Annotated in this window: 94 protein-coding genes, 1 tRNA gene and 1 pseudogene (1 of these 96 running past the window's edge); 34 read left to right on the forward strand and 62 right to left on the reverse strand. The window is 71.8% G+C overall.

Going from position 1 to position 115343, the window contains the following annotated elements; genetic code table 11:
• Nucleotides 1–450: 450 nt before the first annotated feature.
• Nucleotides 451–3177, reverse strand: coding sequence for a DNA polymerase I (gene polA, locus ACIRFL_RS10560; protein WP_404026260.1), 2727 nt, complete (start codon nucleotides 3175–3177; stop codon nucleotides 451–453).
• Between the two features lie 154 nt (nucleotides 3178–3331).
• Here polA and ACIRFL_RS10565 point away from each other — a divergent pair, with 154 nt between their 5' ends.
• The 8 genes from ACIRFL_RS10565 to ACIRFL_RS10600 all read left to right on the forward strand — a co-directional run bounded on the left by ACIRFL_RS10565 (nucleotide 3332) and on the right by ACIRFL_RS10600 (nucleotide 13111).
• Complete coding sequence (locus tag ACIRFL_RS10565) at nucleotides 3332–5611, forward strand: FdhF/YdeP family oxidoreductase (protein WP_404026263.1); 2280 nt, start codon at nucleotides 3332–3334, stop codon at nucleotides 5609–5611.
• Between the two features lie 72 nt (nucleotides 5612–5683).
• A complete protein-coding gene (locus ACIRFL_RS10570; protein ID WP_404026266.1) occupies nucleotides 5684–6175 on the forward strand; it encodes a hotdog fold thioesterase in 492 nt (163 codons plus the stop codon).
• A 227-nt stretch (nucleotides 6176–6402) separates the two neighbouring features.
• Complete coding sequence (locus ACIRFL_RS10575; RefSeq protein WP_404026268.1) at nucleotides 6403–6696, forward strand: hypothetical protein; 294 nt, start codon at nucleotides 6403–6405, stop codon at nucleotides 6694–6696.
• 668 nt (nucleotides 6697–7364) lie between these two features.
• Nucleotides 7365–8600, forward strand: coding sequence for a branched-chain amino acid ABC transporter substrate-binding protein (locus ACIRFL_RS10580; protein WP_404026270.1), 1236 nt, complete (start codon nucleotides 7365–7367; stop codon nucleotides 8598–8600).
• A 115-nt stretch (nucleotides 8601–8715) separates the two neighbouring features.
• Nucleotides 8716–9648: a branched-chain amino acid ABC transporter permease gene (locus ACIRFL_RS10585; RefSeq protein ID WP_404026272.1), complete on the forward strand. Its 933-nt coding sequence runs from the start codon at nucleotides 8716–8718 to the stop codon at nucleotides 9646–9648.
• Between the two features lie 5 nt (nucleotides 9649–9653).
• Nucleotides 9654–11480: a branched-chain amino acid ABC transporter permease gene (locus tag ACIRFL_RS10590; protein ID WP_404026274.1), complete on the forward strand. Its 1827-nt coding sequence runs from the start codon at nucleotides 9654–9656 to the stop codon at nucleotides 11478–11480.
• Between the two features lie 6 nt (nucleotides 11481–11486).
• Nucleotides 11487–12398 carry an ABC transporter ATP-binding protein gene (locus tag ACIRFL_RS10595; RefSeq protein ID WP_404026276.1) on the forward strand — a complete coding sequence of 304 codons (912 nt, stop codon included), beginning with the start codon at nucleotides 11487–11489 and terminating at the stop codon, nucleotides 12396–12398.
• Nucleotides 12395–13111, forward strand: a complete 717-nt coding sequence (locus ACIRFL_RS10600; RefSeq protein ID WP_404026278.1) for an ABC transporter ATP-binding protein — start codon at nucleotides 12395–12397, stop codon at nucleotides 13109–13111. Before ACIRFL_RS10595 ends, ACIRFL_RS10600 begins: the two co-directional genes overlap by 4 nt.
• Before the next feature lie 262 nt (nucleotides 13112–13373).
• On the opposite strand, the gene ACIRFL_RS10605 is transcribed toward ACIRFL_RS10600, so the two are convergent.
• Nucleotides 13374–14036, reverse strand: a complete 663-nt coding sequence (locus ACIRFL_RS10605) for an ANTAR domain-containing response regulator (protein WP_404026281.1) — start codon at nucleotides 14034–14036, stop codon at nucleotides 13374–13376.
• A gap of 100 nt (nucleotides 14037–14136) precedes the next feature.
• On the opposite strand from ACIRFL_RS10605, the gene ACIRFL_RS10610 reads away from it, so the two are divergent.
• Nucleotides 14137–14211: transfer RNA gene (locus ACIRFL_RS10610), tRNA-Leu, on the forward strand.
• Nucleotides 14212–14310: 99 nt separating this feature from the next.
• Here the strand turns inward: ACIRFL_RS10610 and pyk are convergent.
• Nucleotides 14311–15747 (reverse strand): pyruvate kinase, encoded by a 1437-nt coding sequence (gene pyk, locus ACIRFL_RS10615; protein ID WP_404026284.1) that lies wholly within the window; start codon nucleotides 15745–15747, stop codon nucleotides 14311–14313.
• Nucleotides 15748–15977: 230 nt separating this feature from the next.
• Nucleotides 15978–16655, reverse strand: coding sequence for an SIMPL domain-containing protein (locus tag ACIRFL_RS10620; protein WP_404026285.1), 678 nt, complete (start codon nucleotides 16653–16655; stop codon nucleotides 15978–15980).
• A gap of 150 nt (nucleotides 16656–16805) precedes the next feature.
• Between ACIRFL_RS10620 and ACIRFL_RS10625 the strand changes: the two genes are divergently transcribed.
• Nucleotides 16806–18617 (forward strand): bifunctional metallophosphatase/5'-nucleotidase, encoded by a 1812-nt coding sequence (locus ACIRFL_RS10625; RefSeq protein ID WP_404026287.1) that lies wholly within the window; start codon nucleotides 16806–16808, stop codon nucleotides 18615–18617.
• Nucleotides 18618–18660: 43 nt separating this feature from the next.
• On the opposite strand, the gene ACIRFL_RS10630 is transcribed toward ACIRFL_RS10625, so the two are convergent.
• The 5 genes from ACIRFL_RS10630 to ACIRFL_RS10650 form a co-directional block, all read right to left on the reverse strand.
• Nucleotides 18661–20073 carry a lysine N(6)-hydroxylase/L-ornithine N(5)-oxygenase family protein gene (locus ACIRFL_RS10630; RefSeq protein ID WP_404026290.1) on the reverse strand — a complete coding sequence of 471 codons (1413 nt, stop codon included), beginning with the start codon at nucleotides 20071–20073 and terminating at the stop codon, nucleotides 18661–18663.
• Nucleotides 20070–21428, reverse strand: a complete 1359-nt coding sequence (locus ACIRFL_RS10635; RefSeq protein WP_404026292.1) for a pyridoxal phosphate-dependent decarboxylase family protein — start codon at nucleotides 21426–21428, stop codon at nucleotides 20070–20072. Before ACIRFL_RS10635 ends, ACIRFL_RS10630 begins: the two co-directional genes overlap by 4 nt.
• Before the next feature lie 305 nt (nucleotides 21429–21733).
• Nucleotides 21734–24235, reverse strand: coding sequence for an aminopeptidase N (gene pepN / locus ACIRFL_RS10640; protein WP_404026295.1), 2502 nt, complete (start codon nucleotides 24233–24235; stop codon nucleotides 21734–21736).
• Nucleotides 24236–24301: 66 nt separating this feature from the next.
• The gene (locus ACIRFL_RS10645) at nucleotides 24302–24856 is read right to left on the reverse strand and encodes a two-component system response regulator (protein WP_404026298.1); all 555 of its coding nucleotides are present in this window, start codon (nucleotides 24854–24856) and stop codon (nucleotides 24302–24304) included.
• A 122-nt stretch (nucleotides 24857–24978) separates the two neighbouring features.
• Nucleotides 24979–25329 (reverse strand): chorismate mutase, encoded by a 351-nt coding sequence (locus ACIRFL_RS10650; protein ID WP_404026301.1) that lies wholly within the window; start codon nucleotides 25327–25329, stop codon nucleotides 24979–24981.
• A 399-nt stretch (nucleotides 25330–25728) separates the two neighbouring features.
• On the opposite strand from ACIRFL_RS10650, the gene ACIRFL_RS10655 reads away from it, so the two are divergent.
• Nucleotides 25729–26610 (forward strand): hypothetical protein, encoded by an 882-nt coding sequence (locus ACIRFL_RS10655; RefSeq protein WP_404026303.1) that lies wholly within the window; start codon nucleotides 25729–25731, stop codon nucleotides 26608–26610.
• A 30-nt stretch (nucleotides 26611–26640) separates the two neighbouring features.
• Here the strand turns inward: ACIRFL_RS10655 and ACIRFL_RS10660 are convergent, their stop codons facing one another.
• Nucleotides 26641–27366 carry a vWA domain-containing protein gene (locus ACIRFL_RS10660; RefSeq protein ID WP_404026306.1) on the reverse strand — a complete coding sequence of 242 codons (726 nt, stop codon included), beginning with the start codon at nucleotides 27364–27366 and terminating at the stop codon, nucleotides 26641–26643.
• A 146-nt stretch (nucleotides 27367–27512) separates the two neighbouring features.
• Between ACIRFL_RS10660 and ACIRFL_RS10665 the strand changes: the two genes are divergently transcribed.
• Both ACIRFL_RS10665 and ACIRFL_RS10670 read left to right on the forward strand, forming a co-directional pair.
• Nucleotides 27513–28433, forward strand: coding sequence for a rhomboid family intramembrane serine protease (locus ACIRFL_RS10665; protein ID WP_404026308.1), 921 nt, complete (start codon nucleotides 27513–27515; stop codon nucleotides 28431–28433).
• Nucleotides 28434–28454: 21 nt separating this feature from the next.
• Nucleotides 28455–29360, forward strand: a complete 906-nt coding sequence (locus ACIRFL_RS10670; RefSeq protein WP_404026310.1) for a chitosanase — start codon at nucleotides 28455–28457, stop codon at nucleotides 29358–29360.
• 272 nt (nucleotides 29361–29632) lie between these two features.
• Here the strand turns inward: ACIRFL_RS10670 and ACIRFL_RS10675 are convergent, their stop codons facing one another.
• From ACIRFL_RS10675 to ACIRFL_RS10685, 3 genes are all read right to left on the reverse strand, one after another.
• Nucleotides 29633–31093, reverse strand: coding sequence for a glutamate synthase subunit beta (locus ACIRFL_RS10675; protein ID WP_404026312.1), 1461 nt, complete (start codon nucleotides 31091–31093; stop codon nucleotides 29633–29635).
• Complete coding sequence (gene gltB / locus ACIRFL_RS10680; RefSeq protein ID WP_404026315.1) at nucleotides 31086–35594, reverse strand: glutamate synthase large subunit; 4509 nt, start codon at nucleotides 35592–35594, stop codon at nucleotides 31086–31088. Before gltB ends, ACIRFL_RS10675 begins: the two co-directional genes overlap by 8 nt.
• 456 nt (nucleotides 35595–36050) lie before the next feature.
• Nucleotides 36051–36782: a VIT1/CCC1 transporter family protein gene (locus ACIRFL_RS10685; protein ID WP_404026317.1), complete on the reverse strand. Its 732-nt coding sequence runs from the start codon at nucleotides 36780–36782 to the stop codon at nucleotides 36051–36053.
• A 240-nt stretch (nucleotides 36783–37022) separates the two neighbouring features.
• Between ACIRFL_RS10685 and ACIRFL_RS10690 the strand changes: the two are divergent.
• From ACIRFL_RS10690 to ACIRFL_RS10715, 6 genes and pseudogenes are all read left to right on the forward strand, one after another.
• A pseudogene (locus ACIRFL_RS10690) lies at nucleotides 37023–38009 on the forward strand (ADP-ribosylglycohydrolase family protein); the annotation flags it as partial.
• A gap of 509 nt (nucleotides 38010–38518) precedes the next feature.
• Nucleotides 38519–39667 (forward strand): ADP-ribosylglycohydrolase family protein, encoded by a 1149-nt coding sequence (locus tag ACIRFL_RS10695; protein ID WP_404026320.1) that lies wholly within the window; start codon nucleotides 38519–38521, stop codon nucleotides 39665–39667.
• 8 nt (nucleotides 39668–39675) lie between these two features.
• Nucleotides 39676–40851 carry an ADP-ribosylglycohydrolase family protein gene (locus tag ACIRFL_RS10700; protein ID WP_404026321.1) on the forward strand — a complete coding sequence of 392 codons (1176 nt, stop codon included), beginning with the start codon at nucleotides 39676–39678 and terminating at the stop codon, nucleotides 40849–40851.
• Nucleotides 40839–42500 (forward strand): ADP-ribosylglycohydrolase family protein, encoded by a 1662-nt coding sequence (locus tag ACIRFL_RS10705; protein WP_404026324.1) that lies wholly within the window; start codon nucleotides 40839–40841, stop codon nucleotides 42498–42500. The genes ACIRFL_RS10700 and ACIRFL_RS10705 overlap by 13 nt, the downstream gene beginning before the upstream one ends.
• 91 nt (nucleotides 42501–42591) lie before the next feature.
• Complete coding sequence (locus ACIRFL_RS10710; protein ID WP_404026325.1) at nucleotides 42592–43785, forward strand: CaiB/BaiF CoA transferase family protein; 1194 nt, start codon at nucleotides 42592–42594, stop codon at nucleotides 43783–43785.
• A complete protein-coding gene (locus ACIRFL_RS10715; protein ID WP_404026327.1) occupies nucleotides 43782–44597 on the forward strand; it encodes an HpcH/HpaI aldolase/citrate lyase family protein in 816 nt (271 codons plus the stop codon). The genes ACIRFL_RS10710 and ACIRFL_RS10715 overlap by 4 nt, the downstream gene beginning before the upstream one ends.
• Nucleotides 44598–44653: 56 nt before the next feature.
• Here the strand turns inward: ACIRFL_RS10715 and lgt are convergent, their stop codons facing one another.
• From lgt to hisI, 11 genes are all read right to left on the reverse strand, one after another.
• Nucleotides 44654–45709, reverse strand: coding sequence for a prolipoprotein diacylglyceryl transferase (lgt, locus tag ACIRFL_RS10720; RefSeq protein WP_404026330.1), 1056 nt, complete (start codon nucleotides 45707–45709; stop codon nucleotides 44654–44656).
• 82 nt (nucleotides 45710–45791) lie between these two features.
• Nucleotides 45792–46568, reverse strand: coding sequence for a DsbA family protein (locus ACIRFL_RS10725; protein WP_404026333.1), 777 nt, complete (start codon nucleotides 46566–46568; stop codon nucleotides 45792–45794).
• A gap of 296 nt (nucleotides 46569–46864) precedes the next feature.
• Nucleotides 46865–47683 (reverse strand): tryptophan synthase subunit alpha, encoded by an 819-nt coding sequence (trpA, locus tag ACIRFL_RS10730; RefSeq protein WP_404026335.1) that lies wholly within the window; start codon nucleotides 47681–47683, stop codon nucleotides 46865–46867.
• On the reverse strand, nucleotides 47680–48972 hold the full coding sequence (gene trpB, locus ACIRFL_RS10735) for a tryptophan synthase subunit beta (protein ID WP_404026336.1): 1293 nt from the start codon (nucleotides 48970–48972) through the stop codon (nucleotides 47680–47682). Before trpB ends, trpA begins: the two co-directional genes overlap by 4 nt.
• A gap of 59 nt (nucleotides 48973–49031) precedes the next feature.
• Entirely contained in the window at nucleotides 49032–49253 is a 222-nt protein-coding gene (trpM, locus tag ACIRFL_RS10740) for a tryptophan biosynthesis modulator TrpM (protein WP_404026338.1), read from the reverse strand.
• Between the two features lie 22 nt (nucleotides 49254–49275).
• Nucleotides 49276–50085 carry an indole-3-glycerol phosphate synthase TrpC gene (gene trpC, locus ACIRFL_RS10745; protein WP_404026340.1) on the reverse strand — a complete coding sequence of 270 codons (810 nt, stop codon included), beginning with the start codon at nucleotides 50083–50085 and terminating at the stop codon, nucleotides 49276–49278.
• A 132-nt stretch (nucleotides 50086–50217) separates the two neighbouring features.
• Nucleotides 50218–50667 carry a DUF2752 domain-containing protein gene (locus ACIRFL_RS10750; protein WP_404026343.1) on the reverse strand — a complete coding sequence of 150 codons (450 nt, stop codon included), beginning with the start codon at nucleotides 50665–50667 and terminating at the stop codon, nucleotides 50218–50220.
• 104 nt (nucleotides 50668–50771) lie between these two features.
• A complete protein-coding gene (locus tag ACIRFL_RS10755) occupies nucleotides 50772–51029 on the reverse strand; it encodes an HGxxPAAW family protein (protein WP_404026346.1) in 258 nt (85 codons plus the stop codon).
• Between the two features lie 337 nt (nucleotides 51030–51366).
• Nucleotides 51367–51999: a TIGR02234 family membrane protein gene (locus tag ACIRFL_RS10760; RefSeq protein ID WP_404026348.1), complete on the reverse strand. Its 633-nt coding sequence runs from the start codon at nucleotides 51997–51999 to the stop codon at nucleotides 51367–51369.
• 40 nt (nucleotides 52000–52039) lie between these two features.
• Nucleotides 52040–53557, reverse strand: a complete 1518-nt coding sequence (locus ACIRFL_RS10765) for an anthranilate synthase component I (protein WP_404026350.1) — start codon at nucleotides 53555–53557, stop codon at nucleotides 52040–52042.
• A gap of 11 nt (nucleotides 53558–53568) precedes the next feature.
• Nucleotides 53569–53997: a phosphoribosyl-AMP cyclohydrolase gene (hisI, locus tag ACIRFL_RS10770; RefSeq protein ID WP_404026352.1), complete on the reverse strand. Its 429-nt coding sequence runs from the start codon at nucleotides 53995–53997 to the stop codon at nucleotides 53569–53571.
• Nucleotides 53998–54116: 119 nt separating this feature from the next.
• Here hisI and ACIRFL_RS10775 point away from each other — a divergent pair, with 119 nt between their 5' ends.
• Nucleotides 54117–54752 carry a TIGR03085 family metal-binding protein gene (locus ACIRFL_RS10775; RefSeq protein ID WP_404026354.1) on the forward strand — a complete coding sequence of 212 codons (636 nt, stop codon included), beginning with the start codon at nucleotides 54117–54119 and terminating at the stop codon, nucleotides 54750–54752.
• Between the two features lie 554 nt (nucleotides 54753–55306).
• Here the strand turns inward: ACIRFL_RS10775 and ACIRFL_RS10780 are convergent.
• The 10 genes from ACIRFL_RS10780 to hisD all read right to left on the reverse strand — a co-directional run bounded on the left by ACIRFL_RS10780 (nucleotide 55307) and on the right by hisD (nucleotide 63347).
• Complete coding sequence (locus ACIRFL_RS10780; RefSeq protein ID WP_404026355.1) at nucleotides 55307–56848, reverse strand: MFS transporter; 1542 nt, start codon at nucleotides 56846–56848, stop codon at nucleotides 55307–55309.
• A gap of 95 nt (nucleotides 56849–56943) precedes the next feature.
• On the reverse strand, nucleotides 56944–57531 hold the full coding sequence (locus ACIRFL_RS10785; protein ID WP_404026358.1) for a helix-turn-helix domain-containing protein: 588 nt from the start codon (nucleotides 57529–57531) through the stop codon (nucleotides 56944–56946).
• Nucleotides 57532–57608: 77 nt separating this feature from the next.
• A complete protein-coding gene (gene hisF / locus ACIRFL_RS10790; protein WP_404026360.1) occupies nucleotides 57609–58364 on the reverse strand; it encodes an imidazole glycerol phosphate synthase subunit HisF in 756 nt (251 codons plus the stop codon).
• Nucleotides 58361–58792 (reverse strand): RidA family protein, encoded by a 432-nt coding sequence (locus ACIRFL_RS10795; protein ID WP_404026363.1) that lies wholly within the window; start codon nucleotides 58790–58792, stop codon nucleotides 58361–58363. Before ACIRFL_RS10795 ends, hisF begins: the two co-directional genes overlap by 4 nt.
• A complete protein-coding gene (gene priA, locus ACIRFL_RS10800) occupies nucleotides 58789–59514 on the reverse strand; it encodes a bifunctional 1-(5-phosphoribosyl)-5-((5-phosphoribosylamino)methylideneamino)imidazole-4-carboxamide isomerase/phosphoribosylanthranilate isomerase PriA (protein ID WP_404026365.1) in 726 nt (241 codons plus the stop codon). Before priA ends, ACIRFL_RS10795 begins: the two co-directional genes overlap by 4 nt.
• Nucleotides 59511–60152: an imidazole glycerol phosphate synthase subunit HisH gene (hisH, locus tag ACIRFL_RS10805; RefSeq protein ID WP_404026367.1), complete on the reverse strand. Its 642-nt coding sequence runs from the start codon at nucleotides 60150–60152 to the stop codon at nucleotides 59511–59513. The genes priA and hisH overlap by 4 nt, the downstream gene beginning before the upstream one ends.
• The gene (locus ACIRFL_RS10810) at nucleotides 60149–60313 is read right to left on the reverse strand and encodes a hypothetical protein (RefSeq protein ID WP_351735472.1); all 165 of its coding nucleotides are present in this window, start codon (nucleotides 60311–60313) and stop codon (nucleotides 60149–60151) included. The genes hisH and ACIRFL_RS10810 overlap by 4 nt, the downstream gene beginning before the upstream one ends.
• Before the next feature lie 3 nt (nucleotides 60314–60316).
• On the reverse strand, nucleotides 60317–60919 hold the full coding sequence (gene hisB / locus ACIRFL_RS10815) for an imidazoleglycerol-phosphate dehydratase HisB (protein ID WP_404026369.1): 603 nt from the start codon (nucleotides 60917–60919) through the stop codon (nucleotides 60317–60319).
• Entirely contained in the window at nucleotides 60916–62025 is a 1110-nt protein-coding gene (locus ACIRFL_RS10820) for a histidinol-phosphate transaminase (RefSeq protein WP_404026371.1), read from the reverse strand. The genes hisB and ACIRFL_RS10820 overlap by 4 nt, the downstream gene beginning before the upstream one ends.
• Nucleotides 62022–63347, reverse strand: coding sequence for a histidinol dehydrogenase (gene hisD / locus ACIRFL_RS10825; protein WP_404026372.1), 1326 nt, complete (start codon nucleotides 63345–63347; stop codon nucleotides 62022–62024). The genes ACIRFL_RS10820 and hisD overlap by 4 nt, the downstream gene beginning before the upstream one ends.
• 191 nt (nucleotides 63348–63538) lie before the next feature.
• Here hisD and ACIRFL_RS10830 point away from each other — a divergent pair, with 191 nt between their 5' ends.
• From ACIRFL_RS10830 to ybaK, 4 genes are all read left to right on the forward strand, one after another.
• Nucleotides 63539–65113 (forward strand): oxidoreductase, encoded by a 1575-nt coding sequence (locus ACIRFL_RS10830; RefSeq protein ID WP_404026375.1) that lies wholly within the window; start codon nucleotides 63539–63541, stop codon nucleotides 65111–65113.
• Between the two features lie 192 nt (nucleotides 65114–65305).
• A complete protein-coding gene (locus ACIRFL_RS10835) occupies nucleotides 65306–66328 on the forward strand; it encodes a hypothetical protein (protein ID WP_404026377.1) in 1023 nt (340 codons plus the stop codon).
• 45 nt (nucleotides 66329–66373) lie between these two features.
• Nucleotides 66374–67114, forward strand: a complete 741-nt coding sequence (locus tag ACIRFL_RS10840; RefSeq protein WP_404026380.1) for an LON peptidase substrate-binding domain-containing protein — start codon at nucleotides 66374–66376, stop codon at nucleotides 67112–67114.
• 13 nt (nucleotides 67115–67127) lie between these two features.
• Nucleotides 67128–67625, forward strand: coding sequence for a Cys-tRNA(Pro) deacylase (gene ybaK / locus ACIRFL_RS10845; RefSeq protein WP_404026383.1), 498 nt, complete (start codon nucleotides 67128–67130; stop codon nucleotides 67623–67625).
• Nucleotides 67626–68521: 896 nt separating this feature from the next.
• Here the strand turns inward: ybaK and ACIRFL_RS10850 are convergent.
• From ACIRFL_RS10850 to ACIRFL_RS10865, 4 genes are all read right to left on the reverse strand, one after another.
• Nucleotides 68522–69184, reverse strand: a complete 663-nt coding sequence (locus ACIRFL_RS10850) for an AAA family ATPase (RefSeq protein ID WP_404026384.1) — start codon at nucleotides 69182–69184, stop codon at nucleotides 68522–68524.
• Between the two features lie 34 nt (nucleotides 69185–69218).
• Nucleotides 69219–70040 carry an ABC transporter permease gene (locus ACIRFL_RS10855; protein WP_404026387.1) on the reverse strand — a complete coding sequence of 274 codons (822 nt, stop codon included), beginning with the start codon at nucleotides 70038–70040 and terminating at the stop codon, nucleotides 69219–69221.
• Nucleotides 70041–70164: 124 nt separating this feature from the next.
• A complete protein-coding gene (locus tag ACIRFL_RS10860; protein ID WP_404026590.1) occupies nucleotides 70165–71139 on the reverse strand; it encodes an ABC transporter ATP-binding protein in 975 nt (324 codons plus the stop codon).
• Nucleotides 71140–71195: 56 nt separating this feature from the next.
• Nucleotides 71196–72464: an NYN domain-containing protein gene (locus ACIRFL_RS10865; protein ID WP_404026388.1), complete on the reverse strand. Its 1269-nt coding sequence runs from the start codon at nucleotides 72462–72464 to the stop codon at nucleotides 71196–71198.
• 224 nt (nucleotides 72465–72688) lie between these two features.
• Between ACIRFL_RS10865 and ACIRFL_RS10870 the strand changes: the two genes are divergently transcribed.
• Nucleotides 72689–72868 carry a hypothetical protein gene (locus ACIRFL_RS10870; protein ID WP_388720678.1) on the forward strand — a complete coding sequence of 60 codons (180 nt, stop codon included), beginning with the start codon at nucleotides 72689–72691 and terminating at the stop codon, nucleotides 72866–72868.
• A gap of 139 nt (nucleotides 72869–73007) precedes the next feature.
• On the opposite strand, the gene dnaE is transcribed toward ACIRFL_RS10870, so the two are convergent.
• Nucleotides 73008–76547 (reverse strand): DNA polymerase III subunit alpha, encoded by a 3540-nt coding sequence (gene dnaE / locus ACIRFL_RS10875; RefSeq protein ID WP_404026390.1) that lies wholly within the window; start codon nucleotides 76545–76547, stop codon nucleotides 73008–73010.
• Nucleotides 76548–76772: 225 nt separating this feature from the next.
• Between dnaE and ACIRFL_RS10880 the strand changes: the two genes are divergently transcribed.
• The 3 genes from ACIRFL_RS10880 (at nucleotide 76773) to ACIRFL_RS10890 (ending at nucleotide 79862) form a co-directional block, all read left to right on the forward strand.
• Nucleotides 76773–78122 (forward strand): DUF2252 domain-containing protein, encoded by a 1350-nt coding sequence (locus ACIRFL_RS10880; RefSeq protein WP_404026391.1) that lies wholly within the window; start codon nucleotides 76773–76775, stop codon nucleotides 78120–78122.
• A gap of 66 nt (nucleotides 78123–78188) precedes the next feature.
• Entirely contained in the window at nucleotides 78189–78902 is a 714-nt protein-coding gene (locus tag ACIRFL_RS10885) for a hypothetical protein (RefSeq protein ID WP_404026393.1), read from the forward strand.
• A gap of 117 nt (nucleotides 78903–79019) precedes the next feature.
• Nucleotides 79020–79862, forward strand: coding sequence for a DsbA family protein (locus ACIRFL_RS10890; RefSeq protein WP_404026395.1), 843 nt, complete (start codon nucleotides 79020–79022; stop codon nucleotides 79860–79862).
• A gap of 234 nt (nucleotides 79863–80096) precedes the next feature.
• On the opposite strand, the gene ACIRFL_RS10895 is transcribed toward ACIRFL_RS10890, so the two are convergent.
• Entirely contained in the window at nucleotides 80097–80666 is a 570-nt protein-coding gene (locus tag ACIRFL_RS10895; RefSeq protein ID WP_404026397.1) for a dienelactone hydrolase family protein, read from the reverse strand.
• Between the two features lie 102 nt (nucleotides 80667–80768).
• Between ACIRFL_RS10895 and ACIRFL_RS10900 the strand changes: the two genes are divergently transcribed.
• The gene (locus ACIRFL_RS10900; RefSeq protein WP_404026399.1) at nucleotides 80769–81875 is read left to right on the forward strand and encodes a mechanosensitive ion channel family protein; all 1107 of its coding nucleotides are present in this window, start codon (nucleotides 80769–80771) and stop codon (nucleotides 81873–81875) included.
• 30 nt (nucleotides 81876–81905) lie between these two features.
• Here the strand turns inward: ACIRFL_RS10900 and ACIRFL_RS10905 are convergent, their stop codons facing one another.
• The 6 genes from ACIRFL_RS10905 to ACIRFL_RS10930 form a co-directional block, all read right to left on the reverse strand.
• Nucleotides 81906–82646 carry an SDR family NAD(P)-dependent oxidoreductase gene (locus ACIRFL_RS10905; RefSeq protein ID WP_404026401.1) on the reverse strand — a complete coding sequence of 247 codons (741 nt, stop codon included), beginning with the start codon at nucleotides 82644–82646 and terminating at the stop codon, nucleotides 81906–81908.
• Nucleotides 82647–82805: 159 nt separating this feature from the next.
• Complete coding sequence (locus ACIRFL_RS10910; protein WP_404026402.1) at nucleotides 82806–84392, reverse strand: Na+/H+ antiporter; 1587 nt, start codon at nucleotides 84390–84392, stop codon at nucleotides 82806–82808.
• A gap of 82 nt (nucleotides 84393–84474) precedes the next feature.
• Nucleotides 84475–84942: a GNAT family N-acetyltransferase gene (locus tag ACIRFL_RS10915; RefSeq protein WP_404026405.1), complete on the reverse strand. Its 468-nt coding sequence runs from the start codon at nucleotides 84940–84942 to the stop codon at nucleotides 84475–84477.
• A complete protein-coding gene (locus ACIRFL_RS10920; RefSeq protein ID WP_404026407.1) occupies nucleotides 84939–85883 on the reverse strand; it encodes an RluA family pseudouridine synthase in 945 nt (314 codons plus the stop codon). The genes ACIRFL_RS10915 and ACIRFL_RS10920 overlap by 4 nt, the downstream gene beginning before the upstream one ends.
• 81 nt (nucleotides 85884–85964) lie before the next feature.
• Nucleotides 85965–86555: a signal peptidase II gene (gene lspA, locus ACIRFL_RS10925; protein WP_404026409.1), complete on the reverse strand. Its 591-nt coding sequence runs from the start codon at nucleotides 86553–86555 to the stop codon at nucleotides 85965–85967.
• Nucleotides 86556–86622: 67 nt separating this feature from the next.
• Complete coding sequence (locus ACIRFL_RS10930) at nucleotides 86623–87786, reverse strand: TraR/DksA C4-type zinc finger protein (RefSeq protein ID WP_404026411.1); 1164 nt, start codon at nucleotides 87784–87786, stop codon at nucleotides 86623–86625.
• A 605-nt stretch (nucleotides 87787–88391) separates the two neighbouring features.
• Here ACIRFL_RS10930 and ileS point away from each other — a divergent pair.
• On the forward strand, nucleotides 88392–91529 hold the full coding sequence (gene ileS / locus ACIRFL_RS10935) for an isoleucine--tRNA ligase (RefSeq protein ID WP_404026414.1): 3138 nt from the start codon (nucleotides 88392–88394) through the stop codon (nucleotides 91527–91529).
• A 343-nt stretch (nucleotides 91530–91872) separates the two neighbouring features.
• Here the strand turns inward: ileS and ACIRFL_RS10940 are convergent, their stop codons facing one another.
• From ACIRFL_RS10940 to rsmH, 16 genes are all read right to left on the reverse strand, one after another.
• Nucleotides 91873–92982: a DivIVA domain-containing protein gene (locus tag ACIRFL_RS10940; RefSeq protein WP_404026416.1), complete on the reverse strand. Its 1110-nt coding sequence runs from the start codon at nucleotides 92980–92982 to the stop codon at nucleotides 91873–91875.
• A gap of 53 nt (nucleotides 92983–93035) precedes the next feature.
• On the reverse strand, nucleotides 93036–93320 hold the full coding sequence (locus ACIRFL_RS10945; RefSeq protein WP_388720719.1) for a YggT family protein: 285 nt from the start codon (nucleotides 93318–93320) through the stop codon (nucleotides 93036–93038).
• 50 nt (nucleotides 93321–93370) lie between these two features.
• Nucleotides 93371–94012 (reverse strand): cell division protein SepF, encoded by a 642-nt coding sequence (locus ACIRFL_RS10950; protein WP_404026419.1) that lies wholly within the window; start codon nucleotides 94010–94012, stop codon nucleotides 93371–93373.
• A 128-nt stretch (nucleotides 94013–94140) separates the two neighbouring features.
• Nucleotides 94141–94893 (reverse strand): YggS family pyridoxal phosphate enzyme, encoded by a 753-nt coding sequence (locus ACIRFL_RS10955; RefSeq protein ID WP_404026421.1) that lies wholly within the window; start codon nucleotides 94891–94893, stop codon nucleotides 94141–94143.
• Nucleotides 94894–94899: 6 nt separating this feature from the next.
• Nucleotides 94900–95628, reverse strand: coding sequence for a peptidoglycan editing factor PgeF (gene pgeF / locus ACIRFL_RS10960; protein WP_404026422.1), 729 nt, complete (start codon nucleotides 95626–95628; stop codon nucleotides 94900–94902).
• A complete protein-coding gene (gene ftsZ / locus ACIRFL_RS10965; protein WP_404026425.1) occupies nucleotides 95625–96824 on the reverse strand; it encodes a cell division protein FtsZ in 1200 nt (399 codons plus the stop codon). Before ftsZ ends, pgeF begins: the two co-directional genes overlap by 4 nt.
• Nucleotides 96825–97101: 277 nt before the next feature.
• A complete protein-coding gene (locus ACIRFL_RS10970; RefSeq protein ID WP_404026427.1) occupies nucleotides 97102–97896 on the reverse strand; it encodes a cell division protein FtsQ/DivIB in 795 nt (264 codons plus the stop codon).
• Between the two features lie 26 nt (nucleotides 97897–97922).
• Nucleotides 97923–99011, reverse strand: coding sequence for an undecaprenyldiphospho-muramoylpentapeptide beta-N-acetylglucosaminyltransferase (gene murG, locus ACIRFL_RS10975; protein WP_404026429.1), 1089 nt, complete (start codon nucleotides 99009–99011; stop codon nucleotides 97923–97925).
• Nucleotides 99012–99017: 6 nt separating this feature from the next.
• On the reverse strand, nucleotides 99018–100382 hold the full coding sequence (gene ftsW, locus ACIRFL_RS10980) for a putative lipid II flippase FtsW (protein ID WP_404026431.1): 1365 nt from the start codon (nucleotides 100380–100382) through the stop codon (nucleotides 99018–99020).
• Between the two features lie 133 nt (nucleotides 100383–100515).
• Nucleotides 100516–101940 (reverse strand): UDP-N-acetylmuramoyl-L-alanine--D-glutamate ligase, encoded by a 1425-nt coding sequence (gene murD / locus ACIRFL_RS10985; protein ID WP_404026434.1) that lies wholly within the window; start codon nucleotides 101938–101940, stop codon nucleotides 100516–100518.
• Nucleotides 101922–102992, reverse strand: coding sequence for a phospho-N-acetylmuramoyl-pentapeptide-transferase (gene mraY / locus ACIRFL_RS10990; protein WP_404026593.1), 1071 nt, complete (start codon nucleotides 102990–102992; stop codon nucleotides 101922–101924). The genes murD and mraY overlap by 19 nt, the downstream gene beginning before the upstream one ends.
• Nucleotides 102992–104422 (reverse strand): UDP-N-acetylmuramoyl-tripeptide--D-alanyl-D-alanine ligase, encoded by a 1431-nt coding sequence (gene murF, locus ACIRFL_RS10995; RefSeq protein WP_404026437.1) that lies wholly within the window; start codon nucleotides 104420–104422, stop codon nucleotides 102992–102994. The genes mraY and murF overlap by 1 nt, the downstream gene beginning before the upstream one ends.
• Nucleotides 104423–104426: 4 nt before the next feature.
• The gene (locus ACIRFL_RS11000; RefSeq protein ID WP_404026595.1) at nucleotides 104427–105947 is read right to left on the reverse strand and encodes a UDP-N-acetylmuramoyl-L-alanyl-D-glutamate--2,6-diaminopimelate ligase; all 1521 of its coding nucleotides are present in this window, start codon (nucleotides 105945–105947) and stop codon (nucleotides 104427–104429) included.
• A gap of 171 nt (nucleotides 105948–106118) precedes the next feature.
• Nucleotides 106119–108116: a peptidoglycan D,D-transpeptidase FtsI family protein gene (locus tag ACIRFL_RS11005; RefSeq protein WP_404026439.1), complete on the reverse strand. Its 1998-nt coding sequence runs from the start codon at nucleotides 108114–108116 to the stop codon at nucleotides 106119–106121.
• Between the two features lie 5 nt (nucleotides 108117–108121).
• Nucleotides 108122–108775 carry a septum formation initiator family protein gene (locus tag ACIRFL_RS11010; RefSeq protein WP_404026441.1) on the reverse strand — a complete coding sequence of 218 codons (654 nt, stop codon included), beginning with the start codon at nucleotides 108773–108775 and terminating at the stop codon, nucleotides 108122–108124.
• Between the two features lie 33 nt (nucleotides 108776–108808).
• Nucleotides 108809–109765 carry a 16S rRNA (cytosine(1402)-N(4))-methyltransferase RsmH gene (rsmH, locus tag ACIRFL_RS11015; protein WP_404026444.1) on the reverse strand — a complete coding sequence of 319 codons (957 nt, stop codon included), beginning with the start codon at nucleotides 109763–109765 and terminating at the stop codon, nucleotides 108809–108811.
• Nucleotides 109766–110185: 420 nt separating this feature from the next.
• On the opposite strand from rsmH, the gene ACIRFL_RS11020 reads away from it, so the two are divergent.
• The 4 genes from ACIRFL_RS11020 to ACIRFL_RS11035 form a co-directional block, all read left to right on the forward strand.
• On the forward strand, nucleotides 110186–110734 hold the full coding sequence (locus ACIRFL_RS11020) for a beta-class carbonic anhydrase (protein WP_404026446.1): 549 nt from the start codon (nucleotides 110186–110188) through the stop codon (nucleotides 110732–110734).
• Nucleotides 110735–110974: 240 nt separating this feature from the next.
• On the forward strand, nucleotides 110975–112006 hold the full coding sequence (locus tag ACIRFL_RS11025) for an AAA family ATPase (RefSeq protein WP_404026448.1): 1032 nt from the start codon (nucleotides 110975–110977) through the stop codon (nucleotides 112004–112006).
• Nucleotides 112006–113370 (forward strand): DUF58 domain-containing protein, encoded by a 1365-nt coding sequence (locus ACIRFL_RS11030; protein WP_404026451.1) that lies wholly within the window; start codon nucleotides 112006–112008, stop codon nucleotides 113368–113370. Before ACIRFL_RS11025 ends, ACIRFL_RS11030 begins: the two co-directional genes overlap by 1 nt.
• A gap of 112 nt (nucleotides 113371–113482) precedes the next feature.
• Nucleotides 113483–115343 carry the 5' portion of a DUF3488 and DUF4129 domain-containing transglutaminase family protein gene (locus ACIRFL_RS11035; RefSeq protein ID WP_404026454.1) on the forward strand. Its footprint extends 524 nt past the window's final position, so only the first 1861 of its 2385 coding nucleotides appear in the window; it begins with the start codon at nucleotides 113483–113485; its stop codon lies beyond the right edge, outside the window.

Genomic DNA, 115343 nt, shown 5'->3' on the forward strand with positions numbered 1-115343 from the left:
CGTCGTGCGCCGTCGTGGTTGCTCGCCGTTGCGGCGGAAAATTCACATGCGGCTGGGATTTCGGGTGCGGCTGAGAACTTGGGGCGGCTCAGGGATGGGTGCGGTGAGTTCGGCACCGCCGTCGTGCGCCGTCGTGGTTGCTCGCCGTTGCGGCGGAAAATTCACATGCGGCTGGGATTTCGGGTGCGGCTGAGAACTTGGGGCGGCTCAGGGATGGGCGCGGTGAGTTCGGCACCGCCGTCGGGCGCCGTCGTGGTTGATCGTCGTTGCGGCGGAGAAATCACGTGCGGCTGGGACTTCGGGTGCGGCTGAGAACTTGGGGTGGGCGCCCGAGGGCGCCCTCCGGGGGCTTGCTTGCGGTTCGGCAGAGGGGTGCGAGGAGCTGTGCGACCAGCCGCTGTGCCGCCGTGGACAACCGACGGCACAGCGGCGGCGCATGCGGCAGAGCGATTAGTGGGCTGCTGATTCCCAGTCGGGGCCTGCGCCGACGGAGACGTCCAGGGGGGCCCTGAGCTGGACGGCGGCGGCCATCTCGCGGCGGACGATCCGCTCCGCGGCCTCGCGCTCGCCGGGGGCGATCTCCAGGACGATTTCGTCGTGGACCTGGAGCAGCATGCGCGAGGTGAGGTCCGCCTCGCGCAGCGCCCGGTCGACGTTGAGCATGGCGATCTTGACGATGTCGGCCGCCGTGCCCTGGATCGGCGCGTTCAGGGCCATCCGCTCGGCCATCTCGCGGCGCTGACGGTTGTCGCTGTTGAGGTCCGGCAGATAGCGGCGGCGCCCGAACAGCGTCTCCGTGTAGCCGGTCGCCCGCGCCTCGTCCACCACGCGGCGCAGATAGTCCCGCACGCCGCCGAACCGCTCGAAGTACGTGTCCATCAGGGCACGGGCCTCGGCCGCGTCGATGTTCAGCTGCTGGGAGAGGCCGAAGGCGGACAGCCCGTAGGCCAGGCCGTACGACATCGCCTTGATCTTGCGGCGCATCTCCGCGTCCACCGCGAGGCGGCCGACCGAGAACACCTGCGAGGCGACCGTGGTGTGCAGGTCCTCGCCCGAGGTGAACGCCTCGATCAGGCCCTCGTCCTCGGACAGGTGGGCCATCACGCGCAGCTCGATCTGGCTGTAGTCGGCGGTCATCAGGGATTCGAAGCCGTCGCCGACGACGAAGCCACGGCGGATCGCGCGGCCCTCGTCCGTGCGGACCGGGATGTTCTGCAGGTTCGGGTCGGTCGAGGAGAGCCGGCCGGTGGCCGCGACGGTCTGGTTGAACGTGGTGTGGATGCGGCCGTCGGCCGCGATCGTCTTGATCAGGCCCTCGACCGTGACGCGCAGCTTCGCCTGCTCGCGGTGGCGGAGCATGACGACCGGCAGTTCGTTCTCGGTCTGGGTGGCGAGCCAGGCCAGGGCGTCGGCGTCGGTGGTGTAGCCGGTCTTGGTCTTCTTGGTCTTCGGCAGTGCCAGCTCGCCGAACAGCACCTCCTGGAGCTGCTTGGGCGAGCCGAGGTTGAACTCGTGCCCGGCCGCCGCGTGGGCCTCCTTCACCGCCTGCTGCACGGCTCCCGCGAACATCTGTTCCATGGTTTCCAGATGCGCCCGGTCCGCCGCGATGCCGTGCCGTTCCATGCGGGCGAGCAGCGCCGAGGTCGGCAGTTCGACGTCCCGCAGCAGGTCCGCGGCGCCGACCTCCCGCAGCCGGTCCTCGAACGCCTCTCCCAGGTCGAGGATGGTGCGGGCCTTGATCATGAGCGCCTCCGCCTCGGCGGCGTCGTCCGCGCCGAAGGCGAGCTGGCCGTCGGCCGCGGCGGCGGGCGCCAGCTCGCGGCCCAGGTACTCCAGGGACAGCGCGTCCAGGTCGAAGGAGCGGCGGCCCGGCTTGACCAGGTAGGCCGCGAGCGCCGTGTCCATGCCGACGCCGTCGATGCTCCAGCCGTGCTCGGCGAAGACCCGCATGGCGCCCTTGGCGTTGTGCAGGACCTTGGGCCGGCCCGCGTCCGCCAGCCAGGCCGCGAACGCGTTCTCGTCGGCCTCGTCCAGCTCGGACGGGTCGAACCAGGCGGCGGCACCGTCGGCCGCGGCGAGCGCCACCTCGGCGACCGAGCCGGTGCCCAGGGCCCAGCTGTCGACGGTGGCGATGCCCAGGGGCCGGGTGCCGTGCTCGGCGAGCCAGGGGCCCAGCTCGCCGGTGCCGAGCACGGTGCCGTCCAGTTCCACGCCGCCGACCGCGACCACGGTGGTCTCGGCCTCCTCGGCGCCCGGGTCGACGGCGAACAGCCGCTCGCGCAGGGACGGGTTGCGGATCTCCAGGGTGTCCAGGATCACCGCGACGCCCTTGCGGTCGTACGGGGCGCGCTCCAGGTCGGCGACCGTCTTCGGCAGCTCCACCTGACGCTCCAGCTCGGTGAGCCGGCGGTTGAGCTTGACCGACTCCAGATGGTCGCGGAGGTTCTGTCCGGCCTTGCCCTTGACCTCGTCGGCGCGCTCGACCAGTTCCGCGAAGGAGCCGAACTGGTTGATCCACTTGGCGGCCGTCTTCTCGCCGACGCCGGGGATGCCCGGGAGGTTGTCCGACGGGTCGCCGCGCAGCGCGGCGAAATCGGGGTACTGGGCGGGCGTCAACGCGTACTTCTCGAAGACCTTCTCCGGGGTGAAGCGGGTCAGCTCCGAGACGCCCTTGGTCGGGTACAGCACCGTCGTGTGCTCGGTGACCAGCTGGAAGGAGTCGCGGTCACCGGTGACGATCAGCACCTCGAAGCCCTCGGCCTCGGCGCGGGTGGCGAGGGTGGCGATCACGTCGTCCGCCTCGTACCCCTCGACGGCGAAGCGCGGGGCGTGCATCGCGTCGAGCAGTTCGCCGATCAGCTCGACCTGGCCCTTGAACTCGTCCGGGGTCTTGGAGCGGTTCGCCTTGTACTCGGCGAACTCTTCGGAACGCCAGGTCTTGCGGGAGACGTCGAAGGCCACCGCGAAGTGCGTGGGCGCCTCGTCGCGCAGCGTGTTGGCCAGCATCGACGCGAAGCCGTAGATCGCGTTCGTCGGCTGGCCCGTCGCGGTCGTGAAGTTCTCCGCGGGCAGCGCGAAGAACGCGCGGTAGGCCAGCGAGTGCCCGTCCATGAGCATGAGCCGGGGACGGTTACCGCCGGAGGTCTTGTCGGTCTTCTTCGATGCTGTCTCTGCCACGAACCCGATCCTGCCACGCCGCACTGACAGCCGGTCCCGCCCGTGCACCCCGACCGCGCTCGGGCGGCGCCCCCGACCGGCCTCGATGGTTGTCACCGCCGCGTGGGAGTATCGAATGCGAACGCACAGATGCAGTCGTCGAGGGGAGCGCGCGGTGGCGACGAAACCGCCGAAGGGTGATCCGGTCCAGGACGCGCCGCGGGTCGGCGCGCCCCAGCATGCGGCGGCGGGGCTGCCGGCCGTCGGGCACACGCTGCGGATCGCACAGCAGCAGATGGGCGTGAAGCGCACCGCGCTGACCCTGCTGCGGGTCAATCAGAAGGACGGCTTCGACTGCCCGGGCTGCGCCTGGCCCGAGCCGGACCACCGGCACACGGCGGAGTTCTGTGAGAACGGCGCGAAGGCCGTGGCCGAGGAGGCCACGCTGCGCCGCGTCACCCCGGAGTTCTTCGCCGCGCACCCGGTCGCCGATCTGGCTGGCCGCAGCGGCTACTGGCTGGGACAGCAGGGGCGGCTCACGCACCCCATGTACCTCCCGGAGGGCGGCGAGCACTACGAGCCGGTCTCCTGGGAGCGCGCCTTCGACATCGTCGCCGACGAGATCGCCGCGCTGTCCTCCCCCGACGAGGCCGTCTTCTACACCTCGGGCCGCACCAGCAACGAGGCCGCGTTCCTCTTCCAGCTGTTCGCGCGGGAGCTGGGCACGAACAACCTGCCCGACTGCTCGAACATGTGCCACGAGTCGTCCGGCTCGGCCCTGTCCGAGACCATCGGCATCGGCAAGGGCAGCGTCCTGCTGGAGGACCTGTACAAGGCCGACCTGATCATCGTGGCCGGCCAGAATCCGGGGACGAACCACCCGCGGATGCTCTCGGCCCTGGAGAAGGCCAAGGCCAACGGGGCGAGGATCATCAGTGTCAACCCGCTGCCGGAGGCGGGCCTTGAGCGGTTCAAGAACCCGCAGACCCCGCAGGGCATGCTCAAGGGCGCCGCGCTGACCGATCTGTTCCTGCAGATCCGCATCGGCGGCGACCAGGCGCTCTTCCGTCTCCTCAACAAGCTGATCCTGGAGACCGAGGGCGCCGTCGACACGGACTTCGTCCGTGAGCACACCCATGGCTACGAGGAGTTCGCCGCGGCCGCCCGCGCCGCCGACTGGGACGAGACGCTGACGGCGACGGGCCTCACGCGCGCGGAGATCGACCGGACGCTGGAGATGGTGCTCGCCTCCGAGCGCACGATCGTGTGCTGGGCCATGGGTCTCACCCAGCACAAGCACTCCGTGCCGACCATCCGCGAGGTGGTCAACTTCCTGCTGCTGCGCGGCAACATCGGGCGTCCGGGCGCGGGCGTGTGCCCGGTGCGCGGCCACTCGAACGTGCAGGGCGACCGGACGATGGGCATCTTCGAGCGGCCCGCCCCGGCCTTCCTGGACGCCCTGGAGAAGGAGTTCGGTTTCGCCCCGCCGCGTGAGCACGGCTACGACGTGGTCCGCGCGATCCGGGCCCTGCGCGACGGCGACGCGAAGGTCTTCTTCGCGATGGGCGGCAACTTCGTCTCCGCGTCCCCCGACACCGGGGTCACCGAGGCGGCCATGCGGCGCGCGCGGCTGACCGTGCACGTGTCGACGAAGCTCAACCGCTCGCACGTGGTCACGGGCGCGCGTGCGCTGATCCTGCCCACCCTGGGCCGCACCGAGCGTGATCTGCAGGGGTCCGGCGAGCAGTTCGTGACCGTCGAGGACTCCATGGGCATGGTGCACGCCTCCCGGGGCCGGCTGGAACCGGCGAGTCCGCGGCTGCTGTCCGAGCCGGCGATCGTGTGCAGGCTCGCGCGCCGGGTGCTCGGCGCGGACAGCGTGGTCCCCTGGGAGGAGTTCGAGAAGGACTACGCGACGATCCGGGACCGTATCGCGCGCGTGATCCCCGGCTTCGAGGACTTCAACGCGCGCGTGGCCCGGCCCGGCGGTTTCGCGCTGCCGCACGCCCCGCGTGACGAGCGCCGCTTCCCGACGGCCACGGGGAAGGCGAACTTCACGGCGGCGCCGGTCGAGTACCCGAAGCTGCCGCAGGGCCGTCTGCTGCTGCAGACGATCCGCTCGCACGACCAGTACAACACCACCGTCTACGGCCTGGACGACCGCTACCGGGGCATCCGGAACGGGCGCCGGGTGGTGCTGGTGAACCCCGAGGACGCGCGTGAACTGCGGCTGGCCGACGGGTCGTACGTCGATCTGATCGGCGAGTGGCGGGACGGCGTGGAGCGGCGGGCCGCCGGGTTCCGGGTGGTGCACTACCCGACCGCGCGGGGCTGTGCGGCGGCGTACTACCCGGAGACCAATGTGCTCGTGCCGCTGGATGCCACGGCGGACACCAGCAACACCCCGGCCAGCAAGTCCGTCGTGGTGCGTCTGGAACAATCGGCAACCGACTGAGCTCCCCCGGACTCCGTCCGGGGGCACCCCCAGCTCAGCGGAGTTCCAGCGACGACGAACGGAGCCTGGTCGATGGGCGAGCAGCAGCACGTGAAGTTCCCGCAGCAGATCGTCGACGAGTACGCCGCGCTCGGGGTCGATCTGCCGGCCCTGTTCTCCGCGGGCCATCTGGGGACGCGGATGGGCGTGCAGATCGTCGAGGCGTCGGCGGAGCGGGTGGTCGGGACGATGCCGGTGGAGGGGAACACCCAGCCGTACGGGCTGCTGCACGGCGGCGCGTCCGCGGTGCTGGCGGAGACGCTGGGCTCGGTGGGCTCGATGCTGCACGGGGGCAGTTCGAAGATCGCCGTGGGCGTCGACCTCAACTGCACGCACCACCGGGGTGTGCGGTCGGGCCTGGTCACCGGGGTGGCGACGCCGGTGCACCGGGGACGGACCACGGCGACGTACGAGATCGTGATCAGTGACGAGGCGGGGCGGCGGGTGTGCACCGCCCGGCTGACCTGTCTGCTGCGGGAGATCAACGCCGACGACGAGGCACGGGTCCGTCCCGCGCAAGGCTGACGGCGGCCCGCGCCGAGCCGTTGAACCCCGCCGCCCCGGGCCCGTAACTTCGGCTCATGGGACGGCGAGGAGGCCCCCGCGCGGGGGTGACCGCATCCGCACTGGGGGTCTGCCTGACACTGGCGGTCGGCTGCGGCGGCCCCGGCGGCCCGGGGACCGCTACCCGGCCTCCGGCCGGGACATCGGCCCCACCGGCCGCGTCCGCCCCTTCGGCGCCGTCATCCCCGGTGACGCCGGCCGGATCGGCGGTCCCGTCGGCGACCTCCGACGCCGAGCTGTGTGCCCGGATCGTCGCGCACGGGGCACGACAGGTGCTCGACGACGGCGGCTACGGCGACTACCAGTCGATGGGGCTGTCCAACGGGCAGTACGAGATCGTGCGGCGCGTCGTGACCGCGGCGCGCGCCGTCGAGCGGCGTCAAGGCCCCTCCGCGGCCGATGAGTTGATCGATCGTGAGGCGCGCTCGGCCTGCGCCGAGCGGTACCGCGCCGGCACCCCGAGCGAAGGGCCGTGGCGGTGAGCGGGAGCGCTCCGCGGGTTGGGCCGTGACACGCGCTCCGGGGTGGGCCGTCATGCGGCGTGTGCGACCGCGGCAGCGTTGTGGCTGGGCGCGCCCGCGCGGCGGAGCCGCATGTTGATACAGCCCCGCGCCCCTTGGGGGCGGCCCGTCACGGCGCCGGGGTGCCTTTTCGGGCAAATGTGGGCTCTTCCCGTAGATCACGATAACCGTGCACGTGACGGAATGCGGAAAACCACTGAAGGATGCCGGACTTCCTTTCCTGGGCGTAACTCTGCGTAATACGCATGCAATACAAGCCACCAGTTTCATCCCGTGATCACGGTACGCACAGCACGCCCCAGAAGCCCTTCGAGTTGCCTGCGGCAACAGTTTCGGTCATCACCAAAACACCCGAGACACCTGAACGGATCCATGGCGGGTCCTGCGGGTTCTCACCATGCGGACGGGGCGAATCGACCGGAATTCGCGCGTTCCCCCCACGGTGTACCGCTCTGCATTACCTGGGGTCATAACAAGAGCGTCACAGCCTTGGTCAGACTCTCTCCCCATTCCTCGCACCGGGCCTAGAGTCACGGCCAGTCACCGCGCCGTCGGATTGCGATTTCGGCCCAGCGCGCGACTCGACCGTTTCCACGGGGATGCGGTCGTGCCAGGGGAAAGGATGGATCGTGCGTCAACGTTCGCTCATCGCCATCACCGCCGCGCTGGCGGCGGGAGCACTCACCCTCACCGCCTGCGGCTCGCGCGACAGCGGCGACAAGGGCTCGGACTCCAGCAGCGGTGGCGGCACCACCGTTGTCATCGGCGTCGACGCCCCGCTGACCGGCGACCTGTCCGCGCTGGGCCTCGGTATCAAGAACTCGGTGGACCTCGCGGCCAAGACCGCGAACAAGCAGGACTACGTCAAGGGCATCACCTTCAAGATCGAGGCCCTGGACGACCAGGGGCAGCCCTCGTCGGGCCAGCAGAACGCCACCAAGCTCGTCGCCGACAAGAGCGTCCTCGGTGTCGTCGGCCCGCTGAACTCGTCGGTGGCCGAGTCGATGCAGAAGGTCTTCGACGACGCCAAGCTGGTCGAGGTCTCGCCGGCCAACACCAACCCGGCGCTGACCCAGGGCACCAACTGGCAGACGTCGAAGTCGCGTCCGTACAAGTCGTACTTCCGCACCGCGACCACGGACGCCATCCAGGGCCCGTTCGCCGCGCAGTACCTGTTCAACGACGCCAAGAAGAAGAAGGTCTTCGTCATCGACGACAAGAAGACCTACGGCGCGGGCCTCGCCGCCACCTTCACCGAGGAGTTCAAGAAGCTCGGCGGCACCGTGGCCGGCAGCGAGCACATCAACCCGGACACCAAGGACTTCTCCGCGGTCGCCACCAAGGTCAAGAACTCGGGCGCCGACGTCGTCTACTACGGCGGCGAGTACCCGCAGGCCGGCCCGCTGAGCAAGCAGATCAAGGCCGCCGGCGCCAAGATCCCGGTGATCGGCGGTGACGGCATCTACAGCGCCGACTTCATCAAGCTGGCGGGCGCGACCGCCACCGGCGACCTCGCCACCTCGGTCGGCGCCCCGGTCGAAGAGCTGCCCTCAGCCAAGGAGTTCGTCGCCAACTACAAGACCGCCGGCTACAAGGAGGCGTACGAGGCGTACGGCGGCTACTCCTACGACTCGGGCTGGGCGATCATCGAGGCCGTGAAGAAGGTCGTCGAGGACAACGATGGCAAGCTGCCGTCCGACGCCCGCGCGAAGGTCGCCGAGGCCATGCAGAACGTCTCCTTCGACGGGGTGACCGGCAAGGTCTCCTTCGACGAGTACGGTGACGCGACCAACAAGCAGCTCACCGTGTACGCCGTCAAGAACGGCGCCTGGGAGCCGGTCAAGTCCGGTACCTACACCGGCTGATCCGCCCGGACCACACGAGCCGCGCGGGGCGCTGTTCCACTGGCGCCCCGCGCGGACTCGCATCCGGCTCCATCCGTCATCCGTCGAAACATCCGAACGTCTCGGAGGACATGCGGTGAACGAACTGCCGCAGCAGCTGGTCAACGGCCTGCTACTGGGATCCATGTACGGGCTGGTCGCCATCGGTTACACAATGGTCTACGGCATCGTCCAGCTCATCAACTTCGCCCACGGCGAGATCTTCATGACCGGCGCCTTCGGGGCCCTCTCGGTCTATCTGTGGGTGCTGCCCGACGGCACCACCATGTGGGTGGCCCTGCCGCTCATGCTCATCGGCGCCATCCTGGTCTCCGTCATCGTCGCGGTGGGGGCGGAAAGGCTCGCCTACCGCCCGCTGCGCGGCGGCCCCCGCCTCGCCCCGCTGATCACCGCCATCGGCCTGTCCCTGGCCCTCCAGCAGGCGGTCTGGGCCTGGTACCCCGAGGCCAAGTCCGCGCGCACCTTCCCGCAGATCGACGGCGGCCCGTTCCATATCGGCAGCGTCACCATCCAGACCGGCGACATCTTCCTGATCGCCGCGGCGCCCGTCAGCATGGCCGTCCTCGCCTACTTCGTCATGAAGACGCGCACCGGACGCGGCATGCAGGCCACCGCCCAGGATCCGGACACCGCGAAGCTCATGGGCGTCAACACCGACCGCATCATCGTGATCGCCTTCGCCCTCGGAGCCACCTTCGCGGCGGTCGGCGGTGTCGCCTACGGCCTGAAGTACGGTCAGATCGAGTACAAGATGGGCTTCATCCTCGGCCTGAAGGCGTTCACCGCGGCCGTCCTCGGAGGCATCGGCAACATCTACGGCGCCATGATCGGCGGTGTCGTCCTCGGCGTCGCCGAGACCCTGGCCACCGCCTACATCGCCGACATCCCGGGCATGGACAAGTTCGGCAGCCAGTCCTGGGCCGACGTCTGGGCCTTCGTACTCCTCATCCTCGTACTGCTGTTCAGGCCGCAGGGCCTGCTCGGCGAGCGCGTCGCGGACAGGGCGTGACACCGATGACCACACAGACCACCGCACCCGAAACCCCCAGCGCCCCCGTCGCCGACCGCACACGCGGCGCCCTCGGCCTGCCGGCGCCCGTCGCGCGCGCCATCGCCACCGGCGGCGGCGCCCTCACCGTCGTCTCGACGTTCCTCGCCTGGACCTGGACGTCCGAGTTCCCCGGCGACCTGACCGTCTACGGCTACCCCGGCGGCCTCCAGGTCCTGGTGCTCATAGCCGGTGCGCTGACCGCGTTGTTCGGCCTCGCCTCGTACGGGGTCAAGGGCCTCGGCCGGCTGACGCCCGCGGGCGGCGACGGCGCCCTCCGGTTCGCCTCGCTGGCCGCCTTCGGCACCGCCTGGTACACGGTCATCGCGATCAGCGCCAAACTCGGCGGCGTCGTCAACCTGGAGCCCGGCGGCTATCTCGCGGCCGCGGCCTCCCTGATCTCCCTCCTCGGCGCGCACGCGCTGCCGTTCGAGCGGCCCGAGCCCGACCCGCTCGACCCGGACGAGACCGGCTGGGCGCGCGCCAAGCACCGCCTCGCCCACGGGTGGCAGACCCTCAGGGCCTCCTACGCCGGCGGCACCCCCCGCACCGTGGGCGCGCTGCCCTCGTACGTCGAGATCCTGATCATCGTCGGGGTCCTCGCCCTCGGCCTGATCGTCTTCACCTACGGCATCGGCACCTCGTACGACGAGCTTTTCATCGGCTTCCTGATCACGGCCGGGTTCGGCTTCGCCGCGCTCAACAAGGCGGGCCTGATCGCCCAGGCGTCCCAGATCACCTCCCGGCACCAGAACATCACCATCGTCGGCGCCTTCGTCGCGGCGGCCCTGTTCCCCTTCACCCAGACCGACGACCAGTACGCCACGGTCGGCGTGTACATCCTCATCTTCGGAACCGTCGCCCTCGGTCTGAACATCGTCGTCGGCCTCGCGGGCCTGCTCGACCTCGGCTACGTGGCCTTCCTCGGCGTCGGCGCCTACGCGGCGTCCCTGGTCTCCGGCTCGCCCAGCTCCCCGTTCGACGTGCACTTCCCGTTCTGGGCCGCCGTCCTGGTGGGCGCCGCCGCCTCCCTCGTCTTCGGTGTGCTCATCGGCGCCCCGACCCTGCGGCTGCGCGGTGACTACCTCGCCATCGTCACCCTCGGCTTCGGTGAGATCTTCCGGATCACCGCCAACAACCTCGACGGCACCTCGGGACCCGACCTGACCAACGGCTCCAACGGCGTCTCCTCGATCCCGAACCTCAACATCTTCGGCTTCGACTTCGGCGCCCCGCACGACGTCGGCGGCTTCACCATCGGCCGGTTCGCCAACTACTTCTTCCTGATGCTGATCATCACCGCGGTCGTCGTGCTGGTCTTCCGGCGCAGCGGTGACTCCCGCATCGGCCGCGCCTGGGTGGCCATCCGCGAGGACGAGACCGCGGCCCTCGCCATGGGCATCAACGGCTTCCGCGTCAAGCTCATCGCGTTCGCCGTCGGCGCCTCGCTGGCCGGCCTCGCCGGTACGGTCCAGGCCCACGTCACCTACACGGTCACCCCGGAGCAGTACCTCTTCGCCGGCCCCATCCCGCCCAACTCGGCGTTTCTGCTGGCCGCCGTGGTCCTCGGCGGTATGGGCACGATCAGCGGGCCGCTCATCGGCGCGTCCCTGCTGTTCCTGATCCCCAACAAGCTCCAGTTCCTCGGCGAGTACCAGCTCCTGGCCTTCGGTGTCGCGCTCATCCTGCTGATGCGCTTCCGCCCGGAGGGCCTGATCCCCAACCGGCGCCGCCAGCTCGAATTCCACGCAGAGGCCGAAGCGCCCGCCGTCCTCACCAAGGCAGGGGCCTGAACCACGATGACTACCGACACCACCACCCGGGGCGCCGCCTCCGGGGCCTCCGCGCCCGGCCAGGTCGTGCTCGACGCGCGCGGCGTCACCATGCGCTTCGGCGGCCTGACCGCCGTGCGCAATGTCGACCTCACCGTCAACAGCGGTGAGATCGTGGGCCTGATCGGCCCGAACGGCGCCGGCAAGACGACCTTCTTCAACTGCCTGACGGGCCTGTACGTCCCGACCGAGGGAGAGGTCCGCTACAAGGGCGCCGTGCTGCCGCCGAAGTCCTTCAAGGTCACCGCGGCCGGCATCGCCCGCACCTTCCAGAACATCCGGCTGTTCGCCAACATGACGGTGCTGGAGAACGTCCTCGTCGGCCGCCACACCCGCACCAAGGAGGGCCTGTGGTCGGCCCTGCTGCGCGGCCCCGGCTTCCACCGGGCCGAGGCGGCCTCCCGTGAACGCGCCATGGAACTGCTGCGGTTCGTCGGCCTGGACGCGAAGGCCGAGCACCTGGCCCGCAATCTGCCCTACGGCGAGCAGCGCAAGCTGGAGATCGCCCGGGCGCTGGCCAGCGAGCCGGGGCTGCTGCTCCTCGACGAGCCGACCGCGGGCATGAACCCGCAGGAGACCCGGGCCACCGAGGAACTGGTCTTCGCCATCCGAGACCAGGGCATCGCCGTCCTCGTCATCGAGCACGACATGCGCTTCATCTTCAACCTCAGCGACCGGGTCGCCGTCCTCGTGCAGGGCGAAAAGCTCATCGAAGGCGACAGCGCGACCGTGCAGGGCGACGAGCGGGTCGTCGCCGCTTACCTGGGCGAGCCCTACGAGGACGCGCCCGGCGCCGAGGAGGTCGCCGAGGTGGAGGCCGCCGAGGCACACGCCGACACTCCGCAGGACGCCGCGCCCGGCAAGGAGAACGACCGATGACCGCACTGCTCGAAGTCGAGGACCTCCGGGTCGCCTACGGCAAGATCGAGGCCGTCAAGGGCATCTCCTTCAAGGTCGAGGCCGGCGAGGTGGTCACCCTCATCGGCACCAACGGGGCCGGCAAGACCACCACGCTGCGCACGCTCTCGGGGCTGCTCAGGCCGGTCGGCGGGCAGATCCGGTTCAACGGGAAGTCGCTGAAGAAGGTGCCCGCGCACCAGGTGGTCGCGCTGGGGCTCGCCCACTCCCCCGAGGGGCGGCACATCTTTCCCCGGATGACCATCGAGGACAATCTGCGCCTCGGCGCGTTCCTGCGCAGCGACCGGCCGGGCGTCGAGAAGGACATCCAGCGGGCCTACGAGCTGTTCCCCATCCTCGGGGAGCGCAGCAAGCAGGCCGCGGGCACCCTGTCCGGCGGTGAGCAGCAGATGCTTGCGATGGGCCGGGCGCTGATGTCCCAGCCGAAGCTGCTGATGCTCGACGAGCCGTCGATGGGGCTGTCGCCGATCATGATGCAGAAGATCATGGCCACCATTGCCGAGCTGAAGTCGCAGGGCACGACGATTCTGCTGGTCGAGCAGAACGCGCAGGCCGCGCTCTCACTTGCGGATCACGGGCATGTCATGGAGGTCGGCACGATCGTTCTGTCGGGGACCGGGCGTGAGCTGCTGCACGACGAGTCGGTGCGGAAGGCTTACCTCGGCGAGGACTGAGCGCTCCGCTGGTTCGGCCGGTGTTGCGGCGTGGCTCGGCTGCGGCGTGGGGGTGGGCTGCGGGTCCGGCATCGGTGCGTTGTGGGTCTGGCGTCGGCCGGGTGCGGGTGCGTTGTGGCCGGGCGCGCCCGCGCGGCGGAGCCGCATGTTGATACAGCCCCGCGCCCCTTTGGGGCGCGCTGCTGTGCTGCCAGTCGGTGTGACTAGCTAGGTGTGTGATGAGGCCCGCCTCCCAGGTTGGGGGGCGGGCCTTGTTGTGGGGTTAGGGGTGGTTTGGTTTGGGGGTCTTTTTTTCGGCGTTGTCTGCGATGACGGCCTCGGCGACCTGTTGCATGGACATCCGGCGGTCCATGGAGGTCTTCTGGATCCAGCGGAAGGCGGCCGGCTCGGTCAGCCCGTACTCGGTCTGGAGGATCGACTTCGCGCGGTCGACCAGCTTGCGGGTCTCCAGCCGCTGTGTGAGGTCGGCGACCTCCTTCTCCAGCTGCCGCAGCTCGGTGAAGCGGGAGACGGCCATCTCGATGGCCGGCACCACGTCGCTCTTGCTGAACGGCTTCACCAGGTACGCCATCGCTCCGGCGTCACGGGCGCGCTCGACGAGATCGCGCTGGGAGAAGGCGGTGAGCATGAGGACCGGGGCGATGGACTCCTCGGCGATCTTCTCGGCCGCGGAGATGCCGTCCAGCTTGGGCATCTTCACATCGAGGATCACGAGGTCGGGCCGGTGCTCGCGGGCGAGTTCCACGGCCTGCTCACCGTCGCCGGCCTCCCCGACGACGGTGTACCCCTCCTCCTCCAGCATCTCTTTCAGGTCGAGCCGGATCAGCGCCTCGTCCTCGGCGATGACGACACGGGTCGTCAGCGGAGGCACGTGCGACTTGTCGTCGTCGGGCACGTCTACGGGCTGGGGCGACTCGGCGGTCACGGGGGCTCCTCGTTCAGGGCAGGGGTACTGCTGACAAGAGCCTACCTAGCTACGGTATGGTGGACGCGCGGAGGGTCGGGCAAAACCTTTGATTCTTCGAGCCCCGGTAGCCCAATTGGCAGCAGGCAACGGATTCAAAACCCGTACAGTGTCGGTTCGAGTCCGACCCGGGGCACTTTTCCTTCGATTTCAAGGTCAGTGATTTTTCTGGGGCCCCTCCTTATGAGGGGCCCTTTCGTGTGACCGGGCGCCAAAAGGGCTGCCGCCGGCTCGGTTATCGGGGGCTGTCGTCCTCGCCGATGTGGTGGACGCGCACCATGTTCGTCGTGCCGGAAACGCCGGGCGGGGAGCCCGCGGTGATGACGACGACATCGCCCTTCTGGCAGCGGCCGTAGTTCAGGAGCAGTTCGTCGACCTGGGCGACCATGGCGTCGGTGGAGTCGGCGTGCGGCCCCAGGAAGGTTTCGGCCCCCCAGGTGAGGCTGAGCTGGGAGCGGGTCGCCGGCTCAGGGGTGAAGGCGAGCAGCGGGATCGGGGAGCGGTAGCGGGACAGCCGGCGGGCGGTGTCTCCGGACTGGGTGAAGGCGACCAGGAACTTCGCGCCGAGGAAGTCGCCCATCTCCGCCGCCGCCCGGGCGACCGCGCCGCCCTGGGTGCGGGGCTTGTTCCGCTCGGTCAGCGGCGGGAGCCCGCCCGCCAGGATGTCCTCCTCGGCCGCCTCGACGATGCGGGCCATGGTGCGGACCGTCTCGACCGCGTACTTGCCGACGCTGGTCTCGCCGGACAGCATCACCGCGTCCGTGCCGTCGATGACGGCGTTGGCGACGTCGCTCGCCTCGGCCCGGGTGGGGCGCGAGTTCTCGATCATCGAGTCCAGCATCTGGGTGGCCACGATGACCGGCTTGGCGTTGCGCCTGGCGAGCTTGATGGCGCGCTTCTGGACGATCGGCACCTGCTCCAGGGGCATTTCGACGCCCAGGTCGCCGCGCGCGACCATGATGCCGTCGAACGCCGCCACGATCCCGTCGATGCCGTCGACCGCCTGCGGCTTCTCGACCTTGGCGATCACCGGCAGCCGCCGGCCCTCCTCGTCCATGATGCGGTGGACGTCCTCGATGTCCCTGCCGCTGCGGACGAAGGACAGCGCGATGACGTCGAAGCCGGTGCGCAGGGCCCAGCGGAGGTCGACCTCGTCCTTCTCGGAGAGCGCGGGCACGGAGACGGCGACGCCCGGCAGGTTGAGGCCCTTGTGGTCGGAGACCATGCCGCCCTCGACCACCGTGGTGTGCACCCGGGGGCCGTCCACGGAGGTGACCTCGAGGCAGACCTTGCCGTCGTCGACGAGGATGCGCTCACCGGGCGTGACGTCGGCGGCCAGGCCGGAGTAGGTGGTTCCGCACTGGTTGCGGTCGCCCTCGGTGTCCGCCTCCACCGTGATGGTGAAGGTGTCGCCGCGTTCAAGGAGTACCGGTCCTTCGAGGAAACGGCCGAGGCGGATCTTCGGGCCTTGAAGGTCGGCGAGGAGGCCGATGCTGCGACCGGTCTCGTCGGCGGCCTTCCGCACGTGTCGGTACCGTTCCTCGTGCTCGGCGTGACCGCCGTGGCTGAGGTTGAATCGGGCGACGTCCATTCCGGCCTCGACCAGGGCCTTGATCTGCTCGTACGAGTCGGTGGCGGGCCCCAATGTACAGACGATCTTTGCTCGGCGCATGCATCGAGCCTAGGGCTTACCGGCGGGTAGAGAATTGGCCGGACGTGACTACTCAACAACCTTTGAGTAAAGGGCCATTGACAACTGTTGAATTGTGCGACCGGGCGCTCTGATGAGCATATGGAACGCCGGGAATGGCCCGGCGGGCCGCTCACGGACGGCCGTGGACCATCAGCGGACGGTTACCGACTGTTCCGTTCCTGGAAATTCCCGCTCCGCTTCACCGGGGCTCACAGGCGTGGGGGTGTCATGGTGAAGCGGGCGTCGACCTGTGCGTACACATGCTGCCGCTGGGGTTCCAGGTCGAGCGGGGGCGCCGTGTTCTCCGCCGCCGCGGCGAAGGCCAGGGAACGGGCGCGCACGCCGGGGTGGCCGTACGGCTCGGCGTTCTCCACGCCGGTGTCGGCGAGTTCGACCAGCGCGGCCAGTGAGGTGCCGAGCGCTTCCGCGTACTCGCGGGCCCGCCGGACCGCCTCGTGCACCGCCTGCCGGCGGGCCTGCCCGTGCACCGGCGAGCCGGGGCGCAGCGCCCACCAGGGGCCGTCGACGCGGGTCAGCTCCAAGTCGGCGAGGCGTGCGGTGAGTTCGCCGAGCGCCGGGAAGTCGGAGAGTTCGACGGTGAGACGGACGCTGCCGTGGTAGGTGCGGACGCGCTCGCCCCGGCCGTGCGTCGACAGTTCCGGAGTGATGGACAAGAAGCCCGTCTCCAGGCGCTCCACCGCCTCGCCGTAGGACTTGACGAGGTCGAGGACGGCGGCGTTGCGCCGGGTGAGGTCGTCGAGGGCGGAACGCCGGTCCCGCCCGCGGGCGGTGACGGTGATACCGATGCGGGCGATCTCCGGGTCGGCTTCCAGATGCGCCTCGCCGCGGACGGCGACGCGGGGCAGCTCGGGCGAGGGAGAGGTCATACGCCCCACTCTGTCACGCCTTTCGCCGGTTGGAACCCAGGAGTTCATCGATGAGGTCACCAGATCGAAACCTCCCGGACCTGTTGCCGTCGGCCGGGCCGGGCCAGAATCTACGCGCGTTGTTGAACCATTCCCCGAGGAGACCGCACGATGCCGCTGAACCGCCGGAAGTTTCTGAAGAAGTCCGCAGCAACCGGAGCGGGAGTGGCGATCGCCGGTGCCGTGGCAGCCCCGGCGCAGGCGTCGGCGTCGCCCGGCAAGGGCACGGCCGGCAAGCGGCCCAAGCGCCACTCGCTGACCGTCATGGGCACCACCGACCTGCACGGGCACGTCTTCAACTGGGACTACTTCAAGGACGCGGAGTACTCCGACACCGCCGGCAACGCGATGGGCCTGGCCCGCGTCTCCACCCTGATCAACCAGGTGCGCAAGGAGAAGGGCCGCGAGAACACGCTGCTCCTGGACGCCGGTGACACCATCCAGGGCACCCCGCTGACGTACTACTACGCCAAGGTCGACCCGATCACCGCCAAGGGCGGCCCGGTGCACCCGATGGCCCAGGCGATGAACGCGATCGGCTACGACGCGGCGGCCCTCGGCAACCACGAGTTCAACTACGGCATCGAGACGCTGCGCACGTTCGAGGACCAGCTGCGCTTCCCGCTGCTCGGCGCCAACGCCGTCGACGCGAAGACCCTGAAGCCCGCCTTCCCGCCCTACTTCATCAAGAAGTTCCCGGTGAAGGGCGCCCCGCCGGTCACGGTCGCCGTCCTCGGCCTGACCAACCCGGGCATCGCCATCTGGGACAAGGCGTATGTGCAGGGCAAGCTGAAGTTCCCGGGTCTGGAGGAGCAGGCCGCGAAGTGGGTGCCGAAGCTGCGCTCCATGGGTGCGGACGTGGTGATCGTCTCGGCGCACTCCGGAACGTCCGGCACGTCGTCGTACGGCGACCAGGTGCCGTACGTGGAGAACGCGGCGGTCAACGTCGCCAAGCAGGTGCCGGGTATCGACGCGATCCTGGTCGGGCACTCCCATGTGGAGATCCCGGAGCTGAAGGTCACCAACGAGAAGACCGGCAGGACGGTCGTGCTGTCCGAGCCGCTGTACTTCGCCGAGCGACTCACCCTGTTCGACATCGAGCTGGTGTTCGCCAAGGGCCGCTGGACGGTGGAGTCGGTCGCGGCCTCGCTGCGCAACTCCAACACCGTCGCCGACGACCCGAAGATCACCAAGCTGCTGTCCGACGAGCACGCGAAGGTCGTCAAGTACGTCAACCAGGTGGTCGGCACCGCCACCGAGACGCTGACCACGGTCGACGCCCGCTACAAGGACGCGCCGATCATCGACCTCATCAACAAGGTCCAGGAGGACGTGGTCAGGGCCGCGCTCGCGGGCACCGCGTACGCCTCGCTGCCGGTGCTCTCGCAGGCCTCGCCGTTCTCCCGCACCTCGGAGATCCCGGCGGGCAAGGTGACGATCCGGGACCTGTCGAGCCTGTATGTGTACGACAACACGCTGGTCGCGAAGCTGATGACGGGCGCCCAGGTGCGGGCGTACCTGGAGTACTCGGCGGAGTACTACGTCCAGACGGCTCCCGACGCGGTGGTCGACGTGCAGAAGGTCACCAACGCGGGCGGCCGCCCGGACTACAACTACGACTATGTGTCGGGGCTCCGTTACGACATCGACATCGCCCAGCCGGCCGGTTCGCGGATCAAGAACCTCACCTTCGACGGGGCCGCGCTGGACGACACGCAGCAGTTCGTGTTCGCGGTGAACAACTACCGGGCCAACGGCGGCGGTGCGTTCCCGCATGTGGCCTCGGCCCAGGAGCTGTGGTCCGAGTCGACGGAGATCCGGACCCGGATCGCGGAGTGGGTGACCGCGAAGGGCGTCCTGGACCCCAAGGACTTCGCGTCGGTGGACTGGAAGCTGACCCGGGCCGGCACGCCGGTGTTCTAGGGATTCCCGGGCGGGCCCCGGGCATCGGCCCGGGGCCGGCTCGTCAGCTCCGGTCGTCCACGAGCGGGGTCAGTACCCGGGCCTGCCGGGCGGGCGGCACCGGCCTGGCCGGTTCGAGTCCGAAGCTGGTGAAGGCCGTCCGGCCGGGCAGCGGGTAGGTCTCCTTCCTCGTCAGGGAGTTGATGATGGTGGCGCTGCGCCAGGCGGCCAGCCCCAGGTCGGGCGCGCCGACGCCGTGGGTGTGCCGTTCCGCGTTCTGCACATAGGCCGTGCCCGTGACGGACGGGTCGAGCACGAGCCGGAACGACTCGTCCACCTCAGGGCGGCCGGCGCCGTCGCGGCGCACATGGGGGTCGAGTCCGGCGAGGATCCGGTCCAGCGAGCGTTCCCGGTAGCCGGTCGCGAGGACGACCGCGTCCGTGGTCAGCCGGGAACGGGTGTCCTGCTGGACGTGTTCCAGGTGGAGTTCGATCTGGGTGGTGGCGACACGGCCCGCCGTGCGCACCTGGACCCCGGGGGTGAGTACGGCGTCGGGCCAGCCGCCGTGCAGGCTGCGGCGGTACAGCTCGTCGTGGATGGCGGCGATGGTCTCGGCGTCGATGCCCTTGTGCAGCTGCCACTGTGCGGCGACGAGCCGGTCCCTGACCGGTTCGGACAGGCCGTGGAAGTAACGGCTGTAGTCGGGGGTGAAGTGCTCCAGGCCGAGCTTGGAGTACTCCATGGGCGCGAACGCCTCCGTGCGGCCCAGCCAGTGGAGCCGTTCGCGGCCGGGCGGGCGGTGGCGCAGCAGGTCCAGGAAGACCTCGGCGCCGGACTGCCCGGAGCCGACGACGGTGACATGCCCGGCGGCGAGGAACGCCTCGCGGTGCTTCAGATAGTCGGCGGCGTGCACGACGGGGACATCGGGCGCCGCCACCAGGGGCTTGAGCGGATCGGGCACATGGGGGGCGGTGCCGACGCCGAGGACGATGTTCCTGGTGTGGGTGCGGCCCGGGGACTCCGCCTTGCCTTCGGCGTCGAGGCGGGTGTAGTCGACCTCGAAGACGTCCCGTCCGGGGTTCCAGCGGACGGCGTCGACCTGGTGGGAGAAGTGCAGTCCGGGAAGGTTCTCGGCGACCCAGCGGCAGTAGGCGTCGTACTCGGCGCGCAGGCTGTGGAAGCGCTCGGCGAAGTAGAAGGGAAAGAGCCGGTCCCGGCTTCTGAGGTGGTTGAGGAAACTCCACTGACTGGTCGGGTCGGCGAGGGTCACCAGGTCGGCGAGGAAGGGGACCTGGACGGTCGCGCCCTCGATGAGCAGGCCGGGATGCCAGTCGAAGCCCGGGCGCTGTTCGTAGAAGACGGCGTCGAGTTCGGCGAGCGGGTGGGCGAGGGCGGCGAGGGACAGGTTGAACGGGCCGATGCCGACGCCGACGAGATCGCGGGGGGCTTCGGTCTCGTGGTGTGGGGGGCTGGTCATCTGGGCGTGGTTCCTTCCACGAGTTTCAGGAGGCGGGCCAGTTCGTCCGGGCGGGTGTGGGGGTTGAGGAGGGTGGTCTTCAGCCAGAGGCGGCCGTCGAGGCGGGCGCGCCCGAGCACGGCCCGGCCCTCCGTGAGCAGTCCGCGCCGTACTGCGGCGACGGCCTCGTCGTCCGCTCCGGCGGGCCGGAACAGGACGGTGCTGATGACGGGCCGGCCGTACAGTTCGAAGCCGGGGTGGTCCTGGACGAGGGCGGCGAACTCACGGGCCAGCGCGCACACCTGGTCGACCAGGGCGCCGAGTCCGCGGCGGCCGAGCGTCTTCAGGGTGACGGCGGTCTTGAGCACATCGGGGCGGCGGGTGGTGCGCAGGGAGCGACCGAGCAGGTCGGGGAGGCCGGCCTCGGTGTCGTCGTCGGCGTTCAGGTAGTCGGCGCGGTGCTGGAGCACGGCGAGTTCGCGAGGGCGGGCCACGGCGATCAGGCCAGCTGCGACCGGCTGCCAGCCGAGTTTGTGCAGGTCGAGGGTGACGGTGTGGGCGGCTTCGAGACCGGCCAGCTGCTCGCGGTGCCGGTCGCTGAAGACGAGCGGACCGCCGTAGGCCGCGTCGACGTGCAGCCGGGCACCGTGGGCGGAGCACAGTCCGGCGATCTCGGCGAGCGGGTCGATGAGGCCGGCATCGGTGGTGCCGGCGGTGGCGGCGACCAGCAGGGGGCCCGGGAGCCGGACGACGGCGTCATGGAGCGCGGCCGGGTCGAGGATGCCGCGCGGTGTGGATACGACCACGGGTTCGGGCAGGCCCAGCAGCCAGGCGGCACGGGGCAGCGAGTGGTGGGCGTTGGCGCCGCACACGAGCCGGACGCCGCCGCCCTGCCTCTCGCGGGCGAGCAGCAGCGCGAGCTGGTTGGACTCGGTGCCGCCGGTGGTGACGAGGGCGTCGGCCAGGCCGATCTCCTGGGCGATTCGGCGGGTGACGACGGCTTCCAGCGCGGAGGCGGCGGGCGCCTGGTCCCAGGAGTCCAGGGAGGGGTTGAGGGCGCTCACCGCGAGGTCCGCGGCGGTGGCGACGGCGAGCGGCGGGCAGTGCAGATGGGCCGCGCACAGCGGGTCGGCGGGGTCGGCCGAGCCCTCGGCGAGGGCCCGCACGAGGGTGCGCAGGGCGTCCGGGTCGCCCTCGCCGGGCAGTACGTCGCCCACGGCCTCGGCGATCCGCGCGGCGACCGCCTCGGGGCCGCCCGCGGGCAGCGGACCGCCGCGCGCCCGTGCGCCGTCCCGGAGGGCGTCGAGCACGGTGTCCAGCAACGGCCGCAGGGCGTCGGGCCCTTCGGGGGACGAGGCGAAGGGGGGCGTGCTCATGGGCTCTCCTCCGGGCCGCGGGACAGCGGAACGACCATGTGGCTTCCAGCTTGTACGCAACGGCCCCGACGCGCCCGGGATGCGCGGCGATGGGACCCGAAAGTGGGTACTCCCGTACGGGGAAAACCTGTCGGGTATGTGCCGGCGGCAACACGCCCCTGTCGCCCGACGGTTTGCGGAGGTCCGTGCCCGGCACCGTGTCGCGCGCGGGCACGAGTTGGACCCCGCGCTCCGAGACGGCCGCGCACCGGCCGAGGGCTCGGCGGGCGGGTTCGTGGCCCCGGTGCCGGGCCCCCGTAGGAGAGTTATGCCTTGCGGATGCGCAGGGCCCTGGCGAGGTCGTCGAGTTCGTCGGTGAGCCAGCGGCGCAGGGCGGTGGTCGGCTCGCCGTCGCGTAGGCATGCCTCGCCGAGGGCGAGGTTCTCGGCGTCCACGGCGTGGGCCGGGAAGGCCCAGCGGCCGACGGCGGTGGCGATGGCCGGGCCGCGGCGGGCGGCGACGGCGACCGCGTCGGGGTAGTAGCGCGGCACGTACTCCCGTACCAGATCGGCCTGTTCGGGCTGCCAGAAGCCGCGGGCGGTGGCGATGAACAGGTAGTTCGACAGTTCGGCCCCGCGGTCCGCGGCGAACATCGCCTCCCACGCGGCCCGCTTGGCCTCGGGATCGGGCAGGGCGGCGCGGCAGCGTGCGGCGCCCTCCTGGCCGGTGGCGCTCGGGTCGCGTCCCAGTTCGGCGGCGATGGCGGCCTCGTCGGTGGCGCCGAGCACGGCGAGCCGGCCCAGGATGCGCCAGCGCAGCTCCGGGTCCAGCTCGGGTCCGCCGGGCACGGTGCCGTCGGCGAGCCAGGCGGCGATCGTGTCGGGGTGGGCGGCGACGTCGATGAAGTGGCGGACGGCGAGCAGCCGCAGGCCGGGGCTGTCGCCGTCCTCGGTGCGCCGGATCAGGTCGCGGCAGAGCGAGGAGAGCGTGGCCAGCGCGGCGGGCCGGTCCTCGGGCGTGACGTACCGGCCGGCCACGTGCACGGTGGCGAAGGCGAGGACGCCCTCAACGAGGGCGAGGTCGGTCTCGTGCGGCAGATGGGCGCGGGCGGCGTCCAGGTAGGCGGCGGGCGGGAGTTCGCCGTCGCGGACCGCGTCCCGCAGCGCGTTCCAGACGACCGCGCGGGTGAGCGGATCGGGCAGGCCGGACAGTCCCGTGCGCAGCGCGTCGAAGGACTCGGCGTCGAACCGGACCTTGGCGTAGGTCAGGTCGCCGTCGTTGAGGAGCAGCAGCGCGGGCCGCTTGCCGAGGGGGTGCGGTGCGGTCTGCGGGACGTCGAGGTCGACGCGCTCACGCAGCACGAGGCGGCCCTCGTCGGCGAGGTCGTGGTCGTACAGGCCGACGGTGATGCGGTGCGGCCGGCTGCCGTCGCGTGCGACGGTGAGCGCGCAGGTGCCGTCGGCGGCGGGGGTGACGGCCGGGGTGAGGGTGTCGACGCCGGTGGTGCGCAGCCAGGCGTCGGCCCAGGCGTGCACGTCGCGCTCGGTGGCGGTGGCCAGCGAGTCGATGAAGTCGGCGAGCGTGGCGTTGCCGAACCGGTGCCGGGCGAAGTGCGTGTTGATGCCGGCCAGGAAGTCCTTCTCGCCGAGCCAGGCGACGAGCTGGCGCAGCGCGGAGGCGCCCTTGGCGTAGGAGATGCCGTCGAAGTTGAGCAGCGCGGCGGCTGTGTCGTCCACGGCCTCGGGGGCGACGGGGTGGGTGGAGGGGCGCTGGTCGGCGTTGTATCCCCAGCCCTTGCGGGCGACGCCGAAGTCGACCCAGGTGTCGGTGAAGCGGGTGGCCTCGGCGGTGGTCTGGTAGCCCATGTACTCGGCGAAGGACTCGTTGAGCCAGATGTCGTCCCACCACTTGAGGGTGACGAGGTCGCCGAACCACATGTGGGCCATCTCGTGGGCGATGACCATGGCGCGGGTCTGCCGCTCGGTGTCGGTGACGGCGGAACGGAAGACGAACTCGTCGCGGAAGGTGACCAGGCCGGGGTTCTCCATGGCGCCGGCGTTGAACTCGGGGACGAACGCCTGGTCGTAGGAGTCGAAGGGGTAGGGCTCCTCGAACTTCTCGTGGTAGCGGTCGAAGCACGCGCGCGTGACGTCGATGATCTCCTCGGCATCGGCGTCCAGGTGGGGCGCGAGGGAGCGGCGGCAGTGGATGCCGAAGGGCAGTCCGCGGTGCTCGGTGCGCACGGAGTGCCAGGGTCCGGCGGCGACGGCGACCAGGTAGGTGGAGATCAGCGGGGTCGGGGCGGCCCGCCAGCGGCCCGCGCCGAGGTGCTCGGTGACCCCGTTGGCGAGGACGGTCCAGCTCTCGGGGGCGGTGACGGACAGCTCGAAGACGGCCTTCAGGTCGGGCTGGTCGAAGGCCGCGAAGACGCGCTGCACGTCGTCCATGAACAGCTGGGTGTAGACGTAGGTCTCACCGTCGGAGGGGTCGGTGAAGCGGTGCATGCCCTCGCCGGTGCGGGAGTAGTGCATCCGCGCGTCGACGCGCAGTTCGTGCTCGCCCGCGGCGAGGTTCTTCAGCGGCAGCCGGTTCTCGTCCAGCGAGTCCGGGTCGAGGGGGTGTCCGTCGAGCGTGACGGAGCGCAGCTCGGCGGGTTTGACCTCGACGAACGTGTCGGTGTTCGTGGCGTCCGCCCGCACGGAGAACCTGATCGCGGTGCGCGAGCCGAAGGTCGCGTCCCCGGTGGTCAGGTCGAGTTTGATCGTGTAGCGGTGGACGTCGAGGAGCTGTGCTCGGTTGTGCGCTTCGTCGCGCGTGAGTACGGACATGCAGGCCATGCTGCCCGATGCCGCCGACAACACACAGGGGCGGATGTGGTACGCGGCTTATGTCCGTTATGGGGCGGTGGTGGCCCGCCCGGCGTCGCGTTGCGGCGGTACCCGGCCGTCGGGGTGCGGCCGGGCGGCGCGCGGGCCGCGGTCCCCGTCCTGGGCGCGGGCCGCGAGCAGCGCGCGCAGCTCGCGCACCTCCCGTTCCAGGGCGAGGCTGCGCTGGTGGGCGGCGTACAGATGGCCGACCTTGGTGCGCAGGGCCCATGGGTCGACCGGGGTGCGGACGAGGTCGGCGACCCCGAGCCCCAAGGCGGCCTCGGCCAGTTCGCGGTCCGGGTCGGAGCCGGTGAGCAGGACGACGGGGATGTGCCGGGTCTGCTCCAGGCGGCGTATGCACCGCACCACGTCCAGGCCGTCCGGTCCGTCCGGGCCGTAGGCGCCGGGCGTGCTCACATCGAGCAGGAGGAGGCCGACCCGGCCGCGCAGGACCTGCTTGAGCGCCTGGTCCGAGCTGGTGGCGCGGCCGGTCCTGAGGCCCAGCGGGGCCAGGGCGTGCTCCAGTGCGTACAGCGTGTGCTGGTGGTCGTCGACGATGAGGATCTCGGCGTCCGACGGCATGGCCCCACGTCCCTCCCGCCCGGCAGGCCCACCAGCTTACGCCGGGACACTGACGGGGAGTGCCCGCGGTCTGACGAACCGTGCCCGCGGAAAGGCCCGCGGGCCTCCCGCGTCGCCGGAGATCAGCCCGGCTCGACGGCCTGGTGCCTGGCGGTGTCCTCGGCGATGCGCTCGTGGTGTCTGATCACCTCGGCGACGATGAAATTGAGGAACTTCTCAGCGAAGGCCGGGTCCAGCTTGGCGTGCTCGGCGAGGCTGCGCAGCCGGGCGATCTGCCGGGCCTCGCGGGCCGGGTCGGCGGGCGGCAGCCGGTGCACGGCCTTGAGCCGGCCGACCTGCTGGGTGCACTTGAAGCGCTCGGCGAGCATGTGGACGACGGCCGCGTCGATGTTGTCGATGCTGTCGCGCAGCCGGTCGAGTTCCGCGCGGACGGCGGGATCGACGTCACCGGTACCGGTGTTGCTGGTGGTCATGGGGGTTCAGCCTAAGGGGCGGCGGGTTCGATCATCGGCGGATCGTCGAGGCCGGGGCCCCGGTCGCTCGACATGCACGGGTACACGCGCGTGGGCTGCGGCGGACGCCTTCGACGGCGGGGTGTCCGCGGTGCCCCGCACGGCGCCGCCCGGGGCGGCGCACCGGACCGTACCGGTGCGCGGTCACGGCCTGCGGGGCCGGCGACGCACGGCTCGAACTGCCGGGCGGGACAAGGCTCGAACCGCGGGCGGGACACGCGGATGGCCACCACGCGCCCGCCCCGCACCCGCCCCGCGTGCGACCGCGCCGGGACGACCACGGGGGGCCGCGGACCGGCGAAAAACGCTCACACCCGCATACAGTGGATGAGAAGTCGGGGCGTCCTTGGGGGTGACGGCGTGGCGAACGACGGGCCGGTCATGCACGGCTACCCGCATCTGGAGACGGTGCGGGCCGCGATCACCGCGCTGTACAGGCGGCTGTCGTACGACACGATCCAGACCTTCCCGACCAGTGTGGCCCCCGCCGACGTGGCCTTCTGCGACACCGACGATCTGCACCTGGGCGCGCAGCGGGTGGCCGGCGAGATCGTCCGGCACTTCCGGCTGCCGGACGCCCGGGTGATCGTCAGCTTCCGCGAGATGACCCATGCGGCGAACGTCGAACTCGCTGCGGGTCCCGAGTACTTCGTCGAGCTGAACGACCGTTTCCGCACCCATCGGCGGGACATCGGCGCGGCCCTGGCGCACGAGGTCACGCACGTCTATCTGCACCGTCTGGACCTGTCCTTCCCCAGCACGGCGGAGAACGAGATCCTCACGGACACGGCGGCCACGTACCTGGGCGCGGGCTGGCTGCTGCTGGACGCCTTCCGGGAGGACTCGGTGTCGTCCCAGAAGCTCGGCTACCTCACCCCGGAGGAGTTCGGCTACGTCCTGGCCAAGCGCTCCCTGGTCTTCGGCGAGGACCCGTCGGTGTGGTTCACCAGCCCGCAGGCGTACACGGCGTACACCAAGGGCCTGGCGCAGGCCCGGCACGACGAACAGCAGCCGCCGCTGACCGCGGCGGGCTGGGCGGGCCGCCGCCGCTACGCCCACGACCGCCGGCACGCCCACGGGCCGCAGCCCGGCGTGCCCTACACCTTCACCCCCGACGGCGGCGGCCGGCTGCGCGTCTCCTTCCCCTGCCCGACCTGCCAGCAGCGCATCCGGGTACCGGTGAAGGGCCGGGTCCGGGCCCGCTGCGCCCTGTGCCGCACGGTACTGGACTGCGACACCTGACCCCGGCCCGGGAACCGCGCCCCGGCCGGGTCAGGGTGAAGGGATGATGCCCTGGGACCGGGCTGTGCTCAGCCAGGTGGGGAACTCGCCCACCAAGCGGTCGTACAGGTCGGCGTCGGAGACCTTCCGCGGGTCCCGGCCGGCGTGGAAGAAGCCCGCGTTGTCGACCACCCGGCGGTCCGGCACCGCCAGTTCGTCCAGCTTGCGCAGGAAGTCGAACTGGCGGCTGTCCGGGTCGCCGAAGCCGACGAACTGCCAGAACAGCGGCAGCTTGGCCGCCTTGCACAGATAGCGTTCGGCGGCGGGCTTGCTGATCGGGCCGCCGTCGGTCTGGAAGACGACGAGGGCGGGCGCGGTGGAGCCGCTGTCCAGGTAGTGGTCGATGACGGCGTCCATGGCCAGGTGGTAGCTGGTCCTGCCCATGTGCCCGAGCCCGGCGGCGATCCGGCCGATGCGGCCCTGGTGGTCGGCGAGGGCGATGTCGGTGACGGCATCGATGTCCGTCGAGAAGAACACCACCGGCACCCGGCCGTCGTCGTCGAGGTGCGCGGACAGTCCGAGCACCCGGTCGGCGAGCGCCTGCACGCTGCCGTCCTCGTAGTACGGCCGCATCGATCCGGAGTAGTCGATGACGAGGTAGACGGCGGCGCGCAGTCCGTCGAGCCCGCGCTTGGCGAGGGACACCCCGGCCGTGCGGTACGGCTCGACCAGCGCGGGCGCGCTCTCCGCCACCTTGCTGAGACTGATCGCGGCCATGCCGGGCTCCCCCCTCGTGCGGCTCCGGAGGCCGAGACTACGCGATCTTCCACCCCCGCTTTTTCCTCCCGCCGCCGCGGTTCGCTATTTTGTTCGCCGCCGTCCCCACCGGCTCGTCCCGTCCCCATGATCTTGAGGAGCCGGCCGTGGCCGCCGAGTCCGCCGTCACCACCTGCTACCGCCACCCCAAGGTGGAGTCGCATGTGCGCTGCACCCGCTGCGATCGCTACATCTGCCCGGCCTGCATGCGCGAGGCCGCCGTCGGCCACCAGTGCGTGGACTGCGTGCGGGAGGGCGCCCGGTCGATACGGCAGGCGCGGACCGCGTTCGGCGGCCGGATCACCACGGTGCCGGTCGTCACCGGTGTCCTCATCGGCCTCAATGTCCTCGCCTACCTCGCCGAACTGGTGCGCCCCGGGGTGGTGGACCGGTTCGGGATGCTGGGGCGCGGGCTCGTCGGCGGCGACGGCACGCACTATCTGTGGCAGTACCCCTACGGCCCCGACGTGCACGCGGAGGGGGTCGCCGACGGCGAGTGGTACCGGCTGCTGACCGGGGCGTTCCTGCATCTGCCGGCCACGGAGACGCCGTTCGGCGTCCTGCACATCGTGCTGAACATGGTGTCCCTGTGGAGCCTCGGCCGGGTGGTCGAGGCCCAGTTGGGCCGCGTCCGCTTCGTCGCCCTGTATCTGCTCTCGGCGCTCGGCGGCTCCGTACTGGTGCTGCTGATCGCCCCGGACACGCTGACGGTCGGCGCGTCCGGCGCGATCTTCGGGCTCGGTGCCGCCTACTACGTGATGGCCCGCCGCCTGGGCTACGACATGAACGCCGTCAACCGCTACATGGTGGGGCTGCTGCTGTGGCTGGTGATCTCCGCGGGGTTCGCGTCCTGGCAGGGGCACCTCGGCGGACTGCTGGCGGGCGGCACGCTGACACTCGCCTACGCGTACGCGCCGCGGGACGGCCGGCGCACCCTGGTGCAGGCGGGCGCGGGCATCGCCGTGCTGGTCCTGCTGGTGGGGTTGACCTGGGCGAAGGTCTCGGAACTGACGGGAGGGGCGGCCTGATCCGGGCCGTACGGTGATGTCATGAAACGAGCCGGAATTCTGCTGTTCGCTGCCGTCCCGGTGATCGTCACGGCGGTGGTGTACGTGGCCACGCCGGGCGACTCGGGCCCGTCCTCGTCCCAGCCCGCCTCCGCCGCCGCCCAGGCCCGCACGGACGCCAAGGCGCGGGCCGAGCGGTCGGAGAAGTCCCAGGACGACGAGGTGATCGCGGACGCCCCGCCGGGCCTCGCCGCGCCGCAGAAGAAGGAGCTGGCGCAGCAGCTCGTCGCGAGCGCCGAGAACTCCACGCTGGACTGGCGCAGTACGTACGGCTACATCGAGGACATCGGCGACGGCCAGGGCTACACCGCGGGCATCATCGGCTTCTGCACCGGCACGCATGACCTGCTCACCCTGGTCGAGCGCTACACCAAGGCGCATCCGGACAACGGTCTCGCCGGCTATCTGCCCGCGCTGCGCAAGGTCGACGGCACGGACTCGCACGAGGGCCTTGATCCCGGCTTCACCGCCGCCTGGAAGGCGGAGTCGAAGCTTCCGGCCTTCCGTGCGGCTCAGGACTCCGAGCGTGACCGCGCCTACTTCGACCCCGCCGTCCGCCTCGCCAAGCTGGACGGGCTGGGCACGCTGGGCCAGTTCATCTACTACGACGCGATGGTCTTCCATGGGCCAGGCACCGGTCCGGACGGCTTCTACGGCCTGCGTGAACGTGCACTCAAGGAGGCCGACACCCCTGCCGAGGGGGGTAGCGAGAAGGCGTACCTCGACATCTTCCTGGACGTCCGCCGGAAGGCGATGCGGGCCAAGCGGCCGGGGATCGACACCAGTCGTATCGACACGGCTCAGCGGCAGTTTCTCTACGACGGCAACGTGGGGCTGCGCCGGCCTTTGCGGTGGCGGGTGTACGGGGAGTTGTACGAGGTGCGGTGACCTGCCGTGGCGTGACGTGTCGTTCTTTGTCTGCGGGTGCCTTGCGGCTGGGCGCGCAGTTCCCCGCGCCCCTTCAGGGCGCTGCATCGGGGCCCGGGGCCCCATTAGGGACGCCGTTACGCATCGTTCGTCGCCTGCGGGCGCGTCGTGGCTGGGCGCGCCGTTTTCCGTGCCCTTTGGGGTGTTGGGGAAGACGGCGGCGCCTGCCCTGGTCCGGTCGGGGAGTGGGCAGGCGCCGTCGGTGTTCCGTACGCCTTTGTACGGGACGTCTGTCAGACCAGGGCGCGGTCCGTCGGGCGGATCGGGGCCGGCAGGTCGCTCGCGCCGGTCAGGAAGCGGTCGACGCCCTTGGCGGCCGAGCGGCCCTCGGCGATCGCCCACACGATGAGCGACTGACCGCGACCGGCGTCACCGGCGACGAAGACGCCCGGGACATTGGTCTGGAACTCGGCGTCGCGGGCGATGTTACCCCGCTCGTCCAGCTCGAGGCCGAACTGCTCGACCAGGCCGTTGTCCCGGTCGGTGCCGGTGAACCCCATGGCGAGCGTGACGAGTTGGGCGGGGATACGGCGCTCCGTGCCCGGCTTCTGGGTCAGCCTGCCCTCGACGAACTCGACCTCGGCGAGGTGCAGCCACTGCACCTGGCCGTCCTCGTCGCCCTCGAAGTGGGTGGTGGACGCCGCGTAGATGCGCTCGCCGCCCTCCTCGTGGGCCGAGGTGACCTTGTAGAGGATCGGGAAGGTCGGCCAGGGCTGGGAGACCTTGTCCCGCTCGTCGTTGGGGCGGGGCATGATCTCCAGCTGGGTGACGGAGGCCGCGCCCTGACGGTGGGCGGTGCCCACGCAGTCCGCGCCGGTGTCGCCGCCGCCGATCACCACGACGTGCTTGCCCTTCGCCGAGATCGGCGCGGTGACGTAGTCGCCCTCCTGGACCTTGTTGGCCAGCGGCAGGTACTCCATCGCCTGGTGGATGCCCTTGAGTTCACGGCCGGGCACCGGCAGGTCGCGGGCGGTGGTGGAGCCGGCGGCGATGACGACGGCGTCGTACCGCTTGCGCAGGTCCGTCGCCTTCAGGTCGCGGCCAATCTCGATGCCGGTGCGGAACCGGGTGCCCTCCGCGCGCATCTGCTCGATGCGGCGGTTGATGTGCCGCTTCTCCATCTTGAACTCGGGGATGCCGTAGCGCAGCAGGCCTCCGATGCGGTCGGCGCGTTCGTAGACGGCGACGGTGTGGCCGGCCCGGGTCAGCTGCTGGGCGGCGGCCAGGCCCGCCGGTCCCGAGCCGATCACGGCGACCGTCTTGCCGGACAGCCGCTCGGGCGCCTGCGGCCGGACGTCACCGGCGTCCCACGCCTTGTCGATGATCGAGACCTCGACGTTCTTGATGGTGACCGGCGGCTGGTTGATGCCGAGCACGCACGCCGACTCGCAGGGCGCCGGGCACAGCCGCCCGGTGAACTCCGGGAAGTTGTTGGTGGCGTGCAGCCGCTCCGAGGCGGCGGACCAGTCCTCGCGGTAGGCGTAGTCGTTCCACTCGGGGATCAGGTTTCCGAGCGGGCAGCCGTTGTGGCAGAACGGGATGCCGCAGTCCATGCACCGGCTGGCCTGCTTGCTGATGATGGGCAGCAGGGAGCCGGGGACGTAGACCTCGTTCCAGTCCTTGACGCGCTCGCTGACGGGACGGGTCTCGGCGATCTGACGGCCGTGGTTGAGGAAGCCCTTCGGGTCAGCCATTGATCGCCGCCTCCATCATCTTCTCGTGGGTCTCGGTCTCGGAGAGACCGGCTCGCTCGGCGGCGTCCTTGGCGGCGAGCACTGCCTGGTACGTGCTGGGGATGATCTTGGTGAAGCGGTCGGCCGCGGTGTCCCACTCGGCCAGGAGCTTCTCGGCGACCGTCGAGCCGGTCTCCTCCTGGTGGCGGCGCACCACGTCGTGCAGCCACTGCTTGTCCGTCTCGTCCAGCGGCTGGATCGCGCCCAGGTTGCCCGCGTTGACGTGGTCGCGGTTCAGGTCGACGACGTAGGCGACGCCGCCGGACATGCCGGCCGCGAAGTTGCGGCCCGTCTCGCCGAGGACGACCGCGTGACCGCCGGTCATGTACTCGCAGCCGTGGTCGCCCACGCCTTCGGCGACCACCAGCGCACCGGAGTTGCGCACGCAGAACCGCTCGCCGGTGCGGCCGCGCAGGAACAGCTCGCCGCCGGTCGCGCCGTAGGCGATGGTGTTGCCCGCGATCGTGGAGAACTCGGCGAGGTGGTCGGCGCCGCGGTCCGGGCGCACGATCACCCGTCCGCCGGACAGGCCCTTGGCGACGTAGTCGTTGGCGTCGCCCTCCAGGCGGAGGGTGACACCGCGCGGCAGGAACGCGCCGAAGGACTGGCCGGCCGAGCCGGTGAAGGTGATGTCGATCGTGTCGTCGGGCAGACCTGCGCCGCCGAACTTCTTCGTCACCTCGTGGCCGAGCATGGTGCCGACCGTGCGGTTGATGTTGCGGATGGGGACCTGTGCGCGCACCGGCTGGGCGTCGGTGGCGCTGGACGCGGCGAGGGCGTCGGCTGCGAGCTTGATCAGCTCGTTGTCCAGGGCCTTGGCCAGGCCGTGGTCCTGCTCGACGGCCTGGTGGCGCACCGCGCCCGCGGGCAGGTCGGGCACGTGGAACAGCGGTTCCAGGTCCAGGCCCTGCGCCTTCCAGTGGTCGACGGCGCGGCTGACGTCAAGCGCCTCGGCGTGCCCGACGGCCTCCTCGATGGAGCGGAAGCCCAGCTCGGCCAGGAGCTCGCGGACCTCCTGGGCGATGAACTCGAAGAAGTTCACCACGTGTTCGGCCTTGCCGGCGAACCGCTCCCGCAGGGTCGGGTTCTGGGTGGCGATGCCGACCGGGCAGGTGTCCAGGTGGCAGACGCGCATCATGACGCAGCCGGAGACGACGAGCGGCGCGGTCGCGAAACCGAACTCCTCGGCGCCGAGCAGCGCGGCGATCACCACGTCACGGCCGGTCTTCAGCTGGCCGTCGGTCTGCACCACGATCCGGTCGCGCAGGCCGTTGAGCAGCAGGGTCTGCTGGGTCTCGGCGAGGCCCAGCTCCCAGGGGCCGCCCGCGTGCTTGAGGGAGGTCAGCGGGGAGGCGCCGGTGCCGCCGTCGTGCCCGGAGATCAGGACCACGTCCGCGTGCGCCTTGGAGACGCCCGCGGCGACCGTGCCGACGCCGACCTCGGACACCAGCTTCACATGGATCCGCGCGGCCGGGTTGGCGTTCTTGAGGTCGTGGATCAGCTGGGCCAGGTCCTCGATGGAGTAGATGTCGTGGTGCGGCGGCGGCGAGATCAGGCCGACGCCGGGGGTGCTGTGCCGGGTCTTGGCCACCCACGGGTACACCTTGTGGCCGGGCAGCTGGCCGCCCTCGCCGGGCTTGGCGCCCTGGGCCATCTTGATCTGGATGTCGTCGGCGTTGACCAGGTACTCGGAGGTCACGCCGAAACGGCCGGAGGCGACCTGCTTGATCGAGGAGCGGCGCGCCGGGTCGTACAGGCGCTCCGGGTCCTCGCCGCCCTCACCGGTGTTGGACTTGCCGCCCAGCCGGTTCATGGCGATGGCAAGCGTCTCGTGCGCCTCGCGGGAGATGGACCCGTACGACATGGCGCCGGTGGAGAAGCGCTTGACGATCTCGCTGACCGGCTCGACCTCGTCCACGGGGACCGGCTGCCGGTCCGCGGCGAAGCCGAACAGCCCGCGCAGCGTCATCAGGCGCTCGGACTGCTCGTTCACGCGCGCGGTGTACTTCTTGAACACGTCGTAGCGGCCGGTGCGCGTGGAGTGCTGGAGGCGGAAGACCGTCTCGGGGTCGAACAGGTGCGGCTCGCCCTCGCGGCGCCACTGGTACTCGCCGCCGATCTCCAGGGCGCGGTGCGCGGGGGCGATGCCGGAGGCGGGGTAGGCCTTGGCGTGCCGGGCGGCGACCTCCTCGGCGACGACGTCGATGCCGACGCCGCCGATCTTGGTGGCGGTGCCGTTGAAGTACTTCTCGACGAAGCCCTCGTCGAGGCCGACGGCCTCGAAGACCTGGGCGCCGCGGTAGGAGGCGACGGTCGAGATGCCCATCTTGGACATGACCTTCAGGACGCCCTTGCCGAGCGCGTAGATCAGGTTGCGGATGGCCTGCTCGGTCTCCATGCCGGGCAGGAAGGTGCCCGCGCGGACCAGGTCCTCCACGGACTCCATCGCCAGGTAGGGGTTGACGCCGGCGGCGCCGTAGCCGATGAGCAGGGCCACGTGGTGGACCTCGCGGACGTCGCCGGCCTCGACCAGCAGGCCCACGTGGGTGCGCTGCTTGGTGCGGATGAGGTGGTGGTGGACGGCGGCGGTGAGCAGCAGCGAGGGGATCGGGGCGTGCTCGGCGTCCGAGTGGCGGTCCGACAGGACGATCAGCCGGGCGCCGTTGCCGATGGCGGCGTCGGCCTCGGCGCAGATCTCGTCGATGCGGGCGGCCAGCGCGGCGCCGCCGCCGCCGACCCGGTACAGGCCGGAGAGGGTCGCGGCCTTGAAGCCCGGCAGGTCGCCGTCGGCGTTGATGTGGATGAGCTTGGCCAGCTCGTCGTTGTCGATGACCGGGAAGGGCAGCACGACGGAGCGACAGGAGGCGGCGTTCGGGTCGAGCAGATTGCCCTGCGGGCCCAGCGCGGAGCGCAGCGAGGTGACCAGTTCCTCGCGGATCGCGTCCAGCGGCGGGTTGGTGACCTGTGCGAACAGCTGGGTGAAGTAGTCGAACAGCAGGCGCGGGCGCTCGGACAGGGCGGCGATCGGCGAGTCGGTGCCCATGGAGCCGATGGGCTCGGCGCCGGTCTTGGCCATCGGCGCGAGCAGGACGCGCAGCTCTTCCTCGGTGTAGCCGAAGGTCTGCTGGCGGCGGGTGACCGAGGCGTGGGTGTGCACGATGTGCTCGCGCTCGGGCAGGTCGCCCAGCTCGATCTCGCCGGCCTCCAGCCAGTCGGCGTAGGGCTGCTCGGCGGCGAGGGTCGCCTTGATCTCGTCGTCCTCGATGATGCGGTGCTCGGCGGTGTCGACGAGGAACATGCGGCCGGGCTGCAGCCGGCCCTTGCGGACGACCTTGGCGGGGTCGATGTCGAGGACGCCGACCTCGGAGCCGAGGACGACGAGGCCGTCGTCGGTGACCCAGTAGCGGCCGGGCCGCAGTCCGTTGCGGTCGAGTACGGCGCCGACCTGGGTGCCGTCGGTGAAGGTGACGCAGGCCGGGCCGTCCCAGGGCTCCATCATGGTGGCGTGGAACTGGTAGAAGGCGCGCCGGGCCGGGTCCATGGAGGCGTGGTTCTCCCATGCCTCCGGGATCATCATCAGCACGGAGTGCGGCAGCGAGCGGCCGCCGAGGTGCAGCAGTTCCAGCACCTCGTCGAAGGCGGCGGAGTCCGAGGCGCCGGGCGTGCACACCGGGAAGACGCGCTCCAGGTTTCCGTCCCCGAACAGGTCGGATACCAGCCGGGACTCGCGGGCGCGCATCCAGTTGCGGTTGCCCTGGACGGTGTTGATCTCGCCGTTGTGCGCGACGAAGCGGTACGGGTGCGCGAGCGGCCACGACGGGAAGGTGTTGGTGGAGAACCGGGAGTGCACGAGCGCGATCGCGGTGGCGAAGCGGCGGTCGGACAGGTCGGGGAAGAACGGTTCGAGCTGTCCGGTGGTCAGCATGCCCTTGTACACGATCGTGCGCGCGGACAGCGACGGGAAGTACACGTCGGCCTCGCGCTCGGCGCGCTTGCGCAGCACGAACGCCTTGCGGTCCAGCGCGATGCCCTCGCTGGCGCCGTCGGTGACGAAGAGCTGCCGGAAGACCGGCATGGTCGAGCGGGCGGTGGCGCCCAGCAGGTCGGGGGCGACCGGGACCTCGCGCCAGCCGAGGATCGTCAGCCCTTCCTCGCGGGCGATCGTCTCGATCCGTGAGACGGCCTCGGCGGTGTGCTCCTCGGGCAGGAAGGCGGTGCCGACGGCGTACGCCCCGGCCGCGGGGAGTTCGAATCCGGCCACGTCGCGGAAGAAGGCGTCCGGCACCTGGGAGAGCAGTCCCGCGCCGTCGCCGGAGTCGGGCTCGGAGCCGGTGGCACCGCGATGCTCCAGGTTGCGCAGAACCGTGAGCGCCTGCTCGACCAGCACATGGCTCGCCTCGCCGGTGAGGGTGGCCACGAAGCCGACGCCGCAGGCGTCGTGCTCGTTGCGGGGGTCGTACATACCCTGCGCAGCAGGGCGAGCATCCATGAACGACCAGTTCCGGCCATTCGTGGAATGCTGGGACGGCTGGCGCGGTGTACGCATCGGCTCTCCCGTCGTCGTCATCTGGCATATGCGGCTGCCGAGGGACGACGCTGGCCCTCTGCGTGAGTGCAAAATTTCGTGCAGGTTACATGATGGAACGGTGCTCGGGAATATGCTCCGTTCCACCATGCGGACGTCGCCGGGGTGCGCGACAGAACGCCGCGCACGGCGGCGGAAGTATGTGGGGGCCGGCGCGGACAGATCGATGTCCATCGGCCCGAAGGGGGGCGGGAGGAGCGTCCTCACTCATCCCGCGGATGCGCCGCGGGCGTCTTTGCCCACAGCGCTTACGGCTCATGCCCAGCGGTTAAGGATTCGAAACCAGTGGGTAACAGGCTGCTCATGCGGCCCGGCGCATGGGTGCCAGCCGCACTATCCTACGGCGGTTCCGAACAAACTGCCCAGGGCGTAGGTCACACCGGCCGCCGCGCCACCGAGGGCAAGCTGCCGCAGACCGCTGAACCACCAGCTGCGGGCGGTCACCTTGGCGACCACGGCGCCGCAGCCGAACAGCCCGATGAGGGCCAGCACCAGGGCCGGCCACAGCGCGGTCGCGCCCAGCAGGTACGGCAGGACGGGCAGCAGGGCGCCCAGCGCGAAGGAGCCGAACGAGGAGACCGCCGCGACCAGCGGCGACGGCAGATCGCCCGGGTCGACGCCCAGTTCCTCCCGGGCGTGTATCTCCAGGGCCTGCTCGGGGTCCCGGGACAGCTGCCGGGCGACCTCGCGGGCCAGCTCCGGCTCGACGCCCCGGGTCTCGTAGAGCGCCGCCAGTTCCTCCTCCTCGTCCTGCGGGTGGCGGCGCAGCTCCCGCCGCTCGACGTCCAGCTCGGCCTCGACCAGCTCGCGCTGCGAGGCGACGGAGGTGTACTCGCCGGCCGCCATGGAGAAGGCGCCGGCGGCGAGGCCCGCGAGCCCCGTGATGACGATGGTCTGGTGGCCGACCGCGCCGCCCGCCACACCGGTGATCAGGGCGAGGTTGGAGACCAGGCCGTCCATCGCGCCGAACACGGCGGGGCGCAGCCAGCCGCCGTTCACGTCCCGGTGCGTGTGGTTGTCCCGATGGGCCTCGTGCAGCGCGGCCTCGGTGTCGATGATGGCCATAGGGGTCCCCCCAGGAGCCTAGTTGGACGGGTTCTACTTTTTGACAACAGCGAATCTACGCTTTTGATTTCCGTCCCGCCAGCAAGGAAAGGCTGGGCTAACCTGCGGCTTTACCTTTTTTGCTCAAACGTGCAAAGGTCCGCGCATATGTCGACCGGGTGATGCTGAGGGCATCGGTGCTGGCGCCGACCGCTCCGGTGGCAGACATCCGCAAAAGCCGCCCCACGAAGAGAGCCGCCCATGGCATCGATCGCCCGCATCCCGTCGGTCCCGTCCCCCGGGGACGCCACCGAACTCCGCGACCGGGCGCGCGGCGCGCTGCTCGGCCTGGCGGTGGGAGACGCGCTCGGGGCCCCGGCGGAGAACCTGAAGCCCTCGGAGATCCGGGCCCGCTGGGGCCGTATCACGGGCTACGTCGTCGAACGGCCGGCCGGCACCGACGACACCGAGTACGCGATCTTCTCGGGGCTGCTGCTCGCCCGGCACGGCTGCGCGCTCACCCCGGAGCATGCGGAGGCGGCCTGGCACGAGTGGATCGCGAACCGGCACGAGGGGCCCTTCCGGGGAGCGGGATTCAGCGAGCGGGGCACGCTGGAGAACCTGCGCCGGGGGCTGGCGGCGCCCATCTCCGCCCAGCACCGCCACGCCTGGAGCGACGGCCTCGCGATGCGGGCGGCCCCCTTCGGGGTGTTCGCGGCGGGCCGCCCCGCCGAGGCGGCCCGCCTGGTGGCGATCGACGGCTCGGTCAGCCATGACGGCGAGGGCATCTACGGCGGGCAGGCGGTGGCCGCCGGGGTGGCCGCGGCCATGGCGGGGGCGCCGGTCAGCGCCGTGGTCGCCGCCGCGCTCGCCGTCGTCCCCGACGACTCGTGGACGGCCCGCTCGCTGCGCCGGGCGGTCGCCGTCGCCCACCGCGGCGAACGCGCGGTCCGCTCCGCGGTCGTCGTCGGCGGCTACCCCTGGACCGACCTCGCCCCCGAGGCGGTGGCGCTCGCCTTCGGGGCGTACGCGTCCGCCGACGGCGACTTCCGGCGGGCCGTCCTGACGGCGGTCAACATGGGCCGGGACGCCGACACCACGGCCGCCGTGGCGGGCGCGCTGGCCGGCGCCACCGAGGGCGCCGGCGCCGTACCGCCCGAGTGGGCGGCGGCGATCGGTCCGGCCCGCGGCAGCTGCCTGCCGTCCATGGCGGGCCACCATGTGCTCGACGTGGCGGACCTCCTGGTCGAACGGGCACCGGCTCCCCCGCTCCGGGCGGCACCGGAACTCCTGGTCGAGGACACACCGGAACTCCTGGTCAAGCAGGCATCGGGACCCTTGGTCGGGCAAGCACCGGAACTCCTGATCCGGGACGCATCAAAACTCCTGGTCCAAGAGGCACCGGAACCTTTGGTCGAGCAGGCACCGGAACTCGCGGCCGTGAACGCACCGGAACTCCTGGTCCAGGACGGACCGGAACCCTTGGTCCGGGACACACCGGAACCCTTGGTCCGGGTCGGACCGGAATTTGCGGACGAGGGCGCACCGGAGTTCCCGGGCCGGGAGGCATCCGGGGCGGGGGCGGCCAGGCCGTCCCTGCCGCACGTCCCGCCCGGTGCGCTGTGCGACCTCGTCGCCCGGGCCGGGGTGCAGGCCGCGGAAGGGCTCACACCGGACACCGTACGCGGCGAGGCCCACCCGGCGGCCGAGCCGGCGACCGTACCGCCCGCCGACACCGCGGCCTACGTGCCCGCCGCGTGTGCGCAGGGCGAGCAGGGCACGGTGCGGCCGTGAGCCGCAGGATCGAGGGACTGCTGCTCGGGCTGGCCGCGGGGGACGCCGCCGGATGGCCGGCCGCGCGCCACCGGGCCGCCCGGATGCCCGAGTGGACACGGCGGCTCACCCGCGAGCTGGACACCTTCGCCGAGCAGAACGCGACGACCACGCTGCCCGTGCCGATCGCGCTCAACCAGCCCCCGGAGCCGCTGCGCCTCGGCCCCTCCGACGACGCCGAGTGGGCGGTGTTCGCGGCCGAGGCGGTGCTGCGCGCCGGCGACGACAGCGCGCTCGGGGACCTGAGCCGGGACCGCCGCACCCGGGCCGCCATCGACCTCACCTGGAGCGCCGTCGCCTCCGAGGTCGCCGCCGCGGCCGAGCGCGCCCCGGAGGTCGAGTCCGCGGTGCTGCCGCTGCGCGCCCGGATCTCGGTCCGGGCCGGCCTCGGCAACCTCGCCACCGGGCTGCGCCCGCCCGCCACCGGCCACGACAACCCGCACTACTTCGACGACGCGGCCTGCGTACGCGCCTGCGTGCTCGCCGTCGCCCACCGCGGCGACCCCGGGCGCGCCGCCGAACTGGCCGAGTTCGACGCCCGCTACACCCAGGACGGCGACGGGGTGCACGGCGCCCGGGCCATGGCCGCCGCCCTCGCCCTGGCGCTCGCCGACGCGGACGTGGACACCTGTGTGACGGCGGCCCTCGGCGAGCTGCCCGCGACCACGGAGATCGGCCGCAACGCCCGGCATGCGCTGGCCCTCGCCCACGACACCGGGACCGCCTTCGCCCTGATCCCCCTCCTGGAGCACCAGATCGTCGACCACGTCTACAGCTACGGCATCGCCGCCGCCGAGACGGTCCCGGTCGCCCTCGCCCTGGCCAGCGCCGCACGGGGCCGGATCGCCGAGGCCGTGCCCGCCGCGGCCTGCCTGTCCCGGGTCGCCGACTCGGCCCCCGCGCTGGCGGGCGCGCTGACCGGGGCGCTGGGCGGCGGCGCGGCCGTTCCGCGTGCGTGGCGGGACGCCTGCCGCACCCTCTCCGGCTGTGCGCTCCCGCGCCTCACCGGCACCGACCTGGTCGAACTCGCCGGACTCCTGGAAGCCGCGCAACCGGCCGCTCCAGGGGGATGATGCGGGGCATGACGCCCACAGCAGATGAAATCGGCGGCCCCGGTCTGCATGAGCGGATCACTGGGGCGCTCGTCGGCGCCGCCGTCGGAGACGCGCTCGGCGGCCCCGTCGAGGGCTACTCGCCCGACCAGATCCTCGAACGCCACGGTGGCCGTGTGCACGGCGTCGTCGGCCCCTGGCACGGGGACGCCTGGCGCACCGCACGCCCCATCGCTCCGTACCACAAGGGCGACGGGCACGTCACCGACGACACCCTGATGACCCATGCGCTGGTCCGGGTGTACGCGCGGGTCCGGGACCACCTGGACGCCTACGCCGTCGCCGACCACCTGGTGCCTGACCTGATGACCAACCCGCGCTGGATCCCCGAACTGGAGGCGGAGGCGCTGCCCTTGCACCGGATCTTCCTGGCGGAGAAGTGGCTGGTGGCCCGCCTGGCGTACGGCCATGTGGACCCCCGGGAGTCGGGCACGGGCAATATCGTCAACTGCGGGGCGGCGATGTACATGGCCCCCGTCGGCCTGGTCAACGCGGCCAACCCGGCGGGCGCGTACGCCGAGGCGCTGGACGTCGCGGGCGCGCACCAGTCCTCGTACGGCCGTGAGGCGGCCGGGGTCTTCGCCGCGGCGGTGGCGGCGGCCGCGGCACCCGGCGCGAGCCCCCGGTCGGTGGTGGCCGCCTGCCTGTCGCTGGCGAAGGACGGCACCCGGGCGGCGATCGAGGAGGTCTGCGCGGTGGCCGGCCGATACCGCGACATCGAGTCGGCGCTGGTCCCGCTGCGGGAGGCGGTGGCACCCTACGACACGGTCGGCCCCGACTACCGGGCCCCGTCGCTCGGCGCCCGCCGCCCGTCCCGGCTGCACTCGATCGAGGAACTTCCGATCGCGCTCGGCATGCTGCTGGTGGCCGACGGCGACTACCGGCAGGCGGTGCTGGGCTCGGTCAACTACGGCCGCGACTGCGACTCGATCGCGACGATGGCGGGCGCGCTGGCCGGCGCCCTCGGCTCGCCCGTGCCGGAGGACTGGTCCAAGACCGTGGCGGAGGCGAGCCGGCTGGACCTGTGGGCGCCGGCCCGGACGCTCACCGAGGTCGCACGGGAGGTCTTCGCGCGGGACGTCGGACGGCGCCGGGCCCACGAGCGGGCGTTCGCCGCACTCGGGGGTCCGGAATGCTCCGGCTGACCTGGGTCCAGCCGGAGGACCTGGTGGCCCACGAGCTTCGCCAGGCGCGGCAGGACGGACGCGAGCCGACGGCGATCGAGGCGCGGTGGACGGCGGCGGGCGGCGGTGCCGCGCCGGTGCGTGCCGGTGCCTCCCCGCGGCCGGCGTCGCGGTACCTGCGGCTGCTCGCGGAGGACCTGCTGGACGAACTGGCCGACCTGCCCAGCACATCGGCCGACCGGGAACCGACCGACCTGACCGACATCAAGACCCTGTGCCCCCACTGGCCGACCGAACCTCTCCTGGCTGCAATCGGATTGACGGGGCGTCGGCCGCCGAACCGCGAGACACGGCCCTCCGGACCGCCGGCCCACGGGGCGGCGGGTGGCGGACCGGCGGGTGACGGACCGGCGGGTGACGGACTGGCAGGCCACCGGCCGCCGGACCACGGGTTCCGGGACCGCCGGTTCGCCGAACACGGGTTGTTGGACAGCGGGTTGCCAGCCCGCGGATCCCCGGCCCACGGGTCCCCCGGCCACGGGTCCTTTGGCGCCGCAGGCATGCGGGGTCCGGGTGACGGCGGGTCGAGGGGCGGTGGCGTCCGTACGGCCCTGACCCCGCTTCGGTTCGAAGCGGCCTGGTTGGGGCGGGCCGTGGGCTGTCTGCTGGGCAAGCCGGTCGAGAAGGTGTCCCTCGACGGCATCCGCCGGCTCGCCCGGTCCACCGGCAACTGGCCGCTCACCGGGTACTTCACGGCCCGCGGGGTCCCCGACGGCCTCAAGGCGGCCCACCCCTGGAACCGCCGCTCCGCCGCCACCTCGCTCGCCGAGAACATCGACGGCATGCCCGAGGACGACGACCTCAACTACCCATTGCTGAACCTCCTGTTGCTGCGTCGGCACGGCAGGGCGTTCAGCACCGTCGAACTGGCCGGGCTCTGGCTCGACGAACTCCCCGCCGGACGCACCTTCACCGCCGAGCGCATCGCCTACCGCAACCTCCTCGCCGGCATCGAACCCCCGCACACGGCCCGCCACCGCAACCCCTTCCGCGAGTGGATCGGCGCCCTCATCCGCGCCGACGTGCACGGCTGGACCAACCCGGGCGACCCGGCCGCCGCCGCGGAACAGGCCCACCGCGACGCCGTGCTCAGCCACACCGCCAACGGCGTCTACGCGGCGATGTTCATCGCGGCCACCATCGCCGCCGCGGCCACCGGAACCCTCGACGTGCACGCCTGCCTGCGCGTCGGCCGCACGGTGGTGCCGCCCGGCTCCCGGCTGGCGCAGGCCCTGGACCACGCCGTCCTGCTGGCCGCCGAACACGCCGACTTCGACCAGGTCGTGGACGCGCTGCACGCCCGCTACTCCGCCACCTACCACTGGGTCCACGCCCTTCCCAACACCGCCCTGATCACCGCCGCCCTGACCCACGCGGACGGCGACTTCACCGGCTCCATCTGCCGCGCCGTGTCGGGCGGCTGGGACACCGACTCCAACGGGGCCACCGCCGGCAGCATCGCCGGCCTCCTCGCCGGCACCCCCGCCGCCCTGTCCGACCGCTGGACGGCCCCCCTCAAGAACCGCCTCGCCACCTCCGTCACCGGTTTCGACGGCACCGGCTTCGACACCCTCGCCCAGCTCACTCACCTGGAGGCGACCCGCCCATGACCCCCACCGCACCCGACAGCGCGACCGCCGGCCCCAGCCCGCACGGGGACCCGACCTCCGGCCTCGTCCCGTACGAGGCCCCGCACGCCGGATGAACGCCCCCCGGCCCCTGGACGGTCTGCGCGTCCTCGATCTCGCCACCCTCTTCGCCGGCCCGCTCGCCGCGACCCTGCTCGGTGACTTCGGCGCCGAGGTCATCAAGGTCGAGCACCCGGCGAAGCCCGACCCGTCGCGCGGTCACGGTCCCGCCAAGGACGGCGTCGGCCTGTGGTGGAAGCTGCTCGGCCGCAACAAGCGCACCGTCACGCTGGACCTGTCCAAGCCCGGCGGCCGTGCCACCCTGCTGCGGCTGGCCGCCACCGCCGACGTGGTGATCGAGAACTTCCGGCCCGGCACGCTGGAGAAGTGGGACCTGGGCTGGCAGGAGCTGTCCGCCGTCAACCGGCGCCTCGTCCTCACCCGGGTCACCGCCTTCGGCCAGTTCGGGCCGTACGCGCGCCGCCCCGGCTTCGGCACCCTCGCCGAGGCGATGAGCGGCTTCGCCGCGATCACCGGCGAGCCGGACGCGCCCCCGACGCTCCCGCCCTTCGGTCTCGCCGACTCCATCGCCGCCCTGGCCACGGCGTACGCGGTGATGACGGCGCTGGCCGCCCGGGAGCACACCGGCGCGGGCCAGGTGGTCGACATGGCCATCATCGAGCCGATCCTGACCGTCCTCGGCCCGCAGCCCATCTGGTACGACCAGTTGAGCCACGTCCAGCCGCGCACCGGCAACCGCTCCCAGAACAACGCCCCGCGCAACACCTACCGCACGGCCGACGGCAGCTGGGTCGCCGTCTCCACCTCCGCGCAGTCGGTCGCCGAACGCGTCATGGACCTGGTCGGCCGCCCGGACCTGATCGACGAGCCGTGGTTCGCGACCGGCGCCGGACGCGCGGCGCACGCCGACGTCCTCGACGCGGCCGTCGGCCGCTGGATCGCCGGCCGCACCCGCGACGAGGTGATCTCCGCCTTCGAGAAGGCGGAGGCCGCGGTGGCGCCGGTCCAGGATGTGCGGGACGTGATGTCCGACCCCCAGTACGCGGCCCTCGGCACCATCGCCACCGTGGACGACCCGGAACTGGGCCCGCTGCGCATGCAGAACGTCCTCTTCCGGCTCTCCGCCACGCCCGGCGCGATCCGCTGGGCGGGCCGCCCGCACGGCGCGGACACGGAGGCCGTCCTGACCGAGCTGGGCCTGACCCCGGCGGAGCTGCACGCCCTGCGCAAGGAGGGCGCCCTGTGATCCCGTTCCCGCTCACCTGGCTGTACGTCCCGGGCGACCGCCCGCACGTGGTGGCCAAGGCGCTGGCCTGCGGCGCGGACGTGGTGGTGATCGACCTGGAGGACGCGGTCGCCCCGGACCGTAAGGAGTACGCCCGCGCGGCGACCGTCGACCTGCTGTCCGAGCCGCAGCCGGTGCGGGTGCACGTCCGGGTGAACGGCACCGAGGGCCCGTGGGCCGCCGCCGATCTGCGGGCGGTGGCCGGGCTGCCGGGCGTGTCCGGGGTACGGCTGCCGAAGGTGACCTCCGCCGACGAGGTGGTGCGCGCCGCCGGCACCACGGGGCACCGGCTGTACGCCCTCCTCGAAACCGCCCTGGGCATCGAGCGCGCCCACGCCATCGCCGCCGCCCACCCGGCCCTGCGGGGCATCTCCCTCGGCGAGGCGGACCTCCGGGCCGACCTGGGCGTACGCGATGACGCTGGCCTCGACTGGTGCCGCTCCCGGGTCGTCGTCGCCGCGCGGGCGGCCGGTCTCGCGCCGCCGCCCCAGTCGGTCCACCCCGACATCCGCGACCTGGACGGGCTCGCCGCCTCCTGCGCCCACGGCCGCGCCCTCGGCTTTCTCGGCCGGGCCGCCATCCATCCGCGCCAGCTGCCCATCATCGAGCGCGCCTATCTGCCCACGGAGGCGGAGCTGGACCAGGCCGAGACGATCGTGAAGGCGGCGACGACGGAGCGCGGCGCCCAGGCGCTGCCGGACGGCCGGTTCATCGACGCGGCCGTGGTGGCAGCGGCCCGGCGGACGCTGTCCCTGGTGGCCCGCAGGGCGTGAGACACGGCGAGGGCGCCCCGCGATCGGGGGCGCCCTCGTCGTCGTACGGCCGCTGGTCAGCTCTTCTTGGCCGACTCCGCCTCGTCCTTGGCTTCCGAAGCCTCGGCGCTCCCGGCGATCTTGCCGTTCTCGGCCCGGCCCTCGGGAACCCCGGCGGCCCCGGCCTCGGCCTGTGCCCCGTCCTCCGCCGGGTCCGGCACCTCGTCCTTCGCCTTGTCCTTCGCCTCGTCGTCGGACGCGGTGGCGGTCTCGGAGCCGGTGTCCGTGCCGGGGGTCGCGCCCTCGGCATCCGCCGCGGCGGCCGGCTCCACCACGGCCTCCCGGCCGGGCCGCTTCTTCGCCGACACGACGATGTACACCACCGCCAGCACGAAGACGAGCAGCGCGGTCCAGTCGTTGAGCCGCAGGCCCAGGACATGGTGGGCGTCGTCGACACGCATGTACTCGATCCAGGCCCGGCCCGCGCAGTACGCGGCGACGTACAGGGCGAACACCCGGCCATGGCCCAGCTTGAAGCGCCGGTCGGCCCAGATCACCAGGACGGCGACGCCGATGCACCACAGGGACTCGTACAGGAACGTCGGGTGGTAGTAGCCCGGCACCCGGCCGCCCGAGGAGGAGGTGATGTGCACCGCCCAGGGGAGGTCCGTCTCCCGCCCGTACAGCTCCTGGTTGAACCAGTTGCCCCAGCGGCCGATCGCCTGCGCCAGGGCGATGCCGGGGGCGACGGCGTCGGCGTACGCGGGCATCGGGATGCCACGGCGCCGGGCGCCGATCCAGGCGCCCAGTGCGCCGAGCGCGATCGCGCCCCAGATGCCGAGCCCGCCCTCCCACACCTTGAAGGCGTCCACCCAGTCACGGCCGTCGCTGAAGTACAGCTCGTAGTCCGTGATCACGTGGTAGAGCCGACCGCCGACGAGGCCGAACGGCACGGCCCAGACGGCGATGTCGGCCACCGTGCCCGAACGGCCGCCGCGGGCGACCCAGCGCTTGTTGCCGAGCCAGACGGCAACGAACACGCCGATGATGATGCAGAACGCGTAGCCGCGCAGCGGAATCGGGCCGAGGTGCAGCACCCCGCGCGACGGGCTGGGAATGTAGGCAAGTTCCATGGCAGGGTCGACGCTACCGTGCCGGGCCGGGCACACGGCAGTCAGCCCGGCTACGGGTCCATAACAGGGGCGTGAGAATCACTCACCCCTTGTCGGCAGCCTCCACCATCTGCTTGAGCTTGTCCGGGGTCAGCGTCTGGTCCTGGTAGATGTTCTTGCCGTTCAGCAGGACGGTCGGCGTGCCGGTGAAACCGCCCGCCTGGAAGGCCTTGTTGGACTTCGCCACCCAGCTGTTGTGCGTGCCGTCTCTGACGCACTTCTGGAACTCGGGCGTGTCCAGGCCGTTCACCTTGCCCGCCAGCTCGATCAGCTTGTCATCGCTGGAGAAGGCGTCGTCCGTCTCCTTGGGCTGGTTCGCGTACAGCACGTCGTGGTACTCGCGGAACTTTCCGGCGTCCTGGGCGCAGGCCGCCGCGTTGGCCGAGCGCCGGGAACCGCTGCCGCCGAGGTTGCCGTCGATGAGCGTGACCAGGTGGTACTCGATTCTGAGCTTGCCGGCGTCGGCCAGCTCATGGAGCGTGGGGCGGTACACCGTCTCGAACTGCTGGCAGGCCGGGCAGCGGAAGTCCTCCCACACCGTGAGCGTGGACTTGGCGCCGTCCTTGCCGACCGGGATGGCGAGGCCGTCCTTGCCCTGCGCGCCGGAGGGCGCCACGACCGGGCCCGCGTCGGCGCTGCTCTTGTCCTTGCCGGCGTTCGCGGCGACCACGCCGATCACCGCGGCGAGCCCGAGCACGCAGATCACGGTCGCGCCCACGATCAGCGCGCGGCGTCGCTTCTCCGCGGCCTTCTGCTTCTCTCGCTCGACCGCCAGGCGCTCGCGGGCAGTGCGCTTTCCGTCACGATTCTTCTCGCTCACACCCCCAGAACGAACCGGGGAGGCGCTGCGCGCCTGCCCGGTCCCAGGTCCACCCGTTCGAGTGACCGGCGCTCTGCGGGTGGGGCGGGGACGCGCCGTCGTTTCGTCTGCCGTCGTTCCTCTGCGGCGCCATCGTGGCTGGTCGCGCAGTTCCCCGCGCCCCCTTCGGGGCGCTGGTGGGGCGCGGGGCCGCTATGTGCCCATCGGCTGGTGAACCGGGCCACGGGCGTCGTTCGACTGCCGCGCCGTCGTGGCTCAGCGCGCAGTTCCCCGCGCCCCCTTCGGGGTGCGGGGGGCTATGGCTGTCTGCGGACTCCTCGGGCCAGTTCGGTGGCCAGTTGGCGGACTGACGTGACTCCGGTTGCCGGGTCCGGGGCGTCCAGCATGCGTTTGACGAAGGCTGAGCCGACGATCACTCCGTCGGCGAAGCTCGCGACCTGGGCGGCCTGGGTGCTGTCGGAGACGCCGAGGCCGACGCAGACGGGCAGGTCCGTGCCGGTGGCACGGGTGCGCCGCACCAGGTCCTCGGCCTGCGCGCCGACGGACTCGCGGGTGCCCGTGACGCCCATCAGCGAGGCGGCGTAGACGAAGCCACTGCCGGCCGCGGTGATCTCCGCGAGCCGGGCGTCCTTGCTGCTGGGGGCGACCACGAAGACCGTGGCGAGTCCGTGCTTCGCGGCGTGCTCACGCCACAGCGCCGACTCCTGGACCGGCAGGTCGGGCAGGATGCAGCCCGCGCCGCCGGCCTCCGCCAGCTCGGCGGTGAAGCGCTCCACGCCGTAGCGGTCGATGGGGTTCCAGTAGGTCATGACGAGGACGGGCTTCCCGGTCGCCTCGTGGGCCTCCCGGACCGTGCGCATGACGTCGGCGACCCGGACGCCGCCGCGCAGCGCGATGTCGTCGGCGGTCTGGATGACCGGGCCGTCCAGGACGGGGTCGCTGTGCGGCAGCCCGACCTCGACCACGTCGGCGCCGCCGTCGAAGACGGCCTTGATCGCCTCGATGCCGCCGTCCACGGTGGGGAACCCGGCCGGCAGGTAGGCGATCAGGGCGGCCCGCCCCTCCGCCTTCGCGGCGGTGAGCGTGTCGGTCAGCAGCTGGATGTTCCCGCTCACTTGGCGTCCCCCTCGATCTCGGCGTGCGCGCCGTCCGCGTCCGCGGCGACCTCGGCGTCCGCGTCGCCGTCGTACAGGCCGAAGTAGCGTGCGGCCGTGTCCATGTCCTTGTCGCCGCGGCCGGACAGGTTGACCACGATCAGCCCGTCCTCGCCCAGTTCCCTGCCGACCTCCAGGGCGCCGGCGAGCGCGTGGGCGCTCTCGATCGCCGGGATGATGCCCTCGGTTCGCGACAGCAGGCGCAGCGCCTGCATGGCCGCGTCGTCGGTGATCGCGCGGTATTCGCCGCGGCCGGACTCCTTGAGGTAGGAGTGCTCGGGGCCGACGCCCGGGTAGTCAAGGCCTGCCGAGATCGAGTACGGCTCGGTGATCTGACCCTCGTCGTCCTGGAGCACGAAGGAGCGGGAGCCGTGCAGGATGCCGGGCTCGCCCGCGGTGAGGGTGGCCGCGTGCTCGCCGGTGGCGACGCCGTGCCCGGCGGGCTCGCAGCCGACGAGGCGGACGGAGGCGTCCGGGATGAAGGCATGGAAGAGGCCGATGGCGTTGGAGCCGCCGCCGACGCAGGCGACCGCGGCGTCGGGGAGCCGGCCCGCACGCTCCAGGAGCTGGCGGCGCGCCTCCACGCCGATCACCCGGTGGAAGTCGCGCACCATCGCGGGGAACGGGTGGGGGCCGGCCACGGTCCCGAACAGGTAGTGGGTGTGGTCGACGTTGGCGACCCAGTCCCGGAAGGCCTCGTTGATGGCGTCCTTCAGGGTGCGGCTGCCGGACTTCACGGCGACGACCTCGGCGCCCAGCATGCGCATGCGGGCCACGTTCAGGGCCTGCCGCCGGGTGTCGATCTCGCCCATGTAGATGGTGCAGTCGAGGCCGAACAGCGCGCAGGCGGTGGCGGTGGCGACGCCGTGCTGACCGGCGCCCGTCTCCGCGATCACACGGGTCTTGCCCATCCGCCGGGTGAGCAGGGCCTGGCCCAGCACATTGTTGATCTTGTGGGAGCCGGTGTGGTTGAGGTCCTCGCGCTTGAGGAACACCCGGGCGCCGCCGGCGTGCTCGGCGAACCGCGGCACCTCGGTGAGCGCGCTCGGGCGGCCGGTGTAGTCGACCAGGAGGGCGTCGAGTTCGCGGGCGAACTCCGGGTCGTGCTTGGCCTTGTCGTACTCGACGGCGACCTCGTCCACGGCGGCGACTAGCGCCTCCGGGATGAACTTGCCGCCGAACGCGCCGAAGTAGCCCTCGGCGCTGGGGATCCGACCCTCCGGGTCGGGGACGAAGAACTCGCTGGGCATGCGCAATCCTCACGGTGAGCTGGTGGAAAGACACTCATCGCCGTGGGGTGCGGGCTCCGTCAGCCGGCTGCGGGACCGTCGTTCCCGGTCGCGCAGTTTCCCGCGCCCCGTCCGGGGCGCTGCCATCGACGGCCGTTCACCTGCCCGGGCTCGTCACCGATGACGTAGCGCACCCGGCGCCCGTGCACCCGGCGGGCGGGCGCGCGGCAGCCACGGGGACGGCAGCCGCGCGCCAGGCGGGCGTACCGGTCCGTGGTCGTCACGGGGATCGTCGCAGTCATCGGGGCCCACCCTACCGGGAGATCAGCCCCGGCCGTGCCGCAGTGCGGGGTGCTCGCCCGCCGCCACCAGGTCGGCGACCGCCGTCCTGGGGTCGCGCCCAGTCACCAGGGACTCGCCGACCAGGACCGCGTCGGCGCCCGCGTTGGCGTAGGCGATCAGGTCGTGCGGGCCGCGGACTCCGGACTCGGCGACCCTGACCACGCTGTCCGGGATCTCCGGGGCGACCCGCTCGAACGTGCCCCGGTCGACCTCCAGGGTCTTCAGGTTGCGCGCGTTGACGCCGATCACCTTGGCGCCCGCGTCCACCGCGCGGTCCACCTCGTCCTCGTCGTGCACCTCGACGAGCGGGGTGAGCCCGATGGAGACGGCCCGCTCGATCAGCGACTCCAGGGCCGGCTGGTCGAGGGCGGCGACGATCAGCAGCGCGAGGTCGGCGCCGTACGCCCGGGCCTCCCACAGCTGGTACGAGGTGACGATGAAGTCCTTGCGCAGCACCGGGATGTCCACGCGGGCCCGGACCGCCTCCAGGTCGGCGAGCGAGCCGCCGAAGCGGCGCTGTTCGGTGAGGACCGAGATGACGGCCGCGCCGCCCGCCTCGTAGTCGGCGGCGAGCCCGGCCGGATCGGCGATCGCGGCCAGCGCGCCCTTGGAGGGGCTGGAGCGCTTGACCTCGCAGATCACCTTGACGCCGTCGCCGCGCAGGGCGGCCGCACCGTCCTTGGCCGCCGGAGCCTTCGCCGCGCGCTCCTTGAGCTCGTCGAGGCTGACGCGCGCCTGCCGATCCGCCAGGTCGGCACGGACTCCGTCGATGATCTCGTCGAGCACACTCACGCGAGCGGCCCCCTTCCAGCCGGTGGTTCCTGCGGGTCGAAAACCCGTGGTCACTGCGATGGTATCCGCAGGACGGCGTAGGCCCCGCATCCGGTCGGCGCCGGTCCCACTACCTGGACGCCACCCAGTTGATCAAGGATGGAGCCAGCCACCGAACGGCAGGTTCCGGACAATGGTGAAGGCCAGCAGTACGGCTCCGAGGCTCCACAGGTGCACCGGACCGAGCGCGAGCCGCAGCGGCCGCCCGCGCACCGCGCGGATCACCCAGACGGTCCACAGGGCGGCGAAGGCCAGGTAGGCGGCCACGGCCGGGGCGTTGGCCTGGAGCGCGGCCGTGAGGTCCCCGTGGATGAAGGCGTGCGCGCTGCGCAGTCCGCCGCAGCCGGGGCAGTACAGGCCGGTGTAGCCGTACAGCGGGCACACCGGGTAGTGGCCGGGTTCGTTCGGGTCCACTGTCGCGACGTACGCGAAGGCTCCGGCGACGGCCGCGAGGAGTCCCGCGGGGACCGCCAGCCGGCCGAGGACGCCCGCGCGGCCCGTGCGCGGCGCCAGGTGCTCACTGTCGGCGTTCACGTCTCGCATTGTCCCCCCTGCGGCCGTGGACGCGCGTGAGGGGCGCCGCGGCGGCCGGTGCGGTGCCGTGGCGCCCCTCCACGAGGTCGTCGACGAGGCGGTCGTCCGCCGGGTCAGCTCTCGACGCCGGCGGGCTCGGGCGTCACCGCGGCCCGGGTCTGCGGGACCGCGTGGACGTCTTTGGGCTGACCGAGGCCCATGGAGCGCATGATGGCGCCGACGACACCGCCGAGCGCCACGATCGCCATGCCGGCCCAGAAACCGATCGGCTGTGCCATCACCATGAAGGCGCCCGCGACGCAGAACCCGATGAAGGCGATGATGACACCGGTCCAGGCGGCCGGGGTGTGACCGTGGCTGCTGCCCGCCATTGCTTGCTCCTCGTTGCTGTATGCGTGTGTGAGCCGGACGCTCATCACCGCCCATTGTCCCGTACGGCTGCCCCACCGGCGGGCAGGGGTACCCCCCACCGAACGTCTACTTCGCCACACCACCCACCCAGAACACCCCGAAAGGGGCGCGGGAAACGGCGCGCCCAGCCACAACACACCCGCACCAAACCAACGAACCCAGCCAAGCCCCAAAGGGGCGCGAGGAACTGCGCGCCCAGCCACAACGAACCCGCAGCCAGCCAACGACGCATCGCAACCCAAGCCACAACGCACCCGCAGCCGCAGCCGACGTATCGCGGCCGAACCAGCGGAGCGCCTACGTTGGGTCTTCGCCGCGGTCCAACGCCTTCCACAGATCCTCGGGCCGATCGGGGTCGACGCCCGAGGCAGGGCGCCGCGGGCGCGCCGTGCCGCGCTCGTAGCGGCCCGACATGGCGGGCCACAGCCGGCCGTAGCGCAGCGCGAGGAGCCCGGCGAGCAGGAGCAGCACACCGCCTACGGCGGCCACGTAGGGCCAGGCCGTATGGCTGAGGACGGCGACGCCTGCGGAGGTGTCGCCGGTGGCCTCGGCGGCCTTCTCGTCGAGCGCGGAGCCGTCGGACGCGCCGGTCAGGGCGGCGGCGACCGTGCCGGCGCCGGACAGCGCGAGCAGGGCGGCGACCGCGAGCCGGCCGGCCCTGCGGACGGCGAAGACGGCGACGAGGGCGGCGAGGCCCACTATGGCGAGGGCCGCGGGGACGCCCGTCACGTCGCTGCCCTTCGCGGTGAGCGGGAAGGCGCCGCCGGCCACCGTGGCGGTGCCCTCCGCCCAGCGCTGGCGCGTGGCGAGCAGCGCCACGGCGGCGCCGAGCGCGCCGCACAGCAACGCCACGGCGAGGCTCCGGCGGCCCGCCCATGCGGCTCCTGCGGCTTCGGAACGGGGGTGAGGTACGGCTGTCACGTACTCCACTATCGCCTGAACCCCGGGAGTTACGTCACCCGGGGTTCACTCAGCCCCTTCCGAGACGGTTCGCCGTGTGCACCGCGCGGAGCACCGCCGCCGCCTTGTTGCGGCACTCCTGGTCCTCGGCGACCGGGTCCGAGTCGGCGACGACGCCCGCGCCGGCCTGGACGTAGGCGGTGCCGTCGCGCAGCAGCGCCGTACGGATCGCGATGGCCGTGTCGGAGTCGCCCGCGAAGTCCAGGTAGCCGACGCAGCCGCCGTACAGGCCGCGGCGGGACGGTTCGAGTTCGTCGATGATCTGCAGGGCGCGGGGCTTGGGCGCGCCGGAGAGGGTGCCCGCGGGGAAGCACGCCGTCAGCACGTCGAAGGCGGTGCGGCCTTCGGCGACCCGGCCGGTGACCGTGGAGACGATGTGCATGACGTGCGAGTACCGCTCGATGGACATGAAGTCGACGACCTCGACCGAGCCGGGCCGGCAGACCCGGCCGAGGTCGTTGCGCCCGAGGTCGACGAGCATCAGGTGCTCGGCGCGCTCCTTGGGGTCGGCGAGCAGTTCGTCGGCGAGCGCCTGGTCCTCCTGCGGGGTGGCGCCGCGCGGCCGGGTACCGGCGATGGGATGCACCATGGCCCGGCCGTCCTCGACCTTGACCAGCGCCTCGGGCGAGGAGCCGACCACGTCGAAGGCGCCCCCGGACCCGTCGGGCAGCCGGAACAGATACATGTACGGGGACGGGTTGGTCGCCCTCAGGACCCGGTAGACGTCCAGTGCGCTCGCCGTGCAGGGCGTCTCGAAGCGCTGCGAGGGGACGACCTGGAATGCCTCGCCGGCCCGGATGCGCTCCTTGACGTCCTCGACGGCCGCCTGGAAGTCGGGGCCGCCCCAGCGCGCGGTGTACGGGGGCAGCTCGGACGGCGGCAGCACCGCGGGGGGCTGGGCGACCGGGCGGCAGAGGTCGGCCTCCATGGCGTCCAGGCGGGCCACGGCGTCGGCGTGCGCCTCGTCGACTCCGGTGTCGAGGTCGTTGTGGTTGATCGCGTTGGCGATCAGCAGGACCGTGCCCTCCCAGTGGTCCATGACGGCCAGGTCGCTGGTGAGCAGCATGGTCAGCTCGGGCAGCTTCAGATCGTCACGCTCGCCGGGTCCGATCCGCTCAAGGCGGCGGACGATGTCGTAGCCGAGGTAGCCGACCATGCCTCCGGTGAAGGGCGGCAGACCCAGGTCGTGGGCGAGGTCCCGGGGCGTGTGCAGGGCCTCGATCGTGGCGCGCAGGGCGGCCAGCGGGTCGCCGTCGGCGGGGACGCCGACGGGCGGGGTGCCGAGCCAGTGCGCCCGTCCGTCCCGCTCGGTCAGGGTCGCGGCCGACCGGACGCCCACGAAGGAGTAGCGGGACCACTGAAACGCGGCGCGGCCGTTCTCCGCGGACTCCAGCAGGAAGGTGCCGGGGCGCTCGGCGGCGAGCTTGCGGTACAGGGCGACCGGGGTGTCGCCGTCGGCGAGGAGCTTGCGGGTGACCGGGATGACCCGGCGGTCGCCGGCCAGCTTGCGGAACGTCTCAAGATCCATGGCGGCCGACCCTACTGGCCCGTGCTGTTCGAGCGCGCCCGGGAAGAGCCGGACTCCGCGGCCGGCGCGCCGGGGCCGACGTCCTTGAGGAGCACGTCGGCGTCGAAGCAGGTGCGGGCGCCGGTGTGGCAGGCGGCGCCCACTTGGTCGACCTTGACCAGCACGGTGTCGGCGTCGCAGTCGAGGGAGACCGACTTCACCCACTGGACGTGCCCCGAGGTGTCGCCCTTGACCCAGTACTCGCGGCGGCTGCGGGACCAGTAGGTGCAGCGGCCGGTGGTCAGCGTGCGATGCAGCGCCTCGTCGTCCATCCAGCCCAGCATCAGCACCTCTCCGGTGTCGTACTGCTGGGCGATGGCGGGCAGGAGCCCGTCGGCGCTGCGCTTGAGGCGCGCCGCGATCTCCGGATCGAGGCTGCTGGGCTGGGGCGAGCTGGTCATGGGTGCCATTGTGCCGCGCGGCACCGACAGCGCCGCGACCTGTCCAGTGGGTGGGCGCGCGGGGGTGGTGCGGCGGGAGACGGGTGGGCGGAGCCGGAACCTGGTCGTAGGCTGACGGTATGTCGACCTTCGCCAAGCGTGAACGGCTTCTGCTCGCCGACCTCTTGGAAACCACCGGCCCCGAGGCGCCGACCCTCTGCGAGGGCTGGCAGACCCGTGATCTGGCCGCGCACGTGGTGGTGCGCGAGCGCCGCCCGGACGCCGCCGGGGGTGCGCTGGTCAAGCAGCTCGCGGCGCGCCTGCAGAAGGTGATGGACGAGTACGCGGCGAAGCCGTACGAGGAGCTGATCCGGCTGATCCGTACCGGCCCGCCGCGCTTTTCCCCCTTCCAGCTCAAGCAGATCGACGAGGCCGCCAACACCGTCGAGTTCTACGTCCACACGGAGGACGTCCGCCGGGCCCAGCCGGACTGGACGCCGCGCGAGCTGGACCCCGTCTTCCAGGAGGCCCTGTGGTCCCGGCTGGAGCGCACCGCACGGCTGCTGGGCCGGGGTGTGCCGACCGGCCTGGTGCTGCGCCGCCCCGACGGCCAGACGGCGGTCGCCCACCGGGGCGCGCCGGTGGTGACGGCGACGGGCGAGCCCGCCGAGCTGCTGCTGTTCGCGTTCGGCCGGCAGAGCGCGGCCAAGGTGGACCTCACGGGCGACGAGAACGCGATCGCCAAGCTCCGGGAGTCCAAGCAACTGGGCATCTGAGACACGCGGGCGCCTCCGGCAGGCAAGCCGCCACCGGGCCGCTGAGGCATGCGGGCACGTCCCGTAAGAGCGTCGGCGGACGCTCGGGCACGTCGGCGCCTTTCCGCCGGAAGGTCGTCAATGGGACGCCCGCAGGGTGCCAGGCACCTCCGGCAGAGGACGCCGACGCACCACTTGGGCACGCCGGTACCTCCCGTCGGGAGCCGTCAAGGGGACGTCATCACGGGCGCATCCGGCCCCTCCCACAGGGGACGCCGACGCACCCCCTTGGAGCGCGCGGGGCGCCTCCTACACGGAGGGGGGCGGTCTTGGGGACGCCAGGTACTTCCCGTAAGGGGTGTCGGCGGGGCGTCCGGGGTGTGGCGGGGCCTGGTGGGTGGTGGCTGCGGGGTCTACAAGGGGTGCTGGTCTCGGTCGGGCCGGTGTGGTCGGCGTATGGCTGTCGCGGAGGTGGCGGATGCCCCCGTGGGGCGGCTGAGGCGCGCTGGGGCCGCCCCTTTTCTCCGCGTCGGCGCCGGTAGGCAGGCGTGCGGCTGGGTGGGTGGTCCGGGGCGTCAGCCGGGGAGTTCCGCCTGGCGCAGGCCCGCTACGCACAGGGCGACGGCGCCGCCGAGCCCGCAGACCACGGCGCTGACGACGAACACCGGGCCGGGGCCCCACGCGCCGATCGCGGCCGCCGCGACCGGCATGCTCAGCGGCGCGAGGCCGAGGCTGACCAGGCCGGCGACGGCGGTGACACGGCCCAGGTAGGCGGGATCGGCCTGGGTCTGCAGCAGGGCGCCGCACAGGGCGCCGCTGAGCCCGGCGAACAGCCCGATGAGCAGGGCCACGCCAACGGCGGCGACGAGGTGGGGGACGTAGGCGAGGGCGCCGATCGCGACGGAGCCCGCGAGGATGGCGTACCCGGCGACCAGGCCGGCCCGTGGCAGTCGGCCCCGGACGGCCAGCAGCAGCGACACGACGGCCGCGCCGGTGCCGAAGCCGGCGAGCACCCAGCCCATCCCGGACGCGCCCCAGCCGCGCCGGTCGGCCAGCAGGGTCAGGCCGATGTTGAGCGGGCCGACGAAACCGAAGTCGCCGAGCGCGATGGCCGCCATCAGCGGGGCCAGCACCCGGTGCCCGCGGATGTAGCGCAGCCCGGCCACCAGGTCGCCCCAGGCCCGGGACCGGACGGCGGACCCGTCGGCCCGCTCGGCAACTCCCGACTCGGCGGCAAGTGGCTCGGTGGAGCCCGCTTCGAGGACATGTGGCTCAACGACATGGGCCTCGGCGACATGGGCCTCGCCGACAGATGGCGCGGCGCCATGCGGCGCGGCGGCATATGTGTTCCCGCCATGCGGCGCGGCACCATGTGGCTCGGCGCCATGTAGCTCAGTGCCATGTGGCCCGGCGCCATGTGGCTCCGCCGGGTGCGGTTCCGAGGGGCGTGGCTCGGGTATCGGGGCGGCGCCCCCGCCGGGGACCGTGTCGTCGCTCGGCAGCGGGCGGAACCGTACCGAGATCAGCAGCGGCACCGACACCGCGATGAGCAGGCCCGCCAGGCCGAAGGCGGCCGCCGCGCCGCCGAGCGCCACGCCGAGGCCACCGAGCGGGGCTCCGACGACGCTCGCGAAGCGGATGGACAGCCCGCGCATGCCCTGCACCCGGGCCAGTTGGTCCTTGCCGGTGATCCTGGCCGGAAGGGCGCCCACGGCGGGCATGAACACGGCGTCGACGGTGCCGAAGACCACGGCGAGCAGGGCCAGCGGCCACAGTCCCGGGCTGGTGAGCAGGAGCAGCGCGGCCACCGCGACGACGGCCGCGCAGCGCACCGCGTCGCTGCCGATGACGACCCGGCGCGGCCCGAACCGGTCGGCGACGACGCCGCCGCCCAGCATCAGCAGGGCCCGCGGCAGGGCGCTGGCCGAGGTGACGAGGCCCGCCTGGGCGGGCGTACCGGCCTGGACGGCGGCCCAGGACAGCGCGAGGTAGTAGACGTTGTCGCCGAGCATGGAGCAGGTGTAGGCGCCCAGCCAGCGCAGGACGTTGGGGTCGCGGTGGGCGGGGCGTGCGACGCCGGTGCCGGGCGCGGCGGGCAGGCCGGTGACGGTGGACAAGGCGGCGGCCTCTCTGGGACGCGGGACTCGGACGGCAACTCGGACACGGGCTGTCGGACGCGAACTGTCAGACGCGGACTGTCAGAAGCGGACTGTCAGACGCGGAACGGGAATCCGTACACGTGCAGCGCGACGTTCTCGCGCCCCGCGGTGTCACCGGCGGCCTCGGCGGACCGGCTCTTCTCCTCGTACCGGCGCAGCAGGGCCATCAACTCCGCGCCGAGTTCCTCCAGTTCGGCAGCGGTGAGCCTGACGAGCGACTCACTGTCCGGCGCGGCGGCGTTCCACTCGGCGCTCCAGGTGGCCCGCTCGTCGAGATAGCGCCGGTACATCTCGGCGCGCTGGTCGTGGAAGAGCCGGGTGGCGGCCAGGTGCGCCGCCGCCCGCTCGGGGGCGTCCCGGAAGTCCTTGTCCCGGATGCTCACGCCGTGTGAGGTGGGCCGCCACCACCGCTCACGGCCGTCGCCGCCCTGCCGGTCGGCCTCTTCGATCAGCCCGTGCTCGGCGAGCTTGCGCAGGTGGTAACTGACCAGCGACACGGCCTCGTCGACCTGGTCGGCCAGCTGCGAGGCGGTGGCGGTCCTGGCGACGTACAGCAGGCGGTACAGCCGCATGCGCAGCGGATGGGTCAGGGCCTTCAGGGTGCCGAGATCGGTGATGGGGCGGGTCTCCTCGCGTGCCATGCCCTCACCGTAGATACGAAAGAAAAGTTGCGCAATAATCCTTGCGCAACTTTCCTTTCGTATCCCAGGGCGGGGCGTCAGCGGACCGGGTGGCCGGCTTCGCGGAGGGCGCGTTTGACCTGGGCGATGCGGAGGTCGCCGAAGTGGAAGACGGAGGCCGCGAGGACCGCGTCGGCGCCGGAGGCGACGGCCGGCGCGAAGTCCGCCAGCTTGCCCGCGCCGCCGGAGGCGATGACCGGCACGGTGACGTGCTTGCGTACGGCCGCGATCATCTCCAGGTCGTAGCCGTCCTTCGTGCCGTCCGCGTCCATGGAGTTGAGCAGGATCTCCCCGGCCCCCAGTTCGGCGGCCCGGTGTGCCCATTCGACGGCGTCGATGCCGGTGCCGCGGCGACCGCCGTGGGTGGTGACCTCGAAGCCGCCCGCCGGGGTGCGGCGCGCGTCGACCGAGAGGACCAGCACCTGGCGCCCGAACCGCTCGGCGATCTCGCGGATCAGCTCGGGGCGCGCGATCGCGGCGGTGTTCACGCCCACCTTGTCGGCGCCCGCCCGCAGCAGCCTGTCCACGTCCTCGGCGGTGCGCACGCCGCCGCCAACCGTCAGCGGGATGAACACCTGCTCGGCGGTGCGGCGCACCACGTCGTACGTCGTCTCCCGGTTGCCCGAGGAGGCGGTGATGTCCAGGAAGGTCAGCTCGTCGGCGCCCTCGGCGTCGTACACCTTGGCCATCTCGACGGGGTCGCCCGCGTCGCGCAGGTTCTGGAAGTTGACGCCCTTGACGACCCGGCCGTTGTCCACGTCCAGGCAGGGGATGACTCGGACCGCCAGGGTCATGAATCCACGGCTCCTCTTGCTGCTTGTTGCCCATGGTGGCCCCGGAAGGCCTCCAGTTCCACTTCGACCAGGATGCGCGGGTCGATGAAGCCCGCCACGACCAGCAGGGTCGAGGCCGGGCGCACGGCGTCGAACAGTTCCTTGTGGGCCCGGCCCACCTCGTCGACGTCGCGCGAATGGGTCAGATACATCCGGGTCCTGATCACCGAGGCGGGCCCCAGCCCGAACTCGGCGATCGCCTCCAGCGCGCTGGTGAACGCCGCCTTCGCCTGCTCGTAGGGGTCGCCCTCCCCGTGCAGCACGAGGCCCTTGAAGGCCGTGGTGCCCGCCACCAGCACGCGGTCGCCCGCCGCGACGGCGTGCGCGAAGCCGAAGCTCTCTTCCCAGGGACTTCCGCTCTGTGCGCGCCGCACGGCTTCGGACGTCATGACGACACAGCCTCCAGGGCCTCTTCGAGGGTGAACGCCTTCGCGTACAGGGCCTTCCCGACGATGGCTCCCTCGACACCGAGGGGCACCAGCTGGGCGATGGCCCGCAGGTCGTCCAGCGAGGACACGCCTCCGGAGGCCACGACCGGGCGGTCGGTGGCCGCGCAGACGTTCTTCAGCAGCTCCAGGTTCGGGCCCTGCAGCGTGCCGTCCTTGGCGATGTCGGTGACGACGTAGCGGGCGCAGCCCTCCTTGTCGAGGCGCGCCAGCGTCTCGTAGAGGTCGCCGCCGTCCCGGGTCCAGCCGCGCCCGCGCAGCGTGGTGCCGCGGACGTCCAGGCCGACCGCGATCCGGTCGCCGTGCTCGGCGATCACCCCGGCGACCCACTCGGGGCTCTCCAGGGCGGCGGTGCCGAGGTTCACCCGGGTGCAGCCGGTGGCGAGGGCGGCGGCGAGGGTGGCGTCGTCCCGGATGCCGCCGGACAGTTCCACCTTGATGTCCATGGCGTTCGCGACCTCGGCGATCAGCGCCCGGTTGTCACCGGTGCCGAACGCGGCGTCCAGGTCGACCAGATGCAGCCACTCGGCGCCCGAGCGCTGCCAGGCGAGGGCGGCCTCCAGCGGGGAGCCGTACGAGGTCTCGGTCCCGGACTCGCCGTGCACGAGGCGGACCGCCTGGCCGTCCCGGACGTCGACGGCGGGAAGGAGTTCGAGCTTGCTCACAGTGTTCCGATCCAGTTGGTGAGGAGCTGGGCTCCGGCGTCGCCGGACTTCTCGGGGTGGAACTGCGTCGCCCACAGGGCGCCGTTCTCGACGGCCGCCACGAACGGCTTGCCGTGCGCCGACCAGGTCACCTTGGGGGCGTGCAGCCGCGTGTCGCGCGTCTGCAGGGTCCAGTCGTGGACGGCGTAGGAGTGCACGAAGTAGAAGCGTGCGTCCGCGTCCAGGCCGGCGAACAGCTCGGAGCCGGGTGGCGCGGTCACGGTGTTCCAGCCCATGTGCGGCACGACCTCCGCCTGAAGCGGCTCGACGGAGCCGGGCCACTCGTCAAGGCCCTCGGTCTCCACGCCGTGCTCGATGCCGCGCGCGAACAGGATCTGCATGCCGACGCAGATGCCCAGCACCGGGCGCCCGCCGGACAGCCTGCGGTCGATCACCCAGTCGCCGCGGGCGGCGCGCAGCCCCCGCATGCAGGCGGCGAAGGCGCCGACGCCGGGCACCAGCAGGCCGTCCGCGTTCATCGCCCTGTCGAAGTCACGGGTGATCTCGACGTCGGCTCCCGCGCGGGCGAGGGCGCGCTCGGCGGAGCGCACGTTGCCGAAGCCGTAGTCGAAGACGACGACCTTGCGGGCTGCGCTCAATTCCACACCTCCAGCCGCAGCACGCCGGCGACCAGGCACATCGCGGCGCCGATGGACACCAGCACGATCAGGCTGGCGGGCATCTTCTGCTTGACGAAGGAGATGATGCCGCCGACGAGGAACAGGCCGACGACGATCAGCAGGGTGGACAGTCCGTTCATGGTCTACAGGGCGCCCTTCGTGGACGGGAGGATGCCGGCGGCGCGCGGATCACGCTCGCTCGCGTAGCGAAGGGCCCGTGCCAGCGCCTTGAACTGGCACTCCACGATGTGGTGCGCGTTGCGCCCGTAGGGCACGTGCACGTGCAGCGCGATCTGCGCCTGGGCGACGAAGGACTCCAGGATGTGCCGGGTCATCGTGGTGTCGTACTCGCCGATCATCGGCGCCATGTTCTCGGGCTCGGTGTGCACCAGGTAGGGGCGGCCGGAGAGGTCGACGGTGACCTGGGCGAGGGATTCGTCCAGCGGGACCGTGCAGTTGCCGAAGCGGTAGATGCCCACCTTGTCGCCGAGCGCGCGCTTGAACGCGGCGCCGAGCGCGAGGGCGGTGTCCTCGATGGTGTGGTGGGAGTCGATGTGCAGGTCACCGTCGGTCTTCACGGTCAGGTCGAACAGTCCGTGCCGGCCGAGTTGGTCGAGCATGTGGTCGTAGAAGCCGACGCCGGTGGCGATGTCGGTGCGCCCGGTGCCGTCGAGATCGATCTCGACCAGGACCGCGGTCTCCTTGGTGGTGCGTTCGACGCGTCCGACGCGCCCTTCGCGGTTCATGAACTCTGCTCCTTCTTCAACTCACGTACCGCGTCGAGGAACGCGTCGTTCTCCTGAGGGGTTCCGGCGGACACCCGCAGCCATCCCGGTACGCCGTTGTCCCGGACCAGGACGCCCCGGTCGAGGATCCGCTGCCAGGCCACGTGCGCGTCGGCGAACCGCCCGAACTGCACGAAGTTGGCGTCGGACTCGGTGACGGCGTAGCCGATCGCGCGCAGTTCGCGCACCAGCCGGTCCCGTTCGTCCTTCAGCCGCTCGACGTACTTCAGCAGCGTGTCGGTGTGCTCCAGGGCGGCCAGCGCGGTCGCCTGGGTGATCGCCGACAGGTGGTACGGCAGCCGGACCAGCTGGACGGCGTCCACCACCGCCGGGTGCGCGGCCAGGTAGCCGAGCCGCAGCCCGGCCGCGCCGAACGCCTTGGACATGGTCCGCGAGACGACCAGGTGCGGCCGGCCCGCGAGCAGCGGCAGCAGCGAGTCGCCGTGGCTGAACTCGACGTACGCCTCGTCCACGATCACCATGGACGGCTTGGCCGCCTGCGCCGCGTCGTACAGCGCGCGGACCGTCCCGGGCGGAACCGCGTTGCCGGTGGGGTTGTTGGGGGTGGTGATGAAGACGACGTCCGGGCGGTGCTCGGCGATCGCCCGCTCGGCGGCGGCGAGGTCGATCGTGAAGTCCTCGGTGCGGGGGCCGGAGATCCAGCCGGTGCCGGTGCCGCGCGCGATGAGCGAGTGCATCGAGTACGACGGCTCGAAGCCGATCGCCGTGCGGCCGGGGCCGCCGAAGGTCTGCAACAGCTGCTGGATGACCTCGTTGGAGCCGTTTGCCGCCCAGACGTTCTCGATGCCGAGCGGGTATCCGCCGGTCCGCGTCAGGTACTTGGCCAGCTCCGTGCGCAGCTGGACCGCGTCCCGGTCGGGGTAGCGGTTCAGGTCGCGGGCCGCGGCGCGCACCCGCTCGGTGATCCGCTCGACCAGCGGCTCGGGCAGCGGGTACGGGTTCTCGTTCGTGTTCAGCCGTACGGGGACGTCCAACTGGGGCGCGCCATAAGGGGACTTGCCGCGCAGTTCGTCCCGTACGGGGAGATCGTCGATTCCGGGGTTCACTTGCTCGTCGGTACCTTCCAGCCGAACCTCGCCTTGACGGCCGCGCCGTGCGCGGGCAGGTCCTCCGCCTCCGCCAGGGTGACCACGTGGTGTGCGACCTCGGCCAGCGCGTCCCTGGTGTAGTCGACGATGTGGATGCCGCGCAGGAAGGACTGGACGGACAGGCCGGAGGAGTGGCAGGCGCAGCCTCCGGTCGGCAGGACGTGGTTGGATCCGGCCGCGTAGTCGCCCAGGGACACCGGCGCCCAGGGGCCGATGAAGATCGCGCCGGCGTTCTTGACCCGGTCGGCGACGGCGGCGGCGTCGGCGGTCTGGATCTCCAGGTGCTCGGCGCCGTACGCGTCGACCACCCGAAGGCCCTCCTCGACGCCGTCGACCAGCACGATCGCGGACTGCTTGCCGCCGAGCGCCGGGACGATCCGGTCGTCGACGTGCTTGGTGGCCGCGACCTGCGGCGCCAGTTCCTTGTCCACGGCGTCGGCCAGCTCGACCGAGTCGGTGACCAGCACGGCCGCGGCCAGCGGGTCGTGCTCGGCCTGGCTGATCAGGTCCGAGGCCACGTGCACCGGGTCGGCGGTGTCGTCCGCGAGGATCGCGATCTCGGTGGGCCCGGCCTCGGCGTCGATGCCGATCCGGCCGGTGAAGAACCGCTTGGCGGCGGCTACCCAGATGTTGCCGGGGCCGGTGACCATGTTCACGGGGGCGCAGGACTCGGTGCCGTACGCGAACATCGCGACCGCGGTCGCGCCGCCCGCCGCGTACACCTCGTCGACGCCGAGCAGCGCGCAGGCGGCCAGGATCGTCGGGTGCGGCAGGCCGCCGAACTCCGCCTGGGCCGGGGAGGCGAGCGCGATCGAGGCGACGCCTGCCTCCTGCGCGGGCACCGCGTTCATGATCACGGAGGACGGGTAGACCGAGCGGCCGCCCGGCGCGTAGAGCCCGACCCGTTCGACCGGCACCCACTTCTCGGTCACCGAACCGCCGGGCACGACCTGGGTCGTGTGCGTCGTACGACGCTGCTCGCGGTGGACGAGGCGGGCGCGGCGGATCGACTCCTGAAGGGCCGCGCGGACCGCCGGGTCGAGGGCCGCGAGCGCGTCCGTGAGGGCCTTGGCCGGCACCCGGACGGATTCCAGCCGCACCCCGTCGAACCGCTCCGCGAAGTCGATCAGCGCCGCGTCCCCGCGATGATGCACGGCTTCGCAGATCGGGCGCACCTTCTCCAGTGCGGCCTGAACGTCGAAGTCGGCTCGGGGCAGCAGGTCGCGCAGGGCGGGGCCCTCGGGAAGGGCGTCGCCGCGCAGATCGATTCGGGAGATCACAGGCTCAATTCTCGCAGACCGGGGTGACGGGTGGTGCGCGCGTATCAATGGCTGATACAGAACTCGCCCGGAAGCCGGAAGATCCTCTTCACATACGGCGTTCGGCGCGTCACTCAGCGGGCATGACCGGTGGTACACGACGGGGTGGACCCGCGCGTGACCGTAAAGCCGTAAAGGAGGAGGGAACAGCGGTGAGCGAGGGGACCGGCCTGCGCGCCGGGGACGTGCCCGACGACCTGACCGCCACCGAGGCCGGGATGTGGCAGGCGTTCCGCAACGGCAGCGTCTACGACCTGAGCAACGGCGACGCCATCGTCGACGATCCGCACGGCGGGCACCCCTGGGGGCCCGAGCGCAGCGTGCGGGCCCGCATCATCGCCTGGCTGCTGCTCGACGGGCCGCCCGCGCTGGCGGGCCGGGTGTCGTCCCTGAAGCTGGCCGGGGTGCGGATCACCGGCACCCTGGACCTGGCGGGCGGCACGGTCACGCCGTACGTCGAGATGAAGGGCTGCCGGTTCGAGCGGGACGTACTGCTGCCGGAGGCCCGGTTCACGACGGTGCGTCTTGTGGACTGCGCGGTGCCGCGCCTGGAGGCGGCCCGCGTGCACACCGAGGGCGATCTGCATCTGCCGCGCTGCCGGTTCCACAACGGGGTCCGGCTGACCGACGCGCACATCGGCACGGACCTGCTGCTCAACCAGGCCGTCGTCTACCGGGACCGGACGGGCCGCTCGATCGCCGCGGACGGCCTGACCGTCGGGCAGGACCTCCAGGCGGAGTTGCTTGAGTCGCACGGCGAGCTGCGCCTGCGCAGCGCCCAGGTCGGCGTGTCGCTGAGCCTGCGCGGCGCGCGGCTGGCCAACCCGTACACCCGCCTCGCCCTGAACGCGCCCCAGCTGACCGTCGAACGCACCCTGTATCTGACCCCGGCCGGCCTGGGCAACCCGCTGCTGAGCGGCACCACGCCCGCCCGCGGCACCCGGATCCAGCGGTTCGAGTGCCAGGGCGGGGTCCGGCTCGACGACGGGCGGTTCGGGGACGCGGTCGACCTGGAAGGGGCCCGGTTCGTCTTCACCGACGAGCAGGAGCTGTCGCTGCGCCGGGTGCAGACGCCCGAGCTGCGTTTCCTCGGGGAGCGGCCGGAGCACGGCAAGGTGGTGCTGTCCGGTGCGCGGGTGGTCACCCTGGTGGACCGGGCGGGCAGCTGGCCGGGGCCGGGCAATCTGCACATGGGCGGCTTCGGCTACGAGACCCTGGTGCCGCGGGGCCCGTTCCCGCTGACCCGGCGGCTGGAGTGGGTGGCGGCGGCGACCGCCGAGTACAACCCGGAGCCGTACGAGCGGCTGGCCGCGGTGCTGCGCGGCGCCGGCGAGGACGAGGACGCGCGCGAGGTGCTGCTCGCCAAGCAGCGCAGGCGCCGGGAGACGCTGCCGCTGGCCGGCAAGCTGTGGGGGTACGCCCAGGACTGGACGGTCGCCTACGGGTACCGGCCGGGCCGGGCCGCCGTGTGGATGGCGGTGCTGTGGGCGGCGGGCGCATTCGCCTTCGCGCACACCACCCTGGAGCCGATGAACTCGGGGCATCCCGGCTGGAGCCCGGCCCTGTTCGCCCTGGACCTGCTGCTGCCGGTGATCGACCTGGGGCAGGCGAGCCAGTGGCAGCTGCGCGGCGGCTGGCAGTGGCTGGCCGCGGCGATGGTCCTGCTGGGCTGGATCCTGGCGACCACGGTGGCGGCGGGGGCTACGCGGCTGCTCCGACGAGGGTAGCTCCGCTGGTTGGGCCGTTATAGGCCGTCGGGCGGCTGCGGGTGCGTTGTGGCTGGTCGCGCAGTTCCCCGCGCCCCTCCGGGGCGCTGCGTTACCTTTTACCCTCACTTGACCGGGGAATGTACAACTTTCCGTGGGTTGTGTGAAGGCCCTGGCGTCGGCTCGACCTGCGGACTTTCAATGGTCGACACCATGGCTCTGCTGCGCGCGCTGCTCCGTTCCGCACGGAGGTCCCGAACCGCCTCGCGCCACGGCGACGCACCGCCGGCCGACGACGAGGTGCTGCTCGACGCGCCCGACGAGCGGCTGGCCCCCGCGCTGGTAGCGGCCGGCCGGGGCGAGTACGAGCCCGCGGCGAAGCTGCTCGCCACCACCCGCGACGCCGCCGAGTGGGAGGACCGCGACCGCTACGTACGGCGCCTGGCCGCCTTCGCCCGCTCCCGCCCCGAGTGGGCCGAGCAGTGGCACGCCGGCGCACCCGGCGACCCGGACGCCCTGCTGCTGCGCGCCCAGCTCGCGGTGGACCGGTGCTGGGCCTCCCCCGCGCGGGCCGAACTGCTGCTCGGGGTGAGCCCGCTCGTCGCCGCGGCAACCGAGGCCGAGCCCGGCGACCCGGTGCCGTGGCGGATCGCGCTGGACCACGCGCGCGGCACCCGAGCCTGCCACACCGGTTTCGAGCGGCTGTGGACGGAGGCGGTCCGCCGCTCCCCGCACCACTACGGCTGCCACGTGGCCGCGCTGCGCTACCTCGCCGCCACCTGGCACGGCTCCCACGGGGAATGCCTCGACTTCGCCGAGTCGGCCGCCCAGGACGCGCCGCCCGGCGCGCTCGTCCAGGCACTCCCGGCGCACGCGGCCCTCGCCTGCCTGGGGCCGGGCGCCGGAGTGCCCCCGGAGCGCCTGGACGCCGCCGCGGACCGGGCGATCGCGCTCTCCGCCCGGTACCCGGCGGCCGACCCGTGGCCGGCCGAGGTGCGCAATCTCCTGGCGTACGTCCTGGTGTGCCTGGACCGCGGGTCGGACGCCCTGGACCAGTTCCGCCTGACCGGCCCGTACGTCACGTCCTTCCCCTGGGACCGGGTGTCGGACGACCCGCTGGGGCTGTTCCTGCGGCTGCGTGAGGAGCTTCCCGCGGGGGCCGGCCGGCCCACCCGGGACGGGCTGATCCCCTCTCCGCGGCGGCCACGCAGCGGGTCCCCGACGACCACGGAGTGAGCACGGCGGACATGCCGCCGCCGGTGACCATTAGGCTGTGACGCCGTGACCACCGTCCGTCTGCCCCTCTTCCCGCTGAACTCGGTACTGTTCCCGGGGCTTGTGCTGCCCCTGAACATCTTCGAGGAGCGCTATCGCGCCATGATGCGCGAGCTGCTGAAGACCGCCGAGGACGAGCCGCGCCGGTTCGCCGTCGTGGCGATCCGCGACGGCCACGAGGTGGCGCCCAGCGCACCGGGCATGCCGGACCCCACGGCGGTGCCCGAGCGCGGCCCGGCCGCCGGTTTCGGCGCCGACCCGCTGCGGGCCTTCCACGGCGTGGGCTGTGTGGCGGACGCCGCGACGATCCGGGAACGCTCCGGGGGCACCTTCGAAGTGCTCGCGACCGGGACGCGGCGGGTGCGGCTGCTGTCGGTGGACGCGTCGGGGCCGTTCCTGACCGCCGAGCTGGAGGAGCTGCCCGAGGTGCCGGGCGACGGCGCGGGCGCCCTGGCGGAGGGGGTGCTGCGGTCGTTCCGGCAGTACCAGAAGCGGCTGGCGGGGGCCCGGGAGCGGTCCTTGTCGACGGGCTCCGAACTCCCCGACGAGCCGTCGGTGGTCTCCTACCTCGTGGCGGCGGCGATGATGCTGGACACCCCGACGAAGCAGCGTCTGCTCCAGGCCCCGGACACCGCCTCCCGGCTGCGGGACGAACTGAAACTCCTTCGCGCGGAGACCGCCATCATCCGTAATCTGCCGTCCTTGCCGGCGTCGGACCTGACGCGCGGCCCGACCAGTCTGAACTGAGACCCAAGAGCCGATGGCGAAGAAGTCGAAGAAGCAGCAGGGCGGCACCCCGGCCACGGTGGCGCTCACCGCCGCGGGCGTGGCCTTCACGGTCCACTCCTACGAGCACGACCCGGCCCATCCCTCCTACGGCGAGGAGGCGGCCGAGGCGATGGGCGTCTCCCCCGACCGCGTCTTCAAGACCCTGGTCGCGGACGTCGACGGCGCGCTGACCGTGGCGGTGGTCCCGGTGGCGGGCTCCCTCGACCTCAAGGCCCTGGCCTCGGCGGTGGGCGGCAAGCGCGCGGTGATGGCCGATCCGGCGCTGGCCGAACGCACCACGGGCTACGTCCGCGGCGGCATCTCCCCGCTCGGCCAGCGCAAGAAGCTCCCTACGGTCCTCGACGAGTCGGCGTCCGCCCACGGCACGATCTGTGTCTCGGCGGGCCGCCGCGGCCTGGAGGTCGAGCTGTCCCCCGACGACCTGGCCGCGCTCACCGACGCGGTCCGCGCGCCCATCGGGCGTGCGTGACCCCTCGACGGACGCCGTCTCCTCGGTTAAGCAGGGGGGCATGTCGAAGAAGACCCGGAAACGCAAGTGGCGCACCAAGAAGCACCGCGCCAACCACGGAAGCCGCCCGGCGTAGCCCACCGCGCCTCCGGCGGCCCGGCCCGGCACGGACCACCGACCCCAGCTCCCACACCAAACCGACCCAGGCTGCATGCGCGGACGCGGGCAGCCGGACCGACCCAGGCTGCGCGAGTCGGCGCTGGCGGCCGGACCAGAGGCACGCGCCGAACCGGCCCGGGGTGCGCGGGCGGGTGCGGCGGCCGGGCCGGGGTCAGGCGTCCGGGCCGTGCCCGGTCGTCCAAAACGGCCGGCCCAGCGCGACGGCCGACCTGAAACGCCCCGCCCCACCGCCGGCGGCAACGCCCCGGGCCGGACGCTTGGGCCGCCACGGGCGGCCACCGACCCAGACTGCGCGAACCGGCGCGGCCGACCCGGCCACGGCCACGCGCCGGACCGACCCAGGCTGCAGGCGCGGACGTGGGCGGCCGGACCGACCAGACTGCGCGAGCCGGCGCTGGCGGCCGGGCCAGAGGCACGCGCCGAACCGGCCCGGGGTGCGCGAGCGGGTGCGGCGGCCGGGCCGGAGTCAGGCGTCCCAGCCGTGCCCGGCCGTCCAAAACGGCGGCCCAGCGCGACGGGCGACCTGAAACGCCGCCCCGCCCCGCCTCCGGCGGCAACGCCCCGGGCCGGACGTCACGCGCCCCGACGGCATCCGGCAGACGGCAGTGGGGCAGCTGACCTGGAGCGCGCCGGGAACCATCATCGCGACCCACCCCGTCGACAGCGCCCCGAGCAGGACGCGGTCCACCGCCCAGGAACCCGGCGGGACCCGTTCACGCGCCCGGCAGGGGACGTGTCTAGGCCGGGGGTGCTGCGTAGGGGGCGTGGCGGGGGTCCTGGTGGTAGGGGTCGGGGTCGCGGGGGCCGAACAGGGCCGTCAGGCCCAGGTGCACCACCAGCGCGGCCACCGGCCAGGCGAGCAGCACCCCCGGCGCGCCCAGCTTCAGCGGGGCCGGGAAGGTCACGCCCTTGCCGACGGACTTCGCGTGGGCGATCACGTCCTGAGTGGGCCCGAGCCACACCCCGAGACGCCACGCCAGCAGCGATCCGAGCAGCCCGCCGACGGCCAGCCCCACCACGAGCGGTATCCCGCCGCGCCGCCGCGCCAGGAAGACGACGACCGCGCTGACCACGCCGAAGGCCAGGGCCAGCAGCGTGAACGTGCCGTCGACGCCGATCGCCTGCTCCCCCTCGCTGTCCTTCAGGTAGACCACCCAGTTCTTGCCCACCTGGTCGCCGACCAGCGGCACATGCGGGGCCAGCCACCACCACAGCAGGCCGAGCAGCACCCCGCAGAGCGCCACGGCAACGGTGACCACCACGGCCTCGCGCACTTCGGACTTCATTCCGGGACCGTCCTGTTCGTACGCGCCGCCCACCGCACCGTCAGGCGGCGCCTGCCAGACCTGGTGCGGGGACTGGTCGGGTGGCGGCGGAGGCGGAGTCAGCGGTGCGGTCACCCTGACATCGTGCCAGGCCGGCCTGTGCGGCGCGTCATCGGACGGCGGCCCGGCGGTACGCCCAGGTGGCCACGGCCAGCGAGATCACCCCGACTCCGGCGCACACGCCCAGGTCAGCGAGGACGAGGGCCCAGTCGGGGCGGTCCCCGAAGGTCCGCGCATACGCCTCGACGCCGTAGGTGGAGGGCAGCAGATCGCGGGCCAGCCGGACGATCTCCGGCATCCGGTCCGGCGGCAGCACGCCCAGCAGCAGTGCCGCCGACATGCCCAACTGTCCGAGCAGGGTGGCCAGTTCGGGACGCGGCGCGAGCAGTCCGCAGGCCGCGCCGAGCCCGGCGAGCGCGGCTCCGGCGAGCGGGATCACCGTGAGCAGGATCCACAGGTTCGTCAGCGGCAGCCCGAACAGCAGGCAGCCGAACACGGCGGTCACCAGGGTCCCCGGCACGGTGAAGGACGCGTACGCGGCCGCCGCGCCCAGCACCACCGCCGCGGGCGGCACCGGCAGCGTGGCGTAGTGGTCGAGCCCGCCGCTGGCCCGCAGCTGCCCGAAGTACTGGGCGAGCAGGTTGAGCGCCACATAGGCGACGACCACGATCGACGAACCGGCCACCACGGACTGCGCCTCGCCGCGGGTGTCCACCACCCCCCGCATCATGATCATGATGCCGACCGACTGGAAGGTCGCGACGAACAGCAGCGGGATCCGCGCCACCCGGGCCCGGGACAGCTGGGCCCGGTAGACGGCCATCAGCGACGGCCACAGCCGCGCGCGCGGTCCGAGCCGGGCCGGGCCGCCGGCCGTGTCCGCCACGGTCGGGGCCCTGCCCGCCGGCACCTTCACGGGTGTGACGCTCACGTCGTGCTGCTCCTCTTCCCTACGACGCCCGGTTCCCGCACGGCGGCCGGGCCGCCCCTCGGGGACGGTACGGACGCGACGGTCCCGGCGCTCATCGTGCGCATCACGCTCCTCGGGGCCCCGGTCATGCCTTCACCAGCCCCTGCCGCGCGGCGCCGCCCAGCGCCAGGTAGACGTCCTCCAGGCTGGGCGTGGCGAGGGTGAAGTCGTCCAGGGCGGCGAACGCGGCCCCGCCGGTCACCGTGGCGACGACCGCCCGGGCTTCCTCGGGCCCCAGGCGCAGCGTCCAGCGGCGACCGGACTCCACGGCCCGGTCCCGCAGCACGGCGACCTCGGGCACCTCCAGCGGCGCCCGCTCCCGCCACACCAGCTCCACCCGCACCTCGCCTGCCACCCGCTCCTTGAGTCCGGCGGGGGTGTCGCAGGCGATGACCCGGCCCCGGTCGAGGACGGCGACCCGGTCGAGGACGGTCTCGGCCTCGATGACGTTGTGGGTGACCAGCAGCACGGTGGTGCCGTGCTCGGCGCGCCGCCGGTCGACGGCCGCCCACACCGCGCGCCGGGCCACCGGGTCCATGCCGGTGGTCGGCTCGTCGAGGACGAGCAGCGGGCGCTCGCCGACCAGCGCGGCGGCGAAGCAGGCGAGCCGCCGCTGCCCGCCGGACAGCTTCTTCAGGGCCCGCCCGGCGATCGGGGTGAGCCCCAGTTCGTCCAGTACGGCGTCCCGCTCGGCGCGGGCCTGCCGTACGTCGAGGCCGCGCAGCCGCCCGGTGGTCTCGGCGGCGAGGGACACGGTCAGCTCGTCGAGGGCGGTGGACTCCTGGCCGAGGTAGGCGAGGATGCGGGCGGCCCGCTCGGGGTGGCGCACGATGTCATGGCCCAGGATCTCGACGCCGCCGTGGTCCGGCCTGAGCAGTCCGGTCATCTGCCGCACCAGGGTGGTCTTGCCGGCCCCGTTCGGCCCGAGCAGTCCGAAGATCTCGCCGCGCCGGACGTCCAGGTCCACCGCGTCGGTGGCGCGCACCTCGGGCGTGCCGGCGGCGCCGCGCCGTCCGCGCACCGCCGGATAGGTCTTGGTCAGTCCGCGCACCGCGCACACGACGTCATCCCGGTGCCGAAGTGCCTGTGCCGCGCGCGTCATCACAAGGGACGAGCCTAAGGGGTGCGCGGCGCCCGCTCTGCGTTGGGGGCCGTCGGCTCGGCCCGCTCCGCGCCGGGGCCGTGCTCGGCGGCGGTGCGGACGTCGATCTCCCGCCAGAACCCCGCCCGGATGGCGTAACGGTCGTGCTCGTCGATCTGGTCGTCCTTGTGGGCGAGGAGCCCGAAGCGTGCGGCGTACCTCAGCAGCTCGCCGTCGATGCGGTGCGGGACCCGCGGGTACATGCCGGACAGCTTCTGCAGATGGCCGGTGTCACCGAGGCGGGACATCCAGCGCCGGGCGAAGACCTGCCCGACCTCGTAGGGGTCGCCGCCGACGGTCGTGATGTCCTCCTCCCGGTCGGCCCAGCGCTGCTCGGCCGTGGTCAGCTGCGCCAGCGTCGGCATGGAGGCGGCGTCGGGGGACTCGGCCGGGACGCCGGGCCGGTCCACCCAGCCCTTGTCGGAGGACCAGCGCAGGGTCGCGGTCGTGGGGTGCTGGGCAGCCTGGGCGCCGGGGGCGCGCAGCGCGGCGAGGTCCTTGGGGGTGGGGACGCCCTTGGGCGCGGGCACCCGTTCCTGCGCGCCGTCCTGCGCCGTCCCGGCCGCCGGCGCACGCTCGGCGTCCTCAACGGCGGACGGTTCGGCGGCGGTGAGCGCGGACTCGGGCAGCGGCGCGGAGAGGATCGCGGCGATCTCGGGCCGGGGGGCGGGCGGCGGTGCGCAGATGCCGGTGAGTTCCTTGGCGCGTACGGCCTTGGTGATCCACGTACGGTCGAGGACGCGCCGCTCGTCGGCCTCGGCGACCAGGTCCTCGGACTGGTTGTAGTCGCCGTCGGCGGCCTGTACGGCCCACAGGTGGACGGCGACGCCGTGTTCCTTGGCGGCCATCATGCCGGGCAGCAGGTCGCCGTCGCCGGTGACCAGGACGACGTCGGAGCAGGCGCGGTTGCGGGCCAGTTCGGTCAGCTCGGCGTGCATGGCCGCGTCCACGCCCTTCTGTGCCCAGCGTCCGTCGCTGCGGGTCAGGGCGCCGAGCCGGACGGTGACGCGGGGCATCACGCGCAGCCGGCGGTGTTCGGGCTGCGGGACCCGGTCGGGGGCGCCGTCGAACCAGTAGATGCGCAGCAACGGCCGTTCCGTGTCGGCCTCGGCGCGTTCGCGCAGCGCCTGGATGAGCGCGGCGTGGTCGACGGTGATGCGGGAGCGGGAGGGCTCACCGGCGAGGAGACTGGCGGCGGCCCCCAGCAGATACCCAGCGTCCACCAGGACGATGCAGCGGTCCACGCGACTCACCCTCTTCCCGGGAGGTTTGCTTCAGGCTGTGCTTCGAGTCTGCCCGACCACGCGAGGGTTAACGGCTCGAACTCGATCTTCGGCGTGGCGTATCCGGGTTGTTTGTCCCGACCTGCCCTGTCACACACGGTAATTATCCGAAATGCGACTGTTGTCAGCCTATGTGAATCTGATGGCGGCCCTGGCCCCTAGTTCCCCACAGGAGGCAGATCACCATGGCCAAGAACAAGAACCGCAAGCAGGCCGGCCCGCAGAACCGCGCCGCGCAGGGCGAGCAGGCCCAGCAGCAGTCGCCGCGGACGACGACGGAGTCCCACGAGGCGTCGATGACGCACGCCCAGGGCGGCCCGGCGGACGGTGCCCGTAAGCAGAAGAAGAGCTTCGGCCACAACTGACGCGCGCCGGCTCGGACTCGCGACAGCCCGACGGGGCCGCCGCGACCCAGGCACACGAGGGGCGCACCCTGCGCGGGTGCGCCCCTCGTCGGCTGGTGCGGGCCGCCGGGCCCGTCGCGCGGTCCGCCGCCGCGGGCGGTCAGCCGGCCAGGCAGGACGGACCGAGCAGCACCTTCAAGTCGCCGAACAGCGCCGGATCCGGCTTCACCCGGTGCCGGTCGAGGCGCAGCACCGTCGTCTTGCGCGGGCCCTGGAGCTTGATCCGGACCTCGCTGTCGCCCCTGTGGTGGCTCAGGATCTCGCCGAGGCGGCTGACCATCGGCGGGGTCACCTTGAGCGCCGGGATGGTGAGCACCACGGGCGCGTTGGTGCCCGCGTTGGACAGGTCCGGGACCATCAGCTCCATCGCGACGAGCCGCGGCACGTCCTCGCGCTTGTCGAGCCGGCCCTTGACGAACACCACGGCGTCCTCGACGAGTTGGGTCGACACCAACTGGTACGTGGCCGGGAAGAACATGCACTCGATGGAGCCCGCCAGATCCTCCACCGTGGCGATCGCCCAGGCGTTGCCCTGCTTGGTCATCTTGCGCTGCAGGCCCGAGATGATGCCGCCGATGGTGACGACGGCGCCGTCCGCGTGCTCGCCCCCGGTGAGCTGGGCGATGCCCGCGTCGGCCTTGTCGGACAGCACGTGCTCCAGGCCGAAGAGCGGGTGGTCGGAGACGTACAGACCCAGCATCTCCCGCTCCTGGGCGAGTAGATAGGTCTTCTCCCACTCCTCGGTGGTGAACTCCACGTCGAGGCCGAAGCCGGGCTCGCTCCCGGTGTCCTCGCCCATCCCGCCGAAGAGGTCGAACTGGCCCTCGGCCTCCTTGCGCTTGACCGCGACCACGTTGTCGATCATCGGCTCGTACTGCGCCGTGAGGCCCTTGCGGGTGTGGCCCATCGTGTCGAAGGCGCCCGCCTTGATGAGCGATTCCGTGGTGCGCTTGTTGCACACCACTGCGTCGACCTTGTCGAGGTAGTCGGGGAAGGAGGCGTACTTCCCCTTGGCCTTGCGGCACTTGATGATCGACTCCACCACGTTCGTGCCGACGTTGCGCACCGCAGAGAGGCCGAAGAGGATCACGTCGTCGCCCTGCGCGGCGAAGTTCGACTCGGACTCGTTGACGTTCGGCGGGAGCACCTTGATGCCCATGCGGCGGCACTCGTTGAGGTAGACCGCCGACTTGTCCTTGTCGTCCTTGACGGAGGTCAGCAGCCCGGCCATGTACTCGGCCGGATAGTTGGCCTTGAGGTACGCGGTCCAGTACGACACCAGTCCGTACGCGGCCGAGTGCGCCTTGTTGAACGCGTAGCCGGCGAACGGGACCAGCACGTCCCACAGGGCCTGGATGGCCTCGTCGCTGTAGCCGTTCTTGCGGGCGCCGGCCTGGAAGATGGTGAAGTTCCTCGCCAGTTCCTCGGGCTTCTTCTTGCCCATGACGCGGCGGAGGATGTCGGCCTCGCCGAGCGAGTAGCCCGCGATGATCTGGGCGGCCTTCTGCACCTGCTCCTGGTAGACGATCAGGCCGTAGGTGACGTCCAGGACCTCCTTGAGGGGTGCCTCGAGCTCCGGGTGGATCGGCGTGATCTCCTGCTGGCCGTTCTTGCGCAGCGCGTAGTTGGTGTGCGAGTTCATGCCCATCGGACCCGGCCGGTACAGGGCGGACACGGCGGAGATGTCTTCGAAGTTGTCCGGCTTCATCAGGCGCAGCAGCGAGCGCATGGGGCCGCCGTCGAACTGGAAGACGCCGAGGGTGTCGCCGCGCTGGAGCAGGTCGAAGGTCTTCGGGTCGTCGAGCGGGAGGCCGAGGAGGTCGATGTCGACGCCCTTGTTGGCCTTCACCATCTTGACGGCGTCGTCCATGATCGTGAGGTTGCGCAGGCCCAGGAAGTCCATCTTCAGCAGGCCCAGCGACTCACAGCTCGGGTAGTCCCACTGCGTGATGGTCACGCCGTCCGTGTGCCGCACCCACACCGGGACATGCTCGGTGATGGTCTCGCTGGACATGATCACGCCGGCCGCGTGCACGCCCATCTGCCGCACCAGGCCCTCGACACCGCGCGCGGTGTCGATGACCTTCTTCACGTCCGGCTCGTTCTCGTACATCCCGCGGACCTCGCCCGCCTCCGAGTAGCGGGGGTGCTGCGGGTCGGTGATGCCGGACAGCGGGATGCCCTTGCCGAGGACGTCGGCGGGCATGGCCTTGGTGATGCGGTCGCCCATCGCGTACGGGTAGCCGAGCACGCGCGCGGAGTCCTTGATCGCGTTCTTCGCCTTGATGGTGCCGTAGGTGCCGATCATGGCGACCTTGTCGGCGCCGTACTTCTCCGTGACGTACCTGATCACCTCGACGCGCCGGCGCTCGTCGAAGTCGATGTCGACGTCGGGCATCGAGATGCGCTCGGGGTTGAGGAACCGCTCGAAGATCAGGCCGTGCGGGATCGGGTCGAGGTCGGTGATGCCGAGGGCGTACGCGACGATGGAGCCGGCCGCCGAGCCGCGGCCGGGGCCGACCGCGATGCCGTTGTTCTTGGCCCACATGATGAAGTCGGCGACCACGAGGAAGTAGCCCGGGAACCCCATCTGGATGATGACGTCCATCTCGTACTCGGCCTGCTTCTGGCGGTCATCGGGTACGCCTCCGGGGAAGCGGCGCGCCATGCCGCGCCGGACCTCCTCCTGGAACCAGGTGACCTCGGTGTAGCCCTCGGGGATGTCGAACTTGGGCATGAGGTCGCGCTTTTCGAACATGCCCGTGGTGTCGATCTGCTCGGCCACCAGCAGCGTGTTGCGGCAGCCCTCCTGCCAGGCGTCCGAGGAGTCGATGGCGTACATCTCGTCCGTGGACTTCAGGTAGTAGCCGGTGCCGTCGAACTTGAAGCGGTCGGGGTCGGAGAGGTTCTTGCCGGTCTGGATGCACAGCAGCGCGTCGTGGGCGGTCGCCTCGTGCGCGTACGTGTAGTGCGAGTCGTTGGTGACCAGCGGGGGGATGCCGAGCTTCTTGCCGATCTCCAGGAGGCCGTCGCGGACCCGGCGCTCGATGTCGATGCCGTGGTCCATCAGCTCCAGGAAGTAGCGGTCCTTACCGAAGATCTCCTGGTACTCGGCGGCCGACTTCAGCGCCTCGTCGTACTGGCCGAGGCGCAGCCGGGTCTGGAGTTCGCCGGACGGGCAACCGGTGGAGGCGATCAGGCCCTCCGACCACTTGGCGATGGTCTCCTTGTCCATGCGGGGCCACTTCTGCAGCCAGCCCTCCGCGTACGCGTCCGAGGAGAGCCGGAAGAGGTTGTGCAGGCCCGTCCTGTTCGCCGCCCAGATCGTCTTGTGGGTGTAACCGCCGGAACCGGAGACGTCGTCCCGCTTCTGGTGCGGCTGGCCCCACTGGATCTTGCGCTTGTTGCGCCGTGACTCCGGGGCGACGTACGCCTCGATGCCGATGATCGGGGTGACCCCGGCCTTCTTCGCGGTGTGGAAGAAGTCGTACGCCCCGTGGAGGTTGCCGTGGTCGGACATGGCGATGTGGGTCATGCCCATCTCGTTGCAGGCGTTGAACATGTCCTTGAGCCGCGCGGCACCGTCCAGCAGCGAGTACTGGGTGTGGACGTGCAGGTGCGTGAAGGGCGGCTTCGACACGGTTTCGGCCTCCAAAGGAAACAATCGTCGACGATCTTCCGATCGGCTGCGGACGGTCCGGGGGGACAGCGTCGAAGTCTATGCCTCGGCACTGACACCCGGCGGGCTCCCCCGCGTACCTTCGTCCCGAGAGCACGGGCACTCCCCCGACCCGTCGCACGTTGCCGGGAGGGAGGAAGATCCGCCCCCATGTCACGCACCATCCGCACCAGGAGGCACCCAGCGATGTCGGTCCCCCAGCTCAACGACGAGCAGCGCGGCGAGGAGATCCTCGCCGTCTTCGACACCGCCTTCGGCGAGCTGCTGGCCGCCGACCCGGCCGCGTTCCGCGTGAAGTTCCGGAAGATGGCGGCCTCGGCGTTCGCGTTCTACCGGGGCACGGCGTGCCTCTTCTACCACGACCTCGACGCCGAGTACGCGGAGCGGGGTGCCGGACGGATACTCGCCGGGCCGTACCTGGACGAGCGCACCTCGCGCGTGTGGATCCACGGCGACCTGCACGCGGAGAACTTCGGCACCTACATGGACTCCAACGGCCGCCTGGTCTTCAACGTCAACGACTTCGACGAGGCCTACGTCGGCCCGTTCACCTGGGACCTGAAGCGCTTCTCCGCCTCCATCGCCCTCATCGGCTACGCGAAGGCGCTCGGCGACGAGCAGATCACCGACCTGGTCGCCGTGTACGCGTCCGCCTACCGGGAGCGCATCCACGCCCTGGCCACCGGCGCCAAGCGCGACGAGGTGCCGCCCTTCACGCTGGACACGGCGCAGGGTCCGCTGCTGGACGCGCTGCGTGACGCGCGCTCGCTGACCCGCTTCGGGCTGCTGGACTCCATGACCGAGATCCGCGACTTCGAGCGCCGCTTCGCGCCCGGCAGCGGCTCCATCGAGCTGGACGCGGCGACCCGCTACAAGGTGCTCGCCGCCTTCGACGGCTATCTGGAGACGCTGCCGGAGTCCTCGCTGGAGCGCCCGGACTCCTACCGCGTGAAGGACGTCGTGGGGCGGCGCGGCATCGGCATCGGCTCGGCCGGGCTGCCGTCGTACAACATCCTCCTGGAGGGCAACAGCGACGCCCTGGAGAACGACGTCGTGATCTACATCAAGCAGGCCCAGACCCCGGCCGTCTCCCGGCATGTCACCGACCCGGCGATCCGCGACTACTTCCAGCACGAGGGCCACCGCACGGTGATCTCCCAGCGTGCCCTTCAGGCGCACGCCGACCCGTGGCTGGGCTGGACCGAGCTGGACGGCGCGGGCCAGCTGGTCGCCGAGGTCTCGCCGTACGCCGTCGACCTGGACTGGGGCGACATCGACGACCTGGAGGAGATCGCCTCCGTCGTGGCCGACCTGGGCCGGGCCACCGCGACGATGCACGCCGCGGCGGACGACACCTCCGGCGAGTCCCTGGTGCCGTTCTCGACGGAGCGGGCCATCGACGCGGCGATCGCGGCCGACGAGGACGGCTTCTCGGCGCTGCTGACCGACTTCGCCCACCGCTACGGCGCACGCGCGCGTGCCGACCACCAGATCTTCGTCGACCTGTTCCGCAACGGCCGGATTCCGGGGCTGTGACCAGCGGAACTCACAGGCACCCTTTAGGGGTCTCTTACATGAGGACGTGACAGACTCTCCAGCGCTATGGACATATCCGGGACCCAGCTCAGAGCCGTGCGCGCGGCGCTGTTCACGGCCTTCGTCGTGACGCTCAGCACCGCGTCGCACGTGCTGCTGTCGCGGGCCCCGCTGCCCCTGCCGACGGTGGCCGCGGTCGCCGCCGGCGTCTTCGTCACCGCGTACGCGCCGGCGGGCCGCGAACGCGGTTTCGGCCATATCGCGGCCCTGCTGATTCCGCTGGAACTGGCCGCCGACACGGTGTTCACCACCGGCCAGCACGCCTGCTACGGCCGGGCCGGCGGCCCGGTCGCCGGCCCGCTGCGCGCGGTGGGTCTTGATGTGCTGTGCCAGGGCGGCACCGTGGGCGCCCCGCTGGCCCAGATGACCGGCGGCCCCGGCCGCGGCTCCGCGCTGCTCGCGCACGCCGACCCGGCCGCCGCCTGGCTGCTGCTCGCCGCGCATGTCTGCGTGGGACTCCTCGCGGCCTGCTGGCTGCGCCGCGGCGAGCGGGCGCTGGCGCAGTTGCTGCGCGCGGTGGCCGCCACCACGTTCCGGCCGCTGCTGCTGGCGGTGGCCGCGGTGGCGGTGACGGTGCGGCTCGTTCCGGCGCGTCGGCTGCCGCGCCCCGCGCCGCGGGCGGCCGCCGCCCGCGACCGGCTTCTTGTGCACTCCTTGGGACGGCGTGGACCGCCGTGCTCGTGCCCCCCGGCCCCGTCGGGCTCTTCGGCCCTCGCCTGAGCAAGGCCGCCGACCCGTCGCTGCGACCGGAAACAACCGGACACAGCTGAGCACCAGAAGTCCCCTCACACGTATTCCGCGTACGACATGTGCGCGTCCCACATGGAGATCACCAATATGAGCAAGCGGAACAGCCAGGTGGCGAAGTCGGCGGCCCGGGAGCGGCTGCGCGAGGAACGCGAGCGGCAGGCCAAGCGCGCCAAGATCAGGCGGCAGCTCGTCGTGGCCTGCTCGGTGGTGGGCGTGCTCGCCGCCGCGGGCGGCATAGGCTTCGCCGTCGTCCAGGCCAACAAGCCCAGCTACTGGGAGGCCCAGAAGGACGACAAGGTCGTCGCCCCGGCCAACACCACCGGCACCGACGGCACCACCGTGGAGATCGGCAAGAGCAGCGCGAAGAAGACCCTCAAGGTCTTCGAGGACCCGCGCTGCCCGGTCTGCGCCCAGTTCGAGCAGACCGTCGGTCCGACCCTGAAGAAGGACGTCGACGACGGCAAGTTCAAGATCCAGTACATCGGCGGCACGTTCCTCGACGGCGACTCGCTGGGCAAGGGCAAGGTCGGCAGCAACGGCGAGGGCTCCAAGAACGCGATGAGCGCCATGGGCGCCGCGCTGAACGTCAGCCCGGAGGCGTTCCTCGACTACAAGGCGGCTCTCTACTCGGCGAAGTGGCACCCGCAGGAGACCGACGACAAGTTCAAGAGCGACGACTACCTCATCGAGGTCGCGGACACCGTGCCGGCGCTGAAGGGCAACACCAAGTTCCAGGACGCGGTGAAGAACGGCACCTACGACGCCTGGGCCCTCGCCATGTCGAAGACCTTCGACACCAACAAGGACGGCGTGACGGGCACCCCGAGCTTCGTCATGGACGGCAAGATCCTCACCGCCGACAGCCAGGGCAACCCGCCCATGACGGTGGACGACTTCAACCGGGTCGTGGACGCCGCCCTCAAGGGCTGACGCCCGGCCGGATCTGACCCCCGGATGAAGAGCGGGCGAACTTCCCCGTTCGCCCGCTCTCGTTCATACCGATCAGTGACCTGATCGGTCGTGACCAGTCGGCACAGAGCATCCGGGGGCCCCAACTCCCCCTCGCCATGCCGCCGTACGGTCGTCAAGGCCGCCGCAGGCTACGACCCGGTGTAGTCGGAACCGCCCCGGCCCAGCCGGGCACCGACCCAGTCCGGCCGGGGACTACAGGGCGTCGAGGAAGCCGAGCGCCACCCGCCAGGTGGCCTCGGCCGCCTCCTCGTCGTAGTCCGGCAGCCCGGGGTCGGTGTACAGATGTCCGGCCCCGGCGTACCGGTACACCTCGACGTCCGCGCCTGCCCTGCCCATCTGCAGATACCAGGCGCTCAGCCAGTCGTCCGTCTCGAACGGGTCCGGCTCGGCCACATGCAACTGGACCGGCAGGCCGTCCACCGAGACACCCGGCGTGAGGTCCGATGTGCCGTGCAGGAGCAGCAGTCCGCGCGCCTTCTCGTCGCCGAGGGCCAGGGTCTGCGCGAGGGAGGCGCCGAGCGAGAACCCGGCGTACACCAGCCCGCGCTCGGAGTAGGGGGCCGCCGCCAGCACGGCCCGCTTCAGCAGCTCCTCCTTGCCGATCTCGTCCTTGCAGGCCATGCCCTCCTCGACCGTCTCGAACGTGCGCCCCGCGAAGAGGTCCGGCGTCCACACCTCGTGCCCGGCGGCCCGCAACCGGTCGGCCGCGGCGCGCACCGCCGGTCTGAGGCCGTAGGCCGAGTGAAAGAGCATGATGTTCATGCCGCCATCGTGCCAGCCGGGTACGACAACGCCACACGGCCCAATCCCTCCCGTCACCGATCCGCAGGTTCAGGGCCGCCGGAGCCGGTTACGTTCTCAGGCATGGAAAACGTGCTCCGCCCCCTCATCGTGGTCGGTGGCTGTGTCGTTCTGACCCTGCTCATCGGCTGGGCCACGGACCTGCTGCTGCGCAAGGCCGACGCACGGCACCACGAGACCCCGCTGTGGGGCCTGCTGCGGCGCGGCCGGATCCCGTACCAGCTGGTGCTGTCCGCGGCCCTGCTCCGGGGCTCCTACGAACCGGCGCGCCTGCTGCCGGACCACAGGGTCGTCGTGGGCAGGACGCTGACCCTGGTGCTGATCGGGTCGGCGGCCTGGCTGGTGGTGCGGATCGCGGCGGCGATCGTCGAGACCTCCTACTCCCGCTACGCCCGGGCGCACCGCGATCCGGCGCGGGTCCGCCGGGTGCGCACCCAGGTGTCGCTGATCATGCGCGTGGTGGCCGCCGTGGTCGGCGTGATGGCCGCGGCGGCGATGCTGCTGACGTTCCCGGCGATGCGCGCGGCCGGCGCCTCGCTGCTGGCCTCGGCCGGCATCCTCGGCATCGTCGCCGGTGTCGCCGCCCAGTCCACGCTGGCCAATCTGTTCGCGGGGCTGCAGATCGCGTTCGGCGACATGGTGCGGCTCGGCGACGTGGTGGTCGTGGACGGGGAGTGGGGGACGGTCGAGGAGATCACGCTGACCTTCCTGACCGTGCGGACCTGGGACGAGCGACGTATCACCATGCCGGTGTCGTACTTCACCTCCAAACCGTTCGAGAACTGGTCGCGCGGCACCCCGCAGATGACCGGCATCGTCTACTGGCACCTGGACCACTCGGCGCCGCTGGAGGCGATGCGGGAGAAGCTGCGCGACATCCTGCGCGAGTGCCCGGCCTGGGACGGCCGCGCCTGCAACCTCGCGGTCACCGACGCGACGCCGAACACCATCCAGGTCCGTGCCCTGGTGACCGCCAAGGACTCGGACGACGTCTGGACGGTCCGGGTCACGGTGCGCGAGCAGATGATCCGCTGGCTGGGCGCGGAGCACCCGTACGCGCTGCCCCGGGTGAACACGGCGGACGCGGTGCAGCCGCCGGGCGGCATCCCCGCCCAGGACGGCCCGGCCGCGCGGCGGGCGCACGAGCCGCCGCGGACGGACCGCGGGTGACCTCGCCGGCCGGCGGTCGCGCCGGCTCGGTCAGTGGCCGCGTTCCGCACCTCCGTTGACCTGGACGATCTGGGACGTGATGTGCGCGGCGCCCGGCGAGGCCAGCCAGTGCAGGGTGGCCGCGACGTCCCCCGGGGTGCCGGCCCTGCCGGTGGACGTCTCGGCGACCAGCCGCTCCCGTCTCGCCTCCTCGATCGCCTGACCGAAGAACTCGGTGTCCTCCACATAGCCGGGCGCGACCACGTTCACGGTGATGCCGCGCGGGCCCAACTGCCGGGCCAGATCGTGCGCGTACGGATGCAGGGCGGCCTTGGCCGCCGCGTACGCCCCGGTTCCGGAGCCGCGGTAGGCGGCGATGGAGCTGAGGAACAGCACCCGCCCGCCGGGCTCGGCGAGCCGTTCCTTCAGTGCCTCCGTGAGGAGCACGGCGGTCAGGGTGTTGATCCGGAAGTTGAGCGACCAGGTGTGCGCGACGGCGTCGAGGGGGTCCTCGGCGGGCGCCCCGGCCTCCCGGCCCCCGTTGCCGCCGGCGCTGTGCACGAGCACGTCCACGGTGCCGAACTCCTCGGCGACGAACCGCGCCACGCCGCGCACGGCCGCCGGGTCGCGAAGGTCGGCGGCGTACGTCAGCGCCCCCGGCACTCCCGCCTGCTCCAGCACCCCGCCGCGCCGGCCGAGCAGCAGCACCCGGTCCCCGTCCGCCGCGAAGACACGGGCCGCCGCGAGCCCGATCCCCGTCCCACCACCACTGATCACAATGTTGCGAGCCATGATCCGAGAGTACGAGCGGGGCGCCGCCCGGGCCTCCGGATATCCACAGCCCCCATGTGCTCATACGACCATTCGCAGACCGGCGGACCGGCACCCACGGATCGGCACCCCGGACCGGCACCCACAGATCGGCACCCCGAACCGGCCGAGCCGATCGCCTCAGCGCAGGCTGCGCACGTCCAGATGCCGCAGCACCCGGTCCACGATCTCCGGATCGGCCCCCGGCTCGCTCCGCGCCGCCAGCACCTCGTGCCGTGCCGCGCTCAGCAGCTCCGCCTGGATCCGTCGCAGCCGCTTCACCCGCCGCACCCGCTTGTCATGCGCCTCGCGGCGCTCCTCCTCGCCGATGTCGGGACTGATCCGCACGCCGATGTCGAAGGCCCGCCGCAGCATCTGCTCGGACAGTTCCTCCGGCAGGTCCTCGACCTCCTCGATCTCCCGCAGCCGCCGCTTGGCCGCCCGCGCCGCCCGCACCGCCAGCTCCTTCTCGAACTCCTTCTCCCGCTCCGTGTCGGCCCGCACGCCGAGCCGCTTCACCAGCCACGGCAGGGTCAGCCCCTGGAGCACCAGCGTCGCCATGATCACCCCGAACGCGATGAACACGATCTCGTCCCGGTCGGGGAACGGTGAACCGTTCTCGGTCTTCAGCGGGATGGCCAGCGCCAGGGCCACCGAGGCCACCCCGCGCATCCCCGACCACCACATGACGACGGTCTCGCGCATGCTCATCGGGATGTCCTCGTCGAAGTCCCGCTTCGCGTGCAGCCGTTTGGTGAGCCAGGTGGCGGGCAGCAGCCACAGCAGCCGCACGAACACCACGACGCCCACCACGGCCGCGGCCCAGCCGAGCATCTGGGCCCAGTGACCGGCGGCGGTCCGGATCGCGTTGTGCAGTTCGAGCCCGATCAGGCCGAACGCGACCCCGGTGACGAGCGTGTCGACGATGTCCCAGAAGGTGTGCCCGGCGAGCCGGGTCATCACGTCGTCGGCGTCGGTGGCGTACTCGGAGATGAACAGCGCGGTGGTGAGCACGGCCAGCACGCCGGAGCCGTGCAGTTCCTCGGCGAGCACATAGGACACGTACGGTACGAGCAGGGTCAGCCCGATCTGCAGCGTCGCGTCCCCGAGCACGTCCATCAGCTTGTTCGCGCCCCAGCCCAGGGCGAGTCCCACCGCGACGGCGACCACGGCGGACAGCACGAGGTCGAGCCCGGCCCGCCAGGGCGAGAAGGCGCCGCTGACGGCGGCGGCGATCGCCACGTGGTACAGCACGATCGCGGTGACGTCGTTGAACAGACCCTCGCCCTCCAGGATCGACACCAGCCGGCGTGGCAGTCCCAGCTGCCCGGCGACGGCGGTGGCGGCGACCGGGTCGGGCGGGGCGACCAGCGCGCCCAGCGCCACCGCGGCGGCGATCGGCAGTCCGGGCACGATCGCGTTGGCCACGACAGCCACGCAGACGGTCGTGACGAACACCAGGGCGACGGCCAGCAGGAAGATCGGCCGTTTGTTGGCCGCGAACTGCCGCCAGGACGTGCGCCGCACCGCCGCGTACAGCAGGGGCGGCAGCAGCGCGGGCAGGATCAGCTCGGGCGGGATGTTCACGTTCGGCACGAAGTCGAGCACCGCGAGGACGATGCCGAGCAGGGTCACCAGGATCGGTGCCGGCAGCCCGAGCCGGTCCCCCACCGGGACGCTGACCAGAGCCCCGAGCAGCAACACGAACAACAGGGCCAACTGATCCACGGCCAGCGCTCCGGGAGTCGACGATCACACAACAGTGTTCAAGCCTGCCATGTCCCGCTTTGCGCCCACCCGGCGCCGACCGCTACAGGGCGCGCCGCATCGCCCGGTGAGCTATCCCCGCCTCCGGGTACTCCGGCCCGTACGGCACATAGCCCAGCCGCTCGTAGAAGCCGAGAGCGTGCGTCTGGGCGTGCAGGTCGACCGCCGTCAGGCCACGCGCGCGTGCCGCCTCCTCGATGGCCCGCACCAGGGCCACACCGACGCCGAGCCCGCGCGCCTCCCGGCGGACCGCGAGCCGCCCCAGCGAGCCGAGCGAGGGGTCGCCGCCGGTCTTCTCGGCGGCCTGCGCGCCGTACAGCAGCCGGCCGGTGCCGAGCGGCTCCCCGTCCTCGCGCACCGCGAGGACATGCACGGCGACGGCGTCGTACGCGTCGTACTCGATGTCCTGCGGGACCCCCTGCTCGACGACGAAGACCTCCTTGCGCACCGCGAAGCACGCCTCGCGGTCGGCGCTGTCCTCGGCGACGCGCACCGCGTACGGCGGGGTCACGCGTAGGTCTCCTCACGGACCCGGTCCAGCGCCTGCCGCAGGTCCTCGGGGTAGTCGCTGGCGAACTCGACCCAGGCGCCGTCCCCGGGGTGCTCGAAGCCGAGGCGCACGGCGTGCAGCCACTGGCGGCCGAGGCGCAGCCGCTTGGCGAGCGTGGGGTCGGCGCCGTAGGTGAGGTCGCCGACGCAGGGGTGGCGGTGGGCGGCCATGTGGACCCGGATCTGGTGGGTGCGGCCGGTCTCCAGCTTCACGTCGAGCAGGGAGGCCGCGCGGAACGCCTCGATCAGGTCGTAGTGCGTGACGGAGGGCTTTCCGTCGGCGGTGACTGCCCACTTGTAGTCGTGCTGGGGGTGGCGGCCGATGGGCGCGTCGATGGTGCCGCTGGTCGGGTCCGGGTGGCCCTGGACCAGCGTGTGGTACCGCTTGTCGACCGTGCGCTCCTTGAACTGGCGCTTGAGCGACGTGTACGCGTACTCCGACTTGGCGACCACCATCAGGCCCGATGTGCCGACGTCGAGGCGGTGCACGATGCCCTGCCGCTCGGCCGCGCCGGAGGTGGAGATCCGGTAGCCGGCGGCGGCGAGCCCGCCGATGACCGTCGGACCGTTCCAGCCCGGTGACGGATGGGCCGCGACGCCGACCGGCTTGACGATCACCACGACGTCCTCGTCGTCATGCACGATCTCCATGCCCTCGACCGGCTCGGCGACCACCTGCACCGGGCTGGGCGCCTGCGGCATCTCGACCTCCAGCCAGGCCCCGCCGCGCACCCGCTCCGACTTGCCGACCACCGCCCCGTCGACCTGTACCTTGCCCGCCGCGGCCAGCTCCGCCGCCTTCGTCCGGGAGAAGCCGAACATGCGGGAGATGGCGGCGTCGACGCGCTCGCCCTCCAGGCCGTCCGGCACGGGCAGGGTACGGATCTCGGGAATCGTGCTCACCCGTCGAGTATGCCGGACGGGACCGACACTCCCGTACGAGAGTCCCGCGGCCCGGTGGGCCGGATCCGGGGTCCGCCGCGGTCAGTCCCGGTGGACGGTGCCGTCCGGGTCGAGGCCGCGGAACGACAGCAGCACGATCAGGATGCCGCCGCAGACGATCGCCGAGTCGGCCAGGTTGAACACCGCGAAGCCCTTGGGGGCGATGAAGTCGACGACCTCGCCCTCGAAGACGCCCGGGGAACGGAAGATCCGGTCGGTCAGGTTGCCGAGCGCGCCGCCGAGCAGCAGCCCGAGCGCGATCGCCCAGGGCAGGCTGTAGAGCTTGCGGGCCAGACGGATGATCACCACGATCACGGCCGCCGCGATCACGGTGAAGATGATCGTGAAGGCCTGTCCCACCCCGAAGGCGGCGCCGGGGTTGCGGATGGCGTTGAACTCCAGCCAGTCCCCGATGACCTCGATCGGCGCATGGTGCTCCAGCTTCGCGACCACGATCATCTTGCTGACCAGGTCGAGGGCGTACGCGAAGACGGCCACCGCGAAGAGCACGGCGATCCGGCGCCTGCCCCGGGGCCGCTCGGCCGGGATGTCCTGTTGGTCCGCTCCGGCCGTCCGCTCGTCGCTTTCGTCCGGGGTGTCCGGCGTACCGATGATGCGCTCCGCCTCTGCCACGTGAGTCCCTCAACCTAGGTACCTGACTGGGGATGAGACTACGGCACGCCCGGGACGGCCCACGCGCTCAGTAGCGGCGTTCCTGCTTCTGCTTGCACTCGACGCACAGGGTGGCCCTCGGGAAGGCCTGCATCCGGGCCTTGCCGATGGGGTTGCCGCAGTTCTCGCACAGGCCGTACGTGCCCGTGTCCAGCCGTTGCAGGGCGCGTTCGGTCTGGAGGAGCATCTCGCGCGCGTTGGCGGCCAGCGCCATCTCGTGCTCACGGGTGATGTTCTTGGTGCCGGTGTCCGCCTGGTCGTCGCCCGCGCCGTCACCGGAGTCCCGCATCAGGCCCACGAGCGACGCCTCGGAGGAGCTGATCTCGGTGCGCAGCCGCGTCTCCTCGGACAGCAGTTCCGCGCGCGCCTCCTCGACCTCCTCCGGCGTCCAGGGGTCCTCGCCGGGGCGGACCGCTAGCTCGCCGGGTTCCGCCGCCGCGGCGATGCGTGCCTTGGGGACGGCGGTCTTGGCCGCCGTGGCCGTGCCAGGAGTCTTCTTCGCAACCACTGTCGTGGCTCCCGTCTGCTTCGCGGCCTGCGCCGCGTCCGCCTTCTTGGCCGTGCTCTTCCTGCCCGCGCCCTCGGCGGCGTCCTTCGGGGAGCCGCCCTCCTGCGCGACCGTCCGCTCGGCGGCCGCCGACCCCTTGGCCGCCTTCTTGGCGGCCGTCTTCTTCTGGGCGGCCTTCTCCTGGACCGTCTTCTTCCGTGCCGTCTCCTCGGCGGCCGGCTCCTCAGCCGCCGTCTTCTTCTCAGCCGGCTTCTTCGCGGCCGTCTCCTTCGCAGTCGTCTTCTTCACAGTCGTCTTCTTCGCTGCCGACTCCCGCACGGCCTGCTTCTTCGCGGCCTGCTTCTTCGGCTGCGGCTCCTCGGTGGCCGGCTCCTCCAGGGCGGTCTCCTCGGCGGCCTTCGGTGCCGTCTCCTTGCCCACGGCCTTCTCGGCCGTCTTCTTCCGCGCTGCGGCCTTCCGGGGAGTCGCCGTCGCGGCGATCTCCTTGGCCGGGCCCTTTTCCACCGCCGTCCCGGCCGCCTTCTTCGAGGGCGCCCGGGACGGCGCGGGCGTCGTCTTCGCGGCCCGTGCCTGCGTGCTCTTCCTGCCTCCCGCGCCCTTGGCCGGGCCGCCGGAGGCACCCGCGGCAGCGGCCCGGGACCTGCCCGATGCCGACTGCTGTACGGCGGTCTTCTTCACCACCATGGCCGCGGCCCCTTCACATATTGTGATCTTGCTCGCGAATCGTGCTGGGACGATAAATCGACTTGAGTCCCGCGGCAACGGGGCACGCCGCCCGATCCGCCCGCCCCGCGACCCCCGCGCGGCAAGCCTTCAAGCGTTGTGCCCAGCTGCCCGCCGGGTAATCCGCCGAGCCGGGCATCCCAGGATACGAACACCCGTACCTCTCCATTCGGGTCATCTCACCACCTGCGGGGATCCCCCGCCACCGGTGCCGGAAACCGGGTCGGCCGCTGTCGCCGGGGCGCCGTACACTGGGCGGAGCGAAAAGCGTGGATGGGGACGAGTAGCGGCGTACGCAGCCCAGAGCGACCCGGGGACGGTGGAAGCCCGGGGGCGAGCGCGACGTGAAGATCACCCCGGAGCCGCCGGAAGAAAGCCGTGGAGCACCCACTACGGCGAGTAGAGCCGGCATCGCGCCTCAATGAGGGGGCTCACCGGCGTTTGCGACGCACCGGGGGGCCAAGGAGGGTGGTACCGCGGGAGCGCGCCGCACACGGCGTCGACAGGCCAGAAGGCTCTCGTCCCTCCGACGGAAGGCAGCACTCTCCGTTGGAGGAAGCCCGCAGATGACAGCGCCGACGTACCGCCAGGTGCCCGCCCAGGTGGACCTGCCCGCCCTGGAACACGGGGTGCTCGACTTCTGGCGCGAGCAGAAGATCTTCGCCAAGACCCTGGAGCAGTCCGAGGGCCGCCCCGAGTGGGTGTTCTACGAGGGCCCGCCCACCGCCAACGGCATGCCCGGCGCCCATCACATCGAGGCCCGCGTCTTCAAGGACGTCTTCCCGCGCTTCCGCACCATGCGCGGCTACCACGTGGGCCGCAAGGCGGGCTGGGACTGCCACGGCCTGCCGGTGGAGCTGGCGGTCGAGAAGGAGCTGGGCTTCTCCGGCAAGCAGGACATCGAGGCGTACGGCATCGCCGAGTTCAACGCCAAGTGCCGCGCGTCCGTCCTGCGGCACACCGACGCCTTCTCCGAGCTGACGACCCGCATGGGCTACTGGGTCGACCTCGACGACGCCTACGTCACGATGGACCCCGAGTACATCGAATCGGTCTGGTGGTCGCTGAAGGAGATCTTCAACAAGGGCCTGCTGGTCCAGGACCACCGGGTCGCCCCCTGGTGCCCGCGGTGCGGCACGGGCCTGTCGGACCACGAGCTGGCGCAGGGCTACGAGACGGTCGTCGACCCGTCCGTCTACGTCCGCTTCCCGCTCACCTCCGGACCGCTCGCGGGCGAGGCCGCGCTCCTGGTGTGGACGACCACCCCCTGGACCCTGGTGTCCAACACGGCGGTCGCGGCGCATCCCGAGGTCACCTATGTCGTCGCGACCGACGGCAAGGAGCGGCTGGTCGTCGCCGAGCCGCTGGTCGCCAAGGCGCTCGGCGAGGGCTGGGAGACCACCGGGCAGACGTTCACCGGCGCCGAGATGGAGCGCTGGACCTACCAGCGCCCGTTCGAGCTGGTGGAGTTCCCCGAGCCGGCCCACTACGTGGTTAACGCCGAGTACGTGACGACCGAGGACGGTACGGGCCTGGTCCACCAGTCCCCCGCCTTCGGTGAGGACGACCTCAAGGTCTGCCGCGCCTACGGCCTGCCGGTCGTCAACCCGGTCCGCCCGGACGGCACCTTCGAGGAGGACGTCCCGCTGGTGGGCGGCGTCTTCTTCAAGAAGGCAGACGAAAAGCTCACCGCGGACCTCGCCGCGCGCGGCCTGCTCCTGCGGCACGTGCCGTACGAGCACAGCTACCCGCACTGCTGGCGCTGCCACACGGCGCTGCTCTACTACGCGCAGCCGTCCTGGTACATCCGCACCACGGCGATCAAGGACCGGCTGCTGGCGGAGAACGAGAAGACCAACTGGTTCCCGGAGACCGTCAAGCACGGCAGGTACGGGGACTGGCTGAACAACAACATCGACTGGGCGCTGTCCCGCAACCGCTACTGGGGCACTCCGCTGCCGATCTGGCGCTGCGAGGACGGCCACCTCACCTGCGTCGGCTCCCGCGCCGAACTCACCGAGCTGACCGGCACCGACCAGTCCGGCCTCGACCCGCACCGTCCGTTCATCGACGAGGTCACCTTCGCCTGCCCCGAGTGCGCCAAGGAGGCCACGCGCGTCCCGGAGGTCATCGACGCCTGGTACGACTCGGGCTCGATGCCGTTCGCGCAGTGGGGCTACCCGTACAAGAACAAGGAGCTGTTCGAGAGCCGGTACCCGGCGCAGTTCATCTCCGAGGCCATCGACCAGACCCGCGGCTGGTTCTACACGCTGATGGCGGTCGGCACCCTGGTCTTCGACAAGTCGTCGTACGAGAACGTCGTCTGCCTGGGCCACATCCTCGCCGAGGACGGCCGCAAGATGTCCAAGCACCTTGGCAACATCCTGCAGCCGATCCCCCTCATGGACCGGCACGGCGCGGACGCGGTGCGCTGGTTCATGGCGGCGGGCGGCTCGCCCTGGGCGGCCCGCCGCGTGGGGCACGGCACCATCCAGGAGGTCGTCCGCAAGACGCTCCTGACCTACTGGAACACGGTCGCCTTCCAGGCCCTGTACGCGCGCACATCGCAGTGGGCCCCGTCCGCGGCGGACCCGGCACCGGCCGACCGCCCGCTGCTGGACCGCTGGCTGCTCTCCGAACTGCACGCGCTCACCGACCAGGTGACGCAGTCCCTGGAGGCGTACGACACCCAGCGCGCCGGCAAGCTGCTGTCCGCGTTCGTCGACGACCTCTCGAACTGGTACGTCCGCCGCTCGCGCCGCCGCTTCTGGCAGGGCGACAAGGCCGCGCTGCGCACCCTGCACGAGGTCGTCGAGACGGTGACGAAGCTGATGGCCCCGCTGACCCCGTTCATCACGGAGCGCGTCTGGCAGGACCTGATCGTGCCGGTCACCCCGGGCGCGCCCGAGTCGGTGCACCTGGCGTCCTGGCCCGAGGCGGAGCTGTCCACGATCGACCCGGAGCTGTCGCGACAGATGGTCCTGGTCCGCCGGCTGGTGGAGCTGGGCCGGGCCACGCGCGCGGAGTCGGGCGTCAAGACCCGGCAGCCGCTGTCCCGGGCGCTGGTCGCGGTCGCGGGCTTCGAGTCCCTCCACCCCGAGTTGCACGCGCAGATCACCGACGAGCTGAACGTCAGTTCCCTGGCCTCCCTCTCGGAGGTGGGCGGCTCCCTCGTCGACACGACGGCCAAGGCGAACTTCCGCGCGCTGGGCAAGCGGTTCGGCAAGCGCGTCCAGGACGTCGCCAAGGCCATCGCGAACGCCGACGCGGCGGCGCTGTCCCTGGCCCTGCGCGAGGGCACGGCGTCCGTGGAGGTCGACGGCGAGACGGTCGCCCTCGCCCCGGACGAGGTGATCATCACCGAGACCCCGCGCGAGGGCTGGTCGGTGGCCTCGGACTCGGGCGCCACCGTGGCCCTCGACCTGGAAATCACCGAGGAGTTGCGGCAGGCGGGCCTCGCCCGTGACGCGATCCGGCTGATCCAGGAGGCCCGCAAGAACAGCGGCCTCGACGTGGCGGACCGGATCGCGCTGCGCTGGACCGCCACGGACCCGGCGGTCATCGCGGCACTGTCCGAGCATGCGGGCCTGATCGCCGAGGAGGTCCTGGCCACGGACTTCGCCCAGGGTGAGGCGGACGACTCCTACGGGGACCCGTTCACCGACGAGGGGCTGTCGCTGACCTTCCGCCTGCGCAAGGCGTAGCCCAGCGGAACCGGAGAGGGCCGGGGGGGGGGGGGGGCCCGCCCCCCCCCCCGGGGGGGGGGGGGGGGGGGGGGGCCCCCCCCCCCCCGGCCCTTCGGTGTCGCACCAACACATGTGTTCCACAGAGCACTTGTGCCCCACCTGCCGCACCAGGCACTCAGTCGCAGGGGGCACATCGGTCACCCGCCGCCGGACCGGCATCGGATCCGCCTCAACTCGCCGCAGCCGCCGGGGACACCGTGAACGCGCGGAGCACAAGGGCGGGGCCCCGGATCGAGATCCGGGGCCCCGCCCTGTGAACGCTGCCGACGCCTACGGCGTACTACTTACCGTCCGGCGGCCCTCAGTTGTCGTCCTCGTCGATGAGGAATCCACGCATCGGCGAGGGGGCCTGGCCCATCGGGGACGGACCCTGCGGACGGACGGGAGCCATCGGCTGGGTCATCGCCGGGGACATCTGCTGCTGACCGCCGTAGGACGGGGCCGGCGGCGCGGGCGGACCACCCATCGTCTGGTTGCCGCCGTACGACGGGGCGCCGGCGCCGGCCGGGGCCATGGAAGGCGCCGGGGACGGCGGCAGGGAGGCGGCGGCCGGGGTGCGCGGCGGGGCCAGCGAGTCGTCGGCCTGGGTCTCCAGCTGACGCAGCTGCGACTCCAGGTACGACTTCAGGCGCGTGCGGTACTCGCGCTCGAAGCCGCGCAGGTCCTCGACCTTGCGCTCCAGCGTGGCGCGCGCGGACTCCAGGGAGCCCATCGCGACACGGTGCTTCTCCTGCGCGTCCCGCTCCAGGGCGTCGGCCTTGGCACGGGCGTCACGCTCCAGACCCTCGGCGCGGCTGCGGGCCTCGCCGACGATCTTGTTGGCCTCGGAGCGGGCCTCGGCGATCGCCTGGTCGGCGGTCTGCTGGGCCAGCGAGAGGACACGGGCGGCGCTGTCGCCACCGGGGCCCTGACCGGGGCCGCCCATCGGACCGCCCATGGGGGGGCCGCCCATCGGACCGCCCATCTGCTGCTGCATGGGGGGCTGACCACCCATCGGGCCCTGGCCCATCGGACCCTGACCCATCGGGCCGGGACCCTGCGGACCGCCCTGGCCGCCGGGACCGGCGGGCAGCTGCGGGGCACCGCTCGGCAGCTGGGGCGGCCCACCCATGGGGCCACCCATCTGCTGCTGCGGCGGGCCCGATATGCCGGCGGGCACCGGAGCGCCCGGACCTCGCATGCCCTGTTGCTGGTCCTGTTCCGGGGGCTTGCGCATGTTCTGCTGGTTCTGCGCGGCGGCCCGCGTGGCGGCCGCCAGCTTGGCGCGCAGGTCCTCGTTCTCGCGGAGCAGACGGGTCAGCTCGGCTTCGACCTCGTCGAGGAAGGCATCGACCTCGTCCTCGTCATAGCCTTCTCGGAGGCGGACGGTCGTGAACTGCTTGTTCCGCACGTCCTCGGGGGTCAACGGCATCTCTTCACCTCAACGTAGTCGTCGGCATTCGGCAAGACGGTAGTTCACATCGCTCACAGCCGACTCACGATCGCGATCAGGATGTAGACGATGATCATCAGTACGAAGAAGGACAGATCGAGCGCCACGCCCCCGAGACGCAGCGGCGGGATGAACCGCCGCAGGAGCTTGAGCGGTGGATCGGTGACAGTGTAGGTGGCCTCCAGAACGACCACCATCGCCTTGCCGGGTTGCCATGAGCGGGCGAACTGGAAGACGTAGTCCATGACCAACCGGAAGATGAGCACGATGAGGAAGCACATCAGCGCGATGTAGACCACGTCCAGGAACACGCTCATGATCCGTGCTTCCCTCTCCCCTGTTTCCGTGCGCTGTCCGGTGTTGCGTCTCAGCTCTGGTTGAAGAACCCGCCCTCTGCGATGCGGGCCTTGTCCTCCGCCGTGACATCGACGTTAGCAGGCGACAACAGAAACACCTTCTGCGTCACCCGCTCGATGCTGCCATGAAGACCAAACACCAAACCGGCCGCAAAGTCGACAAGTCGCTTCGCGTCTGTGTCATCCATCTCAGTCAGATTCATGATCACCGGAGTGCCCTCACGGAAGTGTTCCCCGATGGTACGGGCCTCGTTGTAGGTCCGGGGGTGAAGCGTGGTGATCCGGTAAGGCTCTCGTTCGGACACGACCTTGGGCATGATCACCGGTGCGCTCTTCTCCAGGGACTGACGTTCTTGTGTGATGGACGCCACGGGCGCGATACGCGCAGGACGTCCGGATTCCGCGGATAGCGAAGCGGGATGGGACACCGGTTCGCGCGGCGCCGGCGGCTGCACCACTCGTACCGATTCGCCCCGTTGGGGCTGATGTGATCCGTGCGCCTGGTGTGACGGCTCGTGCCGTCGGTGGTCCCGCTCGGGCTCCGGGTCCAGTTCGGGCTCGAAGTCGTCGTCGGGGTCGAATCCGCGGCCGTCGTACCCATCGTCCTCCACGAGGCCGAGGTAGACCGCCATCTTGCGCATCGCGCCGGCCATGCTCTGAGTCCTCCGCTCTGTGGTGGATCGACTGACGACTGCCAAGTGCCCGCGATCCACGAGGTCGTTGCGCCGCCTTTCGGCGACATTGACCATATTTTCTGCTGTGGTCCGACTTCTTGGCGACGTTACCCGAGCCTGGGGCGGACTCCGAGTACCGCGGTGCCGACGCGCACATGTGTCGCCCCGGCCGCCACGGCCTGTTCGAGGTCCGCACTCATCCCTGCGGAGACCATGGTGGCAGCCGGATGGGCTCGGCGCAGGTCAGTCGACAAATCCATCAACCGGTCGAAGGCGGCGCGTTGACGGCCGGCGTACTCACCGGCGAGCGGGGCGACGGTCATCAGCCCGTCGAGCCGCAGCCCCGGCGCGCCGGCGACGAGGCCGGCCAACTCTTCGATTCCGCCCGGCGTCACGCCGCCGCGCTCGGCCCCCGGGACCCCGCCCGGCGCCGGTGCCGCCGGGCCCGCGGGCTCCGCCGCGTCGAGGGCGACCTGGATGAGGCAGCCCACCTCGCGTCCGGCGCGCACGGCCTCCTTCGAGAGCGCCGTGACGAGCCGGGAGCGATCGACGGACTGCACGACATCGGCATAACCGACCACGGAACGCACCTTGTTGGTCTGCAACTGACCGACAAAGTGCCATACAAGGGGCAGATCCGAGCAGGCGGCCGCCTTGGGTGCGGCGTCCTGGTCGCGGTTCTCCGCCACATGGCGCACACCGAGTTCCGACAGGATCCGTACATCGCTCGCCGGGTAGGTCTTGGTGACCACGATCAGGGTCACCTCCTCCCGCTTGCGCCCGGCCGCCGCGCAGGCCGCGGCGATCCGTTCCTCCACTTTCGCCAGGTTCGCGGCGATCTCATCCCTACGGTCCGTCATGCCCCATCAGTCCAGCCACACATAGCCCGCGAGCCGCCCGGTGGTGCGGTCGCGGCGGTACGAGAAGTGATCATCCGACTCCAGCGTGCACACCGGTGACTGCGCCCGGTCGCGCACCCCGAGCCGATCGAGCTGCGCGTGCACGCCGGCGCTCACGTCGACCGCCGGTGTGCCCCAGCTCGTCTCGGAGTGCGCCGCCGGTTCGACGGCACTCACATCGGCGCGCATCGCCTCCGGCACCTCGTAGCACCGGCCGCAGACGGCGGGCCCGGTGCGGGCGACGATCCGGGCCGGGTCCGCGCCCAGTTCCATCATCGCGTGGACCGCGGCGGGGACCACCCCGGCGACCAGCCCCGGCCGGCCCGCGTGGGCCGCGGCGGCGACCCGGGCGACGGGGTCGGCGAGCAGGACGGGTGTGCAGTCGGCGGTGAGCACGGCGAGCGCGAGCCCGGGCCGGACGGTGACGATCGCGTCGACCTCAGGTGCCGGGCGGTCCGCCCAGGGGCCGTCGACCACGGCGACGCCGGCGCCGTGGACCTGGTTCATCCACACCACCCGCGCCGCGTCGAGCCCCAGCGCCTTGGCGGCCAGTTCGCGGTTGGCGCGTACGGCGTCGGGGTCGTCACCGACCGCTCCGCCGAGGTTCAGCTCCTCGTACGGAACGGCGCTCACCCCGCCCCACCTGTCGGTGAAGGCGAAGTGCGCGCCGTTCACGGTGTCGCGCTGTCCTATCACTTCAGGAAGTCCGGCACGTCCAGTTCCTCGGCCGCGCTGTCCGCGTAGGTACGCGGCGCCGGGGGGATGGGCGGGGCGACCGGGGCCTCGCTGACCGGGGCGGGCGCGGGCTCCGGCTCCTCCTGCGGGGTCACGCTGCCGAGCGAGCCGAAGGACGGGCGGCTCTCGGGCTGCCGGGCCGGGGCCGGCTCCTCGCGGCGGCCCGAGGTGGAGGCCGAGCCGAGCATGTTCTCCCGGCGGGCCGGCGGCTGGCCGCCGTCGAAGCCGGCCGCGATCACGGTGACCCGCACCTCGTCGCCGAGGGCGTCGTCGATGACCGCGCCGAAGATGATGTTGGCCTCGGGGTGGGCCGCCTCACTGACCAGCTGGGCGGCCTCGTTGATCTCGAACAGGCCGAGGTCGGAGCCGCCGGAGATGGAGAGCAGCACGCCCCGGGCGCCGTCGATGGACGCCTCCAGCAGCGGCGAGGAGATCGCCATCTCGGCCGCGGCCACCGCGCGGTCGTCGCCGCGGGCCGAGCCGATGCCCATGAGGGCGCTGCCGGCCTCGGACATGACCGACTTCACGTCGGCGAAGTCGAGGTTGATCAGGCCGGGCGTGGTGATGAGGTCGGTGATGCCCTGGACACCGGAGAGCAGGACCTGGTCGGCCGACTTGAAGGCGTCAAGCACCGAGACCTGGCGGTCCGAGATGGACAGCAGCCGGTCGTTCGGGATGACGATGAGGGTGTCGACCTCTTCGCGGAGTTCGGCGATGCCGTCCTCGGCCTGGTTGGCGCGGCGCCGGCCCTCGAAGGTGAAGGGGCGCGTGACCACGCCGATGGTGAGGGCGCCCAGGGAGCGTGCGATGTTGGCCACGACGGGCGCGCCGCCGGTGCCGGTGCCGCCGCCTTCACCGGCCGTCACGAAGACCATGTCGGCCCCCTTGAGGACCTCCTCGATCTCCTCGCGGTGATCCTCGGCGGCCTTGCGGCCGACGGCCGGGTTGGCGCCCGCGCCGAGCCCGCGGGTGAGTTCGCGGCCGACGTCGAGCTTGACGTCGGCGTCGCTCATCAACAGCGCCTGCGCGTCGGTGTTGATGGCGATGAACTCGACGCCCTTGAGACCGACTTCGATCATCCGGTTGATGGCATTGACACCACCGCCGCCGACACCGATGACTTTGATGACTGCGAGGTAGTTCTGCGGTGCTGCCACGTCGAAGGCCTCTCGCCTCGATTACGTGTCGACGCCTCGCGACCTTGCCGCGATCCGACGACTGATGCCGAATGGGACGGTCCGAGAGCCGACCCGAACCCTAACGCTGAAGTTTAGGGTTACCAGTGTGCCTGTTCCTTGGACTCTTCCGGACAGGACACTAAGTCGACAAGTGGCGCACGTTCAACGAACACGCCGAACCTCCCGTTTTTCTTTTCACCCTATGTGATCAGCCGTAGCGCTGCCCACCCAGGGTGCTGGCCTGCGCTGATGTGCGTCAACTCCCCGATGACGCCGGTGCGGTGGGCACCGTGACGTCGAAGTGCCGCGCGTCGGGGGCGGCTTTCATGAGGGCGGTGAGCGTGCGGGCCTTCGCCGGGCCGTTCTCGGCACTCCCCCACGAGACCGTCCGGCCGCCGCTCAACTCCAGTGAGATGTCGTCGTAGGAACGGACCTTGAGAGTGCGGGTGGTGCGGGCGACGGCGGGCGGAATGTCGGCGGCGATCCGCACCGCCTCGCGCACCAGTCCTTCGGTGCCGAAACGCCGCAGGCCGGCCGCGGCCGTACCCGGCCGGGAGATGGCCAATTCCATTACGGGAACGCCTTTCGGCGCCTGCGCAACCGTGGCGAAACGGACACCTTCGTGGTCCACTTCGACGAACTCCCCGCCCTTGTGCATGACGAGAACCGCAGTGCGCTCGGTCACCTTCACGCCGATTTGGTGCGGCCATGACCGGACGACGTCGACGGAGTCAATTCGCGGCAGTTTCCTGCGCAGTCGGGCCTCGATCGCATCGGTGTCGATGGACACCAGTGGCGCCCCGACCGGAACGGCGGCGGTGGAACGCACCTGCGCGGGGGTCAGTACCCGGGTCCCGGAGACGGAGACGCGCTCCACTCGCAGCCACGGTGAGCCGTACAACAGCCAGACAGAACCACTCGCGAGGAGGACGACGGCCACGGCCAGAATGACGATCGTACGAAGGCGGGGTCTCCTCGACCGCCGGGCGGGCGGCGGGCCGGACGACTCCTGCTGGCGTTCCCCGCGCTCGGCGGTGGTCGGTCCGGCCACGCTGGGCACCCTTTCGTCATACGGTCCTAACGGCGCGAGGCAATTGCCTCGTACACCATGCCGACGAGCAGGTCGTCGGCGTCCCGGCGGCCGAACTCGCCCGCGGCACGGGACATCTCGTACAGCCGGTGCGGATCGGCGAGCACGGGCAGGACGTTCTGCTGCACCCACTCGGGCGTGAGTTCCGCGTCGTCGACGAGGAGCCCGCCGCCGGCCTTCACCACCGGCTGGGCGTTCAGGCGCTGTTCGCCGTTGCCGATGGGCAGCGGGACGTAGACGGCCGGGAGGCCGACGGCGGAGAGTTCGGCGACGGTCATCGCGCCCGCACGGCAGAGCATCATGTCGGCCGCGGCGTACGCGAGGTCCATCCGGTCCAGGTAACTTACCGGGATATAGGGGGGCATCCCCGGCATCTGGTGGACCTGTGGCAGTTCGTTCTTCGGGCCGACCGCGTGCAGGATCTGGATGCCGGCCTGCTGGAGCCAGGGAGCGACCTGCTGGACCACCTCGTTGAGGCGGCGGGCGCCCTGCGAGCCGCCGGAGACGAGCAGCGTCGGCAGGTTCGGGTCCAGGCCGAACATCGCGCGGGCCTCCGGGCGCGCGGCGGCCCGGTCCAACGTGGCGATGGAGCGGCGCAGCGGGATGCCGATGTAGCGGGCGCCGCGCAGCTTGCTGTCCGGTGTGGAGACGGCGACCTGGGCCGCGTACCGGGAACCGATCTTGTTGGCCAGGCCGGGGCGGGCGTTGGCCTCGTGGATCACGATCGGCACGCCGAGGCGCTTGGCGGCCAGATAGCCGGGCAGGGCGACATAGCCGCCGAAGCCGACGACGGCGTCCGCCTTGGTGCGCTCCAGGATCTGCTCGGCCGCCTTGATGGTGCCGCGCAGCCGGCCTGGCACGGTGATCAGCTCGGGTGTGGGCTTGCGCGGCAGCGGCACCGCGGGGATCAGCGCCAGCTCGTAGCCGCGCTCGGGAACGAGCCTGGTCTCCAGGCCGCGCTCCGTGCCCAGGGCCGTGATCCCCACGGTCGGGTCCTGCCTGCGCAAGGCGTCCGCGAGGGCGAGCGCGGGCTCGATGTGGCCCGCGGTGCCCCCGCCGGCGAGTACGACATGCACCGAAATTCACCGCTCTCCGGACGAACGCGCCGCCGAGGCACGCCGTCGCATCGTGTTCCATCTCCGAGGCTCCCGGCCGAAGCCGGAGCCCCCCGCCCGCTTTCTACCAAAGCGAGGTTGCCGCATCGCAAGCGCCGCTCGCGCAGCGGGCTCGTCGCGCGCGAAGGCGATCAGCAGCCCGATGGCGAACATGGTCGGCAGCAGGGCGGATCCTCCGTAGGAGAACAGCGGGAGGGGGACGCCCGCGATCGGCAGCAGGCCGAGCACCGCACCGATGTTGATCACCGCCTGGGCGGTGATCCAGGTCGTCACGCCTCCCGCGGCATACCTCACGAAGGGATCCTCCGTGCGTCCGGCCACGCGGATACCCGCATAGCCTAGAGCCGCGAAGAGGGCCAGCACCGACAGTGTCCCCGCGAGGCCCAGTTCCTCACCGGTCACGGCGAAGATGAAATCGGTGTGGGCCTCGGGGAGTTGGCCCCATTTTTCCACGCTCGCGCCGAGCCCGGAGCCGAAGAGTCCGCCGGAGGCGAGGGCGTAGATGCCGTGCACGGCCTGCCAGCAGTCGGCGACGCCCTCCTTGGGTTCCGTGGCGCCGATGCAGGCGAGGCGGGCCATCCGGTTGTCGCTCGTCTTGATGAGGATCACACCGAGCGTGGCGGCGATCGACAGCACGCCGACGAACAGCCGGGTCGGCGCCCCCGCGACCCACAGCAGCCCGAACAGGATCGCCGTCAGGATGATCGCGGTCCCCATGTCGCCGCCGAGCATGATCAGCCCGAGCAGCAGGAAGGCGACCGGGACGAGCGGCACCAGCATGTGCTTCCACTGGGCCAGCAGCTTCTTGTCCTGCTTGCGCGCGATCAGGTCGGCGCCCCACAGCACCAGCGCGAGCTTGCCGAACTCGCTCGGCTGGATCTGGAACGAGCCGCCGAGGGCGATCCAGTTCTGGTTGCCCTTGACCGCCATTCCTATCCCCGGCACCTGCACCAGGGCCATCAGGAAGACGGCGCCCGCGAGGATCGGGTAGGCCAGCGCCCGGTGCAGCTTCACCGGCATGCGGGCGGCGGCGAACAGCAGCCCGCCGCCGATGGCGGCGGCCAGAAACTGCTTGCGGAAGAAGTACGAACCGGGCAGGGACAGTTGCAGCGCGGTGATCTGAGAGGCCGAGTAGACCATCACCAGACCGAGCACGGTGATGAGCAGACTGCCGCCGAGGATCAGGTAGTACGCGGTGAGCGGCCGGTCCCATGCCTTCTTCGCACGGTCGCGGAGCCCGCGCAGCGGGTTGTCCCGAGGGGCCCTGGGGGGTGCCGCGGGCCGCCGTACGGACCGCTGCACCGGAGGGCGCCCCGTGCGGCTACCGGGCATCGCCGGCTCCTGACCAGCCGCGGGGGGCACGCCCGCCCGGGGGCGCCCCGGTCCGTCCGGGCGCCGCCAGCCACTTCCGAGTCACGCGTCCCTCCATGGGTCCCGGAGCACCCGCCGTGGCCGAGAACCGCCGTCAGGCGCCCGCGCCGAGTTCGCGTACCGCCTCCGCGAACGCGTCACCGCGCTTGTTGTAGTTGGTGAACATGTCCATGGAGGCACAGGCCGGCGCGAGGAGCACCGTGTCGCCGGGCCGCGCGAGCCGCTTCGCCTCCTGGACCGCCTGGAGCATCGCCCCAGTGTCGGTCCGGTCGAGGTCGACGACGGGTACTTCCGGCGCGTGTCGCGCGAGGGCTTCCCGGATCAGGGCGCGGTCCGCGCCGATCAGGACCGCGCCGCGCAGCCGCGCAGCCGCCCCGGCCACGAGTTCGTCGAAGGTCGCGCCCTTCGCGAGGCCGCCGGCGATCCACACGACGGACTCGTAGGCGGCCAACGAGGCTTGCGCCGCGTGCGTGTTGGTGGCCTTGGAGTCGTCGACGTACGCGACGCCGTCCACGTCGGCCACGTGCGCGATGCGGTGGGCGTCCGGGGTGAAGGCCCGCAGGCCGTCCCGTACGGCCTTGGCCGGCACGCCGTAGGCGCGCGCCAGGGCCGCGGCGGCAAGGGCGTTGGCGATGTTGTGCGGCACGGGCGGGTCGATGTCGCCGACCTCCGCGAGTTCCTGGGCGTTGCGCTGCCGGTCCGCCACGAAGGCGCGGTCGACCAGGATGCCGTCCACGACGCCGAGTTGGGACGGGGCCGGGGCACCGAGTGTGAAGCCGATGGCCCGGCAGCCCTCCTCGACGTCCGCGGCGCGCACCAGGTCCTCGGTGACCTTGTCGGCCGCGTTGTAGACGCAGGCGACCCGATTGCCCTCGTAGACGCGGCCCTTGTCGGCGGCGTACTCCTCCATGGAGCCGTGCCAGTCGAGGTGGTCCGGTGCCAGGTTCAGGACGGCGGCGGAGTGGGCGCGCAGCGAGGGCGCCCAGTGCAGCTGATAGCTGGACAGCTCCACGGCGAGGACGTCGTACTCCTCATCGCCGAGGACCGCGTCGAGCAGGGAGACGCCGATGTTGCCGACGGCGGCGGTGCGCAGGCCCGCCGCCTCAAGGATGGCGGCGAGCATCCGTACGGTGGTGGTCTTGCCGTTGGTGCCGGTGACGGCCAGCCAGGGCGGGGCGTCGGGGCCGCGCAGCCGCCAGGCCAGCTCCACGTCGCCCCAGACGGGCACGCCGGCCCGCTCGGCGGCGGCGAACAGCGGCTTGTCCGGCCGCCAGCCGGGCGCGGTGACGATGAGGTCGGTGCCCTCGGGCAGGGTGTCGCCGTCACCGAGGCGCACGGTCACGCCGAGTGCCGTCAGCTCGGCCGCCTGGGCGCGGGCCCGCTCGTCGTCGCCGTCGTTGACGACGGTGACGTGCGCGCCGAGGCCGTGCAGCACCCTGGCCGCGGGGACGCCGGAGACGCCGAGTCCCGCGACGGTGACGTTCCTGTCCTGCCAGTCGGTCACTTGTCCGCTGCCCATCCCGCATAGAAGAGGCCCAGTCCGACAATTACACAGATGCCTTGAATGATCCAGAACCGGACCACCACAAGGACTTCGGACCAGCCTTTGAGTTCGAAGTGGTGCTGGAGTGGTGCCATCCGGAAGACCCGCTTCCCGGTGAGCCGGAAGGAGCCGACCTGGATGACCACCGACATGGTGATGAGCACGAACAGGCCGCCGAGGATGGCGAGCAGCAGCTCGGTGCGGGAGCAGATCGCCAGGCCCGCGAGCACACCGCCGAGCGCCAGCGAACCGGTGTCGCCCATGAAGATCTTCGCCGGCGAGGTGTTCCACCACAGGAAGCCGAGGCAGGCACCCATCAGCGCGGAGGAGACGACCGCGAGGTCGAGCGGATCGCGCACCTCGTAACAGGCGTTGGGGTTGGTCAGGGTCGTCGCGTTGGCGCAGGACTCCTGGAACTGCCACACCCCGATGAACGTGTACGCGCCGAAGACGAGCACCGAGGCGCCGGTGGCGAGGCCGTCGAGGCCGTCGGTGAGGTTCACGCCGTTCGACATCGCGAGGATCATGAACAGCGCCCAGACGACGAACAGCACCGGGCCGATCGTCCAGCCGAAGTCGGTGATGAACGACAGCTTCGTGGAGGCCGGGGTGTTGCCGCGGGAGTCCGCGAACTGGAGCGAGAGCACCGCGAAGGCGATGCCGCCCAGCAGCTGGCCCGCCATCTTCGCCTTGGCCCGCAGACCCAGCGAACGCCGCTTGACGATCTTGATGTAGTCGTCGAGGAAGCCGACCAGGCCCATGCCGACCATCAGGCCGAGCACGAGCAGACCCGAGTAGGTCGGGGGGTAGCCGGTGATCACCTTGCTCAGGAAGTACGCGGCGACCGTCGCCAGGATGAAGGCGATGCCGCCCATGGTCGGCGTGCCGCGCTTGCTCGCGTGCTCGCGCGGACCGTCGTCGCGGATGTACTGGCCGTAGCCCTTGCGCGCGAGGAGCTTGATCAGCAGCGGGGTGCCGATCAGGGTCAGGAAGAGACCAATGACGCCCGCGAACAGGATCTGCTTCATCATCGGGCGGCGACCTCACCCTCGGTGCCGGCCGTGAGCAGCGCCTCGGCGATGCCCTCCAGGCCGACCGAACGGGACGCCTTCACGAGTACGACGTCTCCCGGGCGCAACTCGCTGCGCAACAGGTCGACCGCCGCCTGTGCGTCGGACACGTGCACCGACTCCTCACCCCACGAACCCTCGTTATATGCGCCCAGTTGCAGCCAGGACGCTTCCCTGCCCCCGACCGCGACGAGCTTGCTGACGTTGAGTCGGACGGCGAGCCGCCCGACCGCGTCGTGCTCGGCGAGCGCCTCGTCCCCGAGCTCGGCCATCTTGCCGAGCACCGCCCACGTGCGGCCCCCCTTTTGCCGTGAGGCTTCGCCCATGGCTGCCAGCGCGCGCAGGGCGGCCCGCATGGACTCGGGGTTGGCGTTGTAGGCGTCGTTGACGATGGTCACGCCGTCCGGGCGCTCGGTGACCTCCATCCGCCAGCGGGAGAGGGTGCCCGCCTCGGAGAGCGCGGTGGCGATCTCTTCCGCGGACATGCCCAGCTCATGGGCGACGGCGGCCGCGGCGAGCGCGTTCGACACGTGGTGCTCACCGTACAGGCGCATGGTCACATCGCTTGCACCGGAGGGTGTGTGAAGCCTGAAGGAGGGCTGTCCGCTGTCCGTGAGTCGCACGTTCTCGGCGCGTACGTCCGCTTCGCCTGACTCTCCGAAAAGGATCACCTTCGCCTTCGTACGGGAGGCCATGGCCCGTACGAGGGGATCGTCGGCGTTCAGCACCGCCGTGCCGCCGTCCGCGGCCGCCGGCAGCGCCTCCACGAGTTCGCCCTTGGCCTGCGCGATCTGCTCCCGGCCGCCGAACTCGCCGATGTGGGCGGTGCCGACGTTCAGGACGATGCCGATCCTCGGCGGGGTGAGGCCGGCGAGGTAGCGGATGTGGCCGATCCCGCGGGCGCCCATCTCCAGCACGAGGAACTTCGTCTCCTCCGTGGCGGACAGGGCGGTCAGCGGCAGCCCGATCTCGTTGTTCAGGGAGCCCGGCGTGAACACGGTCGGCGCCTTGCGGCGCAGCACCTGCGCCACGAGGTCCTTGGTGCTGGTCTTGCCCGCGGAGCCGGTGAGGGCCACGAGGGTGGCGCCGAGGCGGGTCACGACGTGCCGGGCGAGGGCACCGAGGGCGCTCTGTACGTCCGCGACGACGATCGCGGGCACGCCGACGGGGCGCGACGCCAGCACGGCGACCGCGCCCGCCCCGACGACCGCTGCCGCGAAGTCGTGGCCGTCCACGTGCTCGCCGACGAAGGCGACGAACAGGCTGCCGGGCTCCACCTCACGGGAGTCCCGGACCACCGGCCCGGTGACCTGGACGGACGGATCCGGTATGTCGTGCGTCTGCCCGCCGACGACTGCTGCGATCTCGGCGAGGGAGAGGGCGATCACAAGTTCATCCCTGGGTCTGCTGGATAGCTTCGCGAAGCACCTGGCGGTCGTCGAAGGGACGGACCACCCCGGCGATGTCCTGGCCCTGCTCATGGCCCTTGCCCGCGACCAGCACGGTGTCCCCGGGCCCCGCCCGGCCGACCGCCGCGGCGATCGCGGCGGCCCGGTCCTCGAAGAGCAGCACCTCGCCCCGCTCGTGCGCGGGCACGGACGCCGCGCCTTCGAGCATGGTGGCGAGGATCGCCAGGGGATCCTCGGAGCGTGGGTTGTCGGAGGTCAGTACGGCCGTGTCGGCGAGCCGGGCCGCGGCGGCGCCCATCGGGGCGCGTTTGGTCTGGTCACGGTCGCCGCCGCAGCCGAGGACCACGTGCAGACGGCCCTTGGTGACCTTCCGCAGGGCCTTGAGGACCGATTCGACGGCGTCGGTCTTGTGGGCGTAGTCGACGACCGCGAGATACGCCTGTCCGGCGTCCACCCGCTCCAGCCGACCGGGCACGCCCGGCACGGCGGCGACGCCGTCGGCAGCGGCCTGCGGGTCGAGGCCCGCGGCGGCGAGCGCGACGACCGCGGCGAGGGTGTTGGCCACGTTGAACGGGCCGGGCAGCGGCGACCTGGCGGCGATCCGCTCGCCGTGCGGGCCGAGCACCGTGAACGTCGAGTCCAGGGGGCCGATCCGCACGTCCTCGGCACGCCAGTCCGCGTCGGGGTGGCCCTCGGCGGAGTAGGTGACCACCGGCACGGACGCCTCCTGGGCGAGCCGGCGGCCGTACGCGTCATCGGTGTTGATCACGCCGAGCCTGCTGCGCGCGGGCGTGAACAGCTGCGCCTTGGCCTGGAAGTAGTCCTCCATGCCGGAGTGGAACTCCATGTGCTCCGGGCTGAGGTTGGTGAACACGGCGACGTCGAAGACGCAGCCGTCGACCCGGCCGAGGACCAGGGCGTGGCTGGAGACCTCCATGGCCACCGCCTCGACGCCGCGTTCGCGCATGACGGCGAACAGGGCCTGCAGATCGGTGGCCTCGGGGGTGGTGCGCTCGGACTTGATGCGCTCGTCGCCGATGCGCATCTCGACCGTGCCGATCAGCCCGGTGGACCTGACCGTCCGCAGGCCGCCCTCCACGAGGTAGGCGGTGGTGGTCTTGCCCGAGGTGCCGGTGATGCCGATCTGGAGCAGGTCGCGGCCCGGGTCGCCGTAGATCGTGGCCGCGAGCGCGCCCATCCGGGCGCGCGGATCGTCGACCACCACGACCGGCAGACCGGTCGCGGCGGCCCGCTCCGCACCCGCCGGGTCGGTCAGCACGGCGACCGCGCCGAGACCGGCGGCCTGGCGGACGAAGTCGGCGCCGTGCAGGCGGGCGCCGGGCAGGGCGGCGTACAGGTCGCCGGGGCGGACGGCACGCGAGTCATGGGTGATGCCGGTGACCCCGGCGGCGCCGGCCGGCGCCGCGGCACCCAGCTGATCGGCGAGTTCCGCGAGGGGTGTGGCGGAAACCCGAACCGGTCGTGGCGGCCCCGGCGATGTCACGGATGCGCCCTTCTGGGTGGTTTGGGACTGATCAGCGTGTGGCACGGCGGTGAGCGTACCGGGCGCGGCCGCCTCGGAGCGAAGCGAGGGCGCGGGCGGTGTGTGGTTCCCGGGGTCGGGAGTGATCGTTGTCACGGGCTGGTTCCTGGTGGTCGTTCCCGGAGGTGCTGATCAGGGCTTGTAGGTCACGGGCAGGTTGGCGGCCTTGGCGCCGGTCGGCGGGACCTGGAGGGTCTTCAGGGCGAACTCCATCACCTCCTTGTAGATGGGCCCGCAGATCTGACCGCCGAAGTAGCTGCCGGAGGTGGCGTTCTGGATCGCGCAGTAGACGGTGACCCGGGGTTTGTCCGCGGGTGCGAATCCGGCGAACGACGACGTGTAACCGCGGTACTTCCCGGTGGCCGGATCCACGCGGTTGGCGGTGCCGGTCTTGCCCGCGACCCGGTAGCCGGGGATGCGGGCCTTGACGCCGGTGCCCTGCTCGTCGTCGACCACGGACTCCAGCATCTGGGCGAGGGTCTTGGCCGTCTTCTCGCTGACCACCCGGGTCTTCTTGGGCTCCGGGGCCGGGGCGAAGCGCCCGTCGGCCCCCCGTTCGCCGCGCACCAGGGTCGGCTCGACACGGACACCGCCGTTGGCGATCGTCGAGTACACGGAGGCGGCCTGCATGGCGTTGATGGAGAAGCCCTGGCCGAAAGGGACCGTGTACTGCTGCGACGTCGACCAGTCGCCCGGGGCGGCCAGGATGCCCCTGGTCTCACCGGGGAAGCCGAGCCCGGTGTAGCCGCCGATGCCGAACTTGCGCAGGTACGAGTAGAGGACCCGGTTGGCCTCCGGCTGGGTCTTGCCGAGCTGGCCGGTGGCCAGGATGGTGCCGATGTTGCTGGACTTGGCCAGCACACCGTTGAGCGTGAGGTACCAGGTCGCGTGGTCGACGTCGTCCTGGAAGAGCCGGTCGCCGCGGTGCAGCCGGTTGGGCACCTCCACGTGCGTGAGGGGGGTGGCGGCGCCCTCCTCCAGCACGGCCGCCATCGACATGACCTTCGCCGTGGAGCCGGGCTCGTAGGCGTCCTGGAGGGCCGCGTTGCCCATCGCCGACGCATGGGCCTTCGACAGGTCGTTGGGGTCGAAGCCGGGCGAGTTCGCCATGGCCAGGATCTCGCCGGTGCGGGTGTCCTGGACGATCACATAGCCGCGGTCGGCCTTGGACTTGGCGACCTGCTCGGTGATGGCCTTCTGCGCGGCCCACTGGATGTCGCGGTCGATGGTCAGCTCGATGTCGGAGCCGGGCACCGCGGGGGTCTCGGTGGAGCCCGCGGTGGGCACCTGACGGCCGCCGGACTGGGCGTAGCGGATCTTGCCGTCCTTGCCGGCCAGCTTCTTGTTCAGCTGCTGCTCGATGCCGCCGCCGCCCTTGCCCTCGGCGTTGACCCAGCCCAGTATCCCGGCGGCGAGGTCGCCGTTGGGGTACACGCGCTGGCTGCTGGGGTCGGAGAACACCCCGGCCAGCACGTTGACGGTGGACTTGTCCGTCTCGGCCTTCTTGGCGAGCGCGCTCCTGAGGTCCTTGATCTGCTTCCAGACCTGCGGGGTCTGCCGGCCGGCGAGCTTGACGTACCGCAGCTCCTTGTTCGCCGGGCGCAGCTTGCGGACCAGGTCGGCCTGGTCCTGGCCGAGGATCGGCGCGAGGAGCGCGGCGGCCTGCTCGGGACCGTCGTCGATGCCCAGCTGCTTGCGGGTGAACATCGTCGGGTCGGCCGTGATGTCGTCGGCGTCCTCGCTGACGGCGAGAGAGACGCCGTTGCGGTCGGTGATCCCGCCGCGCTCGGCGGTCAGGGTGTGCGCCACGTAGCGGTTCTGCTCGGCCTTCGCGGCGTACGCGCTGGCGTCGACGGCCTGGACCTGGAGCAGCCGGACGACGAAGGCGAGCAGGACGAGGGTCAGGGCGAGGCTGACCATGCGCAGACGGGGGCGGGGGCTGCCCAGCCTCAGGACCGGCGGGGCCGGCCGGGGCGGGCTCGGGCGCCGGGCCGGGCGGGCCCCTGGGCCGGCGGGGCGCCGGCCGCCCGGCCCCGCACGGTGCGGGTCGCCCCGGTCCGCGCGGATCCGGGGTGGAACGGGCTTGGCGGGGCCGGGCACACGGCGGCGCGGCGGTTCCCTGTCGGACACTTCCGTCACCTGCCGGGGGTCGGGGTCGAGACGGACCGGGGGGCGGAGGAGGGCGGGGCGGGCGGCGACGCGGTGGACGCCGCGGCAGGCGGACCGGCCGCCGGGCCCGCGGCCGGGCCGGACGGGCTCGCGTACGAGGAGACCGCGCCGGCGTACGGGGCGCCCCGCTCGGCGTACGAGGCGGACGGGCTCGCGCCGGGGGCGGACGGGGGCGCGCCGGAGGCGGACGGGCTCGCGCCGGGGGTGGCGCCGGTCAGGGCCTCCGGGGGCGCGGGCGAGCGGGGCGCGGACTGCCGGGCGGCCGGGCTGGGGACGCCCTTGACGGTGCCGTCGGGGCCGAGGAAGGCCGGGTCGCCGCCGGGCACCATGCCCAGCTCGCGGGCACGCCGCTGAAGGGCGTCGGGCGCGGAGTAGGCGTCGATGTCGCGCCGCAGCGCCTGTTCCTCGTCGGTGAGGCTCTTGGTGCGCTTTTGCAGGTCGTCGAGCCGGAACGAGCCTTCGCTGAGCGCCGAGTTCAGCACGAGCAGACCGATGAGGCCACCACCGAGGAGCAGGACGACGAGGAGGACGAACGGGGTGCGGGCCGCCCGGGCGCGGCCGGCCGGCAGCAGCCGGGCGAGCCGGGCGGCCCTGCCCTTCACTTCGGGTTTCCTAGCCACTTGTCCTCCGGTGAGTCCGGGGACCCCACTCGCTCACTCGGCGTCCTCCCTGATGCGCTCGGCACCGCGCAGCCGCGCCGGGGCCGCCCGGCGGTTGTCGGCGACCTCTTCCTCGGTGGGAAGTTCGGCACCGCGCGTGAGCAGCTTGAGCCGAGGCTGGTACCGCTCGGGCACGACCGGCAGCCCCTGCGGCGCTGTGGAACCGGCACCGGCCGCGAACACCTGCTTGACCAGGCGGTCCTCCAGCGAGTGGTACGACAGGACGGCGATCCGGCCGCCCACGGCGAGCGCCTTCACCGCCGCGGGTACCGCACGCTCCAGGACGGCCAGTTCGCCGTTGACCTCGATGCGCAGCGCCTGGAAGGTGCGCTTGGCCGGGTTGCCGCCGGTGCGCTTGGCGGCCTGCGGCAACGCGTCCCGGATCACCTCCACCAGGCGCGCGCTGGTGGTGAAGGGCTCCTTGTCGCGCTCGCGGACGATCGCGGCGACGATCCGCTTGGCCTGCTTCTCCTCGCCGTAGGCGCGCAGGATCCGGACGAGTTCGCCGGCCGGATAGGTGTTGAGGACCTCGGCGGCGCCGATCCCCGTCGACTGGTCCATGCGCATGTCGAGGGGCGCGTCCTGGGCGTAGGCGAAGCCGCGGTCGGCCTCGTCGAGCTGCATGGAGGAGACACCGAGGTCGAACAGGACGCCCTGCACGCGCGCGATGCCGAGCCGCGCGAGGACGTCGGGCAGCTCGTCGTAGACGGCGTGCACGAGGGTGGCACGCTCGCCGTAGGGCGCGAGCCGCTGCGCGGACAGACGCAGGGCTTCCTTGTCGCGGTCCAGGGCGACGAGCCGGGCCTGCGGGAACCGGCTCAGCAGTGCCTCGCTGTGCCCGCCGAGTCCCAGCGTGCAGTCGACGACCACGGCTCCCGGCCGCTCCAGGGCGGGCGCCAGCAGGTCCAGGCACCGCTGGAGCATCACCGGGACGTGTCGACTCTGGCTCAAGGGGCCCTCTCAGGTCCGGCGCGGGCCGTACGCACCGCCGGGTCCCCGCCCGCTCGTGAAGGGGAGGCCTGCCGGCGCCGAAAGCGTCAGCCGGCCGGGAGCGGGAGGAGGCCGAGCCGTACGTACGCGCCGCGCACGTGGGGAGACGGACCGCGCGCGTGCCGGGGTCTCCTGGTGAATTCAGTCCAGCGGGGAGAGACGCGCCTCCCGCTTCGCGTCACTTTAGTCCACGGTCTGGCGCGGTCAATCAACCGGCCTGCGCGTCGCGCAGCGCACTCCGGTCGGCGGCGCGATCCGGAAGAATCACCTGTACGACTCGGCATTCTCCTCCGTGTGGGTTAATTCACACCACGCGACGATGACCTTCTTTGTCCCTCCCGTAGCAGGACCGATCGCCCAGTGACCAGTACCGTCGTGACTATGACGACTTCTGCAGCAGTTCCCGCCGGGTCCGAAGGCGCCACAACGGGCAAGGGCACCGTGACGGACCGTCTCGTGGAGGCCAACGAGCGGTACGCCGCCGCGTTCACCGATCCCGGGATGGACGCCCGTCCCGTTCTGCATGTCGCGGTCGTGGCCTGTATGGACGCCCGTCTCGACCTGCACGCCGCGCTCGGCCTGGAGCTCGGCGACTGTCACACCATCCGCAACGCGGGCGGTGTCGTCACCGACGACGTGATCCGCTCCCTGACGATCAGCCAGCGGGCCCTCGGCACCCGCAGCATCGTCCTCATCCACCACACCGGCTGCGGCCTGGAATCCCTCACCGAGGAGTTCCGGCACGAACTGGAGATGGAGGTGGGCCAGCGCCCCTCCTGGGCGGTGGAGTCCTTCCGGGACGTCGACCAGGACGTGCGGCAGTCCATGCAGCGGGTGCGCACCTCGCCGTTCCTGCTGCACACCAATGACGTGCGCGGTTTTGTGTTCGACGTCAGGTCGGGCCTGCTGCGCGAGGTCGACCCCGCCTGAGCGCCCTCGGCCGCCCCGTGAACGGCCGGCGTCCGGCGCCGGACGGGCCGCTCGAAGGGGCCTGGAACCGACAGGGTGCGGGCAGTTGTCCACAGGCGAGTGACACGAATCGGTAACGGCAGGAAGAATGCGGGTGTGGCGTCACGCGGAACTTTTCCCGTGTGGTGTCCGTGTTTCGGGGTGGGCCGGTCCGCAGCTGACAGCGACGGCCCGGAGTGAGAACGGGCCGAGGAGGGCCGGGTGACGACCTATGACGATCGAGCGAGCCTCACTGATCTGACCGCCACTGTGGAGCGTGTCCGCAGCTCGGTGGAAGGAGTGATCGAGGGCAAGCCCGAGGTCGTACGGCTTTCGCTGACCGTACTGCTCGCCGAGGGGCATCTTCTGATCGAGGATGTCCCCGGCGTGGGCAAGACGATGCTCGCCAAGGCGCTGGCGCGGTCCATCGACTGCTCCGTGCGCCGCATCCAGTTCACCCCCGACCTGCTGCCGTCGGACATCACGGGTGTGTCCATCTGGGACCAGCAGCGCCGGGACTTCGAGTTCAAGCCGGGCGCGATCTTCGCGCAGATCGTGATCGGCGACGAGATCAACCGCGCGTCCCCCAAGACCCAGTCGGCGCTGCTGGAGTCCATGGAGGAGCGGCAGGTCACCATCGACGGGCAGACCTATGAACTGCCCAGCCCCTTCATGGTGGTGGCCACGCAGAACCCGGTGGAGATGGAGGGCACCTATCCGCTGCCTGAGGCCCAGCGCGACCGCTTCATGGCCCGCGTCTCCGTCGGGTACCCCAGCGTCGAGGCCGAGTTGCAGATGCTGGACGTGCACGGCGGCGCCTCGCCCCTGACGGACCTCCAGCCGGTCGCCCACGCGCACGAGATCGTGAAGCTGGTCGAGGCCGTCCGCGGGGTGCATGTCGCGGAGACCGTCCGGCGCTACGCGGTCGACCTGGTCGCCGCCACCCGCAGCCACCCCGATCTGAGACTCGGCGCCTCCCCGCGCGCGACGCTGCACCTGCTGCGCGCGGCGAAGGCCGCAGCAGCCCTGGCCGGCCGGGAGTACGCGCTGCCGGACGACATCCAGGCCCTGGCCGTGGCGGTCCTCGCGCACCGGCTGCTGCCCACCGCCCAGGCCCAGCTCAACCGGCGCACCTCGGAGCAGGTGGTCCAGGAGATCGTGCAGCGCACGCCGGTGCCCGCGGCGCCACGGCAGAGCGGCTTCGGCGGGCTGGGTGCGACCGCGTACGGCCAGCAGCCGCCGCGGAGGCTGTGATGAGCGGCGGGGGGACGGGCCGGCCGGAGACCGAACGCGACGACAAGGGTGGTGTCCGCACGGCGCTGGCCGGGCTGACCACGCGCGGCCGTTCGTTCCTGGCGGCCGGCGTCGCCGCCGCCGTCTGCGCCTATGTGCTGGGGCAGGGCGAACTGCTCCGGGTCGGGCTGCTGCTGGCCGCGCTGCCCCTCATCTGCGCGACGGTGCTCTACCGCACGCGCTACCGGGTGGCGGGCAGCCGCCGGCTCTCCCCCTCGCGGGTGCCCGCGGCCGCCGAGGCCCGGGTCCATCTGCGCATGGACAACGTCTCACGGCTGCCCACGGGCCTGCTGATGCTCCAGGACCGGGTGCCGTACGTGCTCGGGCCGCGGCCCCGCTTCGTGCTCGACCGGGTGGAGCCCGGCGGTCGCCGTGAGGTGTCCTACCGGGTCCGCTCCGACCTGCGGGGCCGCTATCCGCTCGGCCCGCTGCAACTGCGCCTGACCGACCCGTTCGGGATGTGCGAGCTGACCCGCTCCTTCTCGACGTACGACACCCTGACGGTGATCCCGCGCGTGGAGGCGCTGCCGCCGGTGCGCTTCAGCGGCGAGGCGAAGGGGTACGGCGACGGGCGGCAGCGCTCGCTGGCCCTGGCCGGCGAGGACGACGTGATCCCGCGCGGCTACCGGTACGGCGACGATCTGCGCCGCGTCCACTGGCGCTCCACCGCGCGCTACGGCGAGCTGATGGTGCGCCGCGAGGAGCAGCCGCAGCGCTCCCGGTGCACGGTGCTGCTGGACACCCGGGGCATCGCCTTCGCGGGCGCCGGCCCGGACTCGGCCTTCGAGTGGGCGGTGTCCGGCACCGCGTCCGTGCTGGTGCACATGCTCGAACGCGGCTTCTCGGTACGCCTGTTGACGGACACCGGCAGCTCGGTGCCCGGTGAGGGAAGCGACGGGTTCGCCGGCGCCAGCCAGGAGACGGCGGACGCGGCCGGGATGATGATGGACACCCTCGCCGTGATCGACCACTCGGACGGCGCGGGCCTGTCCCGTGCCTACGACGTGCTGCGCGGCGGCAGCGAGGGTCTGCTGGTGGCCTTCCTCGGCGAACTGGACGAGGAGCAGGCCGCCGTGGTCGCCAAGATGCGCCGGCGCAGCGGCGGCGCCGTCGCCTTTCTGCTGGACCCGGACACCTGGGTGCGGGAACCGGCGGACGTGCCCGGACCGGGAAGCGCTCAGGCGGACCGGGTGCGGCTGCTGCGGGAGGCGGGCTGGACGACCGTGAGCGTGCCGCGCGGCGCCTCGCTGGAGGAACTGTGGCGCCGGGCGGACCACGAACGCACGGGCGCGGCCGCGCTGAGTGGCGGGGAGGCACGGTCATGAACGGTGACGGGACCCGAACGGAACGGACGCGGCGGGCCGGGACAGGTGCGGCTGGGGCCGCGGCGGGGGCGCCGGGGCCCGGTGGCGGGCCGCGTGTGCGGGAGGTGACGGCATGAGCGGACGGGCCCGACTGGCGATCGGCGCCGCCGTGGCCACGATGATGGCGGCGTGCGCGCTGCTGCCGCTGGTCTCCCCGACGACCTGGATCTTCCAGGCGGGCCTTCTGGTGGCGGTGCAGACGGCCGTGGGCGCGGCGACCCGGCGGGTGCCGCTGGCCCGGTCGCTGACCGTGGCGATCCAGGCCCTGGTGAGCCTCGTGCTGCTGACCCTGGTCTTCGCGCGGGAGCAGGCGCTGCTCGGGCTGATCCCCGGGCCCGATGCCTTCCGCCACTTCGCCGACCTGCTCCAGCAGGGCTCGGACGACGTGAGCCGGTTCGCGATCCCGGCGCCGCTGTCCGACGGCATCCGGCTGATGCTCGTCGGCGGTGTCCTGGTGATCGGGCTGATCGTGGACCTCCTCGCGGTGACGCTGCGCAGCGCGGCCCCGGCCGGGCTTCCGCTGCTGGCCCTGTACTCGGTGGCGGCGGGCCTGTCCGACGGCGGCACCGACTGGCTGTGGTTCCTGGTCGCCGCCGCCGGCTATCTGATGCTGCTGCTCACCGAGGGCCGGGAGCGGCTGTCCCAGTGGGGCCGGGTCTTCGGCGGCGCCGCCCGCTCCCCCGGCGGCCCGGCCGGCGGCGCGGTGGCGCCCGTCCGCACGGGCCGGCGCATCGGCGTGGTCGCGCTGGGCGTCGCCGTGGTGGTGCCCCTGGCCCTGCCGGCGATGCAGGGCGGCCTCCTGGACGGCACCGGAACCGGGGTGGGCGCGGGCAACGGCAACGGCGGCACCATCTCCGCGGTCAACCCCCTGGTGTCGCTGCGCGACAGCCTGAACGTGGACGAGGACCGCCAGGTGCTGTCCGTGCGGACCAGCTCCAACGACATCGCGGACCTGTATCTGCGGATCGTCTCCCTGGACGACTTCGACGGCACCACCTGGAAGCCGTCCCAGCGGCACATCGTCGGCGTGCCGGACCCGTTTCCCACGCCGGCCGGGCTGGGTGAGGACGTCAGGCGCTCGCAGGTCAGGACGAGGATCACGGCAGCCGACTGGTACGCGCAGGACTGGCTGCCGATGCCGTACCCGCCGAGCGGTGTGCGGGTCGCCGGCAAGTGGCGCTACGAACCGGTGGGCATGACGCTGGTGGGCGACCACGGCCAGAACACCCGCGGTGCGGCGTACGAGGTGACCAGCCTGGACGTGCAGCCGACCGCGGAGCAGCTGGCCTCGGCGCCGGAGCCGTCGCAGGCGCTGCGGCGCGAGTACACCAAGGTGCCCAAGTCGCTGCCGTCGGTGGTGGCGAGCACGGCCGAGCAGGTCACCGCGGGGGCGACGAGCCACTACGAGGAGGCGGTCAAGCTCCAGGACTACTTCGCCGTGACCGGTGGCTTCCAGTACGACACCGAGGTGCAGGTCGGCCGGGGACCGGACGCGATAGCGACCTTCCTGGAGAAGAGGCAGGGCTTCTGCATCCACTTCTCCTTCGCGATGGCCGCGATGGCCCGCACCCTGGGCATTCCGGCCCGGGTCGCGGTCGGCTTCGCGCCCGGTACGCCGCAGTCGGACGGCACGGTCTCGGTCGGTCTGAAGGACGCCCACGCCTGGCCCGAGCTGTACTTCGAGGGCGTGGGCTGGACCCGTTTCGAGCCGACCCCGACCCGGGGCACGGCGCCCGAGTACACCCAGTCGGACACGCCCGGCACGTCCCTGCCGGACGTGACGCGCCCCTCGCAGCAGGCGTCCGAGGCGCCCTCCGCCGCGGCTTCGCCGAGCGAGAGCTGCACGGCGCAGATGCGCAAGCTGGAGGCGTGCGACAGCCCGTCGGTGCCGGCCGCGGCGGCGGGCGGCGGTGACGGTCCGAAGTGGTGGCAGT

Source organism: Streptomyces sp. NPDC102462, assembly GCF_044765425.1.
Classification (GTDB): domain Bacteria; phylum Actinomycetota; class Actinomycetes; order Streptomycetales; family Streptomycetaceae; genus Streptomyces.

Coding starts and splice junctions, on each gene's coding strand:
- ACIRFL_RS10570 (WP_404026266.1), top strand. CDS start 5,684: ATGGGCGAGCAGCAGCACGTGAAGTTCCCGCAGCAGATCGTCGACGAG.
- ACIRFL_RS10590 (WP_404026274.1), top strand. CDS start 9,654: ATGACCACACAGACCACCGCACCCGAAACCCCCAGCGCCCCCGTCGCC.
- ACIRFL_RS10595 (WP_404026276.1), top strand. CDS start 11,487: ATGACTACCGACACCACCACCCGGGGCGCCGCCTCCGGGGCCTCCGCG.
- ACIRFL_RS10600 (WP_404026278.1), top strand. CDS start 12,395: ATGACCGCACTGCTCGAAGTCGAGGACCTCCGGGTCGCCTACGGCAAG.
- pyk (WP_404026284.1), bottom strand. CDS start 15,747: ATGCGCCGAGCAAAGATCGTCTGTACATTGGGGCCCGCCACCGACTCG.
- ACIRFL_RS10620 (WP_404026285.1), bottom strand. CDS start 16,655: ATGACCTCTCCCTCGCCCGAGCTGCCCCGCGTCGCCGTCCGCGGCGAG.
- ACIRFL_RS10625 (WP_404026287.1), top strand. CDS start 16,806: ATGCCGCTGAACCGCCGGAAGTTTCTGAAGAAGTCCGCAGCAACCGGA.
- ACIRFL_RS10630 (WP_404026290.1), bottom strand. CDS start 20,073: ATGACCAGCCCCCCACACCACGAGACCGAAGCCCCCCGCGATCTCGTC.
- ACIRFL_RS10635 (WP_404026292.1), bottom strand. CDS start 21,428: ATGAGCACGCCCCCCTTCGCCTCGTCCCCCGAAGGGCCCGACGCCCTG.
- pepN (WP_404026295.1), bottom strand. CDS start 24,235: ATGTCCGTACTCACGCGCGACGAAGCGCACAACCGAGCACAGCTCCTC.
- ACIRFL_RS10645 (WP_404026298.1), bottom strand. CDS start 24,856: ATGCCGTCGGACGCCGAGATCCTCATCGTCGACGACCACCAGCACACG.
- ACIRFL_RS10650 (WP_404026301.1), bottom strand. CDS start 25,329: ATGACCACCAGCAACACCGGTACCGGTGACGTCGATCCCGCCGTCCGC.
- ACIRFL_RS10660 (WP_404026306.1), bottom strand. CDS start 27,366: ATGGCCGCGATCAGTCTCAGCAAGGTGGCGGAGAGCGCGCCCGCGCTG.
- ACIRFL_RS10670 (WP_404026310.1), top strand. CDS start 28,455: ATGAAACGAGCCGGAATTCTGCTGTTCGCTGCCGTCCCGGTGATCGTC.
- ACIRFL_RS10675 (WP_404026312.1), bottom strand. CDS start 31,093: ATGGCTGACCCGAAGGGCTTCCTCAACCACGGCCGTCAGATCGCCGAG.
- gltB (WP_404026315.1), bottom strand. CDS start 35,594: ATGTACGACCCCCGCAACGAGCACGACGCCTGCGGCGTCGGCTTCGTG.
- ACIRFL_RS10685 (WP_404026317.1), bottom strand. CDS start 36,782: ATGGCCATCATCGACACCGAGGCCGCGCTGCACGAGGCCCATCGGGAC.
- ACIRFL_RS10700 (WP_404026321.1), top strand. CDS start 39,676: ATGACGCCCACAGCAGATGAAATCGGCGGCCCCGGTCTGCATGAGCGG.
- ACIRFL_RS10705 (WP_404026324.1), top strand. CDS start 40,839: ATGCTCCGGCTGACCTGGGTCCAGCCGGAGGACCTGGTGGCCCACGAG.
- ACIRFL_RS10710 (WP_404026325.1), top strand. CDS start 42,592: ATGAACGCCCCCCGGCCCCTGGACGGTCTGCGCGTCCTCGATCTCGCC.
- lgt (WP_404026330.1), bottom strand. CDS start 45,709: ATGGAACTTGCCTACATTCCCAGCCCGTCGCGCGGGGTGCTGCACCTC.
- trpB (WP_404026336.1), bottom strand. CDS start 48,972: ATGCCCAGCGAGTTCTTCGTCCCCGACCCGGAGGGTCGGATCCCCAGC.
- trpM (WP_404026338.1), bottom strand. CDS start 49,253: ATGACTGCGACGATCCCCGTGACGACCACGGACCGGTACGCCCGCCTG.
- ACIRFL_RS10750 (WP_404026343.1), bottom strand. CDS start 50,667: ATGCGAGACGTGAACGCCGACAGTGAGCACCTGGCGCCGCGCACGGGC.
- ACIRFL_RS10755 (WP_404026346.1), bottom strand. CDS start 51,029: ATGGCGGGCAGCAGCCACGGTCACACCCCGGCCGCCTGGACCGGTGTC.
- ACIRFL_RS10765 (WP_404026350.1), bottom strand. CDS start 53,557: ATGGATCTTGAGACGTTCCGCAAGCTGGCCGGCGACCGCCGGGTCATC.
- hisI (WP_404026352.1), bottom strand. CDS start 53,997: ATGACCAGCTCGCCCCAGCCCAGCAGCCTCGATCCGGAGATCGCGGCG.
- ACIRFL_RS10775 (WP_404026354.1), top strand. CDS start 54,117: ATGTCGACCTTCGCCAAGCGTGAACGGCTTCTGCTCGCCGACCTCTTG.
- ACIRFL_RS10785 (WP_404026358.1), bottom strand. CDS start 57,531: ATGGCACGCGAGGAGACCCGCCCCATCACCGATCTCGGCACCCTGAAG.
- hisF (WP_404026360.1), bottom strand. CDS start 58,364: ATGACCCTGGCGGTCCGAGTCATCCCCTGCCTGGACGTGGACAACGGC.
- ACIRFL_RS10795 (WP_404026363.1), bottom strand. CDS start 58,792: ATGACGTCCGAAGCCGTGCGGCGCGCACAGAGCGGAAGTCCCTGGGAA.
- ACIRFL_RS10810 (WP_351735472.1), bottom strand. CDS start 60,313: ATGAACGGACTGTCCACCCTGCTGATCGTCGTCGGCCTGTTCCTCGTC.
- hisB (WP_404026369.1), bottom strand. CDS start 60,919: ATGAACCGCGAAGGGCGCGTCGGACGCGTCGAACGCACCACCAAGGAG.
- ACIRFL_RS10835 (WP_404026377.1), top strand. CDS start 65,306: ATGGCTCTGCTGCGCGCGCTGCTCCGTTCCGCACGGAGGTCCCGAACC.
- ybaK (WP_404026383.1), top strand. CDS start 67,128: ATGGCGAAGAAGTCGAAGAAGCAGCAGGGCGGCACCCCGGCCACGGTG.
- ACIRFL_RS10870 (WP_388720678.1), top strand. CDS start 72,689: ATGGCCAAGAACAAGAACCGCAAGCAGGCCGGCCCGCAGAACCGCGCC.
- ACIRFL_RS10880 (WP_404026391.1), top strand. CDS start 76,773: ATGTCGGTCCCCCAGCTCAACGACGAGCAGCGCGGCGAGGAGATCCTC.
- ACIRFL_RS10885 (WP_404026393.1), top strand. CDS start 78,189: ATGGACATATCCGGGACCCAGCTCAGAGCCGTGCGCGCGGCGCTGTTC.
- ACIRFL_RS10890 (WP_404026395.1), top strand. CDS start 79,020: ATGAGCAAGCGGAACAGCCAGGTGGCGAAGTCGGCGGCCCGGGAGCGG.
- ACIRFL_RS10895 (WP_404026397.1), bottom strand. CDS start 80,666: ATGAACATCATGCTCTTTCACTCGGCCTACGGCCTCAGACCGGCGGTG.
- ACIRFL_RS10900 (WP_404026399.1), top strand. CDS start 80,769: ATGGAAAACGTGCTCCGCCCCCTCATCGTGGTCGGTGGCTGTGTCGTT.
- ACIRFL_RS10905 (WP_404026401.1), bottom strand. CDS start 82,646: ATGGCTCGCAACATTGTGATCAGTGGTGGTGGGACGGGGATCGGGCTC.
- ACIRFL_RS10930 (WP_404026411.1), bottom strand. CDS start 87,786: ATGGTGGTGAAGAAGACCGCCGTACAGCAGTCGGCATCGGGCAGGTCC.
- ileS (WP_404026414.1), top strand. CDS start 88,392: ATGACAGCGCCGACGTACCGCCAGGTGCCCGCCCAGGTGGACCTGCCC.
- ACIRFL_RS10940 (WP_404026416.1), bottom strand. CDS start 92,982: ATGCCGTTGACCCCCGAGGACGTGCGGAACAAGCAGTTCACGACCGTC.
- ACIRFL_RS10945 (WP_388720719.1), bottom strand. CDS start 93,320: ATGAGCGTGTTCCTGGACGTGGTCTACATCGCGCTGATGTGCTTCCTC.
- ACIRFL_RS10950 (WP_404026419.1), bottom strand. CDS start 94,012: ATGGCCGGCGCGATGCGCAAGATGGCGGTCTACCTCGGCCTCGTGGAG.
- ACIRFL_RS10955 (WP_404026421.1), bottom strand. CDS start 94,893: ATGACGGACCGTAGGGATGAGATCGCCGCGAACCTGGCGAAAGTGGAG.
- ftsW (WP_404026431.1), bottom strand. CDS start 100,382: ATGCCCGGTAGCCGCACGGGGCGCCCTCCGGTGCAGCGGTCCGTACGG.
- murD (WP_404026434.1), bottom strand. CDS start 101,940: ATGGGCAGCGGACAAGTGACCGACTGGCAGGACAGGAACGTCACCGTC.
- mraY (WP_404026593.1), bottom strand. CDS start 102,992: ATGAAGCAGATCCTGTTCGCGGGCGTCATTGGTCTCTTCCTGACCCTG.
- ACIRFL_RS11020 (WP_404026446.1), top strand. CDS start 110,186: ATGACGACTTCTGCAGCAGTTCCCGCCGGGTCCGAAGGCGCCACAACG.
- ACIRFL_RS11030 (WP_404026451.1), top strand. CDS start 112,006: ATGAGCGGCGGGGGGACGGGCCGGCCGGAGACCGAACGCGACGACAAG.